A 90,358-nucleotide genomic window follows, 5' to 3' on the forward strand; every position below is an offset into this window, starting at 1 on the left:
TGTGGAAGAACTGCGAGCGTTGGCTCAATACCAGTTTGCAATTCATCCATCTAGCATTCTTGGCGCTAATGCTCAAAAGACTTTGAACACGTTCTTAAAACTTGCGGACTACGGTTGGTGCGGCGGCCAGCGCGGCCACCGCTGCGGTCACAGCGCCAGCACGATTTTGTCGCCCGCCGCGCGCGAGCAGCAGGCCATCAGGCGCCGGTTGGCGGCGCGCTCGGCCTTGGTCAGCACCTTGTCGCGGTGGTCGCCCTCGCCCTCCACCACGGCCACTTCGCAGGTGCCGCACAGGCCCTCACCACAGTCGCAGGGCACGTCAAAACCGGCCGCTTGCAAGGCTTGCAGCAAGGTCTGGTCGGCGGCCACCGTGACGCTGACGTTGGAGTCTTTGAGCTGCGCCACAAAAGCGTGCTCTTTGCTTGGGTCGAGCACCGCGCTTTCGGCACTGAAATGCTCAAAGTGCAGCACGTTGGCGGGCCACTGCTCGCTCAGGGTTTCCAGCGCGGCAATCAGGCGGTCGGGGCCGCAGGCATAGACGCGGGTGCCTTCATCCACCGTGGCCAGCAGGCGGCCCAAGTCCATGCGCTGGCCATCGGCCTTGATGTACAGGTGCAGGTGGTCGGCGTGGTCTTGCTCCAGGCGCGCCAAGAGCGCCATGTGCTGGCGCGAGCGCCCGGCGTAGTGCAGTTCATACGACTTGCCCAGGCGGCGCAGGCGGTCGGCCATGGCCACCATGGGCGTGATGCCGATGCCACCGGCAATCAGCACAAAGTGCCGGGCCGATTCGTCCAGGCCGAACAGGTTTTTCGGGCCCGACAGTTGCAGCGTGCTGCCCGCCGCGATGTGGTCGCAAAAGTGCTGCGAGCCGCCGCGCCCCTGGGCCTCGCGCTGCACCACCACTTGCAGGCTGTGGCGGTCGTCGGCGCGGCCACACAGCGAGTATTTGCGCCGAAAGCCCCCGGCAATCAAATCCACGTGCGCGCCGGCCGTCCATGCGGGCAGGGCCTCGCCGTGGGGGTCGGCCAGCACGAAGCGCAGCAGGTCAGTGCCCTCAGCGTGCTTTTCGCGCACGACCACGGTGCGGGCAATGCTGTCTTTGGCCGGAGGGCCGATATAGAACGGCGCCGGCTCTTGCATCGCGCCGGGGCGCACGCGCTCGGGGTTCTGCGCCGGATCCCACTGCACCCACAGCTGCGCCGGGCCACGGAAAGAGGTGTTGGGCAGAAACTCAAACTGCTGGCCCTCCACCAAGTGGATGTGCGGCAGGCGCCGGACAAACTCCTCCAGAAACACGCGCATCTGCATGCGGCCAATGTTTTTGCCCATGCACTGGTGGGCGCCGTAGCCAAACGTGAGGTGCTCGACGGCGTTCTCGCGGTACAAGTCCACCTCGTCGGGGTTCTCGAAGTGCCGGGTGTCAAAGTTGGCCGATGCCTGCACCAGCAGCAGCTTGCTGCCTTGGGGGATGGCCACGCCGCCCACGGTGGTGTCGGCGGTGGCCATGCGGCGCCAGGCAATGATGGAGCCCGCCACGCGCAGGCATTCTTCGACCGCGTTGGGAATCAGCGCCGGGTTGGCGCAGATGGACTCCCAGGCCTTGCGGTGCGTCAGCAGCGTCATGAAGGCGTTGGCCGTGGCATTCGAGGTGGTTTCGTGCGCCGCCGCCAGGATGGCCATCATCATCGACTGCAAATACGAGGCGGTGACGATGTCGGGGTGGCGGTGGTGCTGGCGGATGCTTTCGTACATCCAGCCCTCGCCATCGGGCTGGGCCATCATGTCGGCCAGGATTTTCTGGGCCACCTGCCAGAACTTGCCCACGTTGTCGGCAATCTCCAGCTGCTCTTGCGGCGTCGGGCGCCCCCAGGTGTTGAGCGTGTGCGCCACGGCAAACTGGCGCAGCTGCTCGGCGCCCTCGTCGGGCACGCCCAAGAATTTGAGCGCGATGTTCAGCGGAATCTCGTAGAACATCTCGGCCACCAGATCGGCACGGCCCTGGTCGATGAAGCGGTCCATGTACTGGCGTGCCAGCGCCCGCACTGTGGGCTCGTAGTCCATCAGCCGCTCGGGCAAAAACGCATCGGTGAGCAGGCGGCGGCGCGCCATGTGGTCGGGCTCGTCCTCGTTGACCATGGTGCGGCGCATGGCGTAGCCGTAGCCTTCCAGAATCTGCGCCACCTCGGGCGTGGCCGGGGTGATTTTTTCCAGCGCCACCGAGGGCGAGAACAGGATGTTGTCGCGGAACACGGCCTTCACGTCCTCGTAGCGCGTGACCACCCAGTAGCCCAGTTGCGGGCTCCAGAACACGGGCTCCTGCTCGCGCGCCCAGCGCAAATACTCTGCCGGGGCCTGCATGTAGGCGCCCTCAAACGGGTTGAAGGCAGCACCCCCGGCACTGACGGGGCAGCCATTGGGCGCCGCAGCGCGCGCCAGGGCTTGGTGGTCGATGGGGCAGCGGCTGGCGCTGGCAAGGGACTGGTCGTTCATGGCGTGAATCCGTGCGAAAGGTTGTTTGCGTAAGCATATTACGCAAAGCGTACAAAGCAGACCCGTATTTCCACTTACCCCCGCGACCCCGGCGCGCGCCCATTCAGCCGGGTTGAAACCCCATGTCCGCGCTGATGTCCTGCGCCTCGCGGATGATTTGCGGGCAAATCCGCCCCCCCGGGCGGGCATCAAAGCCATTGCTGGCCCCCAGGGCGGTGAGCACCGCACAGACATGGCCGCGCGCATCCAGCACCGGCGCGGCCACGGCGCTGATGCCGCGCAGCAAGGTGTCGTGGATGATGGCGCAGCCCTGGTCGCGCACCTGCCTGCGCAGCCGCGCCACGGCGTCGGGCCCGGCCAGCAGCGAGCGCTGCTCCTCCGAGCCCGCTGCAAACTCGGCATCGGCCTGGTGCAGGATGCGGGTATCGTTGGTAAAGGCCAGAAACGCCTGTCCCGTGGCCGACCACACCAGCGGCAGCACCGACCCGGCGCGGATGTTCACCGTCACCGGCAACGATGGCTCCTCGATGCGCAGCACCGTCGGCCCCAGGTTGCCCATCACGGCGATAAAGCAGGTCACCTCCAGCGACTCGCGCAGGCGCACCAGCGCGCCCTCGCCCAGGCGCACCGGGTCGCACTGGCGCAGCGCGGCCAGCCCCAGCCGGATGGACTCGGGCCCCAGGTAATAGTGGTGGGTGGCGGGGTTTTGCGCCACAAAGCCCTCTTGCACAAAGCTCGATAAATAGCGGTGTACCTTGGCCGTGCTCTCTTGCACCTCGGTGGCAATGGCCGTCAGGCTGGCAGCGCCGCCCAGCCGGGTCAGCGCCTTCAGAATGGACAAGCCGGTTTCTGCCGATTGCACACGCTGGCGCCGGTTGCTGGCGGCAGGGGTTGGGGTCGAATGTTCCATGGATTCAAGTATCAGGGTAAACACGGGAACGTTATTACGCTATGCGTAATAACATGCAGCGTTTTATATTGCCCTTGGCAACTTCACAGGAAAACCCCCGATGTCCAACCGTCGCCACATCACCCGTTTGTTTGCCGCGCTGGCCCTGGTCGGCGCCACCGCTGGCCTGGCCCAGGCACAGACGGCACCCTTCCCCGCCAAACCCATCCGCTGGGTGGTGCCCTACCCGGCTGGGGGCGGCTCGGACTTTCTGGCGCGCACCATTGGCCAGCAGTTGTCCACCCAAGTGGGCCAGCCCATCGTGGTGGACAACAAGCCCGGCGGCAACACCGCTGTGGCCGCGTCGGACGTGATCCGCTCGCCCGCCGATGGCTACACCATTTTGTCGGCGGACAACGGCACCATGGTGTTCAACTCGGCGCTGTACGCCAAGCTGAGCTACAACCCGGAAAAAGACCTCACGCCCGTGACGCTGATGGGCAAGTTTCCGATGATTCTGGTGGTGCCACAGGGCTCGGACATCAAGGACGCCAAAGACTTCATCGCCAAAGCCAAGGCCAAGCCGGGCCACACCAGCTACGGCTCGGCGGGTGCGGGTAGCCCGCACCACCTGGCCATGGAGCTGCTCAAGGTCAACGCGGGCCTGCACATGGTGCACATCCCCTACCGGGGCGCAGCGCCTGCGCTGTCTGACCTGGCCGGTGGTCAGATCACCGCCATGATGGTGGACATGGCCGCTGGCGCTGGCTTCATCAAGGGCGGCAAGGCCCGCCCGCTGGCCGTGGCCAACCCCACACGCCTGCCCCAGTTGCCCGATGTGCCCACCTTTGCCGAGCTGGGCTACAAAAACGTGGAAGCCGCCGCCCAGGTGGGCGTGGTGGCCGCAGCGGGCACCCCTGCCGACGTGGTGGCCGCCCTGCAAAAGCAGATCACCACGGCCATCCAGCAGCCTGCGGTGCGGCAAAAGCTGATCGACTTTGGCATTGAGCCGGTGGGCAGCACGTCGCAGCAGTACGCCGACCTGATCCGCACCGAAGTCAAGCGCTGGCACAAGCTGATCCGCGAGCAGAAGATTTCGCTGGATTGATCGGCATGCCACGCCTGTAGCCGTTTGCCAGCGGCTGCACTGCACTGCGCCCGCCCTGACGTTGGTCAGTGGCGGGCGTTTTGCTATGGATTGCATAGCTTGAAGCGCTTGCTGTGTGAGGGCTGGAGGCTAATTTTGTTGTATTTTTTCAGAGGTTGATGGATTGACTTTGTGGGGGTGATTTTTGGCTCTTTGCTCTTTGCTCTTTGCTCTTTGCTGAGGGCGGGAGCCGGGACTCGCCCCGGCGGGCGAGGTACTTTTCTTTGCTTCGCCAAAGAAAAGTACCCAAAAGAAAAGCGACCCCACGACTGCGACCCCAGCGCGCAGCGCTGGGGCACACCTGCGCCGGGGCACTTGCGGGGTGCGCCGTGGAACTCACTGCGCGCCTGCGGCGCTGCGCTCGGACAACCACGGCGAGTCAGTCCACGCTGCGGGTGTGTCCTGCGGCACACCCGCCACCCCGCAAGCACCCCGGCCCAGGCGCAGTCACAGGGGATTGAAACGCCCCAGAACATCCATACGGGCCATTGCTGCGCTTGGCCTGGATGGCACAGGCGCTGCGCGCCATCTGGCATCTGGCATGTGGCATGTGGCATGTGGCATGTGGCATGTGGCATGTGGCATGTGGCATGTGGCGTTTGGCGTTTGGCGTTTGGCGTTTGGCGTTTGGCGTTTGCCGTTTGCCGTTTGCCGTTTGCCGTTTGCCGTTTGCCGTTTGCCGTTTGCCGTTTGCCGCGCGGATGTTGGGCCAAGCGCAGCGATGGCCCGTATGGATGTTCGGCGGTTCTGGCCTCCACCGCCCCTTCTGGGCGTGCCGAGAAGCGCAGCGCCGGGCGGATCAGGGCCGCGCGCTGTTTGAGCCGAAGGCGAGTTTGCGCGGCCCCCGCCCGGCGTGAGCATCGCAGGTTGCCCCGCTGCGCAGCAGCGGGGTCACGCACAGCAGGGTCGCCTTTTCTTTGCTTACTTTCTTTTGGCGAAGCAAAAGAAAGTGAGGCGCCCGCCGGGGCGAGTCCCGGCTCCCACACTCAGCAAAACCACACACACAACAAAAAACCCGCCCTGACCCCAGTCAGCAGCGGGAATTTTGCTATCAATAGTAGAGCTACTAGCGCCCGCCCAGCAGGCGCTACAGCCCTTCTCGACCATCAATCCTTGCCGGGCAAAGCCACCTCGCTCTTGCTGGAGTTGCGCAGCGACAGGAAGATCGAACCGGCAATCAGCGACGCCGTCACCAGCAGCGCGTAGCCAATCGGAATCTTGACCACATCAATCAACAGCATCTTGGCGCCGATGAACACCAGCACCAGGGCCAAACCATAGGCCAGCAGGTGAAAGCGGTTGGCCAGATCAGCCAGCAGGAAGTACAAAGCGCGCAGGCCCAGGATGGCAAAAATGTTGGCCGTCAGCACGATGAACGGGTCGCTGGTGATGGCAAAAATCGCCGGAATGCTGTCCACCGCAAAAATGATGTCGGTCGTACCAATCAGCACCAGCACCACAAACAGCGGCGTGTAGTGCTTGACGCCATTGACCATCGTCGAGAGCTTTTCGCCATCAAACTGGTCGGTAATGCGGATGCGTTTTTTCAGCAAGCCCAGCACCGGGTTGGTGGAAATATCAGGCTCCTGGCCCGCAGCAAACCACATCTTTGCGCCCGTCAGCACCAGGAACGCGCCAAACACATACAGCAGCCAGTGGAAGGTGGCCAGCAACCACGCACCCACCAAAATGAGCAGCGTGCGCAGGATGATGGCGCCAATGATGCCGATGATGAGCGCGCGCTTTTGGTACTGCTGCGGCACGGCAAAGTAGCTGAACAGCATCAAAAAGACAAAGATGTTGTCAATCGACAAGCTCTTTTCCACCAGATACCCGGTGATGAACTGCATGGACACCGTGTTGGCCACCTCGCGGCCCTGGCTGCTGTCCAGATACCACCACAAGAGCGCCACAAACACAAAGGCCAGCCCGAACCACAGCAGGCTCCAGCGCACGGCCTCCTTCATCGTGACCTTGTGCGCGCCCTGGCGCTCCATCACCAGCAGGTCGATGGCAATGGCCACCACCACAAAGACGGCAAACCCCGTCCACATCCACCAGGTTCCTATGGTTTCCATGATCATTGCGCTCCATCGCAGGAAAAAATTGAAAGATGGGCGAATGTAAAACCGCAGATACATTTGAAAAACCTGCATTCAACGTAGTATTACTTCGGTTTTTACGAACTATTCACTATCCCCCCACCCGCACCGCCATGAGCCAAAGCTTCAATTACCGCCATCTGTATTACTTCTGGGTGGTGGCCAAAGAAGGCGGCATGGCCCGCGCCGCCGAGCGCCTGGACATGGCCGTGCAAACCATCAGCGCCCAGGTGCGCGCGCTGGAGCAATCGCTGGGCGTGAGCCTGCTGCGCAACGAGGGCCGCAACCTGGTGCTGACCGAGGCGGGCGTGGCCGCGCTGCACGAGGCCGACCACATTTTTGCCCTGGGCGAGCAGCTGCCCCAGCGCGTGCGCGAAGCCGCCAGCGGCAGAACGCTGCGGCTGAACCTGGGCATCTCGGACGGCATTGCCAAGCTGGCCATGCACCGGCTGCTCCAACCCGTGCTGGACGAGCCGCACCTGCGCCTGCTGTGCCACGAGGGCGAGTTCCAGCCGCTGCTGGGCGAGCTGGTGCTGCACAAGCTCGACGCCGTGCTGGCCGACCGCCCCGCGCCGCCCAACCCGGCCCTGAAAACCACCAGCCAACTGCTGGGCACCAGCGCGATTGCCTGGTACACCCCGGCGCGCTGGGCTGCAGCAGCGCGGGAGAATTTTCCGCACAGCCTGGCGCAGGTGCCGGTGCTGCTGCCCACCGAGCACGCCGCCGTGCGCGCGCGCATCAACCACTGGCTGGAGCGCGAACACATCCGCCCGCACATCGCCGGGGAGTTTGAAGACAGCGCCTTGCTCAGCACCTTTGCCGCCAGCGGCATGGGCGTGATGCCCGCGCCCGCATCGCTGGGCGCACACCTGGAGCAAACCTGCGCCCTGGCGCTGGTGGGCACCACGCCCGACGTGCATGAGCAGTTCCACCTGATCTACAGCGCCCGCAAGGTCATGCACCCGCTGCTGACGCGGCTGCTGGCGGCCGGGGCCGATGAAACGCTATTAGATTAATAGCTGCTAGCGCCCACCAAACAAGGGTTTCAAGCCTAAAAAGCTTTAAAAAACAGCGCCTGAATACATCTCCATCGCGCATGGGTATAGTGGTCACAAGAAAGGCATTTCTTAAAAACCAACCCGTTTTATTGCAAGCCCAACCCCCATGCTCCAAAAAACCGCTCTCCTCGTTTCCCTGGCCGCCGTCTTCCTGGCGGGGTGCTCCACCACCAGCACGCCCGTGCAATACAAGGCGTCCACACGCAACGTCATCCAAATCGAGGAATACGTCCGCGATACGGGAGCGAAGGTCAAAACCAACGAATTCACCGCTGCCCCAGGCGTAGAAAGCAGCCCCTTGTGTCGTGCCAATGGCCCCATCTCTTTAGGTTCTGGCAAAACCCCTGCGGAATTCATCCGCGAAGCATTTCAGGAAGAACTGTTCCTGGCCAAGGCCTACGCGGGCAATGCCCCGGTGTCGATTGGCGGCCGGATCGACAAGCTCTCCTTCAGCTCCATCAGTCCTGCCAGCTGGGAGATTGGCATGACGCTGACATCCAGCAATGGCCATTCCTTGCAGGTGGAAAACAGCCACCGCTTCGATACCAGCTGGGATGCCTGGAGTGCCTGCAAAAATGTGGCCGATGCCTTTGCTCCCGCCGTGCAGGGCACGCTGTCCAAGGCAGTGAACGACCCGCGCTTCAAGACCTTGCTGACGGCCAAGTAAAGGAGCCCGTAGCGGCCCGCCCGAGCGCTCTAACGGGCCGCAATTACCCCCAAAATTCATAGCTACCAGCGCTCTCTGTGCAAGGGCTGGAGGCATAAAACGCTCCTAATCACCAGCACCGGGGCGGCGCCAGCGCTGGCGCCCGGCGGCAACTGGCCCCGCAGGCCATGGCCACCCGCCCAGCGGGCCTGCGACAATCGCCCGCATGAATTCCACCGCCTTCGCCCCCTTGCAAAACGACACCTTCCTGCGCGCCTGCCGGCGCCAGGCCACCGACTACACCCCCCTGTGGCTGATGCGCCAGGCGGGCCGCTACCTGCCCGAGTACAAGGCCACGCGCGCCCAGGCCGGCAGCTTCATGGGGCTGGCCACCAACGTGGATTACGCCACCGAGGTCACGCTGCAACCGCTGGAGCGCTTCCCGCTCGACGCCGCCATTTTGTTCAGCGACATCCTCACCGTGCCCGACGCCATGGGCCTGGGCCTGTCGTTTGCCGAAGGCGAAGGCCCGCGCTTTGCCAAGGTGGTGCGCGACGAAGCCGCCGTGGCCCAGCTCGCCGTGCCGGACATGGACAAGCTCAGCTACGTGTTCAACGCCGTCACCAGCATCCGCCGCGCGCTGAATGGCCGCGTGCCGCTGATCGGTTTTTCGGGCAGCCCCTGGACGCTGGCCTGCTACATGGTCGAGGGCAAAGGCTCGCAGGACTACCGGCAGGTCAAGACGCTGATGTATGCGCGCCCCGACTTGATGCACCAGATTCTGGCCGTCAACGCCGACAGCGTGGCCGCTTACCTGAACGCGCAAATCGACGCGGGCGCCCAGGCGGTGATGATTTTTGACAGCTGGGGCGGCGTGCTGGCCGATGGTGCTTTTCAGGAGTTCAGCCTGGCGTACACCACGCGCGTGCTGGCGCAGCTCAAGCGCACCGGCGCCGACGGCCAGGACGTGCCGCGCATCGTCTTTACCAAGGGCGGTGGCATCTGGCTGGAAGATATGAAGGACATCGATTGCGAGGTGCTGGGCCTGGACTGGACGGCCCACCTGGGCAAGGCGCGCGCCATCGTCGGCGGCGCCGTGGGCGGCCCCGGCAAGGCGCTGCAAGGCAACATCGACCCTAACGTGCTGTTTGCCCCACCCGCGCAGATCGAGGCGCAAGTGGCGCGCGTGCTGACCAGCTTTGGTGCGCCGCACACCGACAAAACCACCACCGGCCCCACGCACATCTTCAACCTGGGCCACGGCATCAGCCAGTTCACGCCGCCCGAGCATGTGGCGGCGCTGGTCGAGGCGGTGCACAGCCAGTCGCGCGCGCTGCGCCAGCGCGCCTGAGGCAGAGCGCAGCGTCGGGCGGACACCCTGGGCAGGCGCCCGCCGACACGGCCCTGCCACGGGGGCGGGCACTGACTTATGCACAAACCGGCGGCGTGCGGTGGCCGCCGCGCAGCGCGCAGTGCGCATGGCCCACCCGCCACGCAAGTGCGCCACACCGCGCTAAGTCATTGATTTATATAGCCACTTACCGCTGCTGCTTTGGCAGGCAAAGTGTTGCTGAGCCAATGGCCACAAGGCCTGCAGCCCGGTGGCGCACCAGATACCCACAAAGTTATCCACAGATTTTCTGGACAAGTTGCAAAACCCCCGAAGAATCAAAGACTTGCATCGATGCAGCCGCCTCGGCGCTGGTTTTGGGCGCCGCACGGGCCGCGCCGCGCTAACACACCTCGACCCCGGATGGGTGCTTGCCAGCCCGGCCCAGTCAACTTATGCACATGGCGCGTGCTGCGGCACCCTGGTCTGGTACAGCCGCTCCGATGTGCCACAGCACCGCAACACCGCTGCCGACATTCACGCAACCGTTTGATTTGAAAGCATTTTTGTTTTTATACCGGGCCAGCAACAAGACGCTGTAGTGCAGTGTTCTCCACAGCCCGCAGCCCCGTGCGCGCAGGATGCCCACAAAGTTATCCACAGGCTGGTGCTGATCCGCGCAGATACTTGGCACACCGCACCCTCCCCGCCGTTCAACCACCGCATTCCTCCGCCCGCAACGCCCTCCCCCGCACCCCCATGGCGCCGTCACCCGACCACCCCAACCCGCCCGCCGCCGTACAGGCATCCACGCTGCCGCAGCGAGCACCGGCAACGGGATCGGCGCAGCCATCGCAGTCGCAGCCTGCCACGGTGGCCGTGGCCGTCCACACGCCGGCGCACAGTGCGCTGGGCGACCTGCTCAGTTACACCAGCGCGCAGCCCCTGGCGCCGGGCACGCTGGTGCGCGTGCCGCTGGGCCAGCGCGAGGTGCTGGGCGTGGTCTGGGATGGCACGCCTGCGCCGCTGCCCGAAGGCATGGCCACGCGCAGCGTGGCCGCCGTGCTCGATGGCATTGCGCCGCTGGATATCCACTGGCGCCGCCTGGTGGCCTTTGCCGCGCGCTACTACCAGCGCAGCCTGGGTGAAATCGCCCTGGCCGCCCTGCCGCCGCAGCTGCGCGATCTGAGCCATGAACAACTGGCCCGGCGCCTGCGTCGCCCGGCCAAGCCTGCGGGCAAAGGCGCTGCGGCCCGCGCAAACACTGCCCCCGCACCTGCCGACGCCAACCCCCGTGCGGCCAGCGCCTTGCATGGCGCCACGGATCACCCAGCCGCTGTGGACACCGTTGTGGGCGCCGCTGCCAGCGCCGCCTCTGCCGCCTCTGCCGCCTCTGCCGCCTCTGCCGCCTCTGCCGCTGAAAACGCTACTCCTTTGATAGCGCTTAGCGCAGAGCAGCAGGTCGTTCTGGCCCAAATCGGCTCCAACCCCGGGCCGTTTTTGCTGTTTGGCAGCACCGGCAGCGGCAAAACCGAGGTCTATTTGCGCTGCGTGCAGACGGCGCTGGAGGCCCGCCCCGGCGCCCAGGCGCTGGTGATGGTGCCCGAGATCAACCTCACGCCGCAGCTGGAGGCACGCTTTACCGAGCGCTTTGGCACCGCCCGCGTGGTGTCGCTGCACAGCGGCATGACCAACCCGCAGCGCCTCAAAAGCTGGCTGGCGGCGCACAGTGGCCAGGCCCGCATCGTGCTGGGTACGCGCATGGCGGTGTTTGCCTCGATGCCGCAACTGGCGCTGATCGTGGTCGATGAGGAGCACGACGCCAGCTACAAGCAGCAAGAGGGCGCGCGCTACTCGGCCCGCGATCTGGCCATCTGGCGCGCACGCGAGCAGCACGCCAAGGTCATTCTGGGTTCGGCCACGCCGTCTCTGGAGAGCTGGCACGCCAGCCGCCCGGCCACGCCCGATGATCCGCAGGGCGGGCGCTACCTGCGCCTGCACATGCCCAGCCGCATCGGCGCGGGCAAGCTGCCGGTGTTGCGCGTGGTCAATATGAACCACCAACCCCGGCGCACGGTGTTCTCGGCGCCGCTGCTGGCCGCGCTGCAAGAGCGCATAGAGCGCGGCGAGCAGTGCATGATTTTGCTCAACCGGCGCGGCTACGCCCCCGTGCTGCACTGCGCCGACTGCGACTGGAAAAGCGATTGCCCGCATTGCAGCGCGCACCAGGTTTTCCACAAAACCGACCGCAGCCTGCGCTGCCACCACTGCGGCTTTGCCCAGCGCGTGCCGCGCGCCTGCCCCGGCTGCGGCAGCCCCGACATCACGCCCATAGGCCGGGGCACCGAGCAGCTCGAAGAGCAACTCAGCGCCCTGCTGGCCGACGTGCGCCGCCCCGATGGCGCGCCCGCGCGCGTGGCCCGCATCGACGCCGACACCACCCGCGCCCAGGGCGCCCTGGAGGCGCAGCTGGCGCAGGTACACGCTGGCGACATCGACGTGCTGGTGGGCACGCAAATGATTGCCAAGGGCCACGACTTCCGGCGCATCACGCTGGTGGCCGCCGTGCAGCCCGATGGTGCCTTGTTCAGCAGCGACTTTCGCGCGCCCGAGCGGCTGTTTGCGCTGTTGATGCAGGCCAGTGGCCGCGCCGGGCGCGATGCCGATTACGTGGCAGCCCAGGGCAGCCGCAGCGAGATGTGGCTGCAAACCTTCCACCCCGAGCACGCCATCGTCGCCGCGCTGCGCCAGCACGACTACCCCGCCTTTGCCGCGCAGCAGCTCGACGAGCGCCAGGGCGCAGCCATGCCACCGTTTGCGTTCCAGGCACTGGTGCGCGCCGACGCCCGCACGCAGGAGGTGGCGCAGGGCTTTTTGCGCGCCGCCAGCCAGGCGGCCACCGATGCCGCCCTGCCGGGGCTGGAGCACGTCACGCTGTACCCGCCGGTGCCGCTCACCATCCAGCGCGTAGCCAACGTGGAGCGCGCGCAAATGCTGCTCGAGAGCGACAGCCGTGCCGCCTTGCAGCGCTTTCTGGCCGCCTGGCAGGCGCTGTTGCACCACACCCGCGCCCAGAGCGCACACAAGGCACTGGTGCGCTGGCTGGTGGACGTGGATCCGCTGGTAATTTGAGGTTGTTTTTGGACTCCAGCGCTTACAGGGAAAGCGCTGGCAGCTATCAATTTTGACAACCCAACGCCCAGCCGCAGTGCACAAAAAATTTGACATCCAGGGGGACCCCGGCCTACAGTCCGGCCATAGCCTGCCTTAACACACCCCCAATCAGACCAAGGCGCAAACAGCACTCGATTCACCCCCTTGTTTGCGCCATTGCCCCGGCTTGGGTACCAATGAACTCTGAAGGAGAGTCGCCATGGCATTACGTATCGACGGTAACTTTCTGGCACAGGTAGCCAACAAAGCGCCACAGCTGAACAAGCCGCCAGTCAATACCGGCGAGAGCGCAGTTGCGCCAGAAATCAAACCACAGATGCGTACCGAAACCAACGACGTGCAAGCGCAGACGCGCCAAATCACCCAGCAACGTGTGGCAGGCACTTCGCAAGACCAGGCCGGGCAGCAGGCCAATGCCGTTGCCGCGCCCGCCTGGCAATCGACCATGGGCCTGTCACTGAACATGCGTGCGCCGGTGCCAGCACCAGAAAACCCCCGCTCCACCGATGGCGGCAACGCCCTGGGCGGTGTCGCTGTGCAAGGTGCGGGGCGTTCTACCCTGAGCCTGGGCGTGGTCAACCGCACGGGCGAATCGGCCTCGTCGTCCAACAGCACCCAGGGCCGCACCATGGCGGGTGAGCAAGGCGGCCCCGCTCTACTCAGCAGAGCCCAGCAGCTCCAGCAGCTGGCTGATGCCCAGTCGGCGCAATCCAACGCCCGGCCCACACAACGCCTTTCGATCATGGCCTGACGGCCTTACACAGGAGCGGCCCGGGTGAAAGTCCAGGCTGTTACAACGACCATGCTTGCTATCTCAACATCCGCCAGCGCAGCGCTCCCCAGCTTCCAGCAGGCCGCCTCGCCGCAGCTGCGGCGTGCGGCAGAGCAGGCGCAACAGGCCGCCGAAACACTGCAAACGCAGGCCCGCCAGGCCTGGAAACAGGTCGATCTGGCCGAGGCCAACGCCCGCGCCATCGACACCCGCGCCAACCAGGCCGTCTCGGGTGCCGACAAGGCGCGCCGGGATATGAACAGCTTTGGCAAAAGCATGCTGGCGACCGATGCGGTGGCCAGCCCCGCCAGCGCCATTGGCGGGGCCATTGCACCCATCACCTACACCGCCACCGCGCAGGCCACCACCCTGCCATCGGCCAGCCCCGCCATGCTCAACGGCCTGGGCCAGCGCATAGGCGAACTGATCAACATCACCGTCTGAGCGCACCCCGGCAAGGGCACGCCCGTCGAGCCGGAAGATGGCGCCCAGCGGCAGCACCTGTGCGCAGGCCAGGCAGCCGCACCACACCCGGGCCAGGCCAAAAACGCAACCGGCACCCCAGACCGCGCGGGGCCGGACGCGGTCGGGCCTGCTCTGTATCATTGCGCGCTCTGCGGGCCGCGCCCGCCCGTCGCAGACCGCCCTGGCTGCTTCGGCCCCCTTCGCTCCCCCCATCACCGCGCCCCTCTCGCCCATGTCCTCCGGTCTCAACCTCGCCCAGCTCCAGGCTGTTCACTACACCGATGGCCCTTGCCTGGTGCTGGCCGGGGCGGGCTCGGGCAAGACGCGGGTCATCACGCACAAAATCGCCCACCTGATAGAGCGTGGGCTCGATCCCCGGCGCATTGCCGCCATCACCTTCACCAACAAGGCCGCCGCTGAAATGCGTGAACGCGCCAAGGGCCTGATTGGCCGGCGCGCCAAAGAGGTGCTGATCTGCACCTTCCACTCGCTGGGTGTGCGCATGGTGCGCGAAGACGGCAAAGTGCTGGGCCTCAAGCCCCAGTTCAGCATCCTGGATCAGGACGACGTGAACAGCATCCTGAAAGACGCCGCCGGGGGCACGACCGACGCGGCCACCGCGCGCCAGTGGCAGTGGACGATCAGCCTGTGGAAGAACATGGGCATGAACGCCCAGCAGGCCCTGGCCCGTGCCCAGGACGACAACGAGCGCACCATCGCCCTCATCATGGCGCGCTACGAGGAGCGCCTGGCCGCCTACCAGAGCGTGGACTTTGACGACCTCATCAGCCTGCCGCTCAAGCTGCTGCGCGACCACCCCGAAGTGCGCGCCAAATGGCAAGCGGCGCTGGGCCATGTGCTGGTCGATGAATACCAGGACACCAACGCCACGCAGTACGACCTGCTCAAGCTCTTGGTGGGCGAACGCGGCCACTTCACCGCCGTGGGCGACGACGACCAGAGCATTTACGGCTGGCGCGGCGCCACGCTGGACAACCTGAAAAAGCTGCCGGTGGATTTTCCGCAGCTGCAAATCGTCAAGCTGGAGCAAAACTACCGCTCCACCAGCGCCATCCTGCGCGCGGCCAACAACGTCATCGGCCCCAACCCCAAGCTGTTCCCCAAGACGCTGTTTTCCGAGCTGGGCGAGGGCGAGCCGGTGCGCGTGGTCGATGCCGACAGCGAAGAGCACGAGGCCGAGCGCGCCGTGGCCCGCATTCTGGGCCTGCGCGCGGCCAGCAACCCGCCGCCCGAATGGCGCGGCTTTGCCGTGCTGTACCGCGCCAACCACCAGGCCAAACCCTTTGAAAAAGCCCTGCGCCGGGCCAACATCCCGTACAAAGTCTCGGGTGGCACCAGCTTTTTTGACCGGGCGGAAATCAAGGACTTGTGCGCGTGGTTTCGGCTGTGGATCAATTCGGACGACGACCCGGCGTTTTTGCGCTCGGTGGGCACGCCCAAGCGCGGCATTGGCCACCAAAGCCTGGCGCAGCTGGGTGCGTTTGCCACGCAGCACCACCTGAGCCTGTTTGCCGCGCTGTTCTCACCCATGCTGCCCGCCGCCCTGCCCCGGCGCGCGCTCGACAGCCTGCTGGAATTTGGCCGCTACGTGAACGATCTGGAATACCGCGCCCGCCACACCCACGGCGCGGACGGCGCGCGCGCCTTCTTGCTCGACTGGCTCAAAGACATCGGCTACGAAAAATACCTCTACGACGGCGAAGACAGCGAGAAAGTGGCCGCCGCGCGCTGGACGAATGTGCTGGAGTTTTGCGACTGGATGGCCCAGCGCGCTGGTGGCCAGATCGACGACACGGCAGGCAGCGTGACCACCAGCGAATCCAAAAGCCTGCTGGAAGTGGCGCAGACCATTGCGCTGCTCTCGACCATCTCGGAGCGCGAGAAAGACCAGGACATGGTCACGCTCTCGACGCTGCACGCCAGCAAGGGGCTGGAGTGGCCGCACGTCATTCTGGCCGGCGTGACCGAGGGCATGCTGCCCTTCAAAATGGACGACGACGGTGGCCGCGACAAGGACGTGACCGGCGACATGGTGCAGCGCCTGCAAGAAGAGCGCCGCCTGATGTACGTGGGCATCACCCGCGCCCAGCGCACCCTGGCCGTGAGCTGGACGAAAAAACGCAAAAAAGGCCGCGAAATGGTGGCCGCCCAGCCCAGCCGCTTCATCGCCGAGATGGCGCTGAACCAGACCACCGCCCGCGAAGACCCGCGTGAAAAACTCAAGGCCCTGCGCGCCGAATTTGCCGCCAAGGCTCAGGCCGCCAGTGCGGCCCAAGCATCCAACCCCACACCATGAAAGCTTTTATTACTCTTATTTTGATAGCTGCCAGCGCTTATCCCGCAAGCGCCAGAGCCGAAAACGATCTCAAAAATGGGGCCATCCCCCCGGTCAGTGCAACCCGCAGCACCACCAACCCCACCAGCGCCTGCCCCAGCGGCATGGAGATGACGCACCAGCACCTGCAAGGCGTGTGGCGCGCACAGCTCGATGGCACGGCCACGGGCGCGCTGCTGCGCCTGGGCCCCCATCCCGAGCTGGGCGAGAGCGTGCGCGGCAGCGTGCAACGCGCCAGCACCACGGCGCAGGTCAGCGGCGACGTCCACGAGGGCGAACTGACGCTGGAAGAATCCACCGACGGCCAGCGCATCAGCGCTACCTGGCTAGGCACGGTCGTCGAGGGCAGCTGTGCCCGCGAAATCCGTGGCACCTGGCACCACGCCGCCACCGACACCTCCACCCCCTTCGTGCTGCAAAAACAGCCTGCCTGGCATTGATGACACACCGCTACACCGCCCCCCTGGCCCTGGCCCTGCTGACCCTGGCCACCCTGGCCTGGGCACAGGGCGCCAGCGCCGCCACACCGGCCACCGATCCGGCCTGGCGCCACTGCGCCGCCCAACCCGACAGCGCCGCGCGCCTGGCCTGCTTTGACCAATGGGCAGGCCAGCAAGCCTGGCAAGCACCGCCCGCACAGGCCAGTGCCACGCCCGCTGGCGTGCCCAGCACAACGCCCGCCAGCGCGCAGCCATCCGCACTGAACAGTGCCACGGCCCTGGACAGCGCCCAGGCCGCCCCGGAGCCCACCGTGGTTCACATCGACGGCTGCCGCAATCCGCGCTACAGCGAGATGTCGCGCCAGTGGGAGCTGGAGTCGGGCAGCGACTGCGGCACCTTCCGTTTTCGGGGCTACCGGCCCATGAGCGTGTCGGTGGTGGGCGCTGACAGCGTCAACCGCCAGCCCACCTCCAGCGCCCCCGGGCACAGCGCCGAAACGGCCACCCCCTACCGGCGCACCGAGATGCGCGTGCAACTGTCAGTGCGCACCAAAATGGCGCAAGGCCTGCTCACCGCTGGCGATGCCGAGCGCAAAGACTCGCTGTGGTTTGGCTACACCCAGCAGTCGTACTGGCAGCTGTTCAGCCCAGGCATTTCACGGCCCTTTCGCGCCACCGACCACGAGCCTGAAGTCATCTACGTCTATCCCACAGATGCCCAGTTGCCTGGCGGCTGGCGGCTGCGCTACAGCGGCGTGGGCCTGGTTCACCAATCCAACGGCCAAAGCCTGCCCCTGTCGCGCAGCTGGAACCGTGCCTACCTGATGGCGGGCATGGAACTGGGCCAGCGCTGGAACGTGCAGGCACGCATCTGGAAGCGCCTGAACGAAAAGACCACCAGCGACGACAACCCCGGCATCAGCGACTACATAGGCCGGGGCGAGCTGCGCGTGCTCTGGAACGTCAACCCGGAAAACACCCTGGGCGTGACCGTGCGCCACGCACTGGCCAGCAAGGGCCGGGGCTCGGCGCGCGTGGAGTGGCTGCAAACCCTGGGCACCGGGCTGTGGGGCAGCAAAAGCAATCTGCGCCTGCACACCCAGCTCTTCAGCGGCTACGGCGACAGCCTGATCGATTACAACCGCCAGCGCACCGTGTTCAGCGTGGGGCTGAGCCTGCTGGACTTCTGACGGGGCGCAAAAAGCCTGTCATTTCCGGCGCTTATCCTTGCCCCTGCCGAATGCCGGGTCGGCCACAATCGCGCCACGGAGGAAACCCATGGATCTGCAATACCAGCTCAAGGCTGGGAGCTATTACCTGTACGACATGCGCGAGACGCCCAGTGCCGTCACGGGCGAACGCCGCTTCAAGCTCAAGACAGACACCGTGGCCATTGCCTTCGACCTGCACACGGGCGAGGTTCACCAGCACGGCAGCCCCACGCGCATCCACTCCTGGGCCACCATGACGCGCAGGCGCCTGCGCGCTGCCGGTGCGCAGGAGGTGGCCAATGACCTGGTGGTCATCTCGGGGCCGCTGCCGGTGGAAGAAATCAACAAATGCCTGTGGGTGCGCGGCTACGTGCGGCGCATGTTCCAGCGCCTGGCCACGCTGCCCCACGGCAAATTCAAACGGCCCGCAGCGGGGCCGTTTCGCAAGGCCGCATAGGGCCACCACCAGCGCGCCCGGGCCAGCGCCTGCCCGTGCGCCCTATCTGGCGCAGCGCTCAGTCGCCCGCGCTGCCCGCAGCGCCGCCGTCCTGGCCGTCGGCGTCCAGCACATCACCCGCTTCGTCGGCAGACAGCGCCTCCACGTGGCGAACAATCGTCACCGGCACCGGGCTGGCATGCGCCAGCTCTTGCGACACCGAACCCAGCAGCGCACTGCTGATGGCGCCCTGGCCGCGCGCGCCAATCAGCACCAGGTCGCAGCCTGCGGTTTCGATAATGTCCACCAGCGTGTGCGCGGGGTCGCCCACGCCCACGGCGCTTTCGCACTCCAGGCCGGTGGCCTCCAGCAAGGCACGGGCGGGGGCAATCAGGTGCTCACCGGCCTCGATGCTGGCGGCGGCAATCAGCTCGGGGTCGCGCGTGGTCACCAGTTCGTACAGCGATGCGGGCTCCTGCACGTTGGCCAGCACCACGCTGCTGATCTGCAAACCGTTCTGCGCCAGGCGCAGCGCGTAGCGCACGGCGTCCAGAGCGAGGTCGGAGCCGTCGATGGCAATGAGGATTTTGAGCATGGAAGTTCCTTTTTTTGAATGGTTCGGTTCAGTGTAGCGGCGCCACCGCACGCCCCATCCGGGACAATCGCGGCCATGCTGCAATTCGACATCCTCACCACCGACGCCTCCAGCCACGCCCGCCGTGGCCAGCTCACGCTCAACCATGGCGTGGTGCAAACCCCCATCTTCATGCCCGTGGGCACCTACGGCACCGTCAAGGGCGTGATGCCCCAAAGCCTGCACGACATGGGCGCGCAAATCATTCTGGGCAACACCTTCCATCTGTGGATGCGCCCGGGCCTGGACGTGATGCAAAGCTTTGGCGGCCTGCACGGCTTTGAGCAATGGCACAAACCCATCCTCACCGACTCGGGCGGTTTTCAGGTCTGGAGCCTGGGCGCCATGCGCAAAATCACCGAAGAGGGCGTGACCTTTGCGTCTCCCGTCAACGGCGACAAGCTGTTCATGTCGCCCGAGGTGAGCATGCAAATCCAGACCACGCTCAACTCCGACATCGTGATGCAGCTGGACGAGTGCACGCCGTATGAGACCAAAGGCCACCTCACCACCGAGGCCGAGGCGCGCAAATCCATGGAAATGAGCCTGCGCTGGGCCGTGCGCAGCAAAAATGAAATCGAACGGCTGCAAAACCCCAACGCGCTGTTTGGCATCGTGCAAGGCGGCATGTACCTGAACCTGCGCGAAGAGTCTTTGCAGCGGCTGGTGGAGATGGATTTTCCGGGCTACGCCATTGGCGGCGTGAGCGTGGGCGAGCCCAAGGACGAGATGCTGTCCATCATGGCACACACGCCGCACCGGCTGCCTGCGCACAAGCCGCGCTACCTGATGGGCGTGGGCACGCCCGAAGACCTGGTCGAAGGCGTGGCCTGCGGTGTGGATATGTTCGACTGCGTGATGCCCACGCGCAACGCGCGCAACGGCACGCTGTTCACGCGCTTTGGCGACCTCAAAATCCGCAACGCCCGCCACAAAACCGACCACCAGCCGCTGGACACCACCTGCACCTGCCACGCCTGCGCGGGCGCAGCGGGCGTGAGCTGGGACGAGGGCGGGCGCGGCGGTTTCTCGCGCGCCTACCTGCACCACCTCGACCGCTGCGGCGAGATGCTCGGCCCCATGCTCACCACCATCCACAACCTGCACTACTACCTGAACCTGATGCGCGAAGTGCGCGAAGCGCTGGAGGCTGGGCGTTTCAGCGCGTTCCGCGCGCAGTTCAAGGCAGACCGGGCGCGCGGGGTGTAACGCCTTGCCCGCGCCCTGCACGGCGCGGGCAAATACTCCTTTTTTCATAGCTGCTCGCGCTTATCCTGCAAGCGCTGGAGCCACTTTTTATCTCTTTTCTTGTGCTGCCTGCGGGCGGCGCGGCGGGGCCATCACCACCCGGTTGCGCCCTGCGGCCTTGCCTTCGTAGAGGGCGACATCGGCGCGCCGGATGGCCGATTCCACCGGCTCGTCGGGGTGGCAGGCAGCGGCGCCCAGGGTGATGGTGACGCCGGTGGCGCCCGGAAAAATGCCGGCCCAGTCGGTGGACTCGACGCGCTGGCGCAGCTGCTCGAGTACCCCCTGCGCCTGGGCGGCGGTGGTGCCGGGCAGCACCAGCAAAAACTCTTCGCCACCGTAGCGGCCCACGCTGTCGCCCACCCGCGTGTGGGCGGCCAGCAGCGCGCCCAGGGTGCGCAGCACGCGGTCGCCGCTGTCGTGGCCATGCAGGTCGTTGATGCGCTTGAAATAGTCCACATCCAGCAGCGCCACGCACAGCGGCTGGCCGCTGTGCCGGGCCTGCGCCTGGTGGCGTTGCAAAGCCTCCATCACGCCCCGGCGGTTGGCGATGCCGGTCAGGTCATCGCAGCGCACCAGGTTTTCAATCTGCGCCAGCGCCTTGCCCAGCCGGTATTGCATCCCCCGAAAAAACGTCACCAGCGCGATGCAGCGCGCCACTGCCCCCAACAACACCCCCACCGTGAGCAGCTGGCCCGCCAAGGTGGCGGTGGGCATGCGCATCTGCGGCCCCATCCAGACGATGGCGCTGCCCGCCGCCGCCAGCGTGAGCACCCAGGTCACGGCAAAGCTGGTGCGGCTGCGCGCCAGAAAGCCATCGGCACTGAAGGCAATCAGCATGACCAGCGCCTGAAACGCTACCTGCGGCGCCGCCACCAGCAGTCCCAGCACCCCCAGGATGGAGACGACCTGGTGTACCACAAACAGGCCGGGGTCGCGCTGCGTGTGGCACCAGCCGCTGGCATAGGCCCAGGTGACAAAACCCATGCCTGCGGCTATCCATGCGCCATAGCAGGCCACCGCCACCCCGGGCGCATAGCCCGCCCAGCTGTAACCCACCAGCAGCAAGAAGGCGTACAAGTGGCTCCACAGCACCGATTGGTGCAATTGCCAGGTGCGCCGCTGCCAGCGCTGGCGGTGCGCTGCGCTGTCGGCATGCACAGAAGGCGGCGTGGGCGCCCACAAAGGGCGCAGCGTGAAATCGCAGGAGGCAGGCATGGTCGATACAACAAAGGAGCGCGAGCGGGCGCCACCACAGACAAAGCCCGCATTGTCGGCTGGCGCGCCTGCGGCCCGGCGCCTGCCCCGCCCACAGCGCCGCTAAGGTAATCCAAAGCCTGTGCCCCCTGTGCGTTGCAAAATGCAACACGAAACACGGTTTGCTTCTTCCATGCACCCAGACACCTTGGGAGCCGTGCTGCCGACTGCAAACATCCTTTTGGAGAAAAAATGAACTGGTTTACACACATGAAGGTTGGCTCCAAACTGATCTTCGGGTTTTTGGTCGTATCGCTGATTGGTGCCGTGATCGGCGTGCTGGGCATTCTCAAAACCAGTGAACTCAGCGACATGGCCACCGTGATGTACGAGCGCGAAATGATCGGCGCACAACACATCGCCAGGAGCAATCTGGCCATGGTGGAAGCCACGCGCTCGCTGCGCAGCGCCATGCTCTCTGGCACCGAGCCAGACCGCAACCGCCATCTGCAAGACATGCAAACGCGCCTGGACGAATCCAAGACCGAGCTGCGCTCGGCAGAAAAAACCTTCTTCACGCCCACGGGCAAGGCCCAGCTGGCCGATACCCACAACGCCCTGCTGGCCTACGAGGCCATTGCCAAAGACATGGCCGCCACGCTGCGCTCGGAGCCGCTGCCCGAGTTGACCGGCTCCACGCGGCAGCTGTTTACCGTGGGCACGCCCACGGCCAACAAGCTCAGCGCGCTGATGACCACACTGGTGGAGCGCAAAAGCGCCAATGCCAAGGCGTTGAGCGAAGAAACCGACGCCATTTACGCCAGCACCCACGCCCTGCTGATCGCCCTGACCCTGGGCGGCGTGCTGGCGGGCGTGGCCATCGGGACGCTGATCACGCGCAGCCTGACGCGCCAGCTCGGCGGCGAGCCTGCCGATGTGGCCGCCGTGGCCAACGCCATCGCTGCGGGCGATCTGAGCACCACCATCGACGACAGCAAGGCCCAGGCCACCAGCGTGGTGCATGCCATGCACGAGATGCAAGCATCGCTGCGCCAGATCGTCAGCACCGTGCGCGCCAGCAGCGACAGCATTGCCACCGGCGCGCAGCAAATTGCCACCGGCAACAGCGACCTGTCCCAGCGCACCGAAACCCAGGCCAGCAACCTGGAGCAAACCGCCGCGTCGATGGAAGAGATCGCCAGCACCGTGCAAACCAGCGCCGATACCGCGCGCCAGGCCACGCAGCTGGCCACCAGCGCCAGCGATGCCGCCACCCAAGGCGGCGCCGTGATGGAGCAGGTTGTCACCACCATGGAAGAGATCAACACTGCCTCGCGCAAGATCGCCGACATCATTGGCGTGATCGACGGCATCGCCTTCCAGACCAACATCCTGGCGCTGAATGCCGCCGTGGAAGCCGCCCGTGCAGGCGAACAAGGCCGGGGCTTTGCCGTGGTGGCCAGTGAGGTGCGCAGCCTGGCCGGGCGCAGCGCCGAGGCCGCCAAAGAGATCAAGGTGCTGATTGGCAACAGCGTGGACAAGGTGGACGCGGGCAGCAAGCTGGTCGATACCGCAGGCAGCACCATGCAGCACATCGTGCAAGAGGTGCAGCGCGTGACGGGCCTGATCCGCGAGATCAGCGCCTCCACCAGCGAGCAGACGGTGGGCATTGGCCAGGTCAGCGAGGCCGTGGCCCAGCTCGATCAGGTCACGCAGCAAAACGCCGCACTGGTCGAGGAATCGGCCGCCGCCGCCGCCAGCCTGAACCAGCAGGCGCAGCAACTGGTGCAGGCCGTGGCCGTGTTCCAGCTGGGCCGCCACGAAGTGCAGGCCCGCAGCACCCCCCTACGCCCCACCCCCCCGCCCGCCGTGCGCGCCAGCACCCCGGCGGCCCAACCGGCCCTGGCCCGCAGCGCCTCCAGCCCACGCGCGCCCGCAGCGCGCCCGGCGCCCGCGCTGGCGGGCAAGCCCAAGGCCACCGCACCGGCGGCAGCGCCCGCCCCGCGCATTGCCGCCGCGCAAAGCAGCAAAAACGACGACGACTGGGAAAGCTTCTGACAACAGGGCTGAGCGCGGGGCGCCATCCCCCGCGCACCTGAAGTGGCCTCTGGCAACCCCTGCCAGCTACCAGCCGTTGGGCATTTACCATCTGCTCAACGCTCCAGTACCCGCATCCACAAGCGCCTGCCATGGACACCTCCTTGCTCAGCCGTTTCAGCCAGACCGTCGAGTCCATCCACTTTGCGGCCTTGCAGCCCGAGCAGTGGCCTGCGGCGCTGGAGCGCATTGCCTTGCTACAGGGCGCAGAACGCACTTTGCTTTTCACGCCCACGGTCAGCCCACAAGATGGCGGTTTTGTGCTGGCTCACCACATCCCTGAGTCAATCTTGTCCGAGTGGGCTTTGCATTACAGCCAGCACGACCTGTGGACTGCGTGCACGTTGCTGAACGGCACGCCCAAAGACGGTGATGTGGTCATGAGCCATGAGTTGGTGCCAGACGCCGAATTTCTCGGCTCGGTGTTCTACCGGGAATTCCTGGCGCGGCAAAACATTCGCCACATGTGCTGCGGCATTGTTTTTTCCGGGTGCTCGGATCATTTGCCACTCACCGGCTGCTCCGTCTTCAGGCCCAGCCCAGCGAAGGTGTTCGACCAAGACAACCGGGCCTCACACACGCTCATCACCCGCCACTTATCGCTGGCGCTGGCGCTGGGCACGATCATGCGCCTGCGCGACAGCGAGTTCAGGCTGGCCACCAGCTTGCATGCGCTGGACCGGCTGCACACGGGGGTGCTTCTTCTGGGGCCTCGCGGCAACGTCACTTTTGCAAACCGCAACGCCCTTGATGTGTTGGCGCAAGGGCTGGGCCTGCGGCTTCAAAGCGGCCACCCTTTGACCGATGGCCTGGGCTGGCTACAAGCTTCCACGCCCAACGAACAAGTGCTCTTGAGGTCTGAAATGCGCGCAGCGCTGGCGAACGACTTTCTTCGCCCGGCCCACTTCTCGAACGGCATGGCCATTCGTGGCACTTCAGGCAGCAGTCGGCTCACGGTGCATACCGTGCCTGTGGCTGAAGCCAGCAGCGCCCTCTGGTCGCCCAGCATCCGTACCGGCGCATTGGTTTTCATCACCAATGCCGCAAAAGTGCCACAACTGGACCCTGCCTTTTTGCTGAAAATTTATGGCATCACGGGCGCTGAATTGCGGGTGGCGCAGCAAGTGCTGCACGGCCAGAGCGTGCAGGAAATGGCGCAACAACTGCACCTGGCAGAGAACACCGTCAAAACACATCTGAAGCGGCTGTTCGAGAAGACGCACACAAAACGGCAGGCCGAGCTGATCCACTTGTTCATCACGCTGGCGCAGCAGTACTGACGCGGCCCCACCAACTGTCTCTGCACACCGCCGCAAGAATCACCCAAACAGGTGATTCGAACCTGGCCACGCGTGGCTATTCTGAAGTTTCTTGTTACAGATCACTTCAATAGGACGCACCATGCAATACCCACAAAAAAACTTATCCATTGCGGTAGGTGCAGCGCTTCTCGCCACCCTCTCTGGCTGTGGTGGTGGCAGCGATAACGCTGGAGAAGGCCCCGGGCCAGAGCCCGTCTTGGTCACCTTGAATGGCACCGTAGCGGTAAACCAGGCGATTCAAAATGCGCTGGTGTGCATGGATCTCAACGCCAACAGCGCCTGCGACGCTGGCGAGCCCGCCTCCGCAAGAACCGGTGCCGATGGTGCCTACAGCCTGACCTACGACACCAGCAAAGTCACGGCAGCGCAAGCGGCGTCAGCCTCTCTCATCGCCGCGATGGTGCCGGGCGCCCCCACCGAACCCGGCACCACTCTCGATGCGGCCCAGCCCGGCCAGGCAGCCACCACGTCTGCCTACGTTTTGCGGCAGGCGCCTGGCAAAAGCGGCCCCATCAACCCCCTCACCACTTTGGTGGCAGCAGGCATTGCCGCAGGCATGACGGAAAGTGCCGCACGCGCCAATGTCAGCATTCAACTGGGCATTGAGGCCGCCAAGATAGACAACTACCAAGACGACGAGACATCGACCGCCACACCGGTGGCGGACAACGCCCGCACCATGGCACGCACCACCGCGCTGGCCCTGGAGCGCGGCGCAACGCTGGAAGTGGCAGACCAGATGGCCGCCCAAACCGCATCGCCCGGCGACCTTGTAAGCCTGAGCTACACCGATGCCAGCAATTACGGCTTCCGCACCTCCCACACGCTGACCAAACCAGCGGGCACAGCCGGCACGTTATACGAAGACCAGCGAACCCGCTTCACCGGGGGCGTGAATGTGGATCGCCTGGCCACCCTGTACCCATTGATCTACCTGACCTCCACCGGCTGGAAGCGCTGCGACAGTACCACCGCGCACACCGGCACTTTGGGCAACCCCAGCCGCAGCAATTACTGCAATGCAGCGCTGTCCGTGGCGTTTTCTCTTCGCCAAAGCATTGCCGATCAGCCCATGAGCGGCGTGCTGCAAGCCATGCAGTCTGCGGCCACCAGCAACACCATCAACAACGACGCACCAAACGACTCTCTTTTGGCAGCCGTGGGGTCAGCCGCGTTTCCCGCAGGTGCAGGAACCCGCCTGCGTGCGGCGATGGACATTAACCGGCCCATCTTCATCACCAACACCAACACCGATGCACGCCCGCAATCAGAGGCCACCACGCTGGAGCAACTCATTGTGGCCAAGCCTGCGGCCAAAGTGGTTCTGGCGACGGCTGCCGGTTCACTGACTTTGGGTGTAAGCACCAGCAGCCTGCGCAATTTGCGCGTGGCCTTCACAGGCACCACCAGCCCCACCAGCGGCACGGTTCAGTTTTACGACTGCGAACTCAACGCAGCAGCCACCGTGGCGTCCAACTGCGCCGCCACCGACACCGGCAGCTACGCCATTGAGACAGTGAACGGAGCGCGCGTCATGCGGTTTGCAGGGCACGCCCCGACCCCCGCGTCGCCACAAGAAAATCTCTATGCAGAGGTCAAGGGCACCGCGACGGGCGATTATGTTTTCCGGGCACGCCAGAGCAAACCGGCCCAGATGCTCGCAACGTCTGATGCCAATCGCTTGAACAACACCGCCTGGGCAGCACTGAAAAGCACCTTGGGAATTTGAAGCGTTTTCGCGGTGGCGCCACGCTGCGGACGCCGCCTGCGCCCAGCTCAGTCGGCGCTGCCAGCGCGCCCTGCGGCCACCGTACCGCAGGCGTGGCAAAAGCGCGCAAACGCACTCTTGCGCGTGTGGCAGTGGCCGCAGCGGTCAAACAGGCCAATGCCGCAGTGCGGGCAGAAATCGATCTGCTCGTTCTTCAAGTCCACCGGGCGCTCGCAGCCCGGGCACACGTTTTTGGCCAGGCGCGCCAGGGCCACGTCGTAGCCCAGCTCCTTGCGCCGCTCCTGGTCGGGCAGCGCCTCGGCTTGTCTTTGCCGCTCCAGGTAGCGGTTCAGGGCCAGGATGGCGTAGCGCCCCACCAGCGCCGTCACGGCAATGCCCACCACGTAGCGCACGTAGCCACCGTAGCTGGGCAGGTAGGGCACCAGTTCGACAAAGAAGGCGAACAGCGCAAACCAGATAAAGCCCCAGACAAACGGCCAGTACGTGCTGCGGCGCTGCTTGACAAACAGCCACCCGGCCAGCGCCAGCAGCGGCAAGGTCAGTGCCAGGCGGTACAAAAACACCCGCAGCTCGACCTTGCGGCGCTCGGCGTTCAGCCGGGCGTAGCCGCTGCTTTCCAGATCGCTCAGGCGCTGGCGGGTGGCTGCGGCGTTTTGGCGCGCATCCAGCGCGGCTTGTTCTTGCACCTGCACGGCCTGCTGGGTGCGGCGCTCGGTTTGCTTGAGGGCGTCCAGCGCCTGGGTGCGCGCCAGCACCTCGGGGTCGTGCTCGGCGCGCTGGGTCACGCTGCGGGCGGCCAGCCAGTTGCTGAAGGTTTCGCGCTCGGCCTGGGTTTCGCTGCGCGCTTTGCTGCGCTGCAACTGGGCCTGCTCCAGCGCGGTCTGGGCGTCTTGTTCGGCGGTGTGCGCCTGCTGGAGCTGCGCGCGCAGGGCCTGGGCAGCGCCCTTGTCCAGAAAATCATCGAGTTGCAGCGTGGCTTCCACCTTGGGCAAATCGCCCACGATGGTGCCGCCCAAGCCAATCAAAAAACTGGCAAACACCAGCGCCACCAGCCACAGGCCGCGGCGAAACCATTTCTCGGACAAGCGCAGGGGTTTGCTCATGGAATGCTCCTTGGAATAACGGATGCGATGGTAGACATGGGCGCGCAAATTACTATTTTTTTAATAGCTGCTAGCGCTTATCCTGCGGGCGCCAGAGGCCATTTTTTAGCATTATTTTTCTGGCAGCACCACCGGCGCAGCCGTCCACTGGGTGCGCTGCAACCAGTCCAGCACCGAGTCGGCTGTCACGGTCTCGATCTGGTTGGCAAAGCGCTGGCGCGGCGGGTGGTCGTCAAACGCAATGTGGGCCGATCCCACGCGCGCGCCCAGGCGCTGCAAGGCGCGGATGTGCAGCGTGGTCGGCACATAGCCCTTGAACTGCAACCACGCCTGCGCCTGGTCGCGCGTGCGGATGGTGGCAGGCTCCATGGCGGCGGCCAGCGTCTCGATGGCCCACTGGTTGGATTGCTGGTAGCGCTGGCCCCAGGCGTAGCTGACCATGCTGTAGGGGCGGTGTTGCAGCACACGGGCGCGCGCGTTGTCGGGCAGCACGGCCAGCAGGTGTTGCTGCACGGCGGGCGTGGGCACGGCCCAGACGGCCTCGTAGCGGTGCAGGTCGTCCATAAAGAACTCGCCCAGCCCCTGGCGATAGACCTGGCCCACGGCCGTGCCGCAGTCGTTGAGCTTGTGGACGATGCGCCACGGGCCTTGTGGCGTTTTGTAGGCCCAGCCCAGATGCGAGTAGCGCAGGCCGTAGGCGCTCAGGTCTTGCCCGGCGCGGCCCAGCAGCACCACCTGGGTGCCTGCGCGGGCGTGCTCGGCGTCCAGCGCGGCGGCGGTGCGCTGGGCCAGCGCCATGCCGCGCTCGATGGTGCGCAGGGCCGGGGGCTGGGCGCGGTCGCAGGCACGGCCCGCGTGGGCCGGTGCCGGGGCGGCGATCACCAAGGCACACAGGGCGCTGGCCAGCAGCGCGGCGCCCCGCACCGGCCGCTGCGTGGCCAAAGGGCGCGGGGCGTGCGAAGCGTGCTGGCCGTACCGGGCGGCTGTGGCGCGTGCGATGGAAATGTGCATGGCTGCGCTCCTCACAGGCGCTCGTTGTGCAGCAGGGCCTGGCCGATGGCGTTGGGCACAAAGGCCAGCACCTCGCCCGCCACCGACAGCAGCACGCCGGTGCCGATCACGCTGCATGCCACCACCGTCCCCACGCCGTGGGCCGATGCCCCAATGCCGCGCCCCAGCACCTCCACGCTGGCCTGGGCGCCATCGGACGCGCGTTCCAGCAGGTACACCGTGCCCACGGCAGACACCTGCACAGCCTGCACCGTCAGTACCGCCCCGGCCACCGACAGCGCTGCGGGCAACACCACCGCCGCCCCCGAGGCCGCAGCCCCCGCCGACGCCGTGCCCACCACCGAGGCCAGCGGCAGCAAAGACAGCGCCGCCGATGCTTCGCTCTGCGCCTGCGCGGGCAGCGGCAGCAGCGCCGCGCTGCACAGGGCGCTGGCGGCCAGCAGCCAGCGTGCCAGGGTGAAAGTCAACCAAGTGCTCATGACAGGCTCCTCAGAAAAAACGGGTGCAGGGGGGTAACGGCCAGCGCTAGCAGATGGCACCACCATCACTCCACACTGCCCGCACGGGCCTGGGCGGCTTCGCGGCGGCCTTGCAGGCGCGCTTCGAGCACATCGGCCTCGTGGCGGTCGCGCAGCATCTTGGCCAGGGTGAAGGCGGTGGTCACCAGATACAGCCAGCTCACACCCAGAAACGCCTTGTAGGTGTCGTTGATGTCCATGCCCAGCAGGCCCCAGCCGGTGAGCAGCATGGCGACGGCAAAACCGCCCCACACCACCAGCTTCCACAGGGGCGTATCGGTGGCCTCGCCCCGACGGGCGCCGTCGTTGTCGCGCACAAACTTCGACAGGCCGAACACCGCGCTGAGGCAGAACACATAGCCCATCACCATGAAAGCCTGCTCCAGCGGCTCGCCGGGCAACCAGGCCAGGCCGACGGCGCACAAAAACACGGCCACGCCAAACGAGGCCCACACCTGCCACTGCCAGGCACGGGTGTCACGCAGGATCAAAGGGGTGGTGTTGCTGTGGGAGGTGTTCATGGTGTTTGCTGCCGGTGGGTTGGAGATGGGCGTATCGTGCCGCGCCACCCCACTGGGAAGAGCGTTTTTATGCACCAGTGGCGTGATTTTGTCTTACAGGTATCTTTTTAAGATACTTTTTATAGGTCCCTGCCCTCCGACCCAGCCCATACACCAGCGCCGGGCCGGAAAAGCCCCGGCCGGTATGTCGCACTGCCGGGGTTTTGCTTTGATTTTGATAGCTGCTTGCGCTTACTTCAAAAGGGCTGGAGTGGTTTTCGGGTAAGAACTGGAGTTCTTCCTCCAATTTCCCGGCGCTCTGTTGTGTGGCACACAAACCTATTTGCGCGCCACGTGAAGTGGCGCATAAAATGATTTGCGCCACTTCACGTGGCGCAATCTTCTGGCTATCCCCTTCGAGCTACCCTGTATGCCACACCCTACCCCGCCATCCGAGTTGGACATGTTGGTCGCGCTGATCGGCGCCGCGCCTGCGGGCCTGGGCATCGAAGCCATCGCGGGGCAACTGGGCCACCGCTATCCGCGCCGTACCTTGCAGCGGCGCTTGGCCCTGCTGGTGGAGCAACAACGCATAGCGATGCTGGGCGAAAAGCGCGCCACCCGCTACCGCCGCCTTGCTGTACCGGGCGGTGACACCGCTACCCAAGCCCTGAGACAGACGCCTTTGCAAGCCCCCAGCCAGGACTATGTCCCCATCACTGCGCAAGGAGCCGACATCCGTACCTATGTATCCCAGCCACGCCACCTGCGCCGCCCGGTGGGCTACCAGCTGGAGTTTCTGGCGCAATACCGGCCCAACCAAACGGCCTACCTGCCCCCACACTTGCGTGAGCAGTTGCACGCCATGGGCCGCTCGCCAGCGCAGCAAACACCGGCGGGCACCTTCGCCAAAGACATCCTGGCCCGGCTGCTGATTGACCTATCGTGGGCTTCATCGCATTTGGAAGGCAATACCTACAGCCGCCTGGACACTGAGCGATTGATCGCCTACGGCCAAGCCGCCGAAGGCAAAAATGCGCTGGAGACACAGATGATCCTGAACCACAAGCAGGCCATCGAGTACCTGGTGCTCACCCCCGAACATGCCTGCGTGCAAACCGACACCTTGATTGCGCTGCATGCGTTTTTGTCAGACGGTCTGATGGCCGACCCGGCCTCTGTTGGCCGCATCCGGCGCCGCCCGGTGGAAATTGGCGGCAGCGTGTACATGCCCATCGCGTTGCCACAGCGGCTGGAGGAGCTGTTGGGCAGCGTGGTGCAGATGGCGGCAGAGATCGCAGACCCATTCGAGCAAGCCTTCTTCCTGATGGTGCATCTGCCGTACTTGCAACCGTTTGAAGACGTGAACAAGCGCGTGTCGCGGCTGGCGGCCAACATCGCATTCATCCGCCACAACCTGTGCCCGCTGTCTTTTATCGACGTGCCGCAGCAAGCCTACGTGGACGCCATGCTGGGCGTGTACGAACTCAACCGCATAGAACTGCTGCGTGACGTGTTTGTGTGGGCCTACGAACGCTCGTGCCAACAGTACGTGGCCATGCAGCAAAACCTGGTGCCACCCGACATTTTTCGGCTGCGCCACCGGCAGGCGCTGTCGGAGGTGATTGCCGCCATCGTGCGCCAGGGCCAAGCGGCTACCGAGCAGGCCGTTCGCAGCCATACCCCGGCCACGGTTGCGCTGGCCGAGCACGACCATTTCGTCCAGTTGGTGCTGGCGGAGTTCACCACGCTGCATGCCGGCAATGCGGTACGGTTCGGCCTTCGCCCGCTGGAGTTTTCTGCCTGGCAGAGCCAGCAGACCGGCCAGCACCGTGCTGCGGGCTGACGGCTGCGCAGGCTACCCGGCGCCCGCCCGGACTACCGCGACTGCACCGCTCCACACCAAAGGCATAAAAAACCCCGGCCAGTGTCTGCGCACTGCCGGGGTTTTGCTTTTATTTTGATAGCTGCTTGCGCTTATCCAGCAAGCGCTGGAGCCCGATTTGGCTCCATATTCACCAGCTTCAGGCCAGCAGGGCGTTCACGCGCTTGACGTAGGCGGCGGGGTCATCGGGCAGGCCGCCTTCGGCCAGCAGGGCCTGGTCGAACAGGATGTGCGCCAGGTCGTGGAAGTGCACGCTGCCGTCGAGCTTTTTCACCAGCGCGTGCTCGGGGTTCACTTCCAGCACGGGCTTGGATTCAGGCGCCTTCTGGCCGGCCTGCTTGAGCATGCGCGCCAGTTGCGTGCTCATGCCGTCGTCCTGCACCACCAAACAAGCGGGTGAATCGACCAGGCGCGAGGTGACGCGCACGTCTTCGGCCTTGTCTTTCAGGGCTTCTTTGAGCTTGGCCAGCACGGGCTTGAAGGCTTCGGCGGCTTCTTCTGCGGCTTTTTTCTCGGCCTCGTCTTGCAGCTTGCCCAAGTCCACGGCGCCCTTGGCCACCGATTGCAGCGGCGTGCCGTCAAAGTCTTGCAGGTAGTTCAGCGCCCACTCGTCCACGCGGTCGGTCATCAAGAGCACTTCGATGCCCTTCTTCTTGAACACTTCGAGCTGCGGGCTGTTTTTGGCAGCGGCCAGGTTGTCGGCGGTGATGTAGTAGATGGCGTCCTGGCCCTCTTTCATGCGCGCTTTGTAGTCGGCAAAGCCCACGCTCACGGTGTCGCTGGTGGTGCTGGCAAAGCGCAGCAGCTTGGCCAGGCGCTCGCGGTTGCCAAAGTCTTCGCCCAGGCCCTCTTTGAGCACGGCGCCAAACTCGGCGTAGAACTTGCTGTATTTGCCTTCTTTGGCCTTGTCGTCGGCATCGACCACGTCGGTCACGCCATCGGTGCCTTCAGCGGGCGCGTCGTGGCGGTCGTGCTTGGCCAGGTCTTCCAGCATGGACAGCACGCGCTTGGTGGAGCCTTCGCGGATGGCGCGCACGTCGCGGCTTTCTTGCAGCAGCTCTCTAGAGACGTTCAGGGGCAGGTCGGCCGAATCAATCACGCCCTTCACAAAGCGCAGGTAGCTGGGCAGCAGCGCTTCGGCGTCGTCCATGATGAAGACGCGCTTGACGTAGAGCTTGACACCCGCTTTTTTGTCGCGGTTCCACAGGTCAAACGGGGCCTTGGCGGGGATGTAGAGCAGCTGCGTGTATTCGGTGTTGCCCTCGACGCGGTTGTGCGCCCAGGTCAGCGGCGCTTCAAAGTCGTGGCTGATGGCTTTGTAGAAGTCGGCGTACTGCTCGTCGGTGACTTCTTTCTTGGGGCGCGTCCACAGGGCGCTGGCCTTGTTGACGGTTTCCCATTCGCCGGTCTTGACCATGGCGCCGGGCTCGCCTTCTTTCTCGCTTTCTTTCCACTCTTCCTTTTCCATCAGGATGGGCAGGCTGATGTGGTCGGAGTATTTGCCGATGACCTGCTTGAGCTTCCAGGCGTTGAGGTATTCCTCGGCATCACCCCGCAGGTGCAGGATGACGCTGGTGCCGCGTGCAGTGCGGTCGATGGTTTCGACCTCAAAGTCGCCGCTACCACCGCTGACCCAGCGCACGCCTTCGCTGGCTTGCAAACCGGCACGGCGCGATTCGACGGTGATCTTGTCGGCCACGATGAAGCCCGAATAAAAGCCGACGCCAAACTGGCCGATGAGCTGGGCATCTTGCTTCTGGTCGCCCGAGAGCTTGCCCATGAAGTCTTTGGTGCCGCTCTTGGCGATGGTGCCCAGGTGGTCGATGGCCTCTTGCGCGCTCATGCCGATGCCGTTGTCCTGGATGGTGAGCGTTTTGGCGTCTTTGTCGAAGGTGACGCGCACTTCCAGGTTGGGCGCGTTCTCGAACAGGGCTGCGTTGTTCAGCGCCTCAAAGCGCAGTTTGTCGCAGGCATCCGAGGCGTTGGAGACCAGTTCGCGGACGAAGATTTCGGGGTTGGAGTACAGCGAGTGCGTGACAAGGTGCAGCAGTTGCGCCACTTCGGCCTGGAAGGAGAGGGTTTGTTTGCTCATGGTGTAGGTCGGTGTCTCACGGTTGGAACGGGGTACATGGCCAGGCGCTCAGAACATGCTCCGGGGCGCAGCCAGCGCAGCCGATGTGGGGCCATGCGGGCGTGTTTCAAGGGCGCGCAGCCCGCAGCGCCCGGGGCTTTCAGATGCCGGGCGTGGCCAGCCACTGCACCAGCTGGCGCGCCACCCGCGCATCGCTGAGCAGCGCCAGGTGCCCCAGGCCGTGCAGCACGCGCTGGTGGTCTGGGGTAAATGCCAGGGTGCGGGCGGGGTCGTCGTGCAGGCCCAGGGCGCTGCGCAGGGGCACCAGGCCATCGCCCACCAGGCGCTCGGCCAGGGGGCTGCGCTGGCGCGCAAGGGTGGCGGCGATGGCATAGCAGGCCACGCCCTCGGGCAGCGGCAGGGGCTGGCGCAGGTCAGCGCCCGACTGGAAGCGGCTGCGCCCTTGCCAGTCGGCATCCAGCACATGGCCGTGGCGCAGGTCGGTGATGCCCGCGCTGCGCAGTTGGCCCAGCCGCACCAGCGGGCGGCTGTAGGGCGTGCTGCCCAGCAGCAGTTGCAGCCAGTGGCCCGCGCGCTCCAGCGGTGCGCCGTGGTGCGGCGTGCCCAAAAAAACGATGGGGCCCAGCTGCTGGGGCCAGTGCTGGCCCGCCTGGCGGCCCTGGTGGCAGGCGCTGCGCACCACCAGCCCGCCCATGCTGTGCGCCAGCACCGCGCAAGTCTGCACCGGCACGGGCCAGTCGGCCAGCAAGGTGTCGATCAGGCCCGCCAGCGCGCGCCCGTTGACCGAGGTGTGCAAGCCGCTGTTGTAGCGCACGTACACCGGCGTGTAGCCCAGCGCCCGGGCCAGGTGCTGGCCGTGGTCGTGGCCTGCGCGCTGCCATTGCAGGTCGTTCATGCACAGGCCGTGAACCAGCAGCAAAACCTTGCCCGTGGCGCCGCCACGGGCGTGCAGGGCGGCCACATCCAGCGGCTGGCCGTGCTGGTACAGCCCCATGGGGATGGCCAGCGGGTTGGCGTCCTGGGCCAGGCGGTCGCCCATGACGCCGTTGAGGGCGGCGAGCACCGCCTGGCGCTGCGGGGCAGCTTTGGCCGCTGCATCTTGCGGGCTGGGCAACCAGGGCTCCAGGCGCAAGAGTGCGCCCTGCAAGGCAGCATCGACCAGGCCGGTGGCACCGTAGATGCCCCGGTACACCAGCCCCGTCAGGCCGCGCGTGCGGCCCGGCTCAGTGCCGCCGGGCAAGCCCAGGGTGCCCAGCACCGACTGGTGGATGCCCTCGACGATGTGGGTCACGCCCTGCGTGGCCTGGGTGGCCAGGCGGGCGGCGCCGCGCAGGTCGGCCATGCGCCACTGGCGCAGCACGCCGCCAGGAGGCGGCGGCGGGCCAGCGGCGGGAGGGGGCTTGGGGGCAGTCATGCGTGGAGCCCCATTGCGTGGGGCCAGCGCGCAATGCTCAGCCGTCGGCGCGAATGCGCTGCACCAGCGCTTGCAAAACGGTTTCGGCCTGCTCGTTGGCGATCTGGCAGGTGCCCGCCGCGTTGTGGCCGCCACCGCCGTATTCCAGCATCAGATTGCCCACGTGGGTTTGGCTGCTGCGGTCAAGAATGGACTTGCCGGTGGCAAACACGGTGTTCTGCTTTTGCACACCCCACATCACATGGATGGAGATGTTGGCCGTGGGGAACAGCGCGTAAATCATGAAGCGGTTGACCGCCCAGATGGTTTCTTCAGCGCGCAAGTCCAGCACCACCAAGTTGCCGTGCTGGGTGGCGCAGCGCAGGATTTGCTCTTTGGCGCGGGCGGCGTGGTCAAAGTAGAGCGTGACGCGCTCTTGCACATCGGGCAGGGCCAGGATTTGCGCGATGGTGTGGTCGCGGCAGTATTTGATGAGATCCATCATCAGCTGGTAGTTGCTGATGCGGAATTCGCGAAAGCGCCCCAGGCCGGTGCGCGAGTCCATCAGGTAGTTCAGCAGCACCCAGCCTTGGGGGTCGAGGATATCTTCGCGCGAATACTGGGCCGAGTCGGCCTGATCGACGGCTGCCATCATCTCGTCGGTGACGCGCGGAAAACGCGCCTTGCCACCGTAGTGGTTGTACACCACGCGCGCCGCCGAGGGGGCGTGCGCCTCGATGATGTGGTTGGCACGCTCGCCGGTGTTGCGCACGGTTTCGGACTCGTGGTGGTCAAACACCAGGTGCGCGCCGGGCACGTAAGGCAGGTTGGTGGTGATGTCGCGCTCGGTGATGGCGATCTTGCCGTCCTGCATGTCTTTGGGGTGGACGAACAGGATGTCGTCGATCAGCTCCAGCTCATGGAGCAGCACGGCGCACACCAGGCCATCAAAGTCGCTGCGGGTCACCAGTCGGTAGGGGGGTTGGCTCACGGGGTTCTCCTGAAAGGCAGGGTTGGTGTCATGAAAAAACAAAAATGCGCGCGCGCTCAGAACCGCTCGCCGGGCGCCAGATAGCGCCACTGGCCCACGGGCAGGTTGCCCAGCGTGATGCGGCCCATGCGGATGCGCTTGAGGCCCACCACTTTGAGGCCAACCTGCTCACACATGCGGCGGATCTGGCGTTTTTTGCCCTCGGTGAGCACAAAGCGCAGCTGCTCGGGGTTTTGCCATTCGACGCGGGCGGGCTTGAGCGGCTGGCCGTCCAGGCTCAGGCCGTGGCGCAGGCGATCGAGCAGCGCGGGCGGAAACACCGCCTGCACGTTGGTGCTGACCGGGTCGTGCTCGTGGATTTCTTGCAGCGGCGCGCTGCGTGCATCGGGGTGGCTGATGGGAGCCTGGCCGGGGCCGTGGTAAACCACGCGCACCAGGTATTCTTTTTCCAGCTCAGAGTCTTCACCGATGAGCTGGCGCGCCACGCGGCCATCCTGCGTCAGCACCAACAGGCCCACCGAGTCGATGTCCAGCCGCCCGGCGGGCGCCAGGCCGCGCAGGTGCGGCGGCGTAAAGCGCAGGCCGCTGGCGTCACCCTGCCAGTGGGTGCGCGGGTTGATGAGCATCACCGCCGGGGTGTGGCCATCTTCGGCCTGGCCCGAGACGTAGCCGATGGGCTTGTTCAGCAGGATGGTGACTTGGCTGTCTTGCTGGCGCTGGGCCGCGCGCTCGACGGTGACGCGGTCTTGCGGCGTGACTTTGACGCCCATCTCGGCCACTTCGCCGTTCACATAGACCCAGCCGTGCGCAATCCAGTCGTCGGCCTCACGGCGCGAGCACAGGCCCAGTTCGGCCAGGCGCTTGTTCAGGCGCATGCTGCCATCGGGATTGGGCGCTGGTGCCGGGCGCGGGCCGGGGGCCGGGCGCGCGGCGCTGGTGCGGGGTGCGGCGGGGTCGGCGGCACGGGACGGTGTAGGAGCGGCGCCACGGGGCGCGCGGTAGGCCGATGGCACCGGGGCGCCACCACGCGGGGCGTTGCCTGCGGGGCGCGGGGCACTGGCGTTGCCACGGGGCGCAGTGCCTGCCGGGCGGGCGGGCGGCGCATCAGCCGACCAGACGCGGTTGGCGGGCGCGGGCGGGCGGTGGCCGTCCTCGCGCGGTGCGGAAGCGGCGCCCCGGGGCGCAGAGCGCGGGGGGCGGGCACCGGCAGGCGCTGGCGCACTGGGCGCGGACGAGAGCACCGGGCGGCGCAGCACGGGCCGCGCAGACTGGCCCCCGGGCGCTGGCGCGGCGGCGGTCAGCGGGGCATCAGAGCCCCGGGGAGGGCGGGCGGCAGAGGACATAAATTTCAAATTTGATAGCTGGTCGCGCCCACCACGCAAGGGCTGGGCACGGATTTGGCATAAATAAACCGGGCGGATGGGCCGGGCATAGGCATCGCCTCAGGTCTGCTGTGCGTGCCAGGCCAGAAAGGCATCCACCGGCAAGGGGCGGGCGATATGGTAGCCCTGCGCTTCATCACAGGCCAGCGCACGCAACCGCTCCAGGATGGCGGCGTTCTCCACTCCCTCGGCCACCACCGTGAGCCCGAGATTGTGCGCGAGGTCGATGGTGGAGCGCACGATGGTGGCATCGTTCTCATCGGTCTGCATGCCCATGACAAAAGACTTGTCGATTTTCAGCTCATCGACCGGTAGGCGCTTGAGGTAGCCCAGCGAGGAGTAGCCGGTGCCGAAGTCGTCGATCGAGAGCTTGAAGCCCTGCTGCGACAGGCGGTTGAGCATGGCCTCGGCGCGCTGGGGGTCGTCCATGATGGCGCTTTCGGTGATCTCCAGGCAAAAAGCGCTGGCCTGCACGCCGTGGCGCACCAGCATGGCGCCCAGGCGCACGCTGAGGGCGGGGTCGAGCAGGTCGCGGGTGGACAGGTTGACCGAAATGCGCAGCCCCATGCCCCGCGTGCGCTCGTCGGCCAGCAAGCGGGCAGCGGCATCGAACATCCACAGCGTGAGCTGGCGCACAAAGCCGGTCTGCTCGGCAAACGGGATGAACTCGGCAGGCGGCACCAGGCCGCGCTGCGGGTGCTGCCAGCGCACCAGGGCTTCGGCGGCCAGGCCGTGGCCGCCTTGCAAGGCCACTTTGGGTTGCAGGTACAGGCGCAGCTCGTTTTGCTCGACGGCGCGGCGCAGCTCGGTCAGCAGCGACAGGGTTTGCGCGCTGGCCGAGTCCAGTGCCGCGTCGTAGAGCTGGGGGCCATCGAGGCGGCGCTTGGCGGCGTACATGGCCACCTCGGAGTGGCTCAGCAGCGTATCGACATCGGCGGCATCGGTGGGCCAGCAGGCAATGCCCATGCCCGCGCTCAAGTCCACGGTTTGCTCGCCAAAGGCCAGGGGTTCTTCAAAGGCGTGGGCGATGCGCCGCGCCACTTCCAGCGCGGCAGACGCGTCGGTGCGCCGCAGCAGCAGGGCGAATTCGTTGCCGCCCAGGCGCGCCACCATGTCGCCGTGGGCCATGACCTGCTGGCGCAGGCGGTCGGCCACGGCTTGCAGCAACTGATCGCCAAAGGCGTAGCCCAGCACGTCGTTGACGTGTTTGAAGCGGTCGAGGTCGAGCGTAATCACCGCCAGCGGCATGGCCTGCGTGGTGTAGGCAGCGTGGGCCTCGATGGCCTGCAACACGGTGTCGCGAAAGCGCTCGCGGTTGGGCAGGCCGGTGAGGCGATCCCAGTACGCCAGGTGGCGGATTTCGGCTTGCTGCTCGGCAATGCCGATGCGCATGTGGTCAAACGAGCGGGCCAGGTAGCCGACCTCGTCGTTGCGGTCGGTGTGCTCGACGGGCACGTCGTACTCGCCGCGCGAGAGGCGCTGGGTGCCCAGCACCAGCGAGCGCAGCGGCGTGGTGACGCGCCGCGCCATCAGGCCGCTGCCCAGCGCGGCCAGCAGCAGACCCACCACGGTGATGATGGCCAGCAGCACCTGCAACTGGCGGTACGGGGCCACGACCTCATCGACCGAGCGCAGCAGCAGCGCCTGCGCCTGGCCATCGGCCAGGGCGCTGGCACGCGCCAGCAAGGTGCCTTGGACACTGGCCAGCTCGGTAACGGGGCCGGTCTGTGCGCGCAGCATCTGCAACGCACCTTCGGGCAGGGTGCTGACGGGCACGGCCCAGGCGCCATCGGCTGCGCGCACGCGCAGCGCCACCTGCACCGACAGCAGCTGGTGCATTTCATCGGCCAGCGCCTGGTGTACCGGAAAGCCCATCAGCACCCAGCCCACCAGCACGGGCGCCTTCAAAGGCACCAGCACGAATTGGTAGGGCAAGCCGTCTACCACCGCGATATGGCTGCCTTGCTGCGTGCCCGAGAGCACGGGCAGCATCTGCGCCAGCGCGTCTTGCAGGTCGCCCATGCCCTGGGCGCGGCTGACCGAGCGCAGTTGCAAGCCCGTGTCCAGCAGCGCAGTGACGGAAGCGCCCAGGCGCAGGCCGTGGTTTTGCAAGGCCGATTCGATGGTGTCCAGATCGTCCGAATGCACCGCCGAGCGAAAGCCGTAGTCTGCCGCCAGCAGCGTGGCACCCTGGCGCAGACGATCGGCGTTTTGCGCCAGCAGGTGGCGCCAGACGTTTTCATCGGTGTCCAGCGCGCGGGCAATCTGGCTGCGTGCATTGCGCTCGATGGCGGCGCGCACTACGCCAAATCCGGCCACCTGCACCAACAGCAGCAACAGCAAAGACATGCCCACCAGCCGCACCACCAGGCTGCGCTGCCAACCTACGTGCAGCGCGCTCAAGGTGCCAGCTCCGCCAGCCGCACCAGGGCGGTGGCACCGGAGGCAGATACCTCCAGGGCCTGCTCGGGTACTGGCGCCCCTGCGGGCAACCGGGCGTGCCAGGTGCGCAGCCGGTAGCGGCCTGCGGGCACGGCGCTCAGGGCCGCCTGACCGCTGGCACTGGTCTGGGCGTAGTAGGGGGTGTCGAGCACCAGCACCCAACCCACCATCTGGTCATGGATGTTGCAGCCCAGCACCACCACGCCGCTTTGCTCAAAGCGCACCGGCTGGGCGGGCGTACCTGCGTAGAGCTTGAGCTCGAACTTCTTTGCGGGCGAGAACGAATAGACATGGTGGCGCACCGTGTCGTGGTTGGGAAAGCGCACCTCGCTGCCCACCGGCACGATCAGTATCTGGGGCACAAATTGTTTGTGGTTTTGCGCCATCTCCAGGCCCGCCACGGGGCGCACCTGGCGGCGCGCCTGTTCAGACTCCAGAAACACCACCGCATCGGCCACGCTGCGGCCACTGGCGTCCTGCACTTGCACTTGCACATCGGCGGCCTGGGCGCTGGCGGCCAGCAGTGCCCCAGCGCACCCCAGCAGGACTGCACCCATGTGGGTGCCCATGCCTGCGCACCTCATGGCGCAATGGCGATGCCCAGCAGCGCTGCGCCATCGCCCACGGTGCCCAGCGCCGTCGCGCGGCCACTGGCCAGGTCAATCTGGTAGAGCCGGGTGGGCGCATAGCCCCCGGTGCGCAGCGCCGCCAGCGCGGTGTTGGACACATCCGAAATATCGAACGCCGCATCGGCCAGCGGCCCCAGCCCCAGGGCGCCCACGGTGCGCAAGGCGCCGGTGTTGGGCGATACCACGGGCACGGCGCCCTCCAGCGAGCCTTGCATGACCAACGTGCCCTGGCGGCGGTCGATGGCGTAGTTGGTGGTGAGCTGCTCGTTGCGGGTGTTGTAGGTGTAGGCGGCGGCCACGATGTCGGGCCGCTGGCCTGCGTGGGCGTCGTCCGCAGCGTAGTGCAGGGCGCCATCGGGCTGCACGCCGCTCTGGGCGGCATCGCCATCGACCTGCGCGCCCGTGTCGGGGTGCAGACGCAGGTTCAGGCCGCCGGGGCCCACCACCCGGATGCGATCGACGGTGGGGTTGAAGTCCATGCCAAAAGCGCCCTGCGGCAACGCCAGCGAGGCACCTGCGCCCACGGGCTGCAAGGCACCGCTGCGGGCGTCCAGCGTGTACAGGCGCCCCGCCTGCGACAGCGCATACAGCACGCCCCGCGCCACGCGGTAGTCGATGCCCACCAGCGCATCGCCCGCAGGCAGGCCGGTGATGGGCGTGCGCTGCAAGATGTGTGCGGGCTGGCCCGCGTTGAACGTGAGCAGCTCCATGGATGCCGTGACGGCCAGCACCACCTCGGTGCGCACTGGCGCCGGGGGAGTGGTCAGGCTGGCACAGCCCGCCAGCAGTGCAGGCAGCACCGCCAGGGAAAACCGGTGACGCACCGGCACAAACATCCACGTCATGGAAAAACTCCTTGCAGCAAGTGCGTTGGTTATACCTGATGCACAGCCCCACGAAGGCCATTTGCAGCGATGAAATTGCTACCAATTGAATAGCTGCTTGCGCCCATCCACATTGGCCTAGAGGCCGTTTTTAATGAAATATGCTGGAGCGCAGCGCATCGGGGTCCAGCACACGCAGGCCACCATACTCCACGCGGATCACGCCCTGCGCTTGCAGCATGGCCAATGCCTCGTTCACCCGCTGGCGCGACAGGCCCACCAGGTAGGCCATCTCTTGCTGGGTGATGCGCAGCACCTCGCCCACACTGGGGTAGAGCACCGGGTTGAACAACGCCGCCAGGCTGCGCGCAACACGCACGTCGGGGTTGTTGAGGCGGTCGATCTCGCGCGCGGCAATGAACTGGCCCAGCCGCTCGTTGAGCTGGTTCATCACAAAGCGGTTGAAGCCGATCGAGTGGTCCAGCAGCCAGTGAAAGGTGTCTATGGGCAGGCCCGCCACCACGCTTTTGCGCAGCGCCTGGATGTTGTAGCGATAGGGCTCGCGCTTGAGGGCCGTGCCCTCGCCAAACCAGCCGCCCGGCGGTACGCCGGTGAAGGTCATGGAGGCGCCGTCGGCACTGTCGGCGCTCATCTTGAGCAGCCCTTCCACCACACCAAACCAGTACGTCACCGGCTTGCCCACGCGGCACACATAGTCGCCCGCGCTGGCGTCTCCCACCAGCAGCGAGGCCACGGCCCGCTCACGCTCGGCAGGCCGCAACGCAGCCAGCCAGGGGATGCCATCGATTTCTTCAGCGCGTGGCAAACGGCGGCGCTGGTGCAGCGAAAGTTCATGCATGGTTCAACGGGTGCGCGAGACAAAAACAGGCCGTCGGCAGCGCCACGGCTACGGGATTTCCACGAGCCAGATTGTCAGCTGCAAGACAAACTCTGACTGCACACTGGCCCATGATGGCCGCCTGCGCTGCCTTGCGGCCCCCTCCTCTCTTCAGGATTCAGGAACCCGACCACCATGCACCACCTTGTTGACGCACCTTGTGCCCCGGCCTGCGCCGCTGGCCCTGCCACCCCCGCCTCGCCTGCACGCCGGCGCCTGCTGGGCACTGCGCTGGCACTGCCCTGGGTGGGCATGCACAGTGCCCGGGCGCAGGAGACGCCCCTGAAAATCTGCCAGACCACCGCCCTGAGCGGCCCACTGGGCGACCTGGGCACCGCCCTGCAACAAGGCGCCAAGGCGGCGCTGGCGGTCATCAATGCACGCGGCGGCATCCATGGCCGCCCTATCGAGCTGCACAGCCTGGACGACGCCTACGAGGTGCCGCGCGCCCTGTCCAACCTGGAGCAGCTGCTGGCCGACCCCGACTGCTTTGCCTTGTTCAACTGCTTTGGCACACCCATGGTCGAGGCCATGCTGCCCAAGCTGAACAACGGCAACATGCCGTTTTTTGCGCCCTACACCGGCGGCCAGGTCTCGCGCGTGGCTGGGGCGCGGCACATCTTCAACATCCGCGCCAGCTACGCCGAAGAGGCCGACAAATTGGTGCAGCACCTGGCCACCATTGGCATCAAGCGCATCGGCATTGCCTACCAGAACAACACCTTTGGCCGCGAAGTGTTCACCGGCGCGCAGCAGGCCATGGTGCGTGCGCGCCTGCCCGATGCCGTCTCGGCCACGGTCGAGAGCGATGCCTCGGACGCCAAGACAGCGGCCCACAAACTCGCCGACAGCGGCCCCGAAGCGGTGCTGGTCGGGCTGGCAGGCAAGCCTGCACTGGAATTTGTCAAACACTTTCGCGCAGCGCGCCGGGGAGTGAGCCTGTATGCCGTTTCGGTGCTGGGCACCAGCGCCAACATCAAGGCGCTGGGGCAGGACGCCACCGGCATGGCCATCTCGCAGGTGGTGCCCGTGCCCACCAACGCCGCCACCGCCGTGGCACGCGACTTCCTCAAGGCCTGGCGGGCGCTGGACGCCAACGCCGAACCATCGCACATCGCGCTGGAGGGCTACATCAACGCCCGGGTGTTTGCCGAGGCCTTGCAGCGCGCAGGCAAGAACCCCACGCGCGCCGCCTTCATCGACGCCACCTGGAGCCTGAAAAAGCTGGACCTGGGGGGATTCGAGATCAACGCCACCACCCCCGAGCGCAATGCATCGCGCTTTGTGGAGCTGACCGTGGTGGGGCGCGATGGCCGCCTGATCCGCTGAGAAACTGCGCGCACACAAGGGTTTTACCCGACCCGGGGAAACCCGCAAATTGTCGCCACAAAGACAAATTGACGTCAAAGTACGGCCTACCATGCAAGGGAAACTGCAGGCCCATGGCCCGCCACCGCAAGCCCTACGGGCCTGCCTCCCTGAACTTTTGAGGACCCGGAATGAAGACCACGTTCCCGCAACTGCTGCTCAAGCATGCTGCCGAGCGCCCCGACGCCGCGGCGCTGCGCGAAAAAGAATATGGCATCTGGCAGCCCTACTCCTGGACTGCCCTGACTGCTTTGGTAGAAAAGGTCGCTGCCGGCCTGCACCAGGCGGGCCTGCGCCGTGGTGAACACATGGTGGTGATCGGTGCCAACCGCCCCCGCCTGTACGCCACCATGCTGGCAGCGCAGTCGCTGGGCGCCATTCCAGTGCCGCTGTACCAGGATGCCGTGGCCGCCGAATGCGTGTTCCCCCTGAACAACGCTGAAGTGCGCTTTGCCGTGGTCGAAGACCAGGAACAGGTAGACAAGCTGCTCGAAATCCGCGACCGCTGCCCCGGCATTTCCCACATTTACTACGACGACCCGCGCGGACTGCGCAAATACAGCGAAGAAGGCCTGGCGTCTTACGACACCCTGATCGAATCGGGCAGCGAATTCGCCCGCAAAAACCCACAATGGTTCCGCGCTGAAGTGGCCAAGGTGCAGCCCGACGATGTGGCCGCCATGTTCTTCACCTCGGGCACCACCGGCAACCCCAAGGGCGTGGTGCACACGCACGGCAGTTTGCTCGACCGCGCTACGGCGGGCGCCGAGTTCGACAAGCTCACCAGCAGCGAAGAAGTGCTGGCCTACCTGCCACCGGCCTGGATTGGCCAGAACATCTTCAGCTACGCACAGTGGCTGGCCTGCGGCTACGTGGTCAACTGCCCCGAATCGGCCAGCACCGTGACCATCGACCTGAAAGAAGTCGGCCCCACCTACTACTTCGCACCCCCGCGCATCTTCGAAGGCCTGCTGACCAGCGTGATGATCCGCATGGAAGACGCAGGCAGCCTCAAGCGCAAGATGTTCGAGGCTTGCATGAACGTGGCCAAGCGTGTGGGCCCGGCGCTGATGGACGGCGAAAACGTGGGCGCACTCGACAAGCTCAAGTACGCGCTGGGCGACTTCCTGGTGTACGGGCCGCTGCGCAACAACCTGGGCTTTTCGCGGGTGCGGGTGGCCTACACGGCGGGCGAAGCCATCGGCCCTGACCTGTTCACTTTTTACCGCTCCATCGGCATCAACCTCAAGCAGCTCTACGGCTCCACCGAAACGGCCGTGTTCGTCTGCCTGCAACCCGACAACCAGGCCCGTGCTGACACCGTGGGCGTGCCCATCCGGGGCGTGCAGATCAAGCTGGCCGACAACGGCGAAATCCTGGTCAAGTCCGCTGGCCTGCTCAAGGAGTACTACAAGAACCCCGCCGCCACCGCCGAGGTGCTGACACCCGATGGCTGGTACCACACCAGCGACGCCGGTTTCCTGGACGCCAACGGCCACCTCAAGATCATCGACCGCGTGAAAGACGTGGGCCGCATCAAGGGCGGCCCCAACGACGGTGCCATGTTTGCCCCCAAGTACGTCGAGAACAAGCTCAAGTTCTTCCCGCACATCAAGGAAGTGGTGGCGCTGGGCGATGGCCGCGAGCGCGTGTGCGTGATGATCAACATCGACTTCGATGCCGTGGGCAACTGGGCTGAGCGGCGCAATCTTCCCTATGCGGGCTACACCGATCTGGCGCAAAAGCCTGAGGTGTACGAATTCATCCGCGAGTGCGTGGAAAAGGTCAATGCCGACCTGGCCAACGACACCTTGCTGGCAGGCAGCCAGATCAGCCGCTTCCTGATCCTGCACAAGGAGCTGGACGCCGATGACGGCGAACTCACCCGCACCAACAAAGTGCGCCGGGGCTTTATCGCCGACAAGTACGGCGTGCTGGTCGATGCGCTCTATGCCAACCGCACCGAGCAATACATCGAAACCCAGGTCAAGTTCGAAGACGGTCGCACGGGCAGTGTCAGTGCCACGCTCAAGCTCTCGGACGCCAAAACATTCACCCCGGTGAAAGCCGCTGCCTAAAGACACACCCATGAGCACCAAGAAGATTGGCGACGTCATTCTCGACGTCAAGAACATCAGCCTGCGCTTTGGTGGCGTGAAGGCGCTGACCGATATCTCTTTCAACGTGAAAGAGCACGAGATCCGCTCCATCATTGGCCCCAACGGCGCTGGCAAGAGCTCCATGCTCAACTGCATCAACGGCGTGTACACACCCTCGGAAGGCTCCATCACCTTCCGCGGTCAGACCTTTGCCCACATGAACTCGCGCCAGGTGGCCGAGATGGGCATTGGCCGCACGTTCCAGAACCTGGCGCTGTTCAAGGGCATGAGCGTGATCGACAACATCATGACCGGGCGCAACCTGAAGATCAGAAGCAACCTGTTCATGCAGGCGCTGCGCATCGGCCCAGCCCAGCGCGAGGAAGAAAAACACCGCGAGTTTGTCGAGCACATCATCGACTTCCTGGAAATCCAGGCCTTCCGCAAAACGCCGGTGGGCCAGCTGCCCTACGGCCTGCAAAAGCGCGTTGACCTGGGCCGCGCCCTGGCCATGGAGCCGCAAGTGCTGCTGCTGGACGAGCCCATGGCCGGCATGAACGTCGAGGAAAAGCAGGACATGTGCCGCTTCATCCTGGACGTGAACGACGAGTTCGGCACCACCATCGTGCTGATCGAGCACGACATGGGCGTGGTGATGGACATCTCTGACCGCGTGGTGGTGCTGGACTACGGCAAAAAAATCGGCGACGGCGCCCCCGAAGAAGTCCGTGACAACGAAGACGTGATCCGCGCCTACCTGGGCACGAGCCACTGAGCCGGGAGAACAAAAAATGGCATTTTTTCTTGAAACCCTGATTGGCGGCCTGATGGCCGGCATGCTGTATTCGCTGGTGGCGCTCGGCTTTGTGCTGATCTACAAAGCCTCTGGCGTGTTCAACTTCGCGCAAGGCGCCATGGTGCTGTTCGCAGCGCTGGCCATGGCCCGTTTTGCCGAATGGATCCCCAAGTGGACGGGCATCGACAGCATGCTGCTGGCCAACCTGCTGGCCTTTGTGATTGCAGGCATCTTCATGTTTGCAGTGGCATGGGTGATTGAGCGCCTGGTACTGCGCCACCTGGTCAACCAGGAAGGCGCCACGCTGCTGATGGCCACGCTGGGCATCACCTACTTCCTGGAAGGCTTGGGCCAGACCATCTTTGGCAGCGATATCTACAAAATTGATATCGGCATGCCCAAAGACCCGATTTTCATGCTCGACTCGGTGTTTCCGGGGGGCGTGCTGGTCAACAAGGAAGACGTGTATGCCGCTGCCATCGCCGCTGCGCTGGTGGTGCTGCTGAGTGTGTTCTTCCAGAAGACCACCACGGGCCGCGCCCTGCGCGCTGTGGCCGATGACCACCAGGCGGCGCAATCTATCGGCATTCCGCTCAACCGCATCTGGGTCATCGTCTGGTGCGTGGCCGGTGTCGTGGCCCTGGTGGCCGGGATGATCTGGGGCAGCAAGCTGGGTGTGCAGTTCTCGCTCACCACCGTGGCGCTGCGCGCCCTGCCGGTGGTGATTCTGGGCGGTCTCACTTCGGTGCCCGGCGCCATCATCGGCGGCCTGATCATCGGCGTGGGCGAGAAGCTCTCCGAGGTGTACCTGGGCCCTTACGTGGGCGGCGGTATCGAGATCTGGTTTGCCTACGTGCTGGCACTGACCTTCCTGCTGTTCCGTCCGCAAGGGCTGTTCGGTGAAAAAATCATTGATCGGGTGTGAAACACACGATCCGCCCGAAGGGTGCTTCGCGCAGCGAAGAATGATTTTTCGGCGAAGGGCACGCAGTGCCCGTAGCCAAAAGATCATGCCCCTGATGGCTAACAAGGAGACATAAAACATGCTTTACCGCGAAAACGGCCAGTTCAAGACGAGCTACCGCGCCGACCAGCAAATCTTCCCGATCACGCAAGACCGGGTGGGCATTGCACTGCTGCTGGCCTTTGCCTTCATTGCCGTGCCGCTGCTGGCCAGCAACTATTTCTACACCGCTGTCCTCATCCCGCTGGTCATCATGTCGCTGGCCGCGCTGGGGGTGAACATTCTGGTGGGCTACTGCGGCCAGATCTCGCTGGGCTCGGGCGCCTTCATGGCCGTGGGCGCTTACGGGGCGTTCAACTTCTTCGTTCGCTTTCCGGGCCTGCCGCTGATTCCGGCACTCATTCTGGGCGGCCTGTGCGCCACGTTCTTCGGCATCTTGTTCGGCCTGCCCAGCCTGCGTGTCAAGGGTCTGTACCTGGCCGTGGCCACGCTGGCCGCGCAGTTCTTCAGCGACTGGATGTTCCTGCGCATCAAGTGGTTCACCAACAACTCCGACTCGGGCTCGGTGTCGGTCAACCACCTGCAAGTGCTGGGCATGCCCATTGAAAGCCCCATGGCCAAGTACCTGTTCTGCCTGTTCCTGCTCGTGGTGATTGCCCTGCTGGCCAAGAACCTGGTGCGCGGCGCCATTGGCCGCGAATGGATGGCTATCCGTGACATGGACGTGGCCGCCAGCGTGATCGGTATCCGCCCCATGTACGCGAAGCTGTCCGCCTTTGCCGTCAGCTCCTTCATCATCGGCATGGCCGGTGCGCTCTGGGCGTTTGTACACCTGGGTTCGTGGGAACCTGCCGCCTTCTCGGTGGACATCTCTTTCAAACTGCTGTTCATGGTGATCATTGGCGGCATGGGCTCCATCATGGGTAGCTTCTTTGGCGCCGCCTTCATCGTGCTGCTGCCCATCGTGCTCAACCAGTTCCTGCCCGCCTTGCTGGGTCTGTTCGGCATCGAGATTTCTACCGCTGGCGTCTCGCACGCCGAGCTGATGATTTTTGGCGGCCTGATCGTCTGGTTCCTCATCGTCGAGCCCCACGGCTTGGCCAAGCTGTGGTCTATGGGCAAGCAAAAGATGCGCCTCTGGCCATTCCCCCATTGAGTTTTCCCCCGTGCTTAGCCACATTCATACCAAGGAGACATCCATGAAGCTTTCCAAAATCGTGCTCGCTGTTGCCGTCGTGGCGGCCAGTGCATCGTCCGTGACCAGCGCCATCGCGCAGGCCAAAGAGCAGTTCTTCCCGCTGCTGTCGTACCGCACCGGCCCCTATGCGCCCAACGGCACCCCTTGGGCCAACGGCAAGCAGGACTACCTGAAGATGATCAATGCGCGCGATGGCGGCATCAATGGCGTCAAGATCACGTTCGAAGAATGCGAAACCGGCTATGCCACCGACCGGGGTGTGGAGTGCTACGAGCGCCTGAAAACCCGTCCTGGCGTGACCCTGTTCGATCCCCAGGCCACCGGCATCACCTTTGCCCTGACCGAAAAAGCCCCTGTGGACAAAATCCCGCTGATGACGCTGGGCTACGGTCTGTCGGTGGCAGCTGACGGCATGGCCTTCAAGTGGAACTTCCCCTACATGGGCAGCTACTGGACGGGTGCCGACATCCTGATCCAGCACATCGGCAAGAACGCTGGCGGCCTGGACAAACTCAAGGGCAAGAAGATTGCGCTGGTCTACCACGACAGCCCGTTTGGCAAAGAGCCCATCCCGCTGCTGCAAGAGCGCGCCAAGATGCACGGCTTTGAGCTGCAAATGCTGCCCGTGACCGCGCCTGGCGTGGAGCAAAAAGCCACCTGGCTGCAAGTGCGCCAGAGCCGCCCTGACTACGTGATGCTGTGGGGCTGGGGTGTGATGAACTCCACCGCCCTGAAAGAAGCGCAAGCCACAGGCTTCCCACGCGACAAGCTGTACGGCGTGTGGTGGGCCGGTGCCGAGCCCGATGTGCGTGATGTGGGCGAAGGCGCCAAGGGCTACCAGGCCCTGGCCCTGAACGGCTACGGCACCCAGTCCAAGGTCATCCAGGACATCATGAAGCACGTCCACGACAAGGGCCAGGGCACAGGCGCCAAGGATGAAGTGGGCTCGGTGCTGTACACACGCGGCGTGATCATCCAGATGCTGGGTGTGGAAGCCGTGCGCCGCGCGCAAGAGCGCTTTGGCAAGGGCAAGGTCATGACCGGCGAACAAGTGCGCTGGGGCATGGAAAACCTGAACCTCGACCAGAAAAAGCTCGACGCCATGGGCTTTACCGGCCTGATGCGCCCCCTGTCCACCAGCTGCGCCGACCACATGGGTTCGACCTGGGCGCGCGTGCAGACCTGGGACGGCAAGAAGTGGAACATCACTTCTGACTGGTACCAGTCCGATGAGCAAATCCTCAAGCCCCTCATCAAGGCTGGCTCGGACAAGTACCTGGCCGACAAGAAGCTGACACGCCGCGACGCAGCCGACTGCCAGTCCTGATCGACACACCCCTGCCCGCCTTGCGGTGGGCAGGCCCTGGCGGCTCCTGGCGAGCCGCCAATTGACAGGCCTGCGGGCCAGCCCTGTCAATTGGCACAGAGAGAGAAACCTTATGGAACAGCAAAACATTGTCCTGAACGTCAACGGCATCGAGGTCATTTACAACCACGTGATCCTGGTGCTCAAGGGGGTCTCGCTACAGGTGCCCGAAGGGGGCATCGTGGCCATCCTGGGCGGCAACGGCGCGGGCAAGACCACCACCTTGCGCGCGATCTCCAACCTGCTGGCGGGCGAACGCGGCGCAGTCACCAAAGGCTCCATTGAGCTGCGTGGCGAGCGCATCGAAAACCTCTCGCCCGCTGACCTGGTCAAGCGCGGCGTGGTGCAGGTCATGGAAGGGCGCCACTGCTTTGCCCACTTGACCATCGAAGAGAACCTGATGACGGGCTCCTACACCCGCACCAGCAAGGGCGAGATTGCGGCCAACCTGGAGAAGGTCTACAACTACTTCCCGCGCCTGAAAACGCGCCGTACCTCGCAGGCGGCCTACACCTCGGGCGGCGAGCAGCAGATGTGCGCCATTGGCCGCGCCATCATGACCAACCCCAGCATGGTGCTGCTGGATGAGCCCTCCATGGGCCTGGCCCCACAAATCGTGGAAGAAGTGTTCAACATCGTCAAAGACCTGAACACCAAAGAAAAAGTGACGTTTCTGCTGGCCGAGCAAAACACCAACATGGCGCTGAAATACGCCGACTATGGCTACATCATGGAATCGGGCCGCGTGGTGATGGACGGCGCTGCCAGCGACCTGGCCAGCAACGAAGACGTGAAAGAGTTTTACCTGGGCGTGGGCGGCGGCGAGCGCAAGAGCTTCAAGGACGTGAAAAGCTACAAACGCCGCAAGCGTTGGCTGGCCTGAAAACTGCCCCCCTGCCACAGCACTTCCCACGCTCACCCACCCTTGCCCGCTCACCATGACCTCTTTTTACGACACCCAGGAAACCCGTGCCCCCGCCGAGCGCGAGGCAGCGCTGCTGGCCGCCTTGCCCGCCCAGATAGCGCACGCGCGCAGCAACGCACCGGCCTTCAGCACCATCCTGGCCGACGTGGACCCGGCCAGCGTCACCAGCCGCGCCGCCCTGGCCCGCTTGCCGGTGACGCGCAAATACGAGCTGCTGGAACGCCAGCAGGCCCTGCGCACAGACAACGTGTTTGGCGGGTTCAGCGCCATCGGCTTTGGCGCCGCCATGCCGCGGGTGTTTTGCAGCCCCGGCCCGATCTATGAACCCGAGAGTGCCCGGCCCGACTACTGGCGCATGGCCCGTGCCATGTACGCCGCAGGCTTTCGCGCGGGAGAGCTGATCCACAACAGCTTCAGCTACCACTTTGTGCCAGCGGGCTCCATGATGGAAAGCGGCGCCCATGCGCTGGGCTGTACTGTGTTCCCCGGCGGCACCGGCCAGACCGAGCAACAGGTGCAGGCCATGGCAGAACTGCGCCCGGCCGGCTACATCGGCACCCCCAGCTTTCTCAAGCTGATTCTGGAAAAAGCCGCTGAACTGCGCCAGCCCCTGCCCAGCGTGACCAAAGCCCTGCTCTCGGGCGAGGCCTTTCCGCCCAGCCTGCGCGACTGGCTGGCCGAGCGCGGCGTGGCGGGCTACCAGTGCTACGCCACCGCCGATCTGGGCCTGATCGCCTACGAAACAGCGGCCCGCGAGGGCCTGGTGCTCGATGAGGGCGTGATCGTCGAGATCGTGCGCCCCGGCACCGGCGACCCCGTACCCGAGGGCGAAGTGGGCGAACTGGTGGTGACCACGCTCAACCCCGACTACCCGCTGATCCGCTTTGGCACGGGCGACCTCTCGGCCATCCTGCCCGGTCAATGCCCTAGCGGGCGCACCAACACCCGCATCAAAGGCTGGATGGGACGGGCCGACCAGACCACCAAGGTGCGCGGCATGTTCATCCACCCGGCCCAGGTGGCCGCCATTGCAGCGCGCTTTCCGCAGGTGCTGCGTGCGCGCCTCGTGGTCACGGGCGAAATGGCCAACGACCAGATGGTGCTGCGCGCCGAAACTGCCGAGTTTGCCGGTGGCCTGGCCGAACGGCTGCAAGACACCATCCGCGAAGTGACCAAACTGCGCGGCGAGGTGGAGCTGGTCGCCCCAGGGTCGCTGCCCAACGACGGCAAAGTGATCGAGGACGCGCGCAGCTACCGCTAAAGCATGGCGCCGGGTGTTTTCGCCAACGCGAAAACACTCACTTATTCATAGCTTGTAGCGCTCTACCCGCGTGGCTTCAGGGCATTTTTTGTACTAAAAATGCGCTGTATCAAAAATACGGATCTGCTCAGTGCTTTCCTCGATGCCAAGGCCGAAACAGGTGTTTATCATCGCGGCTCATATCAAGGAACACCCATGCAACCTATGCTGAAAATCACTCTGGTGGCAGCTGCTGCCGCATTGGCCGCAGGCGCCCAGGCACAAAGCTTTCCTACTGCGGGTAAAAACATCACCTTGGTCGTGCCCTTCACGGCGGGCGGCCCCACCGATCGCGTGGCCCGCGACCTGGCTGAAGCGCTGCGCAAGCCACTGGGCGCCACCGTCGTGGTGGACAACACAGCGGGCGCAGGCAGCTCGATTGGCACCGCCCGCGTGGCGCGCGCCACACCCGATGGCTACACACTGCTGCTCAACCACATTGGCATGTCCACCATGCCGGCGCTCTACCGCAAACTCTCCTTCAACGTCGCCAACGATTTTGAATACCTGGGCATCATCAACGACGTGCCCATGACGCTGATTGGGCGCCCCACCCTGCCCGCCAACAACTACCAGGAGCTGCTGGCCTGGATGGGACAAAACAAGGGCGCGATCAATCTGGGCAACGCCGGGCTGGGATCGGCCTCGCACCTGTGCGGCCTGATGTTCCAAAGCGCTATCAAGACCGATATGACTGCCGTGTCTTACAAGGGCGCAGCACCCGCCATCACCGACCTGATGGGCGGCCAAATCGACCTGTTGTGCGACCAGACCACCAACACCACGCAGCAAATCGAAACCAAAAAGGTCAAGGCCTACGCTGTGACCACCATGCAACGGCTGAGCACGCCATCACTGAAGGCGCTGCCCACGCTGGCCGAGTCGGGGCTCAAAGACTTCCAGGTCACGATCTGGCACGGTCTGTACGCACCCAAAGGCACGCCTGCCGAGGTGGTCAAGAAGATCAACGACGCACTGAAAGTGGCGCTGAAAGACCCCGACTTCATCAAGAAGCAAGAGGGACTGGGCGCCGTGGTGGCCACCGACAAGCGCATCGAACCGGCCGAACACAAAAAGTTTGTGCAGGCAGAAATCGACAAATGGGGTGCCGTCATCAAGGCCGCAGGCACCTACGCTGACTGAGGCGACACCAGCGCTACTCCAGAGCGGGAGCCCTCGCCGCACCACCAGCCTGCCCAGGCTGGCTGGGCCCGGCAAGGGCTCCCGCACTTTTTATGTAGCCGGAGACTTGGCAGCGTGCCCCAAGCCCAGGTAAGTGTCGATGATGCGCCGATCGTGCAACAAATCGGCAGCCGGGCCAGACAATGCCACCGCCCCCATCTCCAGCACGTAGGCGCGGTCAGCCACTTGCAGCGCAGCACGGGCGTTTTGCTCGACCAGCAATACCGAGACGCCCAGCTTGCGCAACGATGCCACCACCAACAGCACTTCGCGCACGATCAACGGCGCCAGTCCCAAGGACGGCTCATCCAGCATCAGCAGACGAGGTCGGGCCATCAGGGCGCGCCCGATGGCCAGCATCTGGCGCTCGCCCCCTGACAGGGTGGACGCCATTTGTGTACGGCGCTCGCGCAGGCGCGGAAAGATATCGAACACCTCCTGCATGCGCTGCGCCTGGTCGCGCTGTCCACGCCGCCAAAGCGAGAACCCGCCCAGCAGCAGGTTGTCTTCAACAGACATCTCGCCAAACAGCTCACGCTTTTCAGGCACCAGGGCAACGCCACGGGCCACCATGGCCTCTACACTGGGGCGGAGAATACGCTCGCCGTCCAGTGCGATCGTGCCGCGCGCGGGCAACAAACCCATGGCAGCGCACAGCAGCGTGGTCTTGCCCGCGCCGTTGGGGCCGATAACGGTCACGATCTCGCCTTCATTGACCTCCAGGTGAACGCCATGGACGGCCTCCACCGTTCCATAGGAAACACACAGGTCTTGCAGTTGCAGCAACGTGCTCATACGGTCACCCCGCTGGCCAGATCGTCACCCCCGCCCAGATAGGCGTCCAGCACACGCTGGTTGACCTGTACCTGTGCAGGCGTCCCCTCCGCGATGACGGTGCCAAACTCCAGCACCGTGATGCGATCGGCCAGGTTCATCACAAACTCCATGTCGTGCTCCACCACCAGAATGCCCAGCCCTTCAGCGCGCAACTGCACCAGCAGTTCGGCCAACGCGCGTTTTTCCAGATGGCGCAAACCGGCTGCGGGCTCATCCAGCAGCAACACCGCAGGCTGCGCGGCCAGTGCCCGGGCGATCTCGACGATGCGCTGCTGCCCCAGTGCCAATGAGGCAGCAGGTACATCGGCATGCGCGCCCAGACCGCAGCGCTCAATCTGGCGCCGCGCTTCAGCCAGCAAGGCGGCCTCTTCCCCTCTATCCAGGCGCAGCATGGAGGCCAGCCAGCCGCGCCGTGCGCGGCGGTGCGCCCCCAGCGCAACGTTTTCCACCACGCTGCGCTGGCCCAGCAAACGCACATGCTGGAATGTACGACCCAGGCCCAGCGCAGCAAAAGCGCGCGATGGCAGGCCGTGCATGGATTGCCCCATCAGCCGTATCTCGCCTTGCGTGGGGTCGTCCACGCCTGAAATCATGTTGAAAAACGTGCTCTTACCAGCGCCGTTGGGGCCAATCAGGGCATGTACCTCTGCGGCCTTGACGTCCATAGAGACCGCATTGTTGGCCACCAGCCCTCCAAACCGCTTGGTGACTGCACTGGCTTGCAACAGCACTGTGCCTGGCGCAGGCAACGTGCGCTGCTCCAAAGACACTGCCTGGTGCAATGCAGCAGGAGCGCTGGGACGCAGCAAACGCGCTGTGAAACGTTGCAGTGTCGGCCACATGCCATCGGCAAAGCGTTGCAGTACAAAAACCATCAGCAACCCAAACACCACGACCTCAAAATTGCCACTGGTGCCCAGCAGCGAGGGCAGCAGGTCTTGCAATTTTTCCTTGAGCAACGTGATGACCGCCGCTCCCAACACAGCCCCCCAGAGGTGGCCCGCCCCCCCCACTACGGCCATGAACAGGTACTCAATACCGATGTTCAGGTTGAACGGGGTGGGGTTCACAAAACGCTGCAGGTGGGCATACAGCCAGCCAGAGATGGCCGCCATCAAAGCGGCCAGCACAAACAGCTTGATCCGATAACGGGCAGTATCCACGCCCATGGACTCGGCCATGACGCGTCCGCCCTTGAGGGCACGGATAGCGCGGCCCTCGCGCGAATCGAGCAGGTTGTGCAGCAACCACAGCGACACCAGCAGCACTGCCCAGATAACGACACCCAGCGCCCGGGGTGATGCCAACGACCAGCCTGCCACGACCAAAGGTGGAACCCCCGTGATACCCGTCTGCCCCCCCAAGAACTGCATGTTGCCAAACAGGTAATACAGGCTCAGCCCCCAAGCAATCGTGCACAGCGGCAGGTAATGCCCCGACAGCTTGAGCGTCACAGAGCCCAGTGCCCACGCTACGGCAAACGTCAATGCCAGCCCCAACGCCAGGCCCACCCAAGGCAGGCTGCCCATACCAACGATGCCCCCCAATGCCTGGACGGATGTAGGTGCAGTACACACCCAGGCGGTGGCATAAGCGCCCATACCGACAAAGGCAGCTTGGCCAAAAGAGGTCATGCCACCCACACCCGTCAGCATGACCAAACCCGCCGCCACGATCGCATACAGGCCGATATAGCTCATCACGACAATGGTGAAGTCGGGCAATGCCCCCCAGCACAGCGCAAAAATCACCACACACGCCAGCGTCAACTGGGTGGGCGTCAGCAAGCCACGTGCGGGGGCCGGGGCCAGCGGTGCCACAGAAGGAGCGATGGGTTTAACGGGCGTACTCATTCTTCATCCTCCACATGGCGGCTGTTGAGGGAACGCCACCACAGCACCGGAATAATCAGCGTGAACACCAAAACCTCCTTGTATGCGCTGGCCCAGAATGAGGCGAACGCTTCCAGTTGCCCCACCAGCAGCGCACCCGCCAGTGCCAATGGGTAACTGGCCAGTCCACCCACAATCGCAGCGACAAACCCCTTGAGGCCGATCAGAAATCCGGTGTCGTAATACACCGTGGTCAACGGCGCAATCAGCAAGCCTGAAACCCCGCCAATCAGGGCGGCCAAAGCAAAGCTCACATCCCCCGACATATCGGTGGGAATGCCCATCAACCGGGCCCCAACACGGTTGATGGCAGTAGCGCGCAGCGCCTTGCCCACCATGGAGCGCCCAAAAAACAGGAACAGCAGCAGCACCAGCACCAGCGTCACGCCCAGCACGACCAGCGACTGACCGGATACAGGAATATTGCCCAACTCAAACCGTGCCTCGGAAAAAGGCGGTGTACGCGAGCCTTCGGCGCCAAAGAACAGCAAACCCAACCCCACCAGGATGCCATGCAATGCCACCGAGACAATCAGCAAGATCAGCACCGACGCATCGGCCAGCGGACGAAATGCCAGCCGATACAGCAACGGCCCCAGTGGAGTAATCAGCACGAGCGTAACCAGGGCCTGGGCTGCCATGGAGACAGGCTTCCAGCCCAACACCAGAACACACGCAAGCGCAGGCAAACCCACACACCAGAACAACGCCGCAGGCCAATTGACCGCTGCGCCACTCTTCCAGCGCCACGCTTCCACCACCAATACGGCAGTTGCCAGCACCAGCAACAGCCACAGGGTGGCGGGGGCACGCCCCGCCTGTAGCATGGCCATCGTCAATGCACCAAAGGCCACAAACTCACCCTGCGGAATGAAAATCACGCGGGTGACAGAAAACACCAGCACCAACGCCAGCGCCATCAATCCATAAATGGCGCCATTGACGATGCCGTCCTGCCCCAGCAGCAAGGCAATCTGGAAATCCATGTTCGACTTTCTGTGAAGTGCCCGGCGCAGCTAGGCACACCTGCGACCTGGCCAGCAGGCAACGCAGGTGATGCCCTATACACCGGGCGGGTCAGTCTCAGGGCTGGTATTTCCAGGCGCCGTTTTCGATCTTCACCATCACGCGGGCGCGCTGATCAAGGCCCAGATGGTCATTGGCAGACATACTGAAAATGCCGTGCGCACCCGGAACTTCCTTGAGTTGCTCGAGTGCATCACGCAGGGCGGCACGGAACTCGGGCGTACCGGGCTGTGCTTTCTTCAGGGCCGCAGGAACAGCAGCGGACATCAGTACGCCAGCGTCCCAGCCATGGGCGCCAAAAGTAGAAACGCTGCCTTTGCCATAGGCCGCTTCATAAGCGGTCACGTAGGCACTGGCCGATTTGCGCACCGGATGGGTGGCAGGCAACTGCATAGCCACCAGCACCGGGCCTGCGGGCAGGAAAGTGCCCTCCACATCCTTGCCCCCCACACGCAGGAAGTCAGCGTTCGCCACCCCGTGGGTCTGATAGAACTTGCCGGCGTAGCCCCGCTCCTTGAGCGTTTTTTGTGGCAAGGCAGCTGGGGTGCCCGAACCCGCAATCAGCACAGCATCGGGCTTGGCTGAGACCATCTTCAGGGCCTGCCCGGTCACGGAAGTATCGGTGCGGTTGTAGCGCTCATTGGCTACGATTTGCAGATTCTTGAGGGCCGCAGCCTTGCTGAATTCCTGGTACCAGCCTTCGCCATAGGCATCAGAGAAACCAATGAAAGCCACCGTTTTCACACCCGAAGCAGCCATGTGCTCCACAATGGCCAAAGACATCATGATGTCGTTTTGCGGCGTCTTGAAAACCCATTTTTTCTTGTCATCCATGGGCTCAACAATGCGTGCCGAGGCGGCCATGGAGATCATCGGCGTCTTGGCTTCCGATACCACATCGATCATGGCCAGCGAGTTGGGCGTGGTACTGGAGCCCAGAATCACGTCCACCTTGCTCTCACTGATGAGTTTTCGCGTGTTCCCCACCGCTGCGGTGGTGTCAGAGGCATCGTCCAGTACGATGTAATTGACCTTCTGCCCGGCAATGGTGCGGGGCATCAAGGCAATGGTGTTTTTCTCTGGGATGCCCAGCGAGGCGGCAGGGCCTGTGGCCGACACGGTAACGCCTACTGTGATGTCTGCCAAGGCGGTGCCGCTGGCAGCCAGCAGGGCCGCGGCCAACAGGGCGATGGGGGTCAGGCTTTTTTTCATGGTTTGTCTCCTTGAGGATGGTTTTATAGAAAAGTCAACGCGGCGAAAAAAGCAGCGTGAATGGGTGCTCCCCTGCACCCGCGCACATCGTAGTCAATGTGCAGTGATGTTGCCCCTGTTTTGCACAGGTCTGGACGCTATCTGAAAAAATACCGCGAAAGTCCCTGGTGCCAGCAGCAGGCTATTGCAGACCTGATGATGCATCCGGACTACCAAAGATTAATCTCTCAATCACGGCTGCGTCGGTAGTCAAGGTTTCGCCAGACGAAGGCGCGCTGGGCAATCCCACTGCTACAGCAGAACAACGAATTTTCTGGCGCAGCCACCACCCGCAGATGTCTTGCGCTGACGACACAGAATGCCGAACGGAAGCATCGGCACCGTACATGCCCGACTCCGTTCTCAATGCCTGCCAAATAGGCAACGATGGCAGAGATCAAGCCCTATGCATCTACGGCAATACGTTGCTTGCGCCTTTTGACGTCCTTGCCTGCGTCAGAACAGCGCTATCACCTTACCTTGGACAGCAGCGCCACTGGCAACCGCCGGTTGTGAGAAATGTTCTGCTAACTTATCAGTACTTGGCTGCATTGTTTCAAACAGCCTCTCAAATCCCGGCGCCGTTCATGCAGGTGGTGGATCAGCGCTCGTCAAAACTGATGGTGAGTTGCTCGCTGGTAGGGCGGGCTTGGCAGCTCAACACAAAGCCTTGGGCGATTTCATCAGCTTCTAGGGTGTAGTTTTTGTCCATCGTGACCGAACCACACAACACCTTGGCACGGCAGGTGCAGCACACACCGGCCTTGCACGAGAACGATAGATCCAGACCAGCGTCCAGCCCCACGTCCAGCACCCGCTCGGAGGAAGCCATCGTCATGTGGTGCTCTGTGCCATCCACCACGATCGTCAGTTGCACGGTGCGCGCTGCCGACGCCTTGGGCGCATCAATGCTCACCACTTGGGCACCGGCAGGGGCACCGGCACTAAAGCGCTCGCTGTAAACGCGGTTGGCGGGCACGCCGGCATCTACCAATGCTTTTTCTACCGCATCCATCATCGGCTCAGGGCCACAGATAAACACTTCGTCCATGCTCTTGACGGGCAAGAAGGTGTCAATCAGGGCGCGCACCTTGTCGCCATTGATCAAGCCTTGCAGCAAGTCCACTTCTTGGGCTTGGCTGGACAAAATGTGGATCATGGTGAAGCGGCCAGCGAACCGATCCTTCAGGTCTTGCAACGCTTCGTTGAACATGACGGTTGCCATGTTCCGATTGCCATATACCAGCGTGAACTTGGACTCTGGTTGCTCTTCCAGCGTGGTGGCGGCAATCGACAGAACCGGGGTAATACCCGAACCACCGGCGAAACCCACGCGGTGCAGAGCACGCTGCTTTTTCACCACAAATCGGCCATCGGGAGGCATCACGCTCAGCGCATCACCGGCCTTGACAGCAGTGGTGGCCCAATTGGAAAACAAGCCATTTTCTACCGCACGGATACCCACTTCAATTTCGCCTTGCCGGGTCAGACGGCTGCGAGGACTGCTAATGGAGTAGTTGCGGCGCACGTCTTGGCCGTTGATGGTGGCGCGCAGCGTCAGAAACTGGCCTGGCTCAAAGGCGAAGGCTTCGCGCAGGTTGGCCGGAATGTCAAAAGTGATGGCCACCGCGCCAGCCGCTTCCGGGCTGACGCGCTTGACTTTGAGTTCATGGAAATGGGGGGCAGACATGCTGGCGTTTCCGGTAATGGCGTTGATAACGCCGTCAATACGGCTTAAAGTAATCGAAAGGTTCCTGGCAATCCAGGCATTTGTAGAGCGCCTTGCACGCCGTGGAGCCAAAATGCGAGGATTCGACGGTATGGCTGGAGCCACAGTGCGGGCAAGGTACCGCCGGTTCTGGCTCGGCGGCACCGCGCACAAAGCGCAGCACGCTCTCACCGGTTTCACGGCCTTTGGCACAGTGTTGACCAGGGGGCGCGATGCCGTAGGCACGCAACTTTTCTTTGGCAATATCGGTCATCCAGTCGGTAGTCCAAGCCGGGGCCAATTGCGTGACCACCTTGGCCTGCAAGCCAACGGCTTGCAGGGTGGTGTACACATCATCCTCAATCTGGCCCATCGCTGGACAACCGCTGTAGGTGGGGGTGATGACCACCTCCAACCCGTCGGCGCCCTGGCGCACATCGCGCAGAATGCCCAGTTCGCGCAACGAGACCACCGGGATTTCCGGATCGGCCAAGGCTTCCAGGGCAGCCCAGGCTGCCTGTATGGCGTCCGCAGGAGCGACAACGGTATTCATGGTGCTTACCAAGTAGCGTTGGGGTGAGCGCGGGCCAGACTTTGCATCTCGGTAAGCAAAAAGCCCAGATGCTCAGAATGCAAACCGTGTTTGCCTTGGGTGATATAGCCTTCGAACTGGGGGCGCACCAGGGTGGCCTCAGCCAGTGCGTCGTCCACCAACGCATCCCACTGTGCGCGCAGGCTGGCCACGCTCACGCCCACACCGGCGGCCACGGCAGCGCTTTCAATGTTGCTGTCCGTCCAGAACTCTTCGGTGTAAGGCATCAGGTGGTTCAGCGACGCTTGCACGCGGGCGTGTGACTCATCCGTACCATCGCCCAGACGGATCAGCCAGTCGCGCGAGTGACGCAGGTGGTAGCGCACCTCTTTGAGCGATTTGGCAGCAATAGCAGCCAGTTGCTCATCTTTGGACTGCTGCAAGGCCTCCCAGACCAGCACCATCAAAGCGCTGTAGAGGAAGTTGCGCACGATGGTGGTGCCATAGTCCATATCAGACTTGGCATAACCCACCAAGGCGCTGCGGTGCGGCAGTTCCAGCAAGGTGTAGTTGCGAAAATCCGGCACGTCGCGGAAGTAGGCCAGCTTGTCTTCGGTGGTATCGCCACCCAAGGCCACAGCGGCTTGCTGGTACAGCAGACGAGCCTGACCAATCAAATCAAGGCTGACGTTGGCCAGCGCAATGTCTTCTTCGATCACGGGGCCGTGGCCACACCATTCGGCGTTGCGCTGGCCCAGCACCACGGCATTGTCTGCCAGGTGCAACAGGTAGTTGGCGGTTGCGCTCATGATTACATGTGCCCCACTTCTTCGGGAATTTCGTAGAAGGTGGGGTGACGGTAGATTTTGTCTGCCGCTGGATCGAACAACTCGCCCTTGTCATCAGGATTGCTGGCGGTAATTTGCGCCGAAGGAATCACCCAGATGCTCACGCCTTCCTGGCGACGGGTGTACACGTCGCGAGCCATTTGCAGCGCGTGCTGCGCATCCGAGGCGTGCAGGCTACCGCAGTGCTTGTGATCCAAGCCTTGCTTGCTGCGAACAAAAACTTCCCACAGGGGCCAATCTTTCAGTGCAGGGGTGCTCATGCTGCTTCCTTCATTGCGCGTTGTTGCTGTTTACGGGCGTGGGCCTGGGCTGCATCACGCACCCATTGGCCGTCGTTGTGCGCTTTCACGCGGGTCGAGAGACGCTCTTTGTTGCACGGGCCGTGTCCGTTCACCGTGGTCCAAAACTCATCCCAATCGATCTGGCCGTGGTCGTAATGACCACGTTCTTCGTTCCACTTCAGGTCGGGGTCAGGCAACGTGATGCCCAACACCTTGGCCTGCGGCACGGTGGCATCAATGAACTTCTGGCGCAGGTCGTCGTTGGAGACGCGCTTGATGCCCCAGCGCATCCCTTGGGCGCTGTGCGGACTGTCGGTATCGGGTGGACCAAACATGGCCAGGCACTTCCACCACCAGCGGTTGACGGCGTCTTGCACCATCGCTTTTTGCTCGTCCGTTCCACGCATCATCACCAGCAGGGCTTCATAGCCTTGGCGCTGGTGAAAAGACTCTTCCTTGCAAACGCGGATCATGGCGCGGGCATAAGGGCCGTAAGAGCAGCGGCACAGTGGCACCTGGTTCATGATGGCAGCGCCATCAACCAGCCAACCGATCACGCCGATGTCGGCCCAGTTGAGCGTGGGGTAGTTGAAGATGGAGCTGTACTTGGCTTTGCCGCTGTGTAAGGCTTCAAGCATCTGGTCACGGCTGGTACCCAACGTTTCGGCAGCGCTGTACAGATACAGGCCATGGCCGCCTTCATCTTGCACCTTGGCAATCAGAATGGCTTTGCGCTTCAAGCTGGGGGCGCGGCTGATCCAGTTGCCTTCGGGCAGCATGCCCACGATTTCGCTGTGGGCGTGCTGGCTGATCTGGCGCACCAGCGTTTTGCGGTAAGCGTCAGGCATCCAATCTTGTGGCTCAATGCGGCCATCGGCATCGATGCGGGCATCGAACTTCGCCATCAACTCTGGCGGTTCGACAGCCGCCACGGCCTTGATGTGTTTTTGGCCGGTGTCATCCGGCACACTGAACGATTGCGTGTACATGGCGATTACTCCTTGAAGGTTGAGGCCAATACGGTGGAGGGAAAAATCAGACCAACCAGGCCGGTGTGCGCTTTTCCAAGAAAGCGCTGATGCCATCCTTGGCTTCGCTGGTGGCCCGTTGGCGGGCAATGCGCTGGGCAGTTTCTTCGCTGATGGCAGCATCAATCGGACACCCATCGACAGCGGCAATCAGGTGTTTGGCGGACTGTTGCGCCAGTGGCGCACCGCTCATCAGTAGTCCAACCAGTTGTGCGATAGTGGCATCCAGCTGGTCACGCTCGCACACCTCCGTCACCAAACCCATCGCTAGCGCCCGCTGTGCTGAAAAACGCTCGCCACTTTGGAAGTAGCGCAGCGCATGGCGTGGCCCAATGGCACGCAGTACATAGGGACTGATAACCGCCGGAATGATGCCGAACTTGACTTCAGAGGTCGCAAACTGGGCATCCACGCTAGCTACAGCCATGTCGCAAGCCGCAGCCAAGCCGGTACCGCCGCCCAAAGCGGCCCCTTGTACGCGGGCTACGGTGGGCTTGGACATGTCCGACAGAGCGCGCAGCATGTGGGCAAACTTGCGCGCATCGGCACGGTTTTCTTCCTCGGTAAAGACCGAGGCCCGCTTCATCCAGTTCAGATCGGCTCCGGCAGAGAAATGCTTGCCACGGCCAGCCAACACCACCACCCGCACCGAAGCATCGGCATCCAGTTCGGCGCAGGCTGCGCCCAAATCGGCAATCAGTTGCTCATCAAAGGCGTTGAACACGTCGGGACGATCCATCCAGATCGTGGCAACACGGTCTTGGCGCTCAATGCTCAGGGTGGAATACATGGTGCAAGGTGCTCACAGTCAGGGGTTTATTGCTGCAACAGATGCCATTTGCTGTCTTTGACTTCCAACATACGGAAGGCGGACAGGTTCAGCCCCATGTGGTCAGTGGCAGACATGTTGAAGGTGCCGCTGGTAGCGACAAAGCCTTTGGTGGCTTCGAGGGCATCGCGCACCTTGGCTTTGTCGGTGCCGTTGGCACGCTTCATGGCATCGACGGTCAGCATCAAAGCGTCGTAGGCATAACCACCAAAAGTAGACACTTCGGACTTGTAGCGTGTCTTGTAAGCCAGGTCGTAAGCGGCGACCACGGCTTTTTGCGGGTCGTTGGCAGGCAGTTGCTCAGGAATCAACTGGGCTGGCGATGGCAAGCGCACGCCTTCAGCCGCTGAACCAGCCAGTTTCAGGAACTCGTCCGAGGCCACACCATGGGATTGGTACAGCGGCAGCGCCATACCCAACTGCTTGTAGTTTTTGGTGACGATAGCCGGGCCTTGGCCCAAACCAAAGACAAACACGGCTTGCACACCGGCGGTATTTTTGATCTTGGTGAGCTGGGGGCTCATGTCGGTATCTTTGGGGCCATAGGTTTCATTAGCCACCAACGTGATGCCGTATTTGGCAGCCACAGCTTCGGTTTCTTTTTTACCCGACTGGCCAAAACCTGAAGTTTCTGACAGCAACGCCACCTTGGTCAGGTTGCGCTTTTTCATGTCCTCAAACACTTTTTCGGCGGCCATGCGGTCGGTGTGCGGGGTTTTGAAAACCCACTTCTTCACCGGCTCAATCACCACCACGGCACCCGCCAGCGAGATAAAGGGCACTTCAGCTTTGGTAACCAACGGCACCATCGACATGGTGGCGCCCGTGGTGGTGCCACCAATGATCACATCCACGTTGTCGTTGTCGATCAGGCGCTTGGTAAAGCCGTTGGCCTTGTTCGCGTCGCTGCCATCGTCGTAATGCACCAGCTCCAGCTTGCGGCCCAGTACACCGCCCTTGGTGTTGAGGTCTTCCACATACATTTGCAAGGTTTTCAGCTCGGGATCGCCCAGGAAAGCGGCTGGACCCGTCACTGACAGCACGGCACCGATCTTGATCGGATCGGCTGCCATCGCAACCACAGCGCCCAGTGCCAAAGCGGTACCGACGGCAATTTGCTTGAGTTGAAATTTCATTGTTTTGTCTCCTGATGAATAGGTTTTGTGGGTGTTTCAGACGCGTTCGATCACCATGGCAATGCCTTGGCCCACGCCAATACACATGGTGCACAGCGCGTAGCGACCGCCCCGGCGGGCCAATTCATAGCTGGCGGTAGTCACCAGACGGGCACCGCTCATGCCCAGCGGATGGCCTATGGCAATCGCACCCCCGTTGGGGTTGACATGGGTCGCGTCGTCGGGCAGACCCAAATCACGCAAAACCGCCAGACCCTGGGCCGCAAAGGCTTCGTTGAGCTCGATCACGTCCATCTGTGCCAGCGTCAGGCCCGTTTGCGCCAACACCTTGCGCACAGCCGGAGCCGGGCCAAAACCCATGATGCGCGGGGCCAAACCAGCAGTGGCCATACCGACGACGCGCGCACGCGGGATCAGGTCGTAACGCTTGGCGGCCTCTTCAGAAGCCAGCAGCAAGGCGCAAGCACCATCGTTGACCCCCGAGGCATTGCCTGCCGTAACGCTCAAATCGGGGCCATTGACGCCCTTGAGCTTGGCCAGCATTTCCAGCGTGGTTTCAGGGCGTGGATGCTCATCGGTGGCGACGATGATCGGATCGCCCTTTTTGCGCGGGATGGTCACAGGCACCAGCTCGTCGGCAAAACGGCCAGCGGCATGGGCAGCCGCCCAGCGCTGTTGTGAGCGCAGTGCAAACGCATCTTGGTCAGCGCGACCGATCTGGAACTCTTCGGCCACGTTGTCTGCCGTTTGCGGCATGGAGTGGGTGTCGTAGAGCTTCTTCATCAACGGGTTGACGAAGCGCCAGCCGATGGTGGTGTCATACACCGCATTGGTACGGCTAAAGGCACTGTCGGCCTTGGGCATGACAAATGGAGCGCGGCTCATACTTTCCACGCCACCCGCCAGCATCAGACTGGCTTCTCCGGTCTTGATGGAGCGCGCTGCCAGGCCAATCGCATCCATGCCCGAACCACACAGGCGGTTGACAGTAGTGCCAGGCACTTGTACCGGCAAGCCAGCCAACAAACCGGACATGCGCGCCACGTTGCGGTTGTCTTCACCCGCTTGGTTGGCGCAGCCGTAAATGATGTCTTCCACCGCCGCCCAGTCCACCTGGGGGTTGCGCTCCATCAGTGCCTTGAGTGGCACGGCCCCCAGGTCATCTGCACGCACCGAGGACAAAGCACCGCCGTAGCGACCAACAGGGGTGCGAACAGCGTCGCAAATATAGGCTTGTGTCATGCGAATCTCGGGTTAGTTTTGCTTGGGGCGATCATCGAAAATGCGGCGCGCCTTGCCAGTCAAAGTGCGTGGCAGGGTATGGGCCTCAAAGACGGTGACTTTGGTGGAAATACCTACAATGGTCTTGATGTGGTGTTGCAACTCTTTGGTCAGCTGTTGCACTTCAGCCTGGCTGAGCTGACCGCTCAGGTTCTGCTGCAATTCGCAGCGGATTTCCACGTTGTCGAGGTGACCGTCGCGGCTGAGATGGATCTGGTAGTTACCCGACAGGCGCTTGTCACGCAGAATTTGCTCTTCTACTTGGGTCGGAAAAACGTTCACACCACGCACAATGAGCATGTCGTCCGAGCGGCCAGTGATCTTGCCCATGCGGCGGAACGAGCGCGATGTGGGTGGCAACAGGCGGGTCAGGTCACGGGTGCGATAACGAATGACCGGGAAAGCTTCTTTGGTCAACGAGGTGAACACCAGTTCGCCCAACTCGCCATCGGGCAGCACTTCGCCGGTGTCGGGGTTGATGATTTCGGGGTAGAAGTGGTCTTCCCAAATCACTGGCCCATCTTTGGTTTCGATGCACTCGCAGGCCACGCCAGGGCCCATGACTTCAGTCAGGCCGTAGATGTCGATGGCATCAATGCCCAATTTCTTCTCGATCTCAGCGCGCATGCCTTCGCCCCAAGGCTCGGCACCAAAAATACCGACTTTGAGTGAAATCTCGTCTGGCGTGATGCCTTGGCGCTCGAACTCTTCGGCAATCACCAGTGAATACGACGGCGTGACCATGATGGCATCGGGTTTGAAGTCCATGATTTGCTGGACTTGCTTTTCTGTCTGGCCACCCGACATCGGAACTGCTGTGCAACCCAGGCGCTCAATGCCAAAGTGCGCGCCCAAACCACCGGTGAACATTCCGTAACCGTAAGAGTTCTGCACCATGTCACCAGGTCGCACACCGGCAGCGCGGAGTGAACGAGCCACCAAATCTGCCCAGTTGTCGGCGTCTTGTTTGGTGTAGCCCACCACAATCGATTTGCCCGTGGTACCGCTGGAAGCATGCAGACGCACCACGTTCTGGCGCGGCACAGCAAACAGACCAAAAGGGTAGTTGTCGCGCAAATCCAGCTTGGTCATGAAGGGGAACTTGGCCAGATCAGCCAACGCCTTCAGATCGTCGGGATGCACGCCTTTGGCAATGCACTTCTCACGATAGGGGGCCACGTTGTCGTAGGTGTGGCGCACCGACCATTTCAGGCGTTCGAGTTGCAGTGCGGCAATTTCATCGCGGCTGGCAGTCTCGATGAGTTCCAAATCGCCCGGAGCGGGTTGCTTGACGGTCATAGATTGGTCTCCTTCATCCAGGATTTTTATGAAAGGGGAAAAGCAGGACGGCGCTGGCGCTCAGGCCTGCATAGCAAAACTGGCTGTTACTTCACCCTTGATGCGATAGCTCTTGCCCCGAAACAGCGCTACGGTCTTGCCACCGACCACGCTCACCGTGACGTCATAAACCCCGGTGCGACCGGCTGCCGAACGCTCGACGGCCACAGCTTCGAGCACATCACCCTCACGCCCCGGCGCGAGAAAGTCGATATGGCAGGCCGAAGCTACGGTGCTCAGGTTGTAGCTGTTGCATGCGTAAGCAAAGGCGGTATCAGCCAGCGAAAAAATCATGCCGCCGTGGCAAGTTTGGTGACCATTGACCATGTCAGGACGGACCACCATGCGCAACGTGGCATGACCCGGCGCCACCGAAAGACGCTCCATGCCCAGAGCGTGGGCAGCACGGTCGCGCTGCCACATGGCATCGCTGGCGGCATCGGCCAGCGCTTGCGGGCTGAGGCTAGAGGTATCGACTTCAGACATGGGAAATACTTCTCGTATCAACAGCAGGTTGGATCAGCGGCGGGACGGTGCATTGGGCGCAGAGCGGACTCATGCACCCGTAAAGCGCGGAGCGCGCTTTTCCAGGAAGGCAGATACACCTTCCACGTAATCGCTGCTGCGGCCCAGTTCACGCATGTACAGGCCCTCCAGCGTGAGCTGTTGCTCCAGCGTATTGGTGCGCCCGGCCTGCATGGCTTGGCGGGTACGCACCAGCGCCTTGGTGGGCATGGTGGCCAGTTGCTCGGCCAGCTGTTGCACGGCATCTGCAAAGACATCCTCGGCCACAGCGTCCCAAATCAGGCCCCATTCGGCAGCTTTGACGGCAGGCAGCTTGTTGCCTGTCATCGCCAGGCCCAAAGCACGGGCCTGGCCCAGGCGCTGCGGCACCAGCCAAGAGCAGGCGGTATCGGGGATCAGACCAATCTTGGCAAACGGCAGTATGAAAGAGGCTGCTTGGCTGGCAACCACCATGTCGCAGGCCAGCGCCAAGCTGGCACCTGCGCCAGCAGCGACACCATTGACGGCGGCTACGGTGGGCACGCGCAGATTGGCCAGGCGCATCACCAGTGGCTTGTAGTGGCGCTCCACCACATCGCCCAGATCGGGCGGGGTCTCGCCAGGCACAAAGCGGACTTCGGCATCGGCCAAATCTTGGCCAGCACAAAAGCCCCGGCCAGCGCCGGTCAGCACCAGTACGCGCACCGCCAGGTTGGTTTGGATGCTGTCTAGCGCATCGCGCAACTCAGCGTGCATGTCAGCATTGAAGCTGTTCATTTTGTCCGGACGGTTCAGCGTCAAGCGGGCTATGCCGCTGTCGCTGACCTCGAACAGAATATGTTGATAAGCCATTGCGCTACCACTCCTCAAACGTGGTAGCGGCGTTGCACCACCCGGAAACGGTTAGCGACAAAAGCGGAATCTGCATACGAAGCATTGGCTGCCGGATTGCCGCCTGTGCCGTGGTAATCAGAAAAAGCGCTGGACTGGTTCACAAACACGCCGCCAGTCAGGTTGATGGACAACGCCACCTTGCCGCGCCAAGTGGCTTCGGTCATGGCATCAATCACTTCTTGGCGGGTGGAATACAGACCCACCGTCAAAGCGCCATGCTCGCGCACCACGCGCTCAGACAAAGCAATACCCGCAGCGGTATCGGCCACCTTGACGACAAAGCTGATAGGGCCAAAGCGCTCTTCCATGTAGGCTGGCTCGTCGGCCGCATCACAAGCCAGCAGCACAGGGGTACGCACCTGAGCAACGGGGAAGTCGGGATTACTCAGCGTTTGCGAGGCCAGCACCACGGCACCCAGTTGGCCACTGTTGGCATGGGCCACGCGGTCGGTGGTAGCTTCGGACTGCATGGCACCCAGCACGGCAAAGGCCACTTCGGGCTTGGACAAGAAGCGGCTGATGGCCTTGCCAAGATCGGCACACACCTCGTCGTAGCTCTTATGGCCTTCATCGGTATCAATGCCGCCAGCTGGCACAAAAATGGCCTGCGAAGTGGTGCACATCTGGCCCGAATACAACGACAGGGTGAACGCCAGATTGCCCAGCATGGCCTTGTAAGCGCTGGTCGAATCAATGACGATGTTATTCACACCAGCCAGCTCGGCATAGACCTGGGCTTGCTTGCAATTGTCAATCAGCCACTGGCCAAACACGTTGCTGCCGGTAAAGTCCACCGACTTGACGCTGGGGTGCGTAGCCAGTGCTTGCGTGGTGCTGCGGTTGTCGGTCACACACAGCGTGACCAGGTTGGGATCAATGCCGTTCTCAGCCAGCACAGCACGGATGGTGCGCACGGTAATGGCAGCGGGCAAGATGGCGTTGCTGTGCGGCTTGATGATCACGGCATTGCCAGTGGCCAGTGCAGCAAACACGCCCGGATAGGTATTCCACGTGGGGAAAGTGCCGCAACCGACCACCAAACCCACGCCCCGGCCCACCAGCTCAAAATGCTTCTTCATAACCAAAGCAGGATTTTTGCCTTGGGGCTTCTCCCAGATGGCTTCGGCAGGCACAAAGCTTTGCTCGCGCCAAGCGTAGGCCACTGCCTCCAAACCACGGTCTTGGGCGTGGGGGGCACCAGCCTGGAAAGCCATCATCCAGCCTTGGCCGGTGGTCATCATCACGGCATGGCCCAGCTCAAAGCTCTGGCGGTTTAAACGAGCCAGAATTTCCAGGCACATGCCAGTGCGGCCTGCAGCGCCCACCGCTTGCCAGCCCTTCATGGCGGCCAAGCCCGCCTCAATCAGTACCTCGTGGTCACACAAGGGGTAACGCACATCCAAAGCGCCCGCATAGGGCGATACCTCGTTGCCACCCCAGCCGTTCTGGCCGGGCTGGTTCAGTTCGAAATTCTGGCCCAGGTGCGCTTCGTAAGCGCGTTTGCCGTCTTCGGCAGCAGTTTCACCGTAAGCCTTGGGACTGGGCATCTCGGTGTAGGGCGACCAGTAGCCACGGGTAGCGATGGCTTGCAGGGCACCCTCAAGGGTGGCACGGTGTTGTTCAAACAGAGGGTGGGTCATGCTTTTTCCAAAGAGAAACGGCTGAAACTTGTATGCAAGGCAGCGGAGCCAACGCCGCCTTACCCATCAAAAAGCAACACACAAATTTCACATCAACATAGAAAAGTGTATCGCTTAAGAGCTCTTCTAAATAGAGGGAAAACCTTAATACGATTAAAATTTATCGTAAAAGAACACAATTTACTTTCACATTCCAAGATAGGCAGCGCGCACCTGCTCGTTGTGAATCAGGTCTTGTCCGCTACCGGTCAGGGTGATCTCGCCAGTTTCGAGCACATAGCCGCGATCCGCCAGCGCCAGCGCCGCAAAGGCGTTCTGCTCAGCCAGGATGATGGTCATGCCCTGCGCTTTCAGCGCCTTGACCACGTTGAACACCTCCTGCACCAGCAGCGGCGCCAGCCCCATTGATGGCTCGTCGAGCAGCAACAGCTTGGGGCGCCCCATCAGCGCACGGCCAATCGCTAGCATCTGCTGCTGACCACCCGAGAGGGTGCCCGCAGGCAGCTTGCGCTTCTCTTTCAGGATCGGAAACATGGCGTAGACCTTTTCCAGGTCTTCAGGCACCTGTTGCTTGGGCTGGGTGTAGGCGCCCAGCCGCAGGTTGTCTTCAATCGTCAGCGGGCCAAACACCTGGCGCCCCTCGGGGCTCTGGCAAATACCCCGGCACATGCGCTGGTCGGCGCGCACCCGGGAAATATCCTCCCCATCGAACCATATGTGCCCGGCTCCCATAGGCTGCACCCCGGACAAGGTGCGCAGAAAAGTGGTTTTTCCGGCCCCGTTGGCCCCCACCAACGCCACGGTCTCGCCCCGGCGAATCTCCAGATTCAGGCCCTTGAGTGCCTTGATGCGGCCATAGCTGCTTTCCAGCCCCGTCACTTTGAGCAGCACATCGCCACCGCTGGCAGGCATGGGCGTTTGCAGCACACCACCGCTGTGGGCACCCAAGCCCACCGATTCAGGAGCCAGACTGACCACCCGGTGGTACAACTCCTGAAACTCGGCCTGTGCCTCTTTGCCAAACAACGGATCGTTGTTTTCCTGAAAACGGGCGTCAATCTCGCGCCAATCTTCTGCCAACAACGTCTTGCGTGCCATGGGCAACGCCTTGGACTCTTCGGTATGGATATGGCTTTTGAGCTTGCGGCAGTAGTCACGCAAAGACTGCACCAAAGCGGCCTGCTGGCCCGCAGTGGCTTGTGCAAACGCTTGGCGCATGGCTGCCAAGTGGAGGATGGCCTGGCGGTGGTCTTCTTGCAGTGCATCGACCAGCGGCCCCGCCTCTGCCGAGCGCAGACGCATCAGCGGAAACAGGCAATCGTCTTCTTTGCGGTGGTGGGCGTGGTCGGCAAATTTCTCGATGTATTCAAAAACCGCCTGAAAAAACGCCGGATCGACCGGGCTGCCAGCTTCCAGCTCATCGGCCACCTGTTCCAACGCAATGGCGATGCGCCAGAAACTCCGATGTTCTTCGGTAATGATGCGCAGTGTTTCCATTTTTCCTGCTTCCGTTTCAACCGTGGGCGCCCAGATAGGCGGCAATCACATCCGGGTTTTTGCGGACCTCTTCGCCGGTGCCTTCGGCCAGTTTTTTGCCGTAGTCCAGTACCAGAATGCGGTCAGACAGGTTCATCACCATCTTCATGTCGTGCTCTACCAGCACGACGGTGATGCCGGAGTCAGCCACCTTGCGCACCAACTGATCGACTTCAATGGTTTCTTTCGGGTTGAGGCCGGCAGCGGGCTCATCCAGAAAAATCATGCGTGGCTTCATCGCCAGGGCACGGGCAATTTCCAGCCGCTTGAGCACGCCGTAGGACATGGCATCGGCGCGGGCGTTGGTGTAGCCCTCCAGGCCGACAAACCGCATCAGTTCGGCAGCTTCTTCGCGCAGATCCCGGTCACGGGTACGCAGGCTGGGCCAGCGCAGGGCGGCTTTGAACAGGTTGCGGTCCAGCCGCAGGTGCGCGCCCACCATCACGTTCTCGATGGCGCTCATGTTCATGCAGATTTGCAGGTTCTGGAACGTGCGGGCCACGCCGCGCTCGGCCAGCTCGTTGGGTGATTTGCCGTGGATAGGCTCACCATCGAGACGAATCTCACCGGTAGTGGGCTTGTACACCCCGGTAATGAGGTTAAACAGCGTGGTTTTGCCCGCCCCGTTGGGGCCAATCACGGCATAGACGATGCCCGCATCAATGTTGAACGAGACGTTCTGCACCGCCTTGACACCACCAAAGTGGATAGACAGGTCTTTGACTTCCAGCAATGCCATGCTCAGTCTCCCTTGCCAAATTTGGCTGCCAGCGTCGGCACCAGCCCCTTGGGCAGGAAAATCATGCACAGCATCAGCACAGCACCAAACACCACGGTTTCCCAGCCCTCAAAAGTGGCCAGGGCTTGGGGCAACGCCGTCAACAGCACGGCACCGATGATGGAGCCAAACACCGAGGCCATGCCGCCCACCACCACCATCGTCACCAGCTCTACCGAATGGAAGAAATCGGCAAAGTTGGGCGTGACAAAGGCCATGTAATGCGCCGTGATGCTGCCCATGATGCTGGCAAACACCGCCGACATGACAAAGATCGTGACCTTGTAGCGCACCACGTTCACGCCCACCACCTGCGAGGCCACTTCCGAACCGTGCAAAGCACGCAGCGCACGGCCAAACGGTGAATCAATCATGTTGAGCGAAGCCCAGACGCTGAAAGCCAGCAGGGTGGCCACCACCCAGTACCAGTGCTTGTCGCTGCTGAGTTCAAAGCCAAATACGGACATCGCTGGCACGGCCATGCCATCGGGGCCGCCCGTCCATTGGGCTTCATTGCGCAGGGCGATATTGATGATGATGCCCAGCCCCAAGGTGGCCATCGCCAGGTAGTTGCCCTTGAGCTTGAAAATGGGGCGGGCCACCAGCCCGGCAATCACTGCCGTGGCCACAGCACCCGCACCCATCGCCAGCAGCGGATGCCATGCAAAGTGCGTAGGCAACACCGCCGAAGCGTAAGCGCCAATCCCCAAAAACCCCGCATGGCCCAAACTGATCTGGCCCGCAAAGCCAATCAGCAGGTTCAGGCCAATCACGATGATGGCATTGATGCCAATGCGGATTGCCAGATCCATGTAGTAACTGTTGGGCACCACCCACGGCAGCACCAGCAGTACGGCCACCAACAGACCCAATCCAATGTAAGAACTCTTTTGCATGCTTACACCCGATCGGTCGATTTGCCACCAAACAGGCCGCGCGGCATGAAGAACAGCACCAGCAGGATCAGCACAAACGGCATCGCATCCTTGTAGGCAGAGGAGATGTAGCCTGCGCCCATCGCTTCCAGCACCCCCACCAGCAAACCGCCCACCACGGCACCCAGGCCATTGCCCAGGCCACCCACCACCACCGCCACAAAGCCCTTGAGGCCCAGCATGATGCCCACGTCGTACGAGGTCATGGTGATGGGCGTGATGAGGATGCCACCCAGTGCGCCCAGGCCTGCGGCCATGGCAAAACTCATGAACAGCACCCAGTTGGTATTGATGCCCACCAGCTCAGCGGCAGTGCGGTTGAACGAAGTGGCCAGCATGGCCTTGCCCGTGAGGGTGCGGTTGAAGAAATACCACAGACCCGCCACCACCACAGCCGTGACACCCAGCACCCACAGGCTTTGTGGCAACAGCGTAGCGCCCAGAATTTGCAACGGCGCATCGCCCGAAAAGGCGGGCAGGCTGTGCGTACCCTTGCCCAGCCACACCTGAATCAGGCCGCGAATGACCAGCGAAGCGCCAATCGTGACGATGATGAGCGAGACTGTCTCGGCGCCCTTGATGGGCTCAATGGCCACCTTCTCCATCACCACGCCCACCACGGCAGGAATGGCAATGGCCAGCAGCAGCACCACTGGCATCGGCAGCCCCATCTGGGCAAAAAACACCGCCAACATGCCGCCCAGCATGATGAACTCGCCCTGGGCAAAGTTGATAACGTTGCTGGCGTTGTAGATCAGCGTAAAGCCCAACGCCGCCAAGGCATAGGTGGCACCCACCGTAATGCCCGAGAACAGAAATTGCAAAAACTCGGCAAGCATCAGTCAGATCTCCCGGGCGTCGCACATGCGTGGCGACCGTGTAGCGGCAACGGCATAGGGTTATCTCCGTAGTAGTTTTTTGGAACGCAGCGCAGGCATACCTGCCCTGGGAAGGGCAGCGGCAAACCGGGCTCTTGCAGTGCGATTACACCTGCCAACATGATACCTATAACAATATTTTTTATCGTTTTTGTATCTTGTTTGAGCGCAAAAACGCGGGTAATCCCTAGGAAAAACACCACCAAAAAAGCCGCGCCGACCGGCCAAGACACCACAAAAGCTGCATTTTTGGCCAGATACGGTTTGATTTTCCGCAGAAAAAAGCCAATTTTTGACTACACAGTGGCAAACGGCTGCTGTAGCAGCACCCCAAAAAAGACAAGGCGTGCTAGACAAGCCACACGACCAGAATATGACATTACTGGATACAAAACAGACATCGACGTATCGTTTTATGCCAAGCACCTTGCTGGGCGCAGCACAGCAAAGTTGCTGCCACAGGTCAGACAACACCTTGCTTGCAGCAGCAACGGCCCCGCTACCATCGACCACTTATGCACGAACACATCGCATCACAGGCCATTGAGGCCCTTTTGGAAAGCTTTCGCCAGAAAAGCCGCATACAAGCCAGCTCACTCATCACGTCCGTCTTTGGTGATGCCATCCTGCCCCGGGGGGGAAGGGTCTGGCTGGGCAGCCTGATCAAGCTGCTACAGCCCCTGGACATCAACGAGCGGCTGGTACGCACCACGGTCTTCCGGCTGGTCAAAGATGAATGGCTGCAAACCGAGGCCATGGGGCGGCGTACCGACTACATGCTCACGCCCTCGGGGCAGCGGCGGTTTGAAGAGGCCTCGCGGCAGATTTACGCCGCCGAACCACCCCAGTGGGATCGGCGTTGGCGCCTGATCATGGTGGTGGGCGAGTTAGAGCCGCGCCAGCGCGATCGCCTGCGCCAAGCGCTGTACTGGCAGGGGTTTGGCGATACCGGATCGGGCTGCTTCATCCACCCCAGTGCCGAACTGGGCGTGGCTCTGGACGCGCTGGCCGCCGATGGCATGGCCGAGCTGCTGCCGCAGTTGCTCCCCTTGGTGGCTATCAACCCCAAATTCAGCCCCTGCGCCGATGACGCCAGTCTGGTGCAGCGCGCCTGGAACCTGGACGAGCTGGCCGCTGCCTACAGCAGCTTTGTGGCGCGCTACCAGCCCATTCTGGATGCGCTGCGGCAAGAGCCCAGCGACAGCGTGGATGAAGAGCTTGCCTGCCTGGCGCGCATTTTGTTGATCCACGACTTTCGCCGCTTCTTGCTGCGCGACCCGGAGTTGCCCGAAGTGCTGCTGCCCGCAGGCTGGCCCGGCAACCAGGCCCGCCTGCTGTGCAAGGAAATTTACCGGCGCCTGCTCACGCCCTCAGAGCGGCATCTGGACCAATGCCTGCAACTGGCCAACGGCGAAATGCCCCGCGCCTCCAGCCTGCTGCTGCGCCGCTTCCAGATTGAAGACAGCCTGTAAAAACGTGTTCACGGTCTTGCCGGAGGCCCCGTGTTGGGCGCGGCACCACGGCGCGCGCACCTGAAGCACCAGAGCGCTACGCCCCCCAGACCACGTCGTTGTCCTCGGCCGCACTGCGCCGCAGCATCTCGATGAACGGTGCTGCGCGCTGGCGCAGGCGCACCGCATCGGACTGCGCGTCCTCCTCGCCCTCGGCAGACAGGCCTTCGGCCTCGCGATCAGCACGGGCCTGGGCGATGCGCTGCTCTTCGGCGGCCACGGCTGCTTCCAGGGCGCTGATGGCCGCCGGAATTTGCGCTGCCGTCACGATGCCGCGGGCAGCGGGCTCCTTGCCGATGATTTGCAACAGACGGCGCCCCTGGGGCTCCAGCAATATCAGGTCGGCGGTGGAGCGGGATTTGAACTTGTAGAGCATGGAGAGTCCTTCCGTGTGCGAGTCACTGCGGTGCAAAGGATACGCCGACGGCACCGCGCACGACGCCCTGCACCAGCCCCACTGCGGCAACGGCCACCGGACGGGTGGCCTGGCGGCTTGGCCGCACCAGCAGCAACAGGACGCAGGGCCAGGTATTTCCGGGCACCCTGGCAGCGCCATGATTTCAAGCCAAAAACGGCTCCAGAGCCCGACCAATAAGCGCAAGCAGCTATCAAAAACAAAGCACTTTATACACCCCACTAGCGCCGCGCAGGCACCCCGGTTTTATGATGCACGCCCCGCACCTTGCGCGCCGCTCCCTCTGAAAGACCCTCCCATGGCCGACATCCATATCCACCGCCCCCACCAACTGGGCCTGCCCGAGGCGCGCAAGATTGCGCTGCGCTGGGCAGAAAAAGCAGAGCAAAAATTCGACATGGCGTGCGCCTACGAAGAGGGCGAGACGCAAGACACCGTGCACTTCAGCCGTGCAGGCATCAAGGGCACGTTACAGGTACATGCCGACCAGTTCACGTTTGCCGCTGAGCTGGGCTTTTTGTTTGGCGCCTTCAAGCACCGCATCGAGGCAGAGCTTGGGGCGCAGTTTGATGCCCTGCTGGCCCCCGGCACCAGCGCCCAAGCCTGAAGTTCCCCGGCCTACTCCAGCGCGGCAATCAGGTCGATGTACTGCTGCTGGGCCGCATCCGCAGCGGTGCCCTTAAGCTTGTCCCAGGCCTCCCACTTGGCACGGCCCACGATGTCGGAAAAACCAGGTTTCTTCTCGGTGTTGTCGCCCGCAGTGGCCTGCTTGTACAGGGCATAAATCTTCAATAGCGTGGCGTTGTCCGGGCGCTCGCTGAGGTTTTTGGACTGGGCCACAGCGGCCTCAAAAGTGGCGTTCAGATCGGCCATGAAGAATGCTCCTGGGTGTTTTTCTGGATGGGGGAAACAACGGGGGCCACAACAGCCCCCTGCGCGGTAATCTTACGGCCAGCACCGTGCCTCTGGCGGTGCCATCCCTAGAGGCACCTGCCCAAAACCACCGCACACAAATCTGCCCTATGGTGACCCCATCTTCCCTGCGCCCCTCCCCACGCCCTTCTCCACGCACCTCTGCTGGCAACACCAGTGCAAGCCCCCGCGCGCCACGCAAAGCCAAGCACACAGGAGCCAGCGCAGCGCAGCCCCTGCCCCACGAGCGCATGCGCAAGGTCGATACCGCCTGGCTGCGCATGGACTCGCCCAGCAACCTGATGATGATCAACGGCGTCTGGTGCGTCTCGCCCGGCATCAGCCTGCAAGCGCTGCGTGAGCGCGCCAGCGAGCGCCTGCTGCAATACCCGCGTTTTCGGCAATGCGCGGTCGAAGACGCCACGGGCGCATCCTGGGTGGACGATGCGCAGTTCGACATCACCGCCCACGTCGTGCCCACCACTTTGGCGCTGCGCACCGGTCAAAGCCCACAGGCGGCGCTGCAAGAGCGTGTAGGTGCGCTGGCCATGCAGCCCCTGGACCGCCAGCGCCCGCTGTGGCAGTTTCACCTGATCGAGGATTTTGTCGGTGACGATGGCCAACCCGCCAGCGCACTGATTTTGCGCATACACCACTGCATTGCCGACGGCATTGCGCTGATTGCCGTCGCCCTGTCGCTGGTCGATGGCAGTGCCCAGCCGCCCCGGCGCGCGCAGGCAGCCCCCGCCGCAGCCGCCCTGTCCGCCCACACGCTGGAGGCCCTGGCCACGCGGGCCGCGCAGACGCTGGGCAGTGCGGGCGACTGCGCTGCCCAGTCGCTGCAATGGCTGCTCCAGCCAGAAAAAATCCTGTCCACGGGTCTGGCGGGGTCGCACAACGCGGCACACCTGGCCCAGCAACTGGTTCGTGATGCGGCTGCACTGGCGTTTTTGCCCGATGACTCCCCCACGCAGCTCAAAGGCACGCCGGGCACCACCAAGCGCGTGGCCTGGTGCCCGCCCATTGCGCTGGACGAGGTCAAAGCCATTGGCCGGGCGCTGAACTGCTCGGTCAACGATGTGCTGATGTCGTGCGTGGCGGGTGCGCTGGGCAGCTACCTGCACCGCCACGGCGAGGGCACCGAGGGCACCGAAATCCGCGCCATGGTGCCAGTCAACCTGCGCGCCTCCCAGGACACCTGGGAGCTGGGCAACCACTTTGGCCTGGCCCCGCTGCTGCTGCCGCTGGGCATGACCAACCCCATCGAGCGGGTGTACGAAGTGCGCCAGCGCATGAACGCCCTCAAGGGCAGCCTGCAACCGCTGCTGTCGCTGGGGCTGCTGGCGGTGGCCGGCTCGCTGCACCAAAGCGCCCAGAACGCCCTGCTGCAACGGTTCAGCAACAAGACCACCGCCGTGGTCACCAACGTGCCCGGCCCCAGCGAGCCCCTGGTGCTGTGCGGCGCCCGTGTAACGCAGTGCATGTTCTGGGTGCCCCAGTCGGGCAACGTGGGGCTGGGCGTGTCCATCCTGAGCTACGGCGGCGGCGTGCAGTTTGGCGTCATGAGCGACACGCGGCTGTGCCCCGAGCCGCAGCACATCATCGACGCCTTCGCCCCGCAGTTCGAGCAGCTCTCGCTGCTGACGCTGATGCTGCCCTGGGGCGAATAGGCGGGCAGCGTGCGCTGGCGGCTCAGGGCCGTGCCAGCCAGGCCTGCGCCAGCCGCACCCAGTAGGTGGCGCCCAGCGGAATCAGCTCGTCATTGAAGTCGTAACTGGGGTTGTGCAGGGTGCAGGGGCCGCCGCCATGGCCCAGGGCGCGGTGGTCGCCGTCGCCGTTGGCAATGAAGCAGTAGGCGCCCGGCTTGGCTTGCAGCATGAAGGCGAAGTCTTCGGCGCCCATGGTGGGCTCCTGTGCCAGCACCTGCGCCTCGCCCACGATATCCACCATCACCTGGCGCGCAAAGGCGGCCTCAGCGGGCGTGTTGATAGTGGGCGGGTAGTTGCGCTCGAACTCGAAGGTGCAGGTGGCCTCGTGGGCAGCGCAGGTGTGCTCGGCCACCTGGCGCATGCGCCGCTCGATCAAATCCAGCACCTCGGTGCTGAAAGTGCGCACCGTGCCTTGCAGCTCGCAGTGGTCGGGCACCACGTTGGTGGCCTCGCCGGTGTGGACCATGGTGACCGAGATCACGCCCGCATCGATGGGCTTTTTGTTACGCGTGATGATGGTCTGGAAGGCCTGCACCATCTGGCAGGCAATGGGCACCGGGTCGATACAGTTGCTGGGCATGGCCGCGTGGCCGCCCTTGCCGTGGATGGTGATCTTGAACTCGTTGCTCGACGCCATCACCGGCCCGGGGCTCACCGCCATGCTGCCCGCTGGCATGCCGGGCCAGTTATGCATGCCAAACACCGCCTCGACCGGGAACTGCTCGAACAAGCCGTCCTCGATCATGGCGCGGGCGCCCGCACCGCCCTCTTCGGCGGGCTGGAAGATCAGCTGCACCGTGCCATCAAAGTCGCGGTGCTGGGCCAGGTACTGGGCGGCGGCCAGCAGCATGGCGGTGTGGCCGTCGTGGCCGCAGGCGTGCATCTTGCCGGGGTGCTGGCTGGCGTGGGCAAAGGTGTTGGACTCGTGCATGGGCAGCGCATCCATGTCGGCGCGCAGGCCCACGGCGCGGCCACTGGCGCCGCCGTCGCGCCCCACGATGGTGCCGACCACGCCGGTCTGGCCCAGCCCACGGTGTACCGCAATGCCCCACGCGGTGAGCTGGCGCGCCACCAGGTCGGCGGTGCGCTGCTCTTCGTAGCACAGCTCGGGGTGGGCGTGGATGTCGCGGCGCAAGGCGGCGATGCTGGCGGCCTGCGCGGTGATGGCGTCAATGGTGTGCATAGGGCGTTCTCCTGAAAAGGGTGGTCTGTGGTGTGCCGGTGCGGTGTCAGGCCCTGGAGGCCCGGCGTTGCAGGCCGCCGTGGGCGGGCCGTGCCACGCTAGGTGCGAACCCGGCCATCGCTGGTGAGCATGGACAGCTCCACAAAGCGGGAGCCGGAATGGTCGGTCGGGCTGAACGCCACCGGAAAACCTGCCACCGGAGACTGGATGCTCTCCAGCCCGGCAATCAGCGCATCGCGGGTGATTTTGCCTGCCGTCGCCTGGGCGCGGCGCAGCCCCTCGGTGAAGACACGCGCGGCCAGATAGCCCTCCAGGCTGGAATAGTTGGGCTGCACCTTGTGCCCCCCGAGCTTGATCGACTCCAGAAACTCGCGCGTGAGTTGCTGCGTAGGCTGGAAGGGCGAAGGCACCACCTGCGACACCACCACCCCCGCCGCATCTTTGCCCAGGGCGTTGGCCAGCGCCTGGGTGCCCACAAAAGACACATTGTGGAAAGTCCCCCCGTAGCCCGCCTTGCGCGCCTCTCGCACAAAAGCGGCGCTGGAGGCGTAGGTGCTGATCTGCACCACCGCGTCGGGCTTGGTGGCCAAAATGGTGCGCACCGCAGCACCCACATCCAGCGAGTTGCGCTCCACCGTGGCCTGGGCCACAGGCTGGAGCTTTTTGGCAGCCAGCGCGCGGCCCACGCCATCCAGGCCCGCCTGACCATAGCTGTCGTTCTGGTGGAACACCGCTACCTTCTCCAGCCCCAGATGGGTGAGCTGGCCCACGATCAGCGCCGTCTCCTGGTGGTACGAAGCGCGCACGTGGAACACCTGGCGGTTAAACGGCGTGCGCAGCGCATCGGCCCCGGTAAAGGGCGCAAAAAACGGCACCTTGGCCTGCGTGACCAGCGGCAAAGCGGCCAGGCTGGTGGGCGTGCCGATGTAGCCAAACAAGGCAAACGCCCCCTCGTCAATCAACTGGCGCGTGTTTTGCGCACAGCGCGCGGGCTCGTAGCCATCGTCGAGCACGCGCAGCTCCACGGTGCTCCGCCCCACCCCGCCTTGGGCATTGAACTGATCGAACCACAGCTTGGCCCCTTGGTAAAACTGTATGCCCAGCTGCGCCGCGGGCCCTGACAGCGGGGCCGACTGCCCCAGCACGATGCGCTCATCGCTCTGCGCGCGCACTGCTGACGTGCCCGCCAGCGCGGCCAGACCCATGGCGAATTCCCTGCGCCGCCACACTCCGTTGTTCATGGTGAAATGCCTCCCCGATCATGCAAAGAACAGACTTCCCGCAGCGCGCCAAGCAGCTTGCGGGGGCCCAGCAGCCCAGTGTATGAAAAGCAGGAACACCACACACATGCCCACCCACATACCCCTGGCCACCACCGCCCCGGTGCGCGGCGCCTGCCCGCACGACTGCCCCGACACTTGCGCCCTGCTGACCACCGTAGAGGATGGTGTGGCCGTGCGCGTGCAGGGCAACCCCGCCCACGCCCAGACCGATGGCGTGCTGTGCGCCAAGGTGGCGCGCTACCCCGAGCGCACCTACCACCCCCAGCGCATCCTGACGCCCCTGAAACGCAGCGGCCCCAAAGGCAGCGGCCAGTTCATACCCGTGGGCTGGGATGAGGCCCTGGCAGACATCGCAGCGCGCCTGGGCCAGATTGCCACGCGCAACCCGCAGGCCATCGTTCCCTACAGCTACGCGGGCACCATGGGCCTGGTGCAGGGCGAGAGCATGGACAGGCGCTTTTTCCACCGGCTGGGCGCCTCGCTGCTGGAGCGCACCATTTGCGCCAGCGCCGGGGGCGAGGGCCTGGCGCGCACCCTGGGCGCCAAGGTGGGCATGCGGGTGGAGTTTTTTGCCGAGTCCCAACTCATCCTGATCTGGGGCAGCAACTCCATCACCAGCAACCTGCATTTCTGGCGCCACGCCCAAGAGGCCAAGCGCCGGGGCGCCCGGCTGGTGTGCATAGACCCGCGCAAAAGCGAAACCGCCGACAAATGCCACGAACACATCGCGCTGCTGCCCGGCACCGATGCCGCGCTGGCGCTGGCGCTGGTGCACGAACTCATCACGCACGACTGGCTCGACCACGACTACATCGCCCGCCACACCCTGGGCTGGGAGGGCCTGCGCGCACGCGCCCTGGAGTGGCCGCCCGAGCGCGCCGCCGCCGTCTGCGGGGTGCCCGTGGCGCAAATCCGGCAACTGGCGCGCGATTACGGCACCACCCAGAAGGCCGCCATCCGCCTGAACTACGGCATGCAGCGCGTGCGCGGCGGTGGCAATGCCACGCGCGCCATCGCCTGCCTGCCCGCCCTCACGGGCGCCTGGCGCCAGCGTGCGGGCGGCCTGCTGATGTCCAGCTCCGGCCACTTTGCCGTGCAGCGCGCGGCCTTGCAGCGCCCCGACCTGCTGGCAGAGCGCCGCCCGCGCAGCATCAACATGAGCACCATTGGCGACGATCTGCTGCGCCCCACATCGCCCGGTTTTGGCCCGCAGATTGAGGCGCTGGTGGTCTACAACAGCAACCCCGTGGCCGTGGCCCCCGAATCGGGCAAAGTGGTGCAAGGCTTTGCCCGCGAAGACCTGTTCACCGTGGTGCTGGAGCACTTCCAGACCGACACCGCCGACTACGCCGACTACATCCTGCCCGCCACCACGCAGCTGGAGCACTGGGACATCCACCTGTCCTACGGCCACACCGATGTGCTGCTCAACCGCCCCGCCATTGCGCCGCAGGGCCAGGCGCGCAGCAACACGCAAATCTTCCGCGACCTGGCCGCGCACATGGGTTTTACCGAGCCCTGCTTTGCCGAGGACGACGAACAGCTGTGCCGCCAGGCCTACGGCACGCAGGTGGACTTTGCCCAGCTGCTGGCGCAGGGCTTTGCCCCCACCGGCGCGCCCGAGGCGCCGTTTGCCGATGGAGGTTTTCCCACGCCCTCGGGCCGATGCGAGTTTTTCAGCCAGGCGCTGGCCGACCAGGGCCACGATGGCCTGCCCGACCACCTGCCCAACCACGAGGCGGCGGGCACGTCAAAGCGTTACCCGCTGGCCATGATTTCACCGCCAGCGCGCAATTTTCTGAACTCCACCTTCGTCAACGTGGCCAGCCTGCAACGCCTTGAAGGCCGGCCGCTGCTGGAGCTGCACCCCGATGACGCTGCCGCGCGCGGCATTGCCGACGGCGCCGTGGTGCGCGTGTTCAACGACCGGGGCAGCTACCTGTGCCACGCCGCCGTCAACGCACGCGCCCGGCCCGGCGTGGTGGTGGGCCTGGGCGTGTGGTGGCGCAAGCTGGGCCTGAACGGCACCAACGTCAACGAGCTGACCAGCCAGGCCCTGACCGACCTGGGCGCCGCCCCCACCTTTTACGACTGCCTGGTGCAGGTGGAAAACGCCAGCAACGCGCCGCAATCGCTCCTGGATTGATAGCTGCTTGCGCTTATTGCGCGGGGCCTGGAGCCTGCTTTCTCTTAAAAACAGATGCTCCCGGCAGCGGCTTACAGTGCCGCCTGCAAAATCCTGCGGCTCACCTCGGGCGTGATCTCGCGCTGCTCGCCCAGGCGCGTCATGCCGTGGGCCTGCAACTGCGCCACCAGGCCGTCGATGGCGTCGGCACCCACACCGTAGGCCGACAGGCGCGTGGCAATGCCCATGCGCTCGAAGAAATCACGCGTGCGCTCGATGGCGGCGTCGATGCGCTCGTCCTCGGTGCCGCTGCTGATGCCCCAGATGCGCTGGCCGTATTGCAGCAGCTTCTCGCGCTTGGCGGCGCGGCGCTCGTTGAGCAATGCGGGCAGCACCACGGCCAGGGTGCGGGCGTGGTCGATGTGGAAGGTGGCCGTCAGCTCATGGCCAATCATGTGCGTGGCCCAGTCTTGCGGCACCCCGGCGCCGACAAAACCATTGAGCGCCGTGGTCGCAGCCCACACCAGGTTGGCGCGGTCGTCGTACACCGGCTCGGGCGCGGCCAGCAGGCGCGGGCCCACCTCGATCAGCGTGTGCAGCAAGCCCTCGGCAAAGCGGTCTTGCACCAGCGCGTTGACCGGGTAGGTCAGGTACTGCTCCACCGTGTGGACAAACGCATCGACCACGCCATTGGCCAGCTGCTGCGGCGGCAGGGTGTAGGTTTTGGTGGGGTCGAGCACCGAGAAAACCGGAAAGCAGTGCGCGCTGCTGAAAGCCAGCTTGGCCGCCTTGGCGCGGTGGGTGATGACGGCGCCGTTGTTCATCTCCGAGCCCGTGGCGGGCAGCGTCAGCACCGTGCCAAACGGCAGCGCGCTGGCCACGTTGCGCCCGTGCTTTTCCAGAATGGCCCAGGGATCACCATCGGCAAAGGGCACGGCAGCGGCAATGAACTTGACCGCATCAATCACCGAGCCGCCGCCCACGGCGAGCAAAAAGTCAAAGCCTTCGCGGCGGATCTGCGCCACGGCCTGCATGGCCGTCTCGTAGCTGGGGTTGGGCTCAATGCCGCTGAAAGTGGCGTGCGTGCGTGCGCCCAGGGCGGTGCGCACCTCGGCCAGCGTGCCGGTTTTTTCGGCGCTGGCGCCGCCCACCAAAATCAGCACCTTGGCCTGCGCAGGCACCAGCGTGGCCAGATCGGCAATGCGCCCCTGGCCAAAAGCGATGCGGGTGGGGTTGTGGTAGTCAAAGTTCAGCATGGGGACAAGCTCCGGGGTTGGCAAAGCCGTACAGCGTAAACGCAGCGGCGCGCTCGTGCAGGGGCGCGGCGCCATGCCCTGGAGAGCGTCTGTGCGGTAAACGCTCACAAAAAAAGAGCTGCCAGCGCTGATCCTGTCAGCGCTGGCAGCTTTTTTGACTCTCCAACACAGTGGCCCGCCCCACGGGGCGGGCACGGCAGCATCAGTCGAGCTTGACGCCTGCCGCCTTGATGACCTCGCCCCAGCGCTTGGCTTCGGCGCGGGCCAGGGCGCGGAACTGCTCGGGGGTGCCGGGCAGGGCTTCCATGCCGAAGTCTTGCATGCGCTTGACCACGGCGGGGCTGGCCAGGGCTTTGTTCAGGTCAGCGTTGAGGCGCTGGGTGACGTTGGCGGGCAGGCCCTTGGGGCCCAGGATGCCCTGGAAGGCGAACACTTCGGTATCGGCCACGCCCACTTCGCCCAGCGTGGGCACGTCGGGCAGCGTGGCGATGCGCTTGGCCGAGCCAATGGCCAGCGCGCGCACCTTGCCCGACTGGATCACCGACAGGCCCGAGGCCAAATCCAGGAACATGCACGGCACCTGGCCACCCATCACGTCGGCCATGGCCGGGGCAGCGCCCCGGTAGGGGATGTGCGTGAGGAAGGTTTTGGTGCGGTTCTTGAACATCTCCATGGCCAGGTGGTGCGGCGAGCCGTTGCCCGGCGAGGCGTAGTTGACCTTGCCGGGGTTGGCACGCACGTAGGCCAGAAACTCCTTCATGGTCTTGGCCTCGAACGATGGGTGCACGACCAGCGCCAGCGGAAAGCGGCTGATGCCGCCCACGTAGGTGAAATCGTTCTGCGGGCTGAAGGGCAGCTTGCTGAACAGGTGCTCGTTGTAGGCCAGGATGGCGTTGTCGGCCGACATGATGGTGTAGCCGTCGGCCTTGGCGGTGGCCACGGCCTGGCCACCGATGTTGGTAGACGCGCCGGGGCGGTTGTCCACCACGATTTGCTGGCCCAGCGTCTGGCGCATGGCCTCGGCCACGGTGCGCGCCAGCACGTCGGTGCCGCCGCCTGCCGGGTAGGGCACCACCCAGCGGATGAGCTGGTTGGGGTAGTCGGCCTGGGCGCTGGCCCAGGGGGCGGCGGTGCTGGCACCGGCGGCGGCCAGGGCGGACAAGAGGGTTCTGCGTTGCATGGCGGGGGCTCCTTTTACTATGAAATTGATAGCTGCTGGCGCTTATCCGGCGGGCGCCAGGGCCTTTTTACACTGAAGAATCCGACGGCGGCGCAATGGCCTGGTCGATGGCACCGAAGATGCTGTGGCCGTCTTTGCCTTTCATCTCGATACGGATGGTGTCGCCGTAGCGCATGAATTCGGTGCTGGGCTGGCCGTTTTGCAGGGTTTCGATGCAGCGCTTTTCGGCAATGCAGCTGTAGCCCTTGGGCCAGTCGGTGCGGCCACTGGCGTCTTGCACGCCCTGGTTGCTGACGGTGCCGCTGCCCACGATGGTGCCAGCGCGCACGTTGCGCGTGGCGGCCACGTGCGCGATGAGCTGGCCAAAGTGGAAGGCCATCTCGGGCCCGGCCTCGCACATGCCGACTTTGCGGCCATTCCAGGTCGATTGCAGCGTCAGGTGGACGCGGCCCTGGCTCCAGGCGTCGCCCAGCTCCTCCAGCGTCACGGCCACGGGGCTGAAGGCGGTGGCCGGTTTGCTCTGGAAAAAGCCAAAGCCCTTGGCCAGCTCTGCCGGGATGAGGTTGCGCAGCGATACGTCGTTGGCCAACATCACCAGCCGGATGGCGCGCAGTGCCCGCTCGGGCGTGGCGCCCAGGGGCACGTCGGTGGTGACCACGGCGATTTCTGCCTCGAAGTCGATGCCCATGGCCTCGCTGGGCACGACCACATCGTCACAGGGGCCCAGAAAATCGTCGCTGGCGCCCTGGTACATCAGGGGGTCGGTGTAGAAGCTGGCGGGCACGGTGGCGTTGCGCGCCTTGCGCACCAGCTCCACATGGTTGAGGTAGGCCGACCCATCCACCCACTGGTACGCCCGGGGCAGCGGCGCCATGCACTGCTGCGGATCAAAACGAAAGGCATGCGGCGCCCGGCCCGCGTTGAGCTGCGCATACAGGTCTTGCAGCGGGGGCGCCAGGTAGTCCCAGTCGTCCAGCACCTGCTGCAAGCGGTGGGCAATGCCGGTCGCATAATGCGCCGAGCCCAAATCGCGCGAGACCACCAGCAGTTGGCCATCGCGCGAGCCGTCTTTATAAGTCGCTAATTTCATGGGAGTTGCCGCATTTTTGGAGGGCCAAAATTTGCCACCTCTAGCAAAAATTACGATTAGAGAAATTGATTTAACTAAACAAAACTGCGAAATTTTAGTGCATATGGACAAAGAACGCGCCGGCATACAGTCGGTGGAAGTGGGTTTTGCGCTGCTCGAGGGCCTCACGCAGTCCAGCGGGCCGCTGATGCTCAAGGATTTGGCGGCCTGCGCGGGCATGAGCGCGGCCAAGGCGCACCGCTATCTGGTGAGTTTCCAGCGCCTGGGGCTGGTGGTGCAGGACAGCCGCACGGCGCGCTACGACCTGGGCCCGGCGGCGCTGCGGCTGGGGTTGTCGGCACTGTCGCGCATTGACGGCGTGCGCCTGGCGCGCGAGCGCCTGCCCGCGCTGATGGAAGAGATCGGCCACACGCTGGCCCTGGCGGTGTGGGGCAACCACGGCCCGACCATCGTCCACTGGGAGCCATCGCCCCAGGCGGTCACGGCCACGCTGCGCCTGGGCGATGTGATGCCGCTGCTGAGCTCGGCCACGGGCCGCTGCTTTACGGCCTACCTGCCGCCCGAAATGACGGCAGCGCTGCTGCAACGCGAGATCGCACAGGCAGAAAAAATGCCCCGCACCGACGTGCCCACCAGCGAGGCCGCCGTGCAGGCGCTGGTGCAAGAGGTGCGCGCACGCGGCGCGGCCCGGGTGGTCGATACCCTGCTGCCCAGCATCGTGGCCTTCTGCGCCCCGGTGTTCGATGCCAGCGGCCACCTGGTGCTGGGCATTACCACGCTGGGCGCCAGTGCCACCTTGGATCCCGATTGGGGCGGTGCCATCGACGTGCCGCTGCGCGCCGCCGCCGCCCGCCTGTCGCACGATCTGGGCTTTGGCAGCACATGAGCAGCAGCGGCCTGGCAGCAGTGCCCGCGCGTGTGCTGTGGCCCCTCACCGCAGCGGTGCTGGCCATCCACGGCTGGGTGCTGGTGGGCGTGCCGCTGCACGGCACACCGCCCCAGCCCCCGGCCCCGGCCCCGGTGGCCGTCACCCTGAACACGCGCATGCTGAGCGCGCCGCCACCGCCGCCGTCGGCTGCGGCGGCAGAGCCTGCGCCAGCCGCAGCGCCCGCCCCCCCACCGGCACGCCAGAAAGCACCGGCCAAGGCAGCTGCCGCCAAGCCTGCCCCGGCAGCAGTGCCCGAACCGACCGCCGAATCCGCCACCGCATCTCCCCACGCCACGCCCGGCAGCGGCGGCGATGACAGCCCTGGCAGCAGCCACGACGGCAGCGACACCAGCACAACAGGCAGCAGCGCACTGTTCACCGCCAGCGCGCCCATAGACACTGCCAGCATCGGCGATCCGGCCGCCCTGGTCAGCGATGCCACCGAAGGCGCCGCAGACCCTGCCCAGGCCCACACCAGCGCCGCAGCGCCAGCCGCCCCGGTCGGCCACGCAGACGCCCCGCCCCCCGCCACCGGCACAGCACCCGTGCCGCAGGACACCGCCCTGCCCGCCAGCTCCGACCCCGCCACCCCCACGCTGCTGGCGCGGGCCAGCACCCAGGCCGCGCCCAAGCCCCCGGCGCAGCCGCAGGCCCCCGCAGGTGCGCTGGAAATCACCCCACCCGGCGCCACCAGCAGCCTGGCATCCAGCACGCCTCCCCCCGTGCGCCTGCCCGTGTCCACGCGGCTGGCGTTTGATGTGGTCGGGCAGATCAAAAAATTCAACTACAACGCCAGTGCCGAGCTGCTATGGCAGCACGATGGCCAGCACTACCAGGCCCGCCAGGAACTCAAAGTGCTGTTTCTGGGTGGCCGCACCCAGACCAGCACCGGCGACATCACCCCCCGGGGCCTGCTGCCCCAGCGCTTTGGCGACCGCTCGCGCAGCGAAAAGGCCGCGCATTTCGACTACGAGCGGGGCCGCGTCACCTTCAGTGCCAACAACCCCGAGGCGCCGCTGGTGGCGGGCACGCAAGACCGCCTGAGCATCTTTGTGCAGCTGGGCGCCCTGCTGGCAGGCGCCCCCGAGCGCTACCCGAAGGGCACGCGCATCAGCCTGGCCACCGTGGGCGCCAGCAGCGCCGATATCTGGTCGTTCACCGTGGGCGCTGAAGAGACGCTGCACCTGCCCGTGGGCGAGGTGCGCGCCCTCAAGCTGCAACGCCTGCCCCGGCGCGACCACGACTACGACCAGAAAGCCGAGCTGTGGCTGGCCCCCAGCCTGGGCTACCTGCCCGCACGCATCCAGATCACGCAGAGCAACGGCGACTTTGCCGACCTGCGCCTGCGCGCGCACAGCCCGCCCTGACCGGGCCGGGCGCCCCTGCGCGGCCCGGTCAGGGCGGGCTGTGCGCTCCTGCGCGGCCTGCGGCGGGCGCGCCAACACGCAGCGAGATGTCGGGTAAAGACGCCACAGCGCCAGCGCCATACGGTTTCGTGGAATACTGGGCTGAAGCGCCACGATCGTCCACAGGACTTGAACTGTGCGCCCGTGCTGTCATCTGACTTGCACACTGACCCCGGGAGAACCACCATGCAAATGCTCTACGACTCTGAATCCTTTGTGGTCGTCCACATGCGCCCTGATGCCGTGGAGCCCGCCGCCACCACTGCGGACGGCAGCGCCGCGCCGCTGGCGCAACTGGTGCGCCACGGCTTTGAGATCGTGGACAAGCGCTCGGGTAAAGAGGTGTATCTGGACGGCTCCTGGGCCGAGATGTTCCAGCAGCAAATCCTGGCCTGGCAGCGCAACACCCCCACCCAGGAAGAAGTCGAAGAAACCCTGGACCGTTACACCGGTCTGGCACAAAACCCGGTAGTGGTGCATTGAGCCGCCCCATTCACAACCAAATCAGGGATTGCTAAATAGGTATCTCAATAGCCTGATTCCACAGTCGTTCGCTGACAAGCGCGCCCGTCTGGGGCTGTAGTTGGGCCCCAAACTTGCGC

76 protein-coding genes and 2 pseudogenes are annotated in these 90,358 nt (G+C 64.1%); 33 read left to right on the forward strand and 45 right to left on the reverse strand.

Annotated features, from left to right (window positions below):
* Window positions 1-86: pseudogene (locus EV674_RS10590) on the forward strand (IS5/IS1182 family transposase); the annotation flags it as partial.
* A 61-nt stretch (window positions 87-147) separates the two neighbouring features.
* Here the strand turns inward: EV674_RS10590 and EV674_RS10595 are convergent.
* Entirely contained in the window at window positions 148-2,490 is a 2,343-nt protein-coding gene (locus EV674_RS10595; protein ID WP_119014908.1) for a cytochrome P450/oxidoreductase, read from the reverse strand.
* A gap of 103 nt (window positions 2,491-2,593) precedes the next feature.
* Window positions 2,594-3,400 carry an IclR family transcriptional regulator gene (locus EV674_RS10600; protein ID WP_119014909.1) on the reverse strand — a complete coding sequence of 269 codons (807 nt, stop codon included), beginning with the start codon at window positions 3,398-3,400 and terminating at the stop codon, window positions 2,594-2,596.
* 100 nt (window positions 3,401-3,500) lie between these two features.
* Here EV674_RS10600 and EV674_RS10605 point away from each other — a divergent pair, with 100 nt between their 5' ends.
* The gene (locus EV674_RS10605) at window positions 3,501-4,487 is read left to right on the forward strand and encodes a Bug family tripartite tricarboxylate transporter substrate binding protein (protein WP_119014910.1); all 987 of its coding nucleotides are present in this window, start codon (window positions 3,501-3,503) and stop codon (window positions 4,485-4,487) included.
* A gap of 1,145 nt (window positions 4,488-5,632) precedes the next feature.
* Here the strand turns inward: EV674_RS10605 and EV674_RS10615 are convergent.
* Window positions 5,633-6,604: a TerC family protein gene (locus EV674_RS10615; RefSeq protein ID WP_119013419.1), complete on the reverse strand. Its 972-nt coding sequence runs from the start codon at window positions 6,602-6,604 to the stop codon at window positions 5,633-5,635.
* A 137-nt stretch (window positions 6,605-6,741) separates the two neighbouring features.
* Between EV674_RS10615 and EV674_RS10620 the strand changes: the two genes are divergently transcribed.
* From EV674_RS10620 to EV674_RS10665, 10 genes are all read left to right on the forward strand, one after another.
* Window positions 6,742-7,644 carry a LysR family transcriptional regulator gene (locus tag EV674_RS10620; RefSeq protein WP_119013352.1) on the forward strand — a complete coding sequence of 301 codons (903 nt, stop codon included), beginning with the start codon at window positions 6,742-6,744 and terminating at the stop codon, window positions 7,642-7,644.
* A 148-nt stretch (window positions 7,645-7,792) separates the two neighbouring features.
* Window positions 7,793-8,353, forward strand: coding sequence for a hypothetical protein (locus tag EV674_RS10625; RefSeq protein WP_119013353.1), 561 nt, complete (start codon window positions 7,793-7,795; stop codon window positions 8,351-8,353).
* Window positions 8,354-8,558: 205 nt separating this feature from the next.
* Window positions 8,559-9,683, forward strand: a complete 1,125-nt coding sequence (gene hemE, locus EV674_RS10630; RefSeq protein WP_119013354.1) for a uroporphyrinogen decarboxylase — start codon at window positions 8,559-8,561, stop codon at window positions 9,681-9,683.
* Window positions 9,684-10,421: 738 nt separating this feature from the next.
* Window positions 10,422-12,794: a primosomal protein N' gene (locus EV674_RS10635; RefSeq protein ID WP_119013355.1), complete on the forward strand. Its 2,373-nt coding sequence runs from the start codon at window positions 10,422-10,424 to the stop codon at window positions 12,792-12,794.
* Window positions 12,795-13,035: 241 nt separating this feature from the next.
* On the forward strand, window positions 13,036-13,587 hold the full coding sequence (locus tag EV674_RS10640; protein WP_119013356.1) for a hypothetical protein: 552 nt from the start codon (window positions 13,036-13,038) through the stop codon (window positions 13,585-13,587).
* 51 nt (window positions 13,588-13,638) lie between these two features.
* Window positions 13,639-14,052 carry a hypothetical protein gene (locus EV674_RS10645; protein WP_119013357.1) on the forward strand — a complete coding sequence of 138 codons (414 nt, stop codon included), beginning with the start codon at window positions 13,639-13,641 and terminating at the stop codon, window positions 14,050-14,052.
* Window positions 14,053-14,305: 253 nt separating this feature from the next.
* Window positions 14,306-16,390 carry an ATP-dependent helicase gene (locus EV674_RS10650; RefSeq protein ID WP_119013358.1) on the forward strand — a complete coding sequence of 695 codons (2,085 nt, stop codon included), beginning with the start codon at window positions 14,306-14,308 and terminating at the stop codon, window positions 16,388-16,390.
* Window positions 16,387-16,869 carry a hypothetical protein gene (locus EV674_RS10655; protein WP_119013359.1) on the forward strand — a complete coding sequence of 161 codons (483 nt, stop codon included), beginning with the start codon at window positions 16,387-16,389 and terminating at the stop codon, window positions 16,867-16,869. The genes EV674_RS10650 and EV674_RS10655 overlap by 4 nt, the downstream gene beginning before the upstream one ends.
* Window positions 16,869-18,059 (forward strand): phospholipase A, encoded by a 1,191-nt coding sequence (locus EV674_RS10660; RefSeq protein WP_119013360.1) that lies wholly within the window; start codon window positions 16,869-16,871, stop codon window positions 18,057-18,059. Before EV674_RS10655 ends, EV674_RS10660 begins: the two co-directional genes overlap by 1 nt.
* Window positions 18,060-18,147: 88 nt before the next feature.
* Window positions 18,148-18,537 carry a hypothetical protein gene (locus EV674_RS10665; protein WP_119013361.1) on the forward strand — a complete coding sequence of 130 codons (390 nt, stop codon included), beginning with the start codon at window positions 18,148-18,150 and terminating at the stop codon, window positions 18,535-18,537.
* A 58-nt stretch (window positions 18,538-18,595) separates the two neighbouring features.
* Here the strand turns inward: EV674_RS10665 and EV674_RS10670 are convergent, their stop codons facing one another.
* Window positions 18,596-19,111 (reverse strand): universal stress protein, encoded by a 516-nt coding sequence (locus EV674_RS10670; RefSeq protein ID WP_119013362.1) that lies wholly within the window; start codon window positions 19,109-19,111, stop codon window positions 18,596-18,598.
* Between the two features lie 75 nt (window positions 19,112-19,186).
* On the opposite strand from EV674_RS10670, the gene tgt reads away from it, so the two are divergent.
* Window positions 19,187-20,359, forward strand: a complete 1,173-nt coding sequence (gene tgt / locus EV674_RS10675; protein ID WP_119013363.1) for a tRNA guanosine(34) transglycosylase Tgt — start codon at window positions 19,187-19,189, stop codon at window positions 20,357-20,359.
* 87 nt (window positions 20,360-20,446) lie between these two features.
* Here the strand turns inward: tgt and EV674_RS10680 are convergent, their stop codons facing one another.
* Complete coding sequence (locus EV674_RS10680; protein ID WP_119013364.1) at window positions 20,447-21,613, reverse strand: GGDEF domain-containing protein; 1,167 nt, start codon at window positions 21,611-21,613, stop codon at window positions 20,447-20,449.
* 231 nt (window positions 21,614-21,844) lie between these two features.
* On the opposite strand from EV674_RS10680, the gene EV674_RS10685 reads away from it, so the two are divergent.
* The 3 genes from EV674_RS10685 to EV674_RS10695 all read left to right on the forward strand — a co-directional run bounded on the left by EV674_RS10685 (window position 21,845) and on the right by EV674_RS10695 (window position 26,740).
* Window positions 21,845-23,650, forward strand: a complete 1,806-nt coding sequence (locus EV674_RS10685) for a methyl-accepting chemotaxis protein (protein WP_119013365.1) — start codon at window positions 21,845-21,847, stop codon at window positions 23,648-23,650.
* Between the two features lie 131 nt (window positions 23,651-23,781).
* Window positions 23,782-24,969 carry a helix-turn-helix transcriptional regulator gene (locus EV674_RS10690; protein WP_119013366.1) on the forward strand — a complete coding sequence of 396 codons (1,188 nt, stop codon included), beginning with the start codon at window positions 23,782-23,784 and terminating at the stop codon, window positions 24,967-24,969.
* Window positions 24,970-25,267: 298 nt separating this feature from the next.
* Complete coding sequence (locus EV674_RS10695; RefSeq protein ID WP_132750434.1) at window positions 25,268-26,740, forward strand: hypothetical protein; 1,473 nt, start codon at window positions 25,268-25,270, stop codon at window positions 26,738-26,740.
* Window positions 26,741-26,787: 47 nt separating this feature from the next.
* On the opposite strand, the gene EV674_RS10700 is transcribed toward EV674_RS10695, so the two are convergent.
* From EV674_RS10700 to EV674_RS10715, 4 genes are all read right to left on the reverse strand, one after another.
* On the reverse strand, window positions 26,788-27,843 hold the full coding sequence (locus tag EV674_RS10700; protein WP_119013368.1) for a serine endopeptidase: 1,056 nt from the start codon (window positions 27,841-27,843) through the stop codon (window positions 26,788-26,790).
* Between the two features lie 111 nt (window positions 27,844-27,954).
* The gene (locus EV674_RS10705) at window positions 27,955-28,854 is read right to left on the reverse strand and encodes a DUF2145 domain-containing protein (RefSeq protein ID WP_119013369.1); all 900 of its coding nucleotides are present in this window, start codon (window positions 28,852-28,854) and stop codon (window positions 27,955-27,957) included.
* Between the two features lie 11 nt (window positions 28,855-28,865).
* Window positions 28,866-29,333: a hypothetical protein gene (locus EV674_RS10710; protein ID WP_119013370.1), complete on the reverse strand. Its 468-nt coding sequence runs from the start codon at window positions 29,331-29,333 to the stop codon at window positions 28,866-28,868.
* Between the two features lie 65 nt (window positions 29,334-29,398).
* Window positions 29,399-29,893: a YiaA/YiaB family inner membrane protein gene (locus tag EV674_RS10715; RefSeq protein ID WP_119013371.1), complete on the reverse strand. Its 495-nt coding sequence runs from the start codon at window positions 29,891-29,893 to the stop codon at window positions 29,399-29,401.
* Between the two features lie 409 nt (window positions 29,894-30,302).
* Between EV674_RS10715 and EV674_RS10720 the strand changes: the two genes are divergently transcribed.
* Window positions 30,303-31,718, forward strand: coding sequence for a Fic family protein (locus tag EV674_RS10720; RefSeq protein WP_119013372.1), 1,416 nt, complete (start codon window positions 30,303-30,305; stop codon window positions 31,716-31,718).
* A gap of 178 nt (window positions 31,719-31,896) precedes the next feature.
* Here EV674_RS10720 and htpG read toward each other — a convergent pair whose 3' ends face one another.
* The 8 genes from htpG to EV674_RS10760 form a co-directional block, all read right to left on the reverse strand.
* Entirely contained in the window at window positions 31,897-33,849 is a 1,953-nt protein-coding gene (gene htpG, locus EV674_RS10725; RefSeq protein WP_119013373.1) for a molecular chaperone HtpG, read from the reverse strand.
* A gap of 139 nt (window positions 33,850-33,988) precedes the next feature.
* Complete coding sequence (locus EV674_RS10730; RefSeq protein ID WP_119013374.1) at window positions 33,989-35,263, reverse strand: esterase/lipase family protein; 1,275 nt, start codon at window positions 35,261-35,263, stop codon at window positions 33,989-33,991.
* A gap of 37 nt (window positions 35,264-35,300) precedes the next feature.
* Window positions 35,301-36,233 carry an exopolyphosphatase gene (locus tag EV674_RS10735; protein ID WP_119013420.1) on the reverse strand — a complete coding sequence of 311 codons (933 nt, stop codon included), beginning with the start codon at window positions 36,231-36,233 and terminating at the stop codon, window positions 35,301-35,303.
* Window positions 36,234-36,289: 56 nt separating this feature from the next.
* A complete protein-coding gene (locus EV674_RS10740) occupies window positions 36,290-37,108 on the reverse strand; it encodes a pseudouridine synthase (protein WP_119013421.1) in 819 nt (272 codons plus the stop codon).
* A 567-nt stretch (window positions 37,109-37,675) separates the two neighbouring features.
* The gene (locus EV674_RS10745) at window positions 37,676-39,964 is read right to left on the reverse strand and encodes a putative bifunctional diguanylate cyclase/phosphodiesterase (RefSeq protein ID WP_119013422.1); all 2,289 of its coding nucleotides are present in this window, start codon (window positions 39,962-39,964) and stop codon (window positions 37,676-37,678) included.
* 50 nt (window positions 39,965-40,014) lie between these two features.
* Complete coding sequence (locus EV674_RS10750; RefSeq protein WP_241524941.1) at window positions 40,015-40,626, reverse strand: methylamine utilization protein; 612 nt, start codon at window positions 40,624-40,626, stop codon at window positions 40,015-40,017.
* An 11-nt stretch (window positions 40,627-40,637) separates the two neighbouring features.
* Window positions 40,638-41,531 carry a DUF4394 domain-containing protein gene (locus EV674_RS10755; protein ID WP_241524942.1) on the reverse strand — a complete coding sequence of 298 codons (894 nt, stop codon included), beginning with the start codon at window positions 41,529-41,531 and terminating at the stop codon, window positions 40,638-40,640.
* Window positions 41,532-41,661: 130 nt separating this feature from the next.
* Window positions 41,662-42,369 (reverse strand): Crp/Fnr family transcriptional regulator, encoded by a 708-nt coding sequence (locus EV674_RS10760; protein WP_119013376.1) that lies wholly within the window; start codon window positions 42,367-42,369, stop codon window positions 41,662-41,664.
* A 174-nt stretch (window positions 42,370-42,543) separates the two neighbouring features.
* On the opposite strand from EV674_RS10760, the gene EV674_RS10765 reads away from it, so the two are divergent.
* The 9 genes from EV674_RS10765 to EV674_RS10805 all read left to right on the forward strand — a co-directional run bounded on the left by EV674_RS10765 (window position 42,544) and on the right by EV674_RS10805 (window position 53,567).
* The gene (locus EV674_RS10765) at window positions 42,544-43,737 is read left to right on the forward strand and encodes an ABC transporter substrate-binding protein (RefSeq protein ID WP_119013377.1); all 1,194 of its coding nucleotides are present in this window, start codon (window positions 42,544-42,546) and stop codon (window positions 43,735-43,737) included.
* Window positions 43,738-43,907: 170 nt separating this feature from the next.
* Window positions 43,908-45,854, forward strand: a complete 1,947-nt coding sequence (locus EV674_RS10770; protein ID WP_119013378.1) for an AMP-dependent synthetase/ligase — start codon at window positions 43,908-43,910, stop codon at window positions 45,852-45,854.
* Between the two features lie 10 nt (window positions 45,855-45,864).
* Entirely contained in the window at window positions 45,865-46,650 is a 786-nt protein-coding gene (locus tag EV674_RS10775) for an ABC transporter ATP-binding protein (protein WP_119013379.1), read from the forward strand.
* A 16-nt stretch (window positions 46,651-46,666) separates the two neighbouring features.
* Window positions 46,667-47,596 (forward strand): branched-chain amino acid ABC transporter permease, encoded by a 930-nt coding sequence (locus EV674_RS10780; protein ID WP_119013380.1) that lies wholly within the window; start codon window positions 46,667-46,669, stop codon window positions 47,594-47,596.
* A 118-nt stretch (window positions 47,597-47,714) separates the two neighbouring features.
* Entirely contained in the window at window positions 47,715-48,791 is a 1,077-nt protein-coding gene (locus EV674_RS10785; RefSeq protein WP_119013381.1) for a branched-chain amino acid ABC transporter permease, read from the forward strand.
* 43 nt (window positions 48,792-48,834) lie between these two features.
* Window positions 48,835-50,160, forward strand: coding sequence for an ABC transporter substrate-binding protein (locus EV674_RS10790; RefSeq protein ID WP_119013382.1), 1,326 nt, complete (start codon window positions 48,835-48,837; stop codon window positions 50,158-50,160).
* Window positions 50,161-50,272: 112 nt separating this feature from the next.
* Complete coding sequence (locus EV674_RS10795) at window positions 50,273-51,082, forward strand: ABC transporter ATP-binding protein (RefSeq protein WP_119013383.1); 810 nt, start codon at window positions 50,273-50,275, stop codon at window positions 51,080-51,082.
* A gap of 55 nt (window positions 51,083-51,137) precedes the next feature.
* Complete coding sequence (locus EV674_RS10800) at window positions 51,138-52,385, forward strand: phenylacetate--CoA ligase family protein (RefSeq protein ID WP_119013384.1); 1,248 nt, start codon at window positions 51,138-51,140, stop codon at window positions 52,383-52,385.
* A gap of 195 nt (window positions 52,386-52,580) precedes the next feature.
* On the forward strand, window positions 52,581-53,567 hold the full coding sequence (locus tag EV674_RS10805) for a tripartite tricarboxylate transporter substrate-binding protein (protein ID WP_119013385.1): 987 nt from the start codon (window positions 52,581-52,583) through the stop codon (window positions 53,565-53,567).
* A gap of 90 nt (window positions 53,568-53,657) precedes the next feature.
* On the opposite strand, the gene EV674_RS10810 is transcribed toward EV674_RS10805, so the two are convergent.
* From EV674_RS10810 to EV674_RS10905, 21 genes and pseudogenes are all read right to left on the reverse strand, one after another.
* Entirely contained in the window at window positions 53,658-54,401 is a 744-nt protein-coding gene (locus tag EV674_RS10810; protein ID WP_119013386.1) for an ABC transporter ATP-binding protein, read from the reverse strand.
* Window positions 54,398-56,296 carry a branched-chain amino acid ABC transporter ATP-binding protein/permease gene (locus EV674_RS10815; protein ID WP_119013387.1) on the reverse strand — a complete coding sequence of 633 codons (1,899 nt, stop codon included), beginning with the start codon at window positions 56,294-56,296 and terminating at the stop codon, window positions 54,398-54,400. The genes EV674_RS10810 and EV674_RS10815 overlap by 4 nt, the downstream gene beginning before the upstream one ends.
* Complete coding sequence (locus EV674_RS10820; RefSeq protein ID WP_119013388.1) at window positions 56,293-57,321, reverse strand: branched-chain amino acid ABC transporter permease; 1,029 nt, start codon at window positions 57,319-57,321, stop codon at window positions 56,293-56,295. Before EV674_RS10820 ends, EV674_RS10815 begins: the two co-directional genes overlap by 4 nt.
* A gap of 97 nt (window positions 57,322-57,418) precedes the next feature.
* Window positions 57,419-58,573, reverse strand: a complete 1,155-nt coding sequence (locus tag EV674_RS10825) for an ABC transporter substrate-binding protein (RefSeq protein ID WP_119013389.1) — start codon at window positions 58,571-58,573, stop codon at window positions 57,419-57,421.
* 640 nt (window positions 58,574-59,213) lie between these two features.
* Window positions 59,214-60,302 carry a 2Fe-2S iron-sulfur cluster-binding protein gene (locus tag EV674_RS10830; protein WP_119013390.1) on the reverse strand — a complete coding sequence of 363 codons (1,089 nt, stop codon included), beginning with the start codon at window positions 60,300-60,302 and terminating at the stop codon, window positions 59,214-59,216.
* Between the two features lie 34 nt (window positions 60,303-60,336).
* Window positions 60,337-60,873, reverse strand: coding sequence for a 1,2-phenylacetyl-CoA epoxidase subunit PaaD (gene paaD / locus EV674_RS10835; protein WP_119013391.1), 537 nt, complete (start codon window positions 60,871-60,873; stop codon window positions 60,337-60,339).
* Between the two features lie 5 nt (window positions 60,874-60,878).
* Entirely contained in the window at window positions 60,879-61,661 is a 783-nt protein-coding gene (gene paaC, locus EV674_RS10840; RefSeq protein WP_119013392.1) for a 1,2-phenylacetyl-CoA epoxidase subunit PaaC, read from the reverse strand.
* 2 nt (window positions 61,662-61,663) lie between these two features.
* The gene (paaB, locus tag EV674_RS10845) at window positions 61,664-61,960 is read right to left on the reverse strand and encodes a 1,2-phenylacetyl-CoA epoxidase subunit PaaB (protein WP_119013393.1); all 297 of its coding nucleotides are present in this window, start codon (window positions 61,958-61,960) and stop codon (window positions 61,664-61,666) included.
* A complete protein-coding gene (gene paaA / locus EV674_RS10850) occupies window positions 61,957-62,970 on the reverse strand; it encodes a 1,2-phenylacetyl-CoA epoxidase subunit PaaA (RefSeq protein ID WP_119013394.1) in 1,014 nt (337 codons plus the stop codon). Before paaA ends, paaB begins: the two co-directional genes overlap by 4 nt.
* Before the next feature lie 46 nt (window positions 62,971-63,016).
* Window positions 63,017-63,799: an enoyl-CoA hydratase/isomerase family protein gene (locus tag EV674_RS10855; protein ID WP_119013395.1), complete on the reverse strand. Its 783-nt coding sequence runs from the start codon at window positions 63,797-63,799 to the stop codon at window positions 63,017-63,019.
* 26 nt (window positions 63,800-63,825) lie between these two features.
* A complete protein-coding gene (locus EV674_RS10860) occupies window positions 63,826-64,974 on the reverse strand; it encodes an ABC transporter substrate-binding protein (protein ID WP_119013396.1) in 1,149 nt (382 codons plus the stop codon).
* A gap of 36 nt (window positions 64,975-65,010) precedes the next feature.
* Entirely contained in the window at window positions 65,011-66,216 is a 1,206-nt protein-coding gene (pcaF, locus tag EV674_RS10865; protein WP_119013397.1) for a 3-oxoadipyl-CoA thiolase, read from the reverse strand.
* A 12-nt stretch (window positions 66,217-66,228) separates the two neighbouring features.
* The gene (gene paaK / locus EV674_RS10870; protein ID WP_119013398.1) at window positions 66,229-67,554 is read right to left on the reverse strand and encodes a phenylacetate--CoA ligase PaaK; all 1,326 of its coding nucleotides are present in this window, start codon (window positions 67,552-67,554) and stop codon (window positions 66,229-66,231) included.
* 60 nt (window positions 67,555-67,614) lie between these two features.
* Window positions 67,615-68,079 (reverse strand): hydroxyphenylacetyl-CoA thioesterase PaaI, encoded by a 465-nt coding sequence (paaI, locus tag EV674_RS10875; RefSeq protein ID WP_119013399.1) that lies wholly within the window; start codon window positions 68,077-68,079, stop codon window positions 67,615-67,617.
* 69 nt (window positions 68,080-68,148) lie between these two features.
* Window positions 68,149-68,949 (reverse strand): 2-(1,2-epoxy-1,2-dihydrophenyl)acetyl-CoA isomerase PaaG, encoded by an 801-nt coding sequence (gene paaG / locus EV674_RS10880; RefSeq protein WP_119013400.1) that lies wholly within the window; start codon window positions 68,947-68,949, stop codon window positions 68,149-68,151.
* Between the two features lie 14 nt (window positions 68,950-68,963).
* Window positions 68,964-70,631: a phenylacetic acid degradation protein PaaN gene (gene paaN / locus EV674_RS10885; RefSeq protein WP_119013401.1), complete on the reverse strand. Its 1,668-nt coding sequence runs from the start codon at window positions 70,629-70,631 to the stop codon at window positions 68,964-68,966.
* Between the two features lie 186 nt (window positions 70,632-70,817).
* The gene (locus EV674_RS17770) at window positions 70,818-71,519 is read right to left on the reverse strand and encodes an ABC transporter ATP-binding protein (protein ID WP_241524943.1); all 702 of its coding nucleotides are present in this window, start codon (window positions 71,517-71,519) and stop codon (window positions 70,818-70,820) included.
* A gap of 216 nt (window positions 71,520-71,735) precedes the next feature.
* A pseudogene (locus EV674_RS17775) lies at window positions 71,736-72,128 on the reverse strand (hemerythrin domain-containing protein); the annotation flags it as partial.
* A 16-nt stretch (window positions 72,129-72,144) separates the two neighbouring features.
* A complete protein-coding gene (locus EV674_RS10895) occupies window positions 72,145-72,906 on the reverse strand; it encodes an ABC transporter ATP-binding protein (protein ID WP_119013403.1) in 762 nt (253 codons plus the stop codon).
* Window positions 72,907-72,908: 2 nt separating this feature from the next.
* Complete coding sequence (locus tag EV674_RS10900) at window positions 72,909-73,841, reverse strand: branched-chain amino acid ABC transporter permease (RefSeq protein WP_119013404.1); 933 nt, start codon at window positions 73,839-73,841, stop codon at window positions 72,909-72,911.
* Window positions 73,842-73,843: 2 nt separating this feature from the next.
* Window positions 73,844-74,719, reverse strand: coding sequence for a branched-chain amino acid ABC transporter permease (locus tag EV674_RS10905; RefSeq protein WP_119013405.1), 876 nt, complete (start codon window positions 74,717-74,719; stop codon window positions 73,844-73,846).
* A 554-nt stretch (window positions 74,720-75,273) separates the two neighbouring features.
* Here EV674_RS10905 and paaX point away from each other — a divergent pair.
* Window positions 75,274-76,230 carry a phenylacetic acid degradation operon negative regulatory protein PaaX gene (paaX, locus tag EV674_RS10910; RefSeq protein ID WP_193552689.1) on the forward strand — a complete coding sequence of 319 codons (957 nt, stop codon included), beginning with the start codon at window positions 75,274-75,276 and terminating at the stop codon, window positions 76,228-76,230.
* 76 nt (window positions 76,231-76,306) lie between these two features.
* Here paaX and EV674_RS10915 read toward each other — a convergent pair whose 3' ends face one another.
* Complete coding sequence (locus EV674_RS10915) at window positions 76,307-76,645, reverse strand: DUF1840 domain-containing protein (RefSeq protein ID WP_119013406.1); 339 nt, start codon at window positions 76,643-76,645, stop codon at window positions 76,307-76,309.
* 337 nt (window positions 76,646-76,982) lie between these two features.
* Here EV674_RS10915 and EV674_RS10920 point away from each other — a divergent pair, with 337 nt between their 5' ends.
* Window positions 76,983-77,291, forward strand: a complete 309-nt coding sequence (locus EV674_RS10920) for a polyhydroxyalkanoic acid system family protein (RefSeq protein ID WP_119013407.1) — start codon at window positions 76,983-76,985, stop codon at window positions 77,289-77,291.
* A gap of 11 nt (window positions 77,292-77,302) precedes the next feature.
* On the opposite strand, the gene EV674_RS10925 is transcribed toward EV674_RS10920, so the two are convergent.
* Complete coding sequence (locus tag EV674_RS10925) at window positions 77,303-77,557, reverse strand: acyl-CoA-binding protein (RefSeq protein WP_119013408.1); 255 nt, start codon at window positions 77,555-77,557, stop codon at window positions 77,303-77,305.
* A 290-nt stretch (window positions 77,558-77,847) separates the two neighbouring features.
* Here EV674_RS10925 and EV674_RS10930 point away from each other — a divergent pair, with 290 nt between their 5' ends.
* A complete protein-coding gene (locus EV674_RS10930; protein ID WP_119013409.1) occupies window positions 77,848-79,266 on the forward strand; it encodes a wax ester/triacylglycerol synthase family O-acyltransferase in 1,419 nt (472 codons plus the stop codon).
* 22 nt (window positions 79,267-79,288) lie between these two features.
* Here the strand turns inward: EV674_RS10930 and EV674_RS10935 are convergent, their stop codons facing one another.
* Entirely contained in the window at window positions 79,289-80,488 is a 1,200-nt protein-coding gene (locus tag EV674_RS10935) for a M20 aminoacylase family protein (protein ID WP_119013410.1), read from the reverse strand.
* Between the two features lie 98 nt (window positions 80,489-80,586).
* Window positions 80,587-81,729: an ABC transporter substrate-binding protein gene (locus EV674_RS10940; RefSeq protein ID WP_119013411.1), complete on the reverse strand. Its 1,143-nt coding sequence runs from the start codon at window positions 81,727-81,729 to the stop codon at window positions 80,587-80,589.
* 106 nt (window positions 81,730-81,835) lie between these two features.
* On the opposite strand from EV674_RS10940, the gene EV674_RS10945 reads away from it, so the two are divergent.
* The gene (locus EV674_RS10945) at window positions 81,836-83,917 is read left to right on the forward strand and encodes a molybdopterin-containing oxidoreductase family protein (protein WP_119013412.1); all 2,082 of its coding nucleotides are present in this window, start codon (window positions 81,836-81,838) and stop codon (window positions 83,915-83,917) included.
* Between the two features lie 71 nt (window positions 83,918-83,988).
* Here EV674_RS10945 and EV674_RS10950 read toward each other — a convergent pair whose 3' ends face one another.
* The 3 genes from EV674_RS10950 to EV674_RS10960 all read right to left on the reverse strand — a co-directional run bounded on the left by EV674_RS10950 (window position 83,989) and on the right by EV674_RS10960 (window position 87,422).
* Window positions 83,989-85,152 (reverse strand): iron-containing alcohol dehydrogenase, encoded by a 1,164-nt coding sequence (locus EV674_RS10950; RefSeq protein WP_119013413.1) that lies wholly within the window; start codon window positions 85,150-85,152, stop codon window positions 83,989-83,991.
* Window positions 85,153-85,354: 202 nt separating this feature from the next.
* On the reverse strand, window positions 85,355-86,332 hold the full coding sequence (locus EV674_RS10955; protein WP_119013414.1) for a Bug family tripartite tricarboxylate transporter substrate binding protein: 978 nt from the start codon (window positions 86,330-86,332) through the stop codon (window positions 85,355-85,357).
* 67 nt (window positions 86,333-86,399) lie between these two features.
* The gene (locus EV674_RS10960) at window positions 86,400-87,422 is read right to left on the reverse strand and encodes a fumarylacetoacetate hydrolase family protein (protein WP_119013415.1); all 1,023 of its coding nucleotides are present in this window, start codon (window positions 87,420-87,422) and stop codon (window positions 86,400-86,402) included.
* 103 nt (window positions 87,423-87,525) lie between these two features.
* Here EV674_RS10960 and EV674_RS10965 point away from each other — a divergent pair, with 103 nt between their 5' ends.
* From EV674_RS10965 to EV674_RS10975, 3 genes are all read left to right on the forward strand, one after another.
* Complete coding sequence (locus EV674_RS10965) at window positions 87,526-88,308, forward strand: IclR family transcriptional regulator (protein ID WP_119013416.1); 783 nt, start codon at window positions 87,526-87,528, stop codon at window positions 88,306-88,308.
* A complete protein-coding gene (locus EV674_RS10970; protein ID WP_119013417.1) occupies window positions 88,305-89,717 on the forward strand; it encodes a DUF3108 domain-containing protein in 1,413 nt (470 codons plus the stop codon). The genes EV674_RS10965 and EV674_RS10970 overlap by 4 nt, the downstream gene beginning before the upstream one ends.
* Before the next feature lie 225 nt (window positions 89,718-89,942).
* Window positions 89,943-90,239 carry a BTH_I0359 family protein gene (locus tag EV674_RS10975; protein ID WP_119013418.1) on the forward strand — a complete coding sequence of 99 codons (297 nt, stop codon included), beginning with the start codon at window positions 89,943-89,945 and terminating at the stop codon, window positions 90,237-90,239.
* The last annotated feature ends 119 nt before the right edge of the window (window positions 90,240-90,358 follow it).

This window comes from Simplicispira metamorpha (assembly GCF_004341365.1).
GTDB classification, from domain to species: Bacteria; Pseudomonadota; Gammaproteobacteria; order Burkholderiales; family Burkholderiaceae_C; genus Simplicispira; species Simplicispira metamorpha.

What these genes read in the sequence shown, in the direction of transcription:
- EV674_RS10595 (WP_119014908.1), bottom strand. Translation starts at nt 2,490, where the DNA reads ATGAACGACCAGTCCCTTGCCAGCGCCAGCCGCTGCCCCATCGACCAC.
- EV674_RS10600 (WP_119014909.1), bottom strand. Translation starts at nt 3,400, where the DNA reads ATGGAACATTCGACCCCAACCCCTGCCGCCAGCAACCGGCGCCAGCGT.
- EV674_RS10605 (WP_119014910.1), top strand. Translation starts at nt 3,501, where the DNA reads ATGTCCAACCGTCGCCACATCACCCGTTTGTTTGCCGCGCTGGCCCTG.
- EV674_RS10615 (WP_119013419.1), bottom strand. Translation starts at nt 6,604, where the DNA reads ATGGAAACCATAGGAACCTGGTGGATGTGGACGGGGTTTGCCGTCTTT.
- EV674_RS10620 (WP_119013352.1), top strand. Translation starts at nt 6,742, where the DNA reads ATGAGCCAAAGCTTCAATTACCGCCATCTGTATTACTTCTGGGTGGTG.
- EV674_RS10625 (WP_119013353.1), top strand. Translation starts at nt 7,793, where the DNA reads ATGCTCCAAAAAACCGCTCTCCTCGTTTCCCTGGCCGCCGTCTTCCTG.
- hemE (WP_119013354.1), top strand. Translation starts at nt 8,559, where the DNA reads ATGAATTCCACCGCCTTCGCCCCCTTGCAAAACGACACCTTCCTGCGC.
- EV674_RS10635 (WP_119013355.1), top strand. Translation starts at nt 10,422, where the DNA reads ATGGCGCCGTCACCCGACCACCCCAACCCGCCCGCCGCCGTACAGGCA.
- EV674_RS10640 (WP_119013356.1), top strand. Translation starts at nt 13,036, where the DNA reads ATGGCATTACGTATCGACGGTAACTTTCTGGCACAGGTAGCCAACAAA.
- EV674_RS10645 (WP_119013357.1), top strand. Translation starts at nt 13,639, where the DNA reads ATGCTTGCTATCTCAACATCCGCCAGCGCAGCGCTCCCCAGCTTCCAG.
- EV674_RS10650 (WP_119013358.1), top strand. Translation starts at nt 14,306, where the DNA reads ATGTCCTCCGGTCTCAACCTCGCCCAGCTCCAGGCTGTTCACTACACC.
- EV674_RS10655 (WP_119013359.1), top strand. Translation starts at nt 16,387, where the DNA reads ATGAAAGCTTTTATTACTCTTATTTTGATAGCTGCCAGCGCTTATCCC.
- EV674_RS10660 (WP_119013360.1), top strand. Translation starts at nt 16,869, where the DNA reads ATGACACACCGCTACACCGCCCCCCTGGCCCTGGCCCTGCTGACCCTG.
- EV674_RS10665 (WP_119013361.1), top strand. Translation starts at nt 18,148, where the DNA reads ATGGATCTGCAATACCAGCTCAAGGCTGGGAGCTATTACCTGTACGAC.
- EV674_RS10670 (WP_119013362.1), bottom strand. Translation starts at nt 19,111, where the DNA reads ATGCTCAAAATCCTCATTGCCATCGACGGCTCCGACCTCGCTCTGGAC.
- tgt (WP_119013363.1), top strand. Translation starts at nt 19,187, where the DNA reads ATGCTGCAATTCGACATCCTCACCACCGACGCCTCCAGCCACGCCCGC.
- EV674_RS10680 (WP_119013364.1), bottom strand. Translation starts at nt 21,613, where the DNA reads ATGCCTGCCTCCTGCGATTTCACGCTGCGCCCTTTGTGGGCGCCCACG.
- EV674_RS10685 (WP_119013365.1), top strand. Translation starts at nt 21,845, where the DNA reads ATGAACTGGTTTACACACATGAAGGTTGGCTCCAAACTGATCTTCGGG.
- EV674_RS10690 (WP_119013366.1), top strand. Translation starts at nt 23,782, where the DNA reads ATGGACACCTCCTTGCTCAGCCGTTTCAGCCAGACCGTCGAGTCCATC.
- EV674_RS10695 (WP_132750434.1), top strand. Translation starts at nt 25,268, where the DNA reads ATGGATCTCAACGCCAACAGCGCCTGCGACGCTGGCGAGCCCGCCTCC.
- EV674_RS10700 (WP_119013368.1), bottom strand. Translation starts at nt 27,843, where the DNA reads ATGAGCAAACCCCTGCGCTTGTCCGAGAAATGGTTTCGCCGCGGCCTG.
- EV674_RS10705 (WP_119013369.1), bottom strand. Translation starts at nt 28,854, where the DNA reads ATGCACATTTCCATCGCACGCGCCACAGCCGCCCGGTACGGCCAGCAC.
- EV674_RS10710 (WP_119013370.1), bottom strand. Translation starts at nt 29,333, where the DNA reads ATGAGCACTTGGTTGACTTTCACCCTGGCACGCTGGCTGCTGGCCGCC.
- EV674_RS10715 (WP_119013371.1), bottom strand. Translation starts at nt 29,893, where the DNA reads ATGAACACCTCCCACAGCAACACCACCCCTTTGATCCTGCGTGACACC.
- EV674_RS10720 (WP_119013372.1), top strand. Translation starts at nt 30,303, where the DNA reads ATGCCACACCCTACCCCGCCATCCGAGTTGGACATGTTGGTCGCGCTG.
- htpG (WP_119013373.1), bottom strand. Translation starts at nt 33,849, where the DNA reads ATGAGCAAACAAACCCTCTCCTTCCAGGCCGAAGTGGCGCAACTGCTG.
- EV674_RS10730 (WP_119013374.1), bottom strand. Translation starts at nt 35,263, where the DNA reads ATGACTGCCCCCAAGCCCCCTCCCGCCGCTGGCCCGCCGCCGCCTCCT.
- EV674_RS10740 (WP_119013421.1), bottom strand. Translation starts at nt 37,108, where the DNA reads ATGCGCCTGAACAAGCGCCTGGCCGAACTGGGCCTGTGCTCGCGCCGT.
- EV674_RS10745 (WP_119013422.1), bottom strand. Translation starts at nt 39,964, where the DNA reads ATGTCTTTGCTGTTGCTGCTGTTGGTGCAGGTGGCCGGATTTGGCGTA.
- EV674_RS10750 (WP_241524941.1), bottom strand. Translation starts at nt 40,626, where the DNA reads ATGGGCACCCACATGGGTGCAGTCCTGCTGGGGTGCGCTGGGGCACTG.
- EV674_RS10755 (WP_241524942.1), bottom strand. Translation starts at nt 41,531, where the DNA reads ATGACGTGGATGTTTGTGCCGGTGCGTCACCGGTTTTCCCTGGCGGTG.
- EV674_RS10760 (WP_119013376.1), bottom strand. Translation starts at nt 42,369, where the DNA reads ATGCATGAACTTTCGCTGCACCAGCGCCGCCGTTTGCCACGCGCTGAA.
- EV674_RS10765 (WP_119013377.1), top strand. Translation starts at nt 42,544, where the DNA reads ATGCACCACCTTGTTGACGCACCTTGTGCCCCGGCCTGCGCCGCTGGC.
- EV674_RS10770 (WP_119013378.1), top strand. Translation starts at nt 43,908, where the DNA reads ATGAAGACCACGTTCCCGCAACTGCTGCTCAAGCATGCTGCCGAGCGC.
- EV674_RS10775 (WP_119013379.1), top strand. Translation starts at nt 45,865, where the DNA reads ATGAGCACCAAGAAGATTGGCGACGTCATTCTCGACGTCAAGAACATC.
- EV674_RS10780 (WP_119013380.1), top strand. Translation starts at nt 46,667, where the DNA reads ATGGCATTTTTTCTTGAAACCCTGATTGGCGGCCTGATGGCCGGCATG.
- EV674_RS10785 (WP_119013381.1), top strand. Translation starts at nt 47,715, where the DNA reads ATGCTTTACCGCGAAAACGGCCAGTTCAAGACGAGCTACCGCGCCGAC.
- EV674_RS10790 (WP_119013382.1), top strand. Translation starts at nt 48,835, where the DNA reads ATGAAGCTTTCCAAAATCGTGCTCGCTGTTGCCGTCGTGGCGGCCAGT.
- EV674_RS10795 (WP_119013383.1), top strand. Translation starts at nt 50,273, where the DNA reads ATGGAACAGCAAAACATTGTCCTGAACGTCAACGGCATCGAGGTCATT.
- EV674_RS10800 (WP_119013384.1), top strand. Translation starts at nt 51,138, where the DNA reads ATGACCTCTTTTTACGACACCCAGGAAACCCGTGCCCCCGCCGAGCGC.
- EV674_RS10805 (WP_119013385.1), top strand. Translation starts at nt 52,581, where the DNA reads ATGCAACCTATGCTGAAAATCACTCTGGTGGCAGCTGCTGCCGCATTG.
- EV674_RS10810 (WP_119013386.1), bottom strand. Translation starts at nt 54,401, where the DNA reads ATGAGCACGTTGCTGCAACTGCAAGACCTGTGTGTTTCCTATGGAACG.
- EV674_RS10815 (WP_119013387.1), bottom strand. Translation starts at nt 56,296, where the DNA reads ATGAGTACGCCCGTTAAACCCATCGCTCCTTCTGTGGCACCGCTGGCC.
- EV674_RS10820 (WP_119013388.1), bottom strand. Translation starts at nt 57,321, where the DNA reads ATGGATTTCCAGATTGCCTTGCTGCTGGGGCAGGACGGCATCGTCAAT.
- EV674_RS10825 (WP_119013389.1), bottom strand. Translation starts at nt 58,573, where the DNA reads ATGAAAAAAAGCCTGACCCCCATCGCCCTGTTGGCCGCGGCCCTGCTG.
- EV674_RS10830 (WP_119013390.1), bottom strand. Translation starts at nt 60,302, where the DNA reads ATGTCTGCCCCCCATTTCCATGAACTCAAAGTCAAGCGCGTCAGCCCG.
- paaD (WP_119013391.1), bottom strand. Translation starts at nt 60,873, where the DNA reads ATGAATACCGTTGTCGCTCCTGCGGACGCCATACAGGCAGCCTGGGCT.
- paaC (WP_119013392.1), bottom strand. Translation starts at nt 61,661, where the DNA reads ATGAGCGCAACCGCCAACTACCTGTTGCACCTGGCAGACAATGCCGTG.
- paaB (WP_119013393.1), bottom strand. Translation starts at nt 61,960, where the DNA reads ATGAGCACCCCTGCACTGAAAGATTGGCCCCTGTGGGAAGTTTTTGTT.
- paaA (WP_119013394.1), bottom strand. Translation starts at nt 62,970, where the DNA reads ATGTACACGCAATCGTTCAGTGTGCCGGATGACACCGGCCAAAAACAC.
- EV674_RS10855 (WP_119013395.1), bottom strand. Translation starts at nt 63,799, where the DNA reads ATGTATTCCACCCTGAGCATTGAGCGCCAAGACCGTGTTGCCACGATC.
- EV674_RS10860 (WP_119013396.1), bottom strand. Translation starts at nt 64,974, where the DNA reads ATGAAATTTCAACTCAAGCAAATTGCCGTCGGTACCGCTTTGGCACTG.
- pcaF (WP_119013397.1), bottom strand. Translation starts at nt 66,216, where the DNA reads ATGACACAAGCCTATATTTGCGACGCTGTTCGCACCCCTGTTGGTCGC.
- paaK (WP_119013398.1), bottom strand. Translation starts at nt 67,554, where the DNA reads ATGACCGTCAAGCAACCCGCTCCGGGCGATTTGGAACTCATCGAGACT.
- paaI (WP_119013399.1), bottom strand. Translation starts at nt 68,079, where the DNA reads ATGTCTGAAGTCGATACCTCTAGCCTCAGCCCGCAAGCGCTGGCCGAT.
- paaG (WP_119013400.1), bottom strand. Translation starts at nt 68,949, where the DNA reads ATGGCTTATCAACATATTCTGTTCGAGGTCAGCGACAGCGGCATAGCC.
- paaN (WP_119013401.1), bottom strand. Translation starts at nt 70,631, where the DNA reads ATGACCCACCCTCTGTTTGAACAACACCGTGCCACCCTTGAGGGTGCC.
- EV674_RS10895 (WP_119013403.1), bottom strand. Translation starts at nt 72,906, where the DNA reads ATGGCATTGCTGGAAGTCAAAGACCTGTCTATCCACTTTGGTGGTGTC.
- EV674_RS10900 (WP_119013404.1), bottom strand. Translation starts at nt 73,841, where the DNA reads ATGCAAAAGAGTTCTTACATTGGATTGGGTCTGTTGGTGGCCGTACTG.
- EV674_RS10905 (WP_119013405.1), bottom strand. Translation starts at nt 74,719, where the DNA reads ATGCTTGCCGAGTTTTTGCAATTTCTGTTCTCGGGCATTACGGTGGGT.
- paaX (WP_193552689.1), top strand. Translation starts at nt 75,274, where the DNA reads ATGCACGAACACATCGCATCACAGGCCATTGAGGCCCTTTTGGAAAGC.
- EV674_RS10915 (WP_119013406.1), bottom strand. Translation starts at nt 76,645, where the DNA reads ATGCTCTACAAGTTCAAATCCCGCTCCACCGCCGACCTGATATTGCTG.
- EV674_RS10920 (WP_119013407.1), top strand. Translation starts at nt 76,983, where the DNA reads ATGGCCGACATCCATATCCACCGCCCCCACCAACTGGGCCTGCCCGAG.
- EV674_RS10925 (WP_119013408.1), bottom strand. Translation starts at nt 77,557, where the DNA reads ATGGCCGATCTGAACGCCACTTTTGAGGCCGCTGTGGCCCAGTCCAAA.
- EV674_RS10930 (WP_119013409.1), top strand. Translation starts at nt 77,848, where the DNA reads ATGCGCAAGGTCGATACCGCCTGGCTGCGCATGGACTCGCCCAGCAAC.
- EV674_RS10935 (WP_119013410.1), bottom strand. Translation starts at nt 80,488, where the DNA reads ATGCACACCATTGACGCCATCACCGCGCAGGCCGCCAGCATCGCCGCC.
- EV674_RS10940 (WP_119013411.1), bottom strand. Translation starts at nt 81,729, where the DNA reads ATGAACAACGGAGTGTGGCGGCGCAGGGAATTCGCCATGGGTCTGGCC.
- EV674_RS10945 (WP_119013412.1), top strand. Translation starts at nt 81,836, where the DNA reads ATGCCCACCCACATACCCCTGGCCACCACCGCCCCGGTGCGCGGCGCC.
- EV674_RS10950 (WP_119013413.1), bottom strand. Translation starts at nt 85,152, where the DNA reads ATGCTGAACTTTGACTACCACAACCCCACCCGCATCGCTTTTGGCCAG.
- EV674_RS10955 (WP_119013414.1), bottom strand. Translation starts at nt 86,332, where the DNA reads ATGCAACGCAGAACCCTCTTGTCCGCCCTGGCCGCCGCCGGTGCCAGC.
- EV674_RS10960 (WP_119013415.1), bottom strand. Translation starts at nt 87,422, where the DNA reads ATGAAATTAGCGACTTATAAAGACGGCTCGCGCGATGGCCAACTGCTG.
- EV674_RS10965 (WP_119013416.1), top strand. Translation starts at nt 87,526, where the DNA reads ATGGACAAAGAACGCGCCGGCATACAGTCGGTGGAAGTGGGTTTTGCG.
- EV674_RS10970 (WP_119013417.1), top strand. Translation starts at nt 88,305, where the DNA reads ATGAGCAGCAGCGGCCTGGCAGCAGTGCCCGCGCGTGTGCTGTGGCCC.
- EV674_RS10975 (WP_119013418.1), top strand. Translation starts at nt 89,943, where the DNA reads ATGCAAATGCTCTACGACTCTGAATCCTTTGTGGTCGTCCACATGCGC.